This window comes from Methylophilus sp. DW102, assembly GCF_037076555.1.
GTDB classification, from domain to species: Bacteria; Pseudomonadota; Gammaproteobacteria; order Burkholderiales; family Methylophilaceae; genus Methylophilus; species Methylophilus glucosoxydans.
Genome location: NZ_AP029023.1, coordinates 230,687 through 345,749, shown reverse-complemented (window position 1 = coordinate 345,749; position 115,063 = coordinate 230,687). Strand labels below are relative to the sequence as shown.

General features: G+C 50.3%; 115 protein-coding genes and 1 pseudogene. 34 read left to right on the top strand and 82 right to left on the bottom strand.

The window, feature by feature from the left end; translation table 11 throughout:
• Window positions 1–25: 25 nt before the first annotated feature.
• Window positions 26–637 (bottom strand): glycerol-3-phosphate 1-O-acyltransferase PlsY, encoded by a 612-nt coding sequence (gene plsY / locus AACH41_RS01620; protein ID WP_338656312.1) that lies wholly within the window; start codon window positions 635–637, stop codon window positions 26–28.
• A 109-nt stretch (window positions 638–746) separates the two neighbouring features.
• Here plsY and folB point away from each other — a divergent pair, with 109 nt between their 5' ends.
• Window positions 747–1,097 carry a dihydroneopterin aldolase gene (gene folB, locus AACH41_RS01615; protein ID WP_194749139.1) on the top strand — a complete coding sequence of 117 codons (351 nt, stop codon included), beginning with the start codon at window positions 747–749 and terminating at the stop codon, window positions 1,095–1,097.
• 793 nt (window positions 1,098–1,890) lie between these two features.
• Here folB and xerD read toward each other — a convergent pair.
• The 22 genes from xerD to AACH41_RS01505 all read right to left on the bottom strand — a co-directional run bounded on the left by xerD (window position 1,891) and on the right by AACH41_RS01505 (window position 17,410).
• Complete coding sequence (xerD, locus tag AACH41_RS01610; RefSeq protein WP_338656307.1) at window positions 1,891–2,808, bottom strand: site-specific tyrosine recombinase XerD; 918 nt, start codon at window positions 2,806–2,808, stop codon at window positions 1,891–1,893.
• A gap of 6 nt (window positions 2,809–2,814) precedes the next feature.
• The gene (locus AACH41_RS01605) at window positions 2,815–3,291 is read right to left on the bottom strand and encodes a methylated-DNA--[protein]-cysteine S-methyltransferase (RefSeq protein WP_338656305.1); all 477 of its coding nucleotides are present in this window, start codon (window positions 3,289–3,291) and stop codon (window positions 2,815–2,817) included.
• Between the two features lie 104 nt (window positions 3,292–3,395).
• Entirely contained in the window at window positions 3,396–3,785 is a 390-nt protein-coding gene (rplS, locus tag AACH41_RS01600; protein ID WP_194749841.1) for a 50S ribosomal protein L19, read from the bottom strand.
• Between the two features lie 33 nt (window positions 3,786–3,818).
• Window positions 3,819–4,568 carry a tRNA (guanosine(37)-N1)-methyltransferase TrmD gene (trmD, locus tag AACH41_RS01595; protein WP_275356797.1) on the bottom strand — a complete coding sequence of 250 codons (750 nt, stop codon included), beginning with the start codon at window positions 4,566–4,568 and terminating at the stop codon, window positions 3,819–3,821.
• A gap of 18 nt (window positions 4,569–4,586) precedes the next feature.
• On the bottom strand, window positions 4,587–5,138 hold the full coding sequence (rimM, locus tag AACH41_RS01590; protein ID WP_338656302.1) for a ribosome maturation factor RimM: 552 nt from the start codon (window positions 5,136–5,138) through the stop codon (window positions 4,587–4,589).
• Window positions 5,139–5,160: 22 nt separating this feature from the next.
• The gene (rpsP, locus tag AACH41_RS01585; protein WP_194749838.1) at window positions 5,161–5,583 is read right to left on the bottom strand and encodes a 30S ribosomal protein S16; all 423 of its coding nucleotides are present in this window, start codon (window positions 5,581–5,583) and stop codon (window positions 5,161–5,163) included.
• A gap of 81 nt (window positions 5,584–5,664) precedes the next feature.
• Complete coding sequence (gene queC, locus AACH41_RS01580) at window positions 5,665–6,363, bottom strand: 7-cyano-7-deazaguanine synthase QueC (RefSeq protein WP_194749837.1); 699 nt, start codon at window positions 6,361–6,363, stop codon at window positions 5,665–5,667.
• A gap of 2 nt (window positions 6,364–6,365) precedes the next feature.
• Window positions 6,366–7,007 (bottom strand): 7-carboxy-7-deazaguanine synthase QueE, encoded by a 642-nt coding sequence (gene queE / locus AACH41_RS01575; protein ID WP_338656300.1) that lies wholly within the window; start codon window positions 7,005–7,007, stop codon window positions 6,366–6,368.
• A gap of 84 nt (window positions 7,008–7,091) precedes the next feature.
• Entirely contained in the window at window positions 7,092–7,955 is an 864-nt protein-coding gene (locus tag AACH41_RS01570; RefSeq protein ID WP_338656298.1) for a YbgF trimerization domain-containing protein, read from the bottom strand.
• The gene (pal, locus tag AACH41_RS01565) at window positions 7,942–8,493 is read right to left on the bottom strand and encodes a peptidoglycan-associated lipoprotein Pal (RefSeq protein WP_338656296.1); all 552 of its coding nucleotides are present in this window, start codon (window positions 8,491–8,493) and stop codon (window positions 7,942–7,944) included. The genes AACH41_RS01570 and pal overlap by 14 nt, the downstream gene beginning before the upstream one ends.
• A 61-nt stretch (window positions 8,494–8,554) precedes the next feature.
• Complete coding sequence (gene tolB / locus AACH41_RS01560) at window positions 8,555–9,892, bottom strand: Tol-Pal system beta propeller repeat protein TolB (protein WP_338656294.1); 1,338 nt, start codon at window positions 9,890–9,892, stop codon at window positions 8,555–8,557.
• 57 nt (window positions 9,893–9,949) lie between these two features.
• Complete coding sequence (gene tolA, locus AACH41_RS01555) at window positions 9,950–10,789, bottom strand: cell envelope integrity protein TolA (RefSeq protein WP_338656292.1); 840 nt, start codon at window positions 10,787–10,789, stop codon at window positions 9,950–9,952.
• A gap of 21 nt (window positions 10,790–10,810) precedes the next feature.
• Window positions 10,811–11,203: an ExbD/TolR family protein gene (locus AACH41_RS01550; RefSeq protein ID WP_194749831.1), complete on the bottom strand. Its 393-nt coding sequence runs from the start codon at window positions 11,201–11,203 to the stop codon at window positions 10,811–10,813.
• Between the two features lie 11 nt (window positions 11,204–11,214).
• Window positions 11,215–11,889: a protein TolQ gene (tolQ, locus tag AACH41_RS01545; protein WP_194749830.1), complete on the bottom strand. Its 675-nt coding sequence runs from the start codon at window positions 11,887–11,889 to the stop codon at window positions 11,215–11,217.
• Window positions 11,886–12,281 carry a tol-pal system-associated acyl-CoA thioesterase gene (gene ybgC, locus AACH41_RS01540; protein ID WP_338656289.1) on the bottom strand — a complete coding sequence of 132 codons (396 nt, stop codon included), beginning with the start codon at window positions 12,279–12,281 and terminating at the stop codon, window positions 11,886–11,888. Before ybgC ends, tolQ begins: the two co-directional genes overlap by 4 nt.
• A 1-nt stretch (window position 12,282) precedes the next feature.
• On the bottom strand, window positions 12,283–13,329 hold the full coding sequence (gene ruvB, locus AACH41_RS01535) for a Holliday junction branch migration DNA helicase RuvB (RefSeq protein WP_194749828.1): 1,047 nt from the start codon (window positions 13,327–13,329) through the stop codon (window positions 12,283–12,285).
• 129 nt (window positions 13,330–13,458) lie between these two features.
• Window positions 13,459–14,034, bottom strand: a complete 576-nt coding sequence (ruvA, locus tag AACH41_RS01530) for a Holliday junction branch migration protein RuvA (protein ID WP_338656286.1) — start codon at window positions 14,032–14,034, stop codon at window positions 13,459–13,461.
• A complete protein-coding gene (gene ruvC, locus AACH41_RS01525) occupies window positions 14,031–14,591 on the bottom strand; it encodes a crossover junction endodeoxyribonuclease RuvC (protein ID WP_338656284.1) in 561 nt (186 codons plus the stop codon). The genes ruvA and ruvC overlap by 4 nt, the downstream gene beginning before the upstream one ends.
• Before the next feature lie 59 nt (window positions 14,592–14,650).
• Window positions 14,651–15,379: a YebC/PmpR family DNA-binding transcriptional regulator gene (locus AACH41_RS01520; RefSeq protein ID WP_275356499.1), complete on the bottom strand. Its 729-nt coding sequence runs from the start codon at window positions 15,377–15,379 to the stop codon at window positions 14,651–14,653.
• Window positions 15,380–15,560: 181 nt separating this feature from the next.
• Window positions 15,561–16,481: an EamA family transporter gene (locus AACH41_RS01515; RefSeq protein ID WP_338656282.1), complete on the bottom strand. Its 921-nt coding sequence runs from the start codon at window positions 16,479–16,481 to the stop codon at window positions 15,561–15,563.
• A 16-nt stretch (window positions 16,482–16,497) separates the two neighbouring features.
• Window positions 16,498–16,872, bottom strand: a complete 375-nt coding sequence (locus AACH41_RS01510) for a nuclear transport factor 2 family protein (protein ID WP_338656280.1) — start codon at window positions 16,870–16,872, stop codon at window positions 16,498–16,500.
• A 28-nt stretch (window positions 16,873–16,900) separates the two neighbouring features.
• Window positions 16,901–17,410, bottom strand: a complete 510-nt coding sequence (locus AACH41_RS01505; protein WP_338656278.1) for a MarR family transcriptional regulator — start codon at window positions 17,408–17,410, stop codon at window positions 16,901–16,903.
• Between the two features lie 112 nt (window positions 17,411–17,522).
• On the opposite strand from AACH41_RS01505, the gene AACH41_RS01500 reads away from it, so the two are divergent.
• Window positions 17,523–17,954 carry a CBS domain-containing protein gene (locus tag AACH41_RS01500; protein WP_194749821.1) on the top strand — a complete coding sequence of 144 codons (432 nt, stop codon included), beginning with the start codon at window positions 17,523–17,525 and terminating at the stop codon, window positions 17,952–17,954.
• A gap of 68 nt (window positions 17,955–18,022) precedes the next feature.
• Here the strand turns inward: AACH41_RS01500 and yegQ are convergent, their stop codons facing one another.
• The 8 genes from yegQ to AACH41_RS01460 all read right to left on the bottom strand — a co-directional run bounded on the left by yegQ (window position 18,023) and on the right by AACH41_RS01460 (window position 24,648).
• Complete coding sequence (yegQ, locus tag AACH41_RS01495; RefSeq protein WP_275356495.1) at window positions 18,023–19,369, bottom strand: tRNA 5-hydroxyuridine modification protein YegQ; 1,347 nt, start codon at window positions 19,367–19,369, stop codon at window positions 18,023–18,025.
• 54 nt (window positions 19,370–19,423) lie between these two features.
• Entirely contained in the window at window positions 19,424–19,843 is a 420-nt protein-coding gene (locus tag AACH41_RS01490) for a secondary thiamine-phosphate synthase enzyme YjbQ (RefSeq protein WP_194749819.1), read from the bottom strand.
• A 116-nt stretch (window positions 19,844–19,959) separates the two neighbouring features.
• Complete coding sequence (locus tag AACH41_RS01485) at window positions 19,960–20,748, bottom strand: quinoprotein dehydrogenase-associated SoxYZ-like carrier (protein WP_338656274.1); 789 nt, start codon at window positions 20,746–20,748, stop codon at window positions 19,960–19,962.
• A 96-nt stretch (window positions 20,749–20,844) separates the two neighbouring features.
• Window positions 20,845–21,273, bottom strand: a complete 429-nt coding sequence (locus tag AACH41_RS01480) for a VOC family protein (RefSeq protein ID WP_275356493.1) — start codon at window positions 21,271–21,273, stop codon at window positions 20,845–20,847.
• Between the two features lie 61 nt (window positions 21,274–21,334).
• Window positions 21,335–21,856 carry an adenine phosphoribosyltransferase gene (locus tag AACH41_RS01475; protein ID WP_194749816.1) on the bottom strand — a complete coding sequence of 174 codons (522 nt, stop codon included), beginning with the start codon at window positions 21,854–21,856 and terminating at the stop codon, window positions 21,335–21,337.
• Between the two features lie 91 nt (window positions 21,857–21,947).
• A complete protein-coding gene (gene aspS / locus AACH41_RS01470; RefSeq protein WP_338656271.1) occupies window positions 21,948–23,738 on the bottom strand; it encodes an aspartate--tRNA ligase in 1,791 nt (596 codons plus the stop codon).
• 33 nt (window positions 23,739–23,771) lie between these two features.
• Window positions 23,772–24,371, bottom strand: a complete 600-nt coding sequence (locus tag AACH41_RS01465) for a DUF502 domain-containing protein (RefSeq protein ID WP_194749814.1) — start codon at window positions 24,369–24,371, stop codon at window positions 23,772–23,774.
• Between the two features lie 10 nt (window positions 24,372–24,381).
• Window positions 24,382–24,648: a zinc ribbon domain-containing protein gene (locus AACH41_RS01460; RefSeq protein ID WP_338656267.1), complete on the bottom strand. Its 267-nt coding sequence runs from the start codon at window positions 24,646–24,648 to the stop codon at window positions 24,382–24,384.
• Between the two features lie 127 nt (window positions 24,649–24,775).
• Here AACH41_RS01460 and AACH41_RS01455 point away from each other — a divergent pair, with 127 nt between their 5' ends.
• Window positions 24,776–24,970, top strand: coding sequence for a hypothetical protein (locus AACH41_RS01455; protein WP_338656265.1), 195 nt, complete (start codon window positions 24,776–24,778; stop codon window positions 24,968–24,970).
• A 27-nt stretch (window positions 24,971–24,997) separates the two neighbouring features.
• Here the strand turns inward: AACH41_RS01455 and gcvH are convergent, their stop codons facing one another.
• The gene (gene gcvH / locus AACH41_RS01450) at window positions 24,998–25,369 is read right to left on the bottom strand and encodes a glycine cleavage system protein GcvH (RefSeq protein WP_338656263.1); all 372 of its coding nucleotides are present in this window, start codon (window positions 25,367–25,369) and stop codon (window positions 24,998–25,000) included.
• A gap of 214 nt (window positions 25,370–25,583) precedes the next feature.
• On the opposite strand from gcvH, the gene pbpG reads away from it, so the two are divergent.
• Window positions 25,584–26,666, top strand: coding sequence for a D-alanyl-D-alanine endopeptidase (gene pbpG, locus AACH41_RS01445; protein WP_194749810.1), 1,083 nt, complete (start codon window positions 25,584–25,586; stop codon window positions 26,664–26,666).
• A gap of 57 nt (window positions 26,667–26,723) precedes the next feature.
• On the opposite strand, the gene AACH41_RS01440 is transcribed toward pbpG, so the two are convergent.
• From AACH41_RS01440 to AACH41_RS01430, 3 genes are all read right to left on the bottom strand, one after another.
• Window positions 26,724–27,119: a DUF3106 domain-containing protein gene (locus AACH41_RS01440; protein ID WP_338657567.1), complete on the bottom strand. Its 396-nt coding sequence runs from the start codon at window positions 27,117–27,119 to the stop codon at window positions 26,724–26,726.
• A gap of 178 nt (window positions 27,120–27,297) precedes the next feature.
• On the bottom strand, window positions 27,298–27,669 hold the full coding sequence (locus AACH41_RS01435; RefSeq protein ID WP_338656262.1) for a DUF3619 family protein: 372 nt from the start codon (window positions 27,667–27,669) through the stop codon (window positions 27,298–27,300).
• A gap of 3 nt (window positions 27,670–27,672) precedes the next feature.
• On the bottom strand, window positions 27,673–28,248 hold the full coding sequence (locus AACH41_RS01430; RefSeq protein WP_275356485.1) for an RNA polymerase sigma factor: 576 nt from the start codon (window positions 28,246–28,248) through the stop codon (window positions 27,673–27,675).
• A 318-nt stretch (window positions 28,249–28,566) separates the two neighbouring features.
• On the opposite strand from AACH41_RS01430, the gene AACH41_RS01425 reads away from it, so the two are divergent.
• Both AACH41_RS01425 and AACH41_RS01420 read left to right on the top strand, forming a co-directional pair.
• Window positions 28,567–30,159, top strand: coding sequence for an ATP-binding protein (locus AACH41_RS01425; RefSeq protein ID WP_275356484.1), 1,593 nt, complete (start codon window positions 28,567–28,569; stop codon window positions 30,157–30,159).
• Window positions 30,160–31,650 (top strand): sigma-54 dependent transcriptional regulator, encoded by a 1,491-nt coding sequence (locus tag AACH41_RS01420; RefSeq protein ID WP_338656259.1) that lies wholly within the window; start codon window positions 30,160–30,162, stop codon window positions 31,648–31,650.
• A gap of 45 nt (window positions 31,651–31,695) precedes the next feature.
• Here AACH41_RS01420 and AACH41_RS01415 read toward each other — a convergent pair whose 3' ends face one another.
• Window positions 31,696–32,706 (bottom strand): sodium:calcium antiporter, encoded by a 1,011-nt coding sequence (locus AACH41_RS01415; RefSeq protein ID WP_313986309.1) that lies wholly within the window; start codon window positions 32,704–32,706, stop codon window positions 31,696–31,698.
• Window positions 32,707–32,832: 126 nt separating this feature from the next.
• On the opposite strand from AACH41_RS01415, the gene ampD reads away from it, so the two are divergent.
• A complete protein-coding gene (gene ampD / locus AACH41_RS01410; protein WP_338656256.1) occupies window positions 32,833–33,390 on the top strand; it encodes a 1,6-anhydro-N-acetylmuramyl-L-alanine amidase AmpD in 558 nt (185 codons plus the stop codon).
• Here ampD and AACH41_RS01405 read toward each other — a convergent pair.
• The 20 genes from AACH41_RS01405 to purM all read right to left on the bottom strand — a co-directional run bounded on the left by AACH41_RS01405 (window position 33,387) and on the right by purM (window position 56,754).
• Window positions 33,387–34,304, bottom strand: coding sequence for a DMT family transporter (locus AACH41_RS01405; RefSeq protein ID WP_338656254.1), 918 nt, complete (start codon window positions 34,302–34,304; stop codon window positions 33,387–33,389). The two genes, ampD and AACH41_RS01405, sit on opposite strands and share 4 nt — an antisense overlap.
• Window positions 34,305–34,573: 269 nt before the next feature.
• Window positions 34,574–35,110 (bottom strand): GNAT family N-acetyltransferase, encoded by a 537-nt coding sequence (locus tag AACH41_RS01400; protein WP_338656253.1) that lies wholly within the window; start codon window positions 35,108–35,110, stop codon window positions 34,574–34,576.
• Window positions 35,111–35,114: 4 nt separating this feature from the next.
• On the bottom strand, window positions 35,115–36,341 hold the full coding sequence (locus tag AACH41_RS01395) for a dicarboxylate/amino acid:cation symporter (RefSeq protein ID WP_338656251.1): 1,227 nt from the start codon (window positions 36,339–36,341) through the stop codon (window positions 35,115–35,117).
• A gap of 214 nt (window positions 36,342–36,555) precedes the next feature.
• Window positions 36,556–37,665 (bottom strand): glycosyltransferase family 4 protein, encoded by a 1,110-nt coding sequence (locus tag AACH41_RS01390; RefSeq protein WP_338656249.1) that lies wholly within the window; start codon window positions 37,663–37,665, stop codon window positions 36,556–36,558.
• A gap of 18 nt (window positions 37,666–37,683) precedes the next feature.
• On the bottom strand, window positions 37,684–38,445 hold the full coding sequence (locus AACH41_RS01385; RefSeq protein ID WP_338656247.1) for a glycosyltransferase family 2 protein: 762 nt from the start codon (window positions 38,443–38,445) through the stop codon (window positions 37,684–37,686).
• A 4-nt stretch (window positions 38,446–38,449) separates the two neighbouring features.
• A complete protein-coding gene (locus tag AACH41_RS01380; RefSeq protein WP_313986296.1) occupies window positions 38,450–39,385 on the bottom strand; it encodes a GDP-L-fucose synthase in 936 nt (311 codons plus the stop codon).
• 4 nt (window positions 39,386–39,389) lie between these two features.
• Window positions 39,390–40,475 (bottom strand): GDP-mannose 4,6-dehydratase, encoded by a 1,086-nt coding sequence (gmd, locus tag AACH41_RS01375; protein ID WP_338656244.1) that lies wholly within the window; start codon window positions 40,473–40,475, stop codon window positions 39,390–39,392.
• Window positions 40,476–40,516: 41 nt separating this feature from the next.
• Window positions 40,517–42,169 (bottom strand): hypothetical protein, encoded by a 1,653-nt coding sequence (locus tag AACH41_RS01370; protein ID WP_338656242.1) that lies wholly within the window; start codon window positions 42,167–42,169, stop codon window positions 40,517–40,519.
• Between the two features lie 42 nt (window positions 42,170–42,211).
• Complete coding sequence (locus AACH41_RS01365) at window positions 42,212–43,540, bottom strand: NAD(P)/FAD-dependent oxidoreductase (RefSeq protein ID WP_338656240.1); 1,329 nt, start codon at window positions 43,538–43,540, stop codon at window positions 42,212–42,214.
• 272 nt (window positions 43,541–43,812) lie between these two features.
• A complete protein-coding gene (locus AACH41_RS01360; RefSeq protein ID WP_338656238.1) occupies window positions 43,813–44,193 on the bottom strand; it encodes a GtrA family protein in 381 nt (126 codons plus the stop codon).
• Window positions 44,194–44,210: 17 nt separating this feature from the next.
• A complete protein-coding gene (locus tag AACH41_RS01355) occupies window positions 44,211–45,203 on the bottom strand; it encodes a glycosyltransferase family 2 protein (protein WP_313986286.1) in 993 nt (330 codons plus the stop codon).
• Window positions 45,204–45,246: 43 nt separating this feature from the next.
• Entirely contained in the window at window positions 45,247–48,096 is a 2,850-nt protein-coding gene (locus AACH41_RS01350; RefSeq protein ID WP_338656237.1) for a carbamoyltransferase C-terminal domain-containing protein, read from the bottom strand.
• Between the two features lie 11 nt (window positions 48,097–48,107).
• Window positions 48,108–49,307 carry a hypothetical protein gene (locus AACH41_RS01345; protein ID WP_338656235.1) on the bottom strand — a complete coding sequence of 400 codons (1,200 nt, stop codon included), beginning with the start codon at window positions 49,305–49,307 and terminating at the stop codon, window positions 48,108–48,110.
• Window positions 49,304–50,143, bottom strand: a complete 840-nt coding sequence (locus tag AACH41_RS01340) for an FkbM family methyltransferase (RefSeq protein ID WP_338656233.1) — start codon at window positions 50,141–50,143, stop codon at window positions 49,304–49,306. The genes AACH41_RS01345 and AACH41_RS01340 overlap by 4 nt, the downstream gene beginning before the upstream one ends.
• Window positions 50,140–51,423 (bottom strand): ABC transporter ATP-binding protein, encoded by a 1,284-nt coding sequence (locus AACH41_RS01335; protein WP_313986278.1) that lies wholly within the window; start codon window positions 51,421–51,423, stop codon window positions 50,140–50,142. The genes AACH41_RS01340 and AACH41_RS01335 overlap by 4 nt, the downstream gene beginning before the upstream one ends.
• A gap of 3 nt (window positions 51,424–51,426) precedes the next feature.
• The gene (locus tag AACH41_RS01330; RefSeq protein ID WP_313986276.1) at window positions 51,427–52,212 is read right to left on the bottom strand and encodes an ABC transporter permease; all 786 of its coding nucleotides are present in this window, start codon (window positions 52,210–52,212) and stop codon (window positions 51,427–51,429) included.
• Window positions 52,213–52,569: 357 nt separating this feature from the next.
• Window positions 52,570–53,844 carry an RsmB/NOP family class I SAM-dependent RNA methyltransferase gene (locus AACH41_RS01325; RefSeq protein ID WP_338656230.1) on the bottom strand — a complete coding sequence of 425 codons (1,275 nt, stop codon included), beginning with the start codon at window positions 53,842–53,844 and terminating at the stop codon, window positions 52,570–52,572.
• Between the two features lie 39 nt (window positions 53,845–53,883).
• The gene (locus AACH41_RS01320) at window positions 53,884–54,978 is read right to left on the bottom strand and encodes a DUF3108 domain-containing protein (protein ID WP_338656229.1); all 1,095 of its coding nucleotides are present in this window, start codon (window positions 54,976–54,978) and stop codon (window positions 53,884–53,886) included.
• 25 nt (window positions 54,979–55,003) lie between these two features.
• Complete coding sequence (locus AACH41_RS01315; protein ID WP_338656227.1) at window positions 55,004–55,705, bottom strand: DUF3108 domain-containing protein; 702 nt, start codon at window positions 55,703–55,705, stop codon at window positions 55,004–55,006.
• Window positions 55,705–56,754, bottom strand: coding sequence for a phosphoribosylformylglycinamidine cyclo-ligase (gene purM, locus AACH41_RS01310; RefSeq protein WP_338657566.1), 1,050 nt, complete (start codon window positions 56,752–56,754; stop codon window positions 55,705–55,707). Before purM ends, AACH41_RS01315 begins: the two co-directional genes overlap by 1 nt.
• A 170-nt stretch (window positions 56,755–56,924) precedes the next feature.
• Between purM and AACH41_RS01305 the strand changes: the two genes are divergently transcribed.
• Complete coding sequence (locus AACH41_RS01305; RefSeq protein WP_194749796.1) at window positions 56,925–58,055, top strand: AI-2E family transporter; 1,131 nt, start codon at window positions 56,925–56,927, stop codon at window positions 58,053–58,055.
• Between the two features lie 20 nt (window positions 58,056–58,075).
• Window positions 58,076–58,681, top strand: a complete 606-nt coding sequence (locus AACH41_RS01300) for a DnaA/Hda family protein (RefSeq protein ID WP_338656225.1) — start codon at window positions 58,076–58,078, stop codon at window positions 58,679–58,681.
• 39 nt (window positions 58,682–58,720) lie between these two features.
• Here AACH41_RS01300 and AACH41_RS01295 read toward each other — a convergent pair whose 3' ends face one another.
• Window positions 58,721–59,815 carry a diguanylate cyclase gene (locus tag AACH41_RS01295; protein WP_338656223.1) on the bottom strand — a complete coding sequence of 365 codons (1,095 nt, stop codon included), beginning with the start codon at window positions 59,813–59,815 and terminating at the stop codon, window positions 58,721–58,723.
• Between the two features lie 184 nt (window positions 59,816–59,999).
• On the opposite strand from AACH41_RS01295, the gene AACH41_RS01290 reads away from it, so the two are divergent.
• Window positions 60,000–61,631 carry an NAD(P)/FAD-dependent oxidoreductase gene (locus tag AACH41_RS01290; RefSeq protein WP_338656222.1) on the top strand — a complete coding sequence of 544 codons (1,632 nt, stop codon included), beginning with the start codon at window positions 60,000–60,002 and terminating at the stop codon, window positions 61,629–61,631.
• Window positions 61,632–61,696: 65 nt separating this feature from the next.
• Here the strand turns inward: AACH41_RS01290 and ahpF are convergent, their stop codons facing one another.
• From ahpF to AACH41_RS01270, 4 genes are all read right to left on the bottom strand, one after another.
• Window positions 61,697–63,262, bottom strand: a complete 1,566-nt coding sequence (gene ahpF, locus AACH41_RS01285) for an alkyl hydroperoxide reductase subunit F (RefSeq protein ID WP_338656221.1) — start codon at window positions 63,260–63,262, stop codon at window positions 61,697–61,699.
• A gap of 191 nt (window positions 63,263–63,453) precedes the next feature.
• Complete coding sequence (gene ahpC, locus AACH41_RS01280; protein ID WP_018987528.1) at window positions 63,454–64,017, bottom strand: alkyl hydroperoxide reductase subunit C; 564 nt, start codon at window positions 64,015–64,017, stop codon at window positions 63,454–63,456.
• Between the two features lie 153 nt (window positions 64,018–64,170).
• Window positions 64,171–64,977 (bottom strand): thiosulfate oxidation carrier complex protein SoxZ, encoded by an 807-nt coding sequence (soxZ, locus tag AACH41_RS01275; protein WP_338656218.1) that lies wholly within the window; start codon window positions 64,975–64,977, stop codon window positions 64,171–64,173.
• 9 nt (window positions 64,978–64,986) lie between these two features.
• Window positions 64,987–66,567 (bottom strand): M48 family metalloprotease, encoded by a 1,581-nt coding sequence (locus AACH41_RS01270; RefSeq protein WP_338656216.1) that lies wholly within the window; start codon window positions 66,565–66,567, stop codon window positions 64,987–64,989.
• 106 nt (window positions 66,568–66,673) lie between these two features.
• Between AACH41_RS01270 and moaC (AACH41_RS01265) the strand changes: the two genes are divergently transcribed.
• The 6 genes from moaC (AACH41_RS01265) (at window position 66,674) to AACH41_RS01240 (ending at window position 73,032) form a co-directional block, all read left to right on the top strand.
• Window positions 66,674–67,162 (top strand): cyclic pyranopterin monophosphate synthase MoaC, encoded by a 489-nt coding sequence (gene moaC, locus AACH41_RS01265; protein WP_338656214.1) that lies wholly within the window; start codon window positions 66,674–66,676, stop codon window positions 67,160–67,162.
• A gap of 135 nt (window positions 67,163–67,297) precedes the next feature.
• On the top strand, window positions 67,298–68,281 hold the full coding sequence (locus tag AACH41_RS01260) for a site-specific integrase (protein ID WP_338656212.1): 984 nt from the start codon (window positions 67,298–67,300) through the stop codon (window positions 68,279–68,281).
• A 254-nt stretch (window positions 68,282–68,535) separates the two neighbouring features.
• Window positions 68,536–68,754, top strand: a complete 219-nt coding sequence (locus tag AACH41_RS01255; protein WP_338656211.1) for a hypothetical protein — start codon at window positions 68,536–68,538, stop codon at window positions 68,752–68,754.
• Between the two features lie 159 nt (window positions 68,755–68,913).
• Entirely contained in the window at window positions 68,914–71,277 is a 2,364-nt protein-coding gene (locus tag AACH41_RS01250; protein ID WP_338656210.1) for a DUF5906 domain-containing protein, read from the top strand.
• A gap of 602 nt (window positions 71,278–71,879) precedes the next feature.
• A complete protein-coding gene (locus AACH41_RS01245) occupies window positions 71,880–72,749 on the top strand; it encodes a hypothetical protein (protein WP_338656208.1) in 870 nt (289 codons plus the stop codon).
• Window positions 72,750–72,762: 13 nt separating this feature from the next.
• The gene (locus tag AACH41_RS01240; protein WP_338656206.1) at window positions 72,763–73,032 is read left to right on the top strand and encodes a hypothetical protein; all 270 of its coding nucleotides are present in this window, start codon (window positions 72,763–72,765) and stop codon (window positions 73,030–73,032) included.
• A gap of 344 nt (window positions 73,033–73,376) precedes the next feature.
• Here AACH41_RS01240 and AACH41_RS01235 read toward each other — a convergent pair whose 3' ends face one another.
• Window positions 73,377–73,955 carry a hypothetical protein gene (locus AACH41_RS01235; protein WP_338656205.1) on the bottom strand — a complete coding sequence of 193 codons (579 nt, stop codon included), beginning with the start codon at window positions 73,953–73,955 and terminating at the stop codon, window positions 73,377–73,379.
• 367 nt (window positions 73,956–74,322) lie between these two features.
• On the opposite strand from AACH41_RS01235, the gene AACH41_RS01230 reads away from it, so the two are divergent.
• From AACH41_RS01230 to AACH41_RS01220, 3 genes and pseudogenes are all read left to right on the top strand, one after another.
• The gene (locus AACH41_RS01230) at window positions 74,323–74,601 is read left to right on the top strand and encodes a hypothetical protein (RefSeq protein ID WP_338656203.1); all 279 of its coding nucleotides are present in this window, start codon (window positions 74,323–74,325) and stop codon (window positions 74,599–74,601) included.
• Between the two features lie 246 nt (window positions 74,602–74,847).
• Window positions 74,848–74,943: pseudogene (gene moaC / locus AACH41_RS01225) on the top strand (cyclic pyranopterin monophosphate synthase MoaC); the annotation flags it as partial.
• Between the two features lie 33 nt (window positions 74,944–74,976).
• On the top strand, window positions 74,977–75,672 hold the full coding sequence (locus AACH41_RS01220) for an endonuclease/exonuclease/phosphatase family protein (protein ID WP_338656202.1): 696 nt from the start codon (window positions 74,977–74,979) through the stop codon (window positions 75,670–75,672).
• Window positions 75,673–75,753: 81 nt separating this feature from the next.
• Here the strand turns inward: AACH41_RS01220 and AACH41_RS01215 are convergent, their stop codons facing one another.
• A complete protein-coding gene (locus AACH41_RS01215) occupies window positions 75,754–76,764 on the bottom strand; it encodes an FAD-dependent oxidoreductase (protein ID WP_338656200.1) in 1,011 nt (336 codons plus the stop codon).
• A 73-nt stretch (window positions 76,765–76,837) separates the two neighbouring features.
• Window positions 76,838–78,814, bottom strand: a complete 1,977-nt coding sequence (locus tag AACH41_RS01210) for a cation:proton antiporter (protein WP_338656198.1) — start codon at window positions 78,812–78,814, stop codon at window positions 76,838–76,840.
• A gap of 224 nt (window positions 78,815–79,038) precedes the next feature.
• Between AACH41_RS01210 and AACH41_RS01205 the strand changes: the two genes are divergently transcribed.
• The 5 genes from AACH41_RS01205 to AACH41_RS01185 are packed head-to-tail and all read left to right on the top strand — an operon-like array spanning window position 79,039 to window position 83,665.
• The gene (locus AACH41_RS01205; RefSeq protein WP_194749710.1) at window positions 79,039–80,040 is read left to right on the top strand and encodes a KpsF/GutQ family sugar-phosphate isomerase; all 1,002 of its coding nucleotides are present in this window, start codon (window positions 79,039–79,041) and stop codon (window positions 80,038–80,040) included.
• Window positions 80,041–80,065: 25 nt separating this feature from the next.
• Window positions 80,066–80,689, top strand: coding sequence for an LPS export ABC transporter periplasmic protein LptC (gene lptC, locus AACH41_RS01200; protein WP_194749711.1), 624 nt, complete (start codon window positions 80,066–80,068; stop codon window positions 80,687–80,689).
• A gap of 58 nt (window positions 80,690–80,747) precedes the next feature.
• The gene (gene lptA, locus AACH41_RS01195) at window positions 80,748–81,362 is read left to right on the top strand and encodes a lipopolysaccharide transport periplasmic protein LptA (RefSeq protein WP_275356461.1); all 615 of its coding nucleotides are present in this window, start codon (window positions 80,748–80,750) and stop codon (window positions 81,360–81,362) included.
• A gap of 8 nt (window positions 81,363–81,370) precedes the next feature.
• The gene (lptB, locus tag AACH41_RS01190; RefSeq protein WP_194749713.1) at window positions 81,371–82,114 is read left to right on the top strand and encodes an LPS export ABC transporter ATP-binding protein; all 744 of its coding nucleotides are present in this window, start codon (window positions 81,371–81,373) and stop codon (window positions 82,112–82,114) included.
• A gap of 6 nt (window positions 82,115–82,120) precedes the next feature.
• Window positions 82,121–83,665 (top strand): RNA polymerase factor sigma-54, encoded by a 1,545-nt coding sequence (locus AACH41_RS01185; protein ID WP_275356460.1) that lies wholly within the window; start codon window positions 82,121–82,123, stop codon window positions 83,663–83,665.
• Between the two features lie 45 nt (window positions 83,666–83,710).
• On the opposite strand, the gene tyrS is transcribed toward AACH41_RS01185, so the two are convergent.
• Window positions 83,711–84,949 carry a tyrosine--tRNA ligase gene (tyrS, locus tag AACH41_RS01180; RefSeq protein ID WP_194749715.1) on the bottom strand — a complete coding sequence of 413 codons (1,239 nt, stop codon included), beginning with the start codon at window positions 84,947–84,949 and terminating at the stop codon, window positions 83,711–83,713.
• A gap of 124 nt (window positions 84,950–85,073) precedes the next feature.
• Between tyrS and AACH41_RS01175 the strand changes: the two genes are divergently transcribed.
• The gene (locus tag AACH41_RS01175) at window positions 85,074–86,201 is read left to right on the top strand and encodes an anhydro-N-acetylmuramic acid kinase (protein ID WP_338657565.1); all 1,128 of its coding nucleotides are present in this window, start codon (window positions 85,074–85,076) and stop codon (window positions 86,199–86,201) included.
• Between the two features lie 183 nt (window positions 86,202–86,384).
• Window positions 86,385–87,674, top strand: coding sequence for a citrate synthase (gene gltA / locus AACH41_RS01170; RefSeq protein ID WP_194749716.1), 1,290 nt, complete (start codon window positions 86,385–86,387; stop codon window positions 87,672–87,674).
• Window positions 87,675–87,752: 78 nt separating this feature from the next.
• On the opposite strand, the gene erpA is transcribed toward gltA, so the two are convergent.
• The 6 genes from erpA to rplM all read right to left on the bottom strand — a co-directional run bounded on the left by erpA (window position 87,753) and on the right by rplM (window position 91,018).
• A complete protein-coding gene (gene erpA / locus AACH41_RS01165) occupies window positions 87,753–88,109 on the bottom strand; it encodes an iron-sulfur cluster insertion protein ErpA (protein WP_194749778.1) in 357 nt (118 codons plus the stop codon).
• A gap of 66 nt (window positions 88,110–88,175) precedes the next feature.
• On the bottom strand, window positions 88,176–88,583 hold the full coding sequence (locus AACH41_RS01160; RefSeq protein WP_194749717.1) for a polymer-forming cytoskeletal protein: 408 nt from the start codon (window positions 88,581–88,583) through the stop codon (window positions 88,176–88,178).
• Between the two features lie 64 nt (window positions 88,584–88,647).
• Window positions 88,648–89,010, bottom strand: a complete 363-nt coding sequence (locus tag AACH41_RS01155) for a hypothetical protein (RefSeq protein WP_194749718.1) — start codon at window positions 89,008–89,010, stop codon at window positions 88,648–88,650.
• A complete protein-coding gene (argC, locus tag AACH41_RS01150) occupies window positions 89,010–90,056 on the bottom strand; it encodes an N-acetyl-gamma-glutamyl-phosphate reductase (protein ID WP_338656194.1) in 1,047 nt (348 codons plus the stop codon). Before argC ends, AACH41_RS01155 begins: the two co-directional genes overlap by 1 nt.
• A 118-nt stretch (window positions 90,057–90,174) precedes the next feature.
• Window positions 90,175–90,567 carry a 30S ribosomal protein S9 gene (gene rpsI / locus AACH41_RS01145; protein WP_049639496.1) on the bottom strand — a complete coding sequence of 131 codons (393 nt, stop codon included), beginning with the start codon at window positions 90,565–90,567 and terminating at the stop codon, window positions 90,175–90,177.
• 22 nt (window positions 90,568–90,589) lie between these two features.
• Complete coding sequence (gene rplM / locus AACH41_RS01140; RefSeq protein WP_194749720.1) at window positions 90,590–91,018, bottom strand: 50S ribosomal protein L13; 429 nt, start codon at window positions 91,016–91,018, stop codon at window positions 90,590–90,592.
• Window positions 91,019–91,380: 362 nt separating this feature from the next.
• On the opposite strand from rplM, the gene AACH41_RS01135 reads away from it, so the two are divergent.
• On the top strand, window positions 91,381–92,940 hold the full coding sequence (locus AACH41_RS01135) for a hypothetical protein (protein WP_338656191.1): 1,560 nt from the start codon (window positions 91,381–91,383) through the stop codon (window positions 92,938–92,940).
• Here AACH41_RS01135 and ubiA read toward each other — a convergent pair.
• The 6 genes from ubiA to thiS all read right to left on the bottom strand — a co-directional run bounded on the left by ubiA (window position 92,932) and on the right by thiS (window position 97,128).
• Window positions 92,932–93,795 (bottom strand): 4-hydroxybenzoate octaprenyltransferase, encoded by an 864-nt coding sequence (gene ubiA, locus AACH41_RS01130; RefSeq protein ID WP_338656188.1) that lies wholly within the window; start codon window positions 93,793–93,795, stop codon window positions 92,932–92,934. The two genes, AACH41_RS01135 and ubiA, sit on opposite strands and share 9 nt — an antisense overlap.
• Window positions 93,796–93,819: 24 nt before the next feature.
• A complete protein-coding gene (locus tag AACH41_RS01125) occupies window positions 93,820–94,374 on the bottom strand; it encodes a chorismate lyase (RefSeq protein ID WP_338656186.1) in 555 nt (184 codons plus the stop codon).
• 5 nt (window positions 94,375–94,379) lie between these two features.
• Window positions 94,380–95,537 (bottom strand): MltA domain-containing protein, encoded by a 1,158-nt coding sequence (locus AACH41_RS01120; protein WP_338656184.1) that lies wholly within the window; start codon window positions 95,535–95,537, stop codon window positions 94,380–94,382.
• Window positions 95,538–95,704: 167 nt separating this feature from the next.
• Window positions 95,705–96,088 carry a Co2+/Mg2+ efflux protein ApaG gene (gene apaG / locus AACH41_RS01115; protein WP_275356445.1) on the bottom strand — a complete coding sequence of 128 codons (384 nt, stop codon included), beginning with the start codon at window positions 96,086–96,088 and terminating at the stop codon, window positions 95,705–95,707.
• Window positions 96,089–96,090: 2 nt separating this feature from the next.
• Entirely contained in the window at window positions 96,091–96,873 is a 783-nt protein-coding gene (locus tag AACH41_RS01110; protein ID WP_313986372.1) for a thiazole synthase, read from the bottom strand.
• Window positions 96,874–96,924: 51 nt separating this feature from the next.
• A complete protein-coding gene (gene thiS, locus AACH41_RS01105; protein ID WP_194749782.1) occupies window positions 96,925–97,128 on the bottom strand; it encodes a sulfur carrier protein ThiS in 204 nt (67 codons plus the stop codon).
• A gap of 336 nt (window positions 97,129–97,464) precedes the next feature.
• On the opposite strand from thiS, the gene AACH41_RS01100 reads away from it, so the two are divergent.
• Window positions 97,465–97,644: a hypothetical protein gene (locus tag AACH41_RS01100; RefSeq protein ID WP_194749724.1), complete on the top strand. Its 180-nt coding sequence runs from the start codon at window positions 97,465–97,467 to the stop codon at window positions 97,642–97,644.
• A 286-nt stretch (window positions 97,645–97,930) separates the two neighbouring features.
• Here AACH41_RS01100 and gndA read toward each other — a convergent pair whose 3' ends face one another.
• Window positions 97,931–99,445, bottom strand: a complete 1,515-nt coding sequence (gndA, locus tag AACH41_RS01095; protein WP_194749725.1) for an NADP-dependent phosphogluconate dehydrogenase — start codon at window positions 99,443–99,445, stop codon at window positions 97,931–97,933.
• Between the two features lie 166 nt (window positions 99,446–99,611).
• On the bottom strand, window positions 99,612–100,352 hold the full coding sequence (locus tag AACH41_RS01090) for a dienelactone hydrolase family protein (RefSeq protein ID WP_194749726.1): 741 nt from the start codon (window positions 100,350–100,352) through the stop codon (window positions 99,612–99,614).
• Window positions 100,353–100,535: 183 nt separating this feature from the next.
• On the opposite strand from AACH41_RS01090, the gene AACH41_RS01085 reads away from it, so the two are divergent.
• The 5 genes from AACH41_RS01085 (at window position 100,536) to hemE (ending at window position 110,720) form a co-directional block, all read left to right on the top strand.
• Complete coding sequence (locus tag AACH41_RS01085) at window positions 100,536–101,489, top strand: serine protease (RefSeq protein ID WP_338656181.1); 954 nt, start codon at window positions 100,536–100,538, stop codon at window positions 101,487–101,489.
• A 106-nt stretch (window positions 101,490–101,595) separates the two neighbouring features.
• Window positions 101,596–102,876: a glutamate-1-semialdehyde 2,1-aminomutase gene (gene hemL, locus AACH41_RS01080; RefSeq protein WP_338656179.1), complete on the top strand. Its 1,281-nt coding sequence runs from the start codon at window positions 101,596–101,598 to the stop codon at window positions 102,874–102,876.
• A 421-nt stretch (window positions 102,877–103,297) separates the two neighbouring features.
• Entirely contained in the window at window positions 103,298–107,968 is a 4,671-nt protein-coding gene (locus AACH41_RS01075) for a glutamate synthase-related protein (RefSeq protein ID WP_338657564.1), read from the top strand.
• A gap of 88 nt (window positions 107,969–108,056) precedes the next feature.
• A complete protein-coding gene (locus AACH41_RS01070; protein ID WP_338656177.1) occupies window positions 108,057–109,484 on the top strand; it encodes a glutamate synthase subunit beta in 1,428 nt (475 codons plus the stop codon).
• Window positions 109,485–109,655: 171 nt separating this feature from the next.
• Window positions 109,656–110,720, top strand: a complete 1,065-nt coding sequence (gene hemE / locus AACH41_RS01065) for a uroporphyrinogen decarboxylase (protein WP_338656176.1) — start codon at window positions 109,656–109,658, stop codon at window positions 110,718–110,720.
• Window positions 110,721–110,726: 6 nt separating this feature from the next.
• Here the strand turns inward: hemE and AACH41_RS01060 are convergent, their stop codons facing one another.
• The gene (locus tag AACH41_RS01060) at window positions 110,727–112,337 is read right to left on the bottom strand and encodes a glycosyltransferase family 39 protein (protein WP_338656174.1); all 1,611 of its coding nucleotides are present in this window, start codon (window positions 112,335–112,337) and stop codon (window positions 110,727–110,729) included.
• Window positions 112,338–112,634: 297 nt separating this feature from the next.
• Window positions 112,635–113,231 carry a cytochrome b gene (locus tag AACH41_RS01055; RefSeq protein WP_338656173.1) on the bottom strand — a complete coding sequence of 199 codons (597 nt, stop codon included), beginning with the start codon at window positions 113,229–113,231 and terminating at the stop codon, window positions 112,635–112,637.
• A 103-nt stretch (window positions 113,232–113,334) separates the two neighbouring features.
• Between AACH41_RS01055 and AACH41_RS01050 the strand changes: the two genes are divergently transcribed.
• Window positions 113,335–114,264: a quinoprotein relay system zinc metallohydrolase 2 gene (locus AACH41_RS01050; RefSeq protein WP_338656171.1), complete on the top strand. Its 930-nt coding sequence runs from the start codon at window positions 113,335–113,337 to the stop codon at window positions 114,262–114,264.
• Window positions 114,265–114,270: 6 nt separating this feature from the next.
• Here AACH41_RS01050 and AACH41_RS01045 read toward each other — a convergent pair whose 3' ends face one another.
• The gene (locus AACH41_RS01045) at window positions 114,271–115,062 is read right to left on the bottom strand and encodes an SDR family oxidoreductase (RefSeq protein WP_338656169.1); all 792 of its coding nucleotides are present in this window, start codon (window positions 115,060–115,062) and stop codon (window positions 114,271–114,273) included.
• Between the last annotated feature and the right edge of the window lies 1 nt (window position 115,063).

The window sequence follows — 115,063 nt, the reverse complement described above, 5'->3', positions numbered from 1 at the left end:
TATATCTGGGTTTATCGGCAGTTAATTATTTCTTTCCAAATCGGCTTTCAGTGCCGGCCAACAATTTTTCAATATTGGACTGATGGCGAATTATCAAAAACGCAGACATCACCACCACAACGGCTACATATACCGGGTAAGGTGACAGAAACTGCCAGGCAATCACAGGCGCCAATACAGCAGCGACCAGGGCAGACAAGGAAGAAATACGGCTGATTAAAAACACCGCTAGCCAGACGGCAACCACACTCAACGCCAGCCAACCCGAAAAGGCAATCATCACGCCCAATGCCGTCGCCACACCTTTGCCGCCTTTGAATTTATGATAAATCGGGTACAAGTGACCAATAAACACGGCCAACCCTACCAATGCCACCACATCCATCAACATACCAGCCTGCAGTGCCAACCATGTCGGCAACCACCCTTTGAACGCATCGCCCAGCAAGGTCAAAATCGCAGCGGATTTTTTACCGCTACGCGCCACATTGGTCGCGCCGATATTGCCACTGCCTACGGTGCGTGGATCTGGCAGGCGGTACAGCTTGCTGATAATAATGCCAAAAGCAATTGAGCCTATCAGGTAAGCCGCAGCGATCCACACCAATGCTTCAATATCAAAACCAATTTCGTTCATGCGCTTAATTCCACTAAAATGCAGCCGCTTAGCCAGCCACTGCACGATGTTGTATGATGCCGAATCATACTGGATTCCAGCCTGCGCGGAAATAAAAGGACACAGATTCATGGACACAATTTTTCTCGAACAAGTCAAAGTGCAAACCAAACTGGGCGTGCCAGAATGGGAGCGTACCGTGCCGCAAACTGTGATTCTGGATATTGAAATCGGCTACGACTTTAGTAAAGCCTGCCTCAGTGACGCGATTGAAGACACGATTGATTATGGTCAGGTAGTCGCCCGCATTCGCGAAACATTAGCCGAGCATAGCTTTAAACTGGTTGAAGCCTTGGGTGAACATGTTTGCCAGCTGATTTTGCAGGAATTTAAAGCGCAGAATGTGAAGTTGAAGGTGAGCAAGCCGGGTATATTGCCGGGGTTGAAGGCGCTAGGAATTGTTATTTCTCGGACCGCTTAACTCCCCCTGAAAGCTTAAAGCTTTTTCGCCTTTAGGCGAGTTACTTTCTGTTGCTTGCCCCACAGAAAGTAACCAAAGAAGACGGCACCCAGCCATCACGGCCTTCGGCTGCCTTGCGTTGCTCAACAAAGTAAGCGGTCACGAAACTCGCCCTAGCAGCTTGCACACACCGCAAGCTGCCGCGGAGCTCAGACAGTCGCTCCCTTCCTCCTTACTTTGTTTCCGCTACTCAGCGTGATGGAATGGGATTTATCTCACCAAAGTTGCATCGTTGAAATTTGGACGGTTGAAAAACAACAATTATTTAATTAATTCCATAAATGGTTGCGGTCGCATGGTGTTCGGGGTCCCCATCTGCCGCGCCGAGCAACGCAGGGTTGCCGGGAGTATTCGGCCATCGGCTGTCTGAGTTCCGCAGTGGCTTGCGTCTTGTGCAAGCCGCCAGGGCGAGTTTCGATGGCCGCCCGGCAAGCCGAGTAGCACAGGAAACAAGCGGAAGCTGGGGTGCACTTTCTTTTGGTTACTTTATCTTTGTGCAAGCAAAGAAAAGTAACTCGCCTAGAGGCGAAAGAAAAAGGTGGATCTCCGAGGAAATATCTACAAATACTCGCAGCAGGTTCAGCACTCTCTCTTCGATTGTGTCAAGTTTAGTATTAACCTGACCTGGATTCCGGCCTCCGCCGGAATGACAACTTGTTGCAAGATGCACTGGTTCTGCATAATTCAGCCATTACTTAGGCTGAGTATGCTCTGCGAAACCCTGCCTTTCTAGCCAATACAATGCGACAAAATTCTACCCCCTCGGGTGATGCACCTTATGCAGCTGCTGCAACCGCTCCCTCGCCACATGCGTATAAATCTGCGTGGTCGAAATATCTGCATGTCCCAGCAACATCTGCACTACGCGTAAATCCGCGCCATGATTGAGCAAATGCGTAGCAAACGCATGGCGTAACACATGCGGGCTGATATGCTGAGAAATCCCCGCCTGCAAGGCATACCGCTGAATAATGTGCCAAAAGGCATGCCGCGTCATGGCATCGCCACGTGTGGTGACAAACACCGCATCACTCAGACTGCCTTTTAAAATCTCCGCGCGGGCGCCTGCCAAGTAACGGTCTATCCACTCGGCCGCTTCCTGGCCCATGGGCACCAGGCGCGTTTTGCTGCCTTTACCGGTGACGCGCACCACGCCATCTTGCGTACTGACCTCGCTGATTTTGATATTTACCAGCTCTGAGACACGCAATCCGCTGGCATAGAGCAGCTCAAGCATGGCTCGGTCTCGCATACCAAGCGGCGCGTTCACATCCGGGGCATTGAGCAAATCTTCCACCTGCGACTCACTCAGCGTTTTTGGCAGTGACCTAGGCATTTTGGGCGCTTCGATATGCAAGGTAGGGTCTTGCTGAATCAGATTGGCGGCCAGCGCGTACCGGTAAAAACGGCGCAAGGTGGCTATCAGGCGGTTAATACTCCGCACCTTCACTTGCGGGAAACGATGGGCAAGATATGCTTGCACATCATGCGACTGCACCTCCCACAAAGTATGGGTGTGCTGCCTGCACCACTCGGAAAAACCTTTTAAATCGTTGCGGTAGCTGGATAAGGTATTCGGCGACAAGCCATCTTCCAGCCAGAGCTGATCGATAAAGGGATCGATTTCAGGAAATGCTGCCGCCTCGGTCAAAGAATGCGCTTTTTGCTGCATCGGCGTTTATTTGTGGCCTTGCTCATGGGCGAGCAGCCAGCGTTTAATCTCCAAACCACCGTCTATGCCTTGCATAAATCCGCCCAGCCCATGGCTGGCAACCACCCGGTGACAGGGATTAAACAAGGGCAAGGGATTGGCACCACAGGCATTGGCCACGGCACGTGGGCCAGAGTCAACCGCAGCCGCCAACTGGCTGTAAGTCCAGGTTTCACCGACAGGGATCGCACGCATGGCCTGCCAGACGCGTTGCTGAAAAGCCGTGCCGAGAGTGGAGTGAATAGGTTGCCAGACCATATGCGGATTTTCAAGATAAGTGGCGACTTGATCAGCCACGCCTTGCGCACGCGGATGGGGGCTGGCTTTGACGGGCAATGCATGTAGCAAGAATTGCAGCCGCTCACCGGCCTCATCGCTACGCACACCAACAAAGCCAAAGGGCGCAGGCACCAATGCATCGAGTTCATCATCAAGACGGTTCATGCGCCTATTTAACTGTAATCTTGGCCCGGGTGCAACCAACTATCATTAGAATATGGCAATAAAAAAGCCCTTCAACTGAAGGGCTTTTTGCTGCAACGCTTGAATTAAGAGTTGTCTGCTGCGATGTCTTTTTCGCGAGCAACCAGCTTCTCTTTAATACGTGCAGATTTACCTGAACGCTCACGCAAGTAGTACAGTTTAGCGCGACGCACGTCACCACGGCGTTTCACTTCGATAGAAGCGATCAGTGGGGAGTAAGTCTGGAATGTACGCTCAACGCCTTCACCTGAAGAGATTTTACGCACAATGAAAGAGGAGTTCAGACCTCTGTTACGCTTGGCGATGACCACGCCTTCGTAAGCCTGCACCCGTTTACGGTTACCTTCAACCACGTTTACACCTACAACTACGGTGTCACCTGGCGCGAAGTCAGGGATAGCTTTGTTTAAACGAGCAATTTCTTCTTGCTCTAACATTTTGATAATGTCTGCCATGTCAGTTCCTTTTAATTGTAAAGTGACTCGTTCCTACTCGACGCCTTTTGATGCAACGTCTTTAAGTAGCCTAGCCTCTTCTTTCGTCAACGGCCTTTCAGCCAATAAATCCGGGCGTTTAGCCCTTGTTAGCAGCAGCGATTGTTGTAATCGCCATTGTCTAATCTTTTCATGGTGTCCAGACAGCAATACGTCGGGCACCTTTAATCCTGCAAATTCTTCCGGGCGCGTGTAGTGCGGATAATCGAGCAGGCCATTCACAAATGAATCTTCCTGCGCCGAATCAGCATCGCCAAGTGCCCCAGGCAGTTGGCGGATGATGGCATCCAGCAACACCATGGCAGGCAACTCACCGCCACTTAACACATAATCGCCGATGGAGAGTTCTTCATCCACCAAGGTATCCAGCACGCGCTGGTCTACGCCTTCATAGCGGCTGGCTAACAGCACCAGCCCCGGTAATGCTTTGAGCTGCATCACTTTTTCGTGTGTCAGCGGTTTGCCCCGTGGCGATAAGTGGATCACCCTGGGCGTTATTTCTTTCGCACTTAAGCGTGCTTTGGCTTCGCCAATGGCATGCGCCAGCGGCTCCGCCAGCATCACCATGCCTGGTCCACCACCATATGGCCGGTCATCAACGGTGTGATGCACATCCTGCGTATATTGGCGGGGATTGGTCAGGGTTAACTGATACAAGCCACGCTGTCTGGCACGACTAGTAATCCCGTATTCCGTCAGTGCTGCAAACATCTCAGGAAACAAACTGATCACTTCAATCTGCATCATGAGCTGCGCTTTCTTTTAAAAATCGGCATCCCACTCCACAAGCACGGTACCCGCCTGGATATCCACCTCTGGCACAGCGTCACTGGTAAACGGGATCAAACGCTCGCGATACTCTTCGCGCAGTTTGCCATCCTTGCCTTTGACCTGTGTCGGCTGCTTTTCGCGCACGACCAGCACATCGTTCGCGCCGGTTTCCAGCACTTGCGTAATCTTGCCGAAATCCACGCCTTCAGTATTGCTGACTTGCAAACCAATCAGATCAGACCAGTAATACTCGCCCTCTTCTGTCTCGGGCAAGGCCTCACGCGGTACAGCAATTTGCTGACCTTTGAGCGCAAAGGCGGCATCTCTATCGCCCACCCCTGACAACTTGATCAGCAACACATCGTTATGGATTTTGGCTTGCTCTACCGTCGTTTCACGCCAATTCGGCGCTTTACCGATCCACCAGGCTTCGTAGTCCAGCAGGCCATCCAGATACTCAGTATCAGGCACGACTTTTACCCAGCCATAAACGCCATATGGGGCGACAATGCGCCCCATCACAACCATGTTCTCAAACGCCATCTGTATTCAGGCGTTGAAACAATTACTCAGCAGCTGGCGCTTCAGCGGCAGCTGCTTGTGCGGCGGCAGCTTCTGCAGCAGCAGCGTCGGCTTCTGCTTTAGCCTTGGCAGCGGCTTCTGCAGCGGCAGCAGCAATGGCTTTCTCTTTGGCAGCTTCAGCTTTAGCAACTTCTTTCGCTTTCGCAGCTGCCATGCCTTCAACGCCTTTAGCGTGGAATTTAACCAGACGTGCTACGGTGTCGGACAGTTGTGCACCGTTCTCAACCCAGTATTGTGTACGTGCTTCATCGATACGCAGGCCTTCAGCGCCAGCGCGTGCAGATGGATTGTAGAAACCAACGCGCTCGATAAAACGACCGTCACGACGGTTGCGGGAATCTGCCACAACAACGCTGTAAAACGGGTTCTTTTTGGAGCCACCACGTGATAAACGAATAACGACCATAATCTTGTTCTCTTAAAAATGAATTTCTTTGCAGAAAGGCGCGGATTATACTTGATTTTTTAAAACAGTGGCAAGTCTTTTTCACTCACCTGACGATGCATTCCTGTACAGCGTCGGATCAGCCACGCCCGCTTGTATAAATCCCGCTTTGCGGAAGCGGCAGGAGTCACACACACCACACGCGGCGCCTTGACCATCGGCCTGATAACAAGAAACGGTTAAGCCATAATCCACGCCCAGCGCATGGCCGGTGCGGATGATGTCAGCCTTGGTCATATCGATCAACGGTGCATGCACAGTAATGGTTTGTCCCTCCACCGCAGCTTTAGTGGCCAGATTGGCCATTTGCTGGAAGGCTTTGACATATTCACCACGGCAATCAGGGTAGCCGGAATAATCCAGCGCATTGACGCCGATAAAAATATCCCGCGCCTGTAACACTTCGGCCCAGGCCAGGGACAAGGATAGCATAATCGTATTGCGTGCCGGCACGTAAGTGACAGGAATGCCCTGCGTCTCTTGCTCAGGGACGGCGATTGCATTGTCAGTGAGTGCCGAACCACCAAATAAGGACAAATCCAGCTGTACGGTTTTATGCTCGGCTGCCCCTAAGGCTGCCGCAACGCGTTGGGCGGCCTGCAGCTCGACATTATGGCGCTGATGATAATCCAGGCTCAGGCAATAACAGTCGTAGCCTTGCGATTTGGCAATTGCCAATACCGTACTTGAGTCCAGGCCGCCCGATAATAAAATCACCGCCTTAGGGTTTGCTGCTGTCACGCTTATACTCCTTGCTTCTCGCCCCAGAGAATTTTATGTAATTGAAGCTGCATACGCACCTTGAGGTGATCTTGCAAAATCCAGCTGGCCAAAGTTTCGCCACTGACCTCATGAAAGCTGGGCGAAAATAACTGATCGCAATCGGCCGGAAATGCCCTGGTCTGTAACATCAATTTGGCCCAGTCATAATCTTCCCGGCTGCAAATCACCCATTTCACTTCATCACCGGCTTTCAGCAAAGGCAAGTTTTCCCAGCGGTTTTTTTCTACTTCACCCGACCCCGGCGTTTTGATGTCCATAATCACTTTCACGCGTGAATCGACCTCGGCGATATCCATGGCACCACTGGTCTCCAAAGACACCTGATAGCCAGCATCGCCCAGCCTGGTCAGCAATTCGATACAGCCCTTTTGCGCCAGCGGCTCGCCGCCGGTCACGCAGACGTAACGGGTATCGTAGGCTGCAATCTGCTGCATGATGTCATCCAGCGTCATATTGCTGCCGCCTTTAAACGCATACTCCGTATCACAATAACCACAACGCAATGGGCAGCCGGTCAAGCGGATAAAAATCGTAGGCAGCCCGACACGTGAGCTCTCGCCCTGCAGGGAGTAAAAAATCTCGAAAATTTTGAGTGTGGTCATGGGGAAACTAAAAGTAAACGGGCAGATATTGCTATCTGCCCGCTATTATCGCTGAAATAAGGTCATTTCAATAACGAAAATCTGCTATTTGATCGTTTCGAGCACTTTCAAGCGTTTTTGCGCGCTAGGTGTCACTTCAGCCGATGGATAAGCCGCAATGAGATCCTTCAAGGTCTTTTTGGCGGCCGGAATCTGCCCCAACTGAATCTGACTATTCGCCAGATTGAGCATGGCATTCGGTGCCAAGGGATGCGTCGCATAACTCTCCAGAAACTTCTGCTGTGTGGCAGCAGAGGATTTGTAGCTCTTCAGTGCAAACTGGGTATATCCCATGCCGTACATGGCATCTGGCACCAGCTTGCTATTAGAGTAAGTCTTCAGGAACGCATCATAGGCATTAAAGGCCTCTTTGTACTTGCCTGCCTGGTTGAGCGACTCTGCCTCGGCAAACGCGCTGGTTTCCTGCTGGGAAACATCAGCTTTTGCATCACCTGTCGTGCCACTCGCGCCTGCGACAGGTAAGCCTTGACCATTTGTCACTGATTGTGCCAAGGTTTCCAGCTTGCGCACACGCGTATCCATATCGGTGTAAGACGCATTCTGCTTGGTACGCATATCCTCAAGCTGATGGGTCACCACTTCAAGATCACCCTTCAGTTGTGCCACATCCTGACGGAGCTGCTCCAGCTGATTCTGCATGTCCAGCAAACCCTTGCCGTTGATCAGCATTTCCAGACTTTGCACGCGTCTGTCCAGCGCTTGCTGGGTGCGCGTCAGGTCTGTGATGGCTTTTTGCTGTGCATCATAATCTGTACCCTGCTTGGTTTCGAGCTCAAGAATACGCTTTCTGGCTTCAGTATCATCGAATAAAGCCGCCTGGCTGACGGTAGCCACCGTCAAGCCAAGGGCCATCAATAGCGCAGCGTATCGCAAATTACTGACCTGCATAAACGATGTCTACGCGGCGGTCTTGCTGGAAGCAACCGTCATCCGCGCAGTTTTGTTTCGCACGCTCTTCACCGTAGCTCACAGTTTCGATCTGGCTATCGCTCACGCCCAATACGTTCAGCGCATTTTTCACAGCCACGGAACGACGCTGACCCAATGCCAGGTTGTACTCGTGCGTGCCACGCTCGTCGGTGTTACCTTGCAGTACCACTTTAGTTTGTGGGTGGGCAATCAGGTATTTGGCGTGGTTAGCGATCAGGCTCTTGTACTCTTCACGAATCGCGTCGCTGTCGTAGTCAAAGAATACCTGACGCTTGGCCAATTCAGCGGCACTCAACTCGTCTTTGCTGGTATCCACATCAACGGTTTTGATATTGATTTTGTCTGTGCTTGCAGAGCCATCATTACCATTGCCGTTTTGTTTTGCCATTGGGCGAGTCACGCTGGAATCTTCAACCTTGGCTGGGTTCATCGGGGTGCTTTTACAAGCGGTCAGCACTAATGCCAGTGCTGCAATTGTCCAAATACTCTTGTTCATACTTTCTCCTTAAAAATGATTGACTGAATAAAATTAACCAAAAAGACGATTATTGTTACGACTACTTGGCTGAAGCTTGTGCAGGACCCCAGGCGGGCTCACGAATATCACCGCCGGCCTCAGACAGACGCTGTCTGACCAGACCATCCACGGTCACTGTCGCCAAGGTCCCTTTGCCGCCCACCCGGGTGGCATACATGATGGTGCGTGCGTTCGGGGCAAAGCTCGGCGACTCATCTTGCGAACCATTGCTCAGCAGTTTGACATTGCCAGACGCCAACTCCTGAACGGCTACTTTAAAAGAACCGCCGTCATTGCGAATGTAGGTTAAATACTTGCCATCGGGGGAAAAGCGCGGGCTCACGTTATAGCCACCCTCAAAAGTCACGCGTGAAGGGGAGCCACCAGAAGCAGGCACCTTGTAAATCTGAGGGCGTCCGCCACGATCCGAGCTGAAGTAAATAAACTGGCCATCAGGCGAGAACGCTGGCTCGGTATCAATCGCACTGCTTTTGGTGATTTGCTGCAAGTTGGAACCATCCGCAGCAATAGTATAAATCTGCGAGTTGGCACCATAGGTCAACACTACCGCCAATTTGCTACCGTCTGGCGACCAGGCCGGGGCACTGTTATTCCCCTTGAAGTTAGCCACCACTTTGCGCTCACCCGTATACAAGGACTGCACAAATACAATCGGTTTCTTTTTCTCAAAAGACACGTAAGCCATCTTGGTGCCATCTGGCGACCAGGCCGGTGAAATAATCGGCTCATTCGAAGACACCAGCGTTTGTGCATTGTAGCCATCGTAATCCGCAATTTGCAGCGTAAAGCGCTTACCTGTTTTGGTAACGTAAGCAATGCGCGTGGCAAAGGCGCCGGGCTGACCGGTAAACTTTTCATAAATCTGGTCGGCAATCATGTGCGCGACATGGCGATACTGACTAGCAGAGACGGTATACGTCAGTTGCAGCAACGCCGTTTGACGCAACACATCCATCACCTGCACCGAGATCTTGAGATTGCCGTTGCCTGTTGACTGCACTTCACCCAGGCTCAAGCCTTGTGCCTTGAGCGCAGTCCAGTCGGTATATTTGATTTGAGAAGCATTGGTCGGCAACGCTGGCATGCCGCTGGTATTGATAATACGGAACATGCCACTGCTACGCAGGTCGTTACTGATGATCTCATGCAAACGGCTTTGTGCTTGCGGATTGTCTGTCTCGGCCATCGGCAGAATCGCGACTGGAATCTGGATGGCACTACCGCCACTGATCTCAAGCTCTAGTGCCGCATGGGCAGGGATAACCGACAGCAGCGCAACGAATCCGGCAAAAATCGCCATGGCAAATGCGTGCATCAAACCTCGTGTGTGTGTTTTCATGGTGACAATATTATTCATCTGGTTTGCTTATATATCTGAATTATAACGAAAAGCCGCCTCATCGTCATTGCTTGCCTAGCCACGTGGCTTCAACTTCAAGCGAATCTGATCTACCATTTTTTTACGTGCCGCAGGATCATCCGGCAAATCGAAGGGCTTGGCCGCCAAAATGGCACGGATCACTGCATCATCACAAATGGCATCGCCCGACCCTCGCACCAGCTTGGGCATGCCGGAAATATCTCCCGAATTCATCATCTGGATATCTACCAGCAACTCGGGGTTAGAAACAGGGCACAAGCCGGGGTTCACATTGCTACGGATTTTGCGGCTCATCAAGCCCATGTAATAACTGAGCACAGACGGATCAACCGCTGCAGCCGCCGCCGACTGCTGTGCGTCCAACTCTTGCTGGCGCATCGCATCCTGAATTTTTTTCAGCTTTTCTTCTTCCTCTTGTTTACGCAAGGCTTCCTGAATTTTTTTCAGTTTTTCTTCCTGCTTTTTCTGCTCAAGTTCCTTCTTTTTCTCTTCGTCTAGCAGGCGCTTCTTTTCTTCCTCCTGCTTTTTGAGTGCAATTTCCGCCTCTTGTTCCGCTTGCTTGACTTGAGGCACAGGCTCGGGCTTGGGTTGCGGTTTAGGTTCTGGCTCAGGCGGCTTCGGCGGCGGTGTCGGCTCTGGTTTGGGTTCAGGCGGTGGTGGCGTCGGTTCTACCGGCTTTTCCACTGGCTTGGCAGGCTGCTTACTGGGCAAGCTATCCCACAAGGTTGCCTCCATCACACTGGGGGTCACGTGGACTGCTTTCCAGTCAACCATAAAGATCATGCCCAAGCACAGCAACACGTGCATGAGCACGGATAAGATGGCTGCCCGTTTGCGTATCGCCTGATCTTGTGGGGAATAAGTGACTTTCATGCGCTTTAAGCAACCTGCCCGTTATTTCTCATTCTGAAACAGCAAACCAACTTGATTCACCTGCGCTTGCTTGAGCAAATCCATGACGGACACCACTTCACCATAAGGCGTATTTTTATCTGCAGACACCACCACCGGCTTTTGTGTCTCAGACAGGCGCTGACGAATCAAAGCCAGCATATCGTCACGCTGCATTTCTTTGCCTTCCATCATCACAGTGCCTTCTTTTTGCACGGTGATCACAATCGGGTCACCACTCTGCTTGAGCGCCTGCCCGACTTTGGGCAACTCCACCATACCGGGATTGGTCATGGGCGCGGTCACCATAAAAATCACCAGCAACACCAGCGTGACGTCGATATAGGGGACGACGTTAATCTGGTTCATCATGCGACGTTTACGCGTTCTGCTCATCGCGGCTCCTATCAGGCTCTACGTTGCAAAATGTTGGTAAATTCTTCGATAAAGCTCTCGTAACGGACAGAGAGGCGGTCTACGCCCGCAGCAAAGCGGTTATAGGCAATCACGGCTGGGATCGCGGCAAACAACCCGATCGCAGTCGCCACCAGCGCCTCGGCAATGCCAGGGGCAACCTGGCTCAATGTCGCCTGCGCAACGTTAGACAAGCCACGGAAGGCGTTCATGATGCCCCATACTGTGCCGAACAGGCCGATGTAAGGACTGACCGAACCTACGGAAGCCAAGAATGGCAGGTGCGCATCCAGATAATCCAGTTCGCGGTTATACGCTGCACGCATGGCACGACGCGTCGCCTCCATCACATCACTGACTTCGGTATCTTTTTGCTGCTTGTAACGGATAAATTCTTTTAACCCGGCCTGAAAAATGCTGGCCATGCCTTGAGGTGTTTTGCGACCAGTCGTGATGCGCTCATACAGCTCGTTCAAATCACCGCCGGACCAGAATTGCGCTTCAAACTGATCCACATTTTCGTTGGCAGCCTTAAGTGAAAAAACTTTAATGAAGATATACCACCAGGACGCTAGTGAGGTCAGCAGCAGAATCAGCATCACCAGCTGAACTGGCAAACTGGCCCCGCTCACCAAGGTAAAAATCGACATATCGTTCGCTACATTCATGAAGACTCCAGTGCAATTTTGATACGGGCCGGAATACCCGTGGGTTTAAATGAATCCGCATCGACACAGGCGACTTTCACCTGTGCCTCAATTAAAATCGTTTCATCACGCATGACCTGCTGCTGGCAGCTAAAACTGCCACGCCCCATCTCCAGCAACTGCGAAACCACGCGCAACTGGTCATCCAGCCGGGCCGGTTTTTTAAATTGTAGCTGCATGCTGTGGACGACAAACAACACTTGTTCTTGCTGCTTGAGCGCGCTTTGGTCAAAGCCTGCCGCCCGCAACCACTCGGTGCGCGCACGCTCCATAAAATTCAGGTAGCGGCTGTGATAGACCACACCACCGGCATCGGTATCCTCGTAATACACACGTACAGGAAACTCAACCATGTTATTGCCCGGCATCTTGCCATAAATCGGCTGACACCATGCTGACAGGCGCTTTCAAGCCAAAATGCTGGTAAGTCAACTGCGTGGCCACGCGTCCGCGCGGCGTGCGCATCAGATAGCCTTGCTGAATCAGATAGGGCTCCAGCACATCTTCTATGGTGTCACGCTCTTCACCAATGGCCGCGGCAAGATTGTCCAGTCCCACTGGCCCGCCACCAAACTTTTCAACCACCGCCTGCAATAACTTGCGATCCATCACATCCAGCCCTTGCTGATCGACATCCAGCATTTTCAAGGCGGCATCGGCAATCGTATCGGTCACAATGCCATCCGATTTGACTTGCGCATAATCCCTGACCCGACGTAGCAGGCGGTTGGCAATCCGCGGTGTGCCGCGTGAACGTCTGGCAATCTCCAGTGCCCCGGCCGCTTGCATTTCAACCTCGAGCAAGTTGGCCGACCGCATGACAATCTTGGAGAGCTCGGCGTGACTGTAAAACTCCAGCCGCGCCACAATGCCAAAGCGGTCACGCAAGGGGTTGGTCAACATGCCCGCGCGCGTGGTCGCCCCCACCAGCGTAAAAGGCGGCAAATCCAGTCGCACACTGCGTGCTGCAGGTCCTTCACCGATCATGATATCGAGTCGGTAATCTTCCATGGCCGGATACAATATCTCCTCAACCACCGGGCTCAGGCGATGAATCTCGTCAATAAATAAGACGTCGTTGGGTTCAAGATTGGTCAGCAATGCAGCCAGATCGCCGGCCCGCTCCAACACCGGGCCCGAGGTCATGCGCAGGTTCACGCCCATCTCTTTAGCCACAATGTGAGCAAGGGTGGTTTTACCCAGACCAGGCGGGCCGAACAGCAGCACGTGATCAAGCGCCTCTTGCCGGCCACGGGCCGCATTAATAAAGATTTCGAGTTGACCGCGCGCCTTCTCCTGCCCCACATACTCATCCAGATGCTTGGGGCGCAAGGCACGCTCAAGCGCCTCTTCTTGAGTGCTGGCAGTAGCGGGAGCGACGAGTCTATCGGTTTCTATCATGGGTGATGGGCGATGAAGTGCAATGCAATACTCAACAATGAAGGCCTCATGCCGCGATTGAATCAGTTATTTTTGTCATCATACCATGCAGCGTATGACTATTACAGACTCGCGCTCGGCCTGGCCGGACTACTTGGCCAGATACTTGAGCGCCTGCCGGATACCATCGCTCACACTAATGCCAGGTTCCAGCAACTTCAGGGTCGCAGCCGCCTCACGCTCATAGTAACCAAGCGCCACCAGTGCATTGAGGATATCATCTGTCGCCGCTTTGACGGCCGGTTGCGCCGAGGTGGACCCCGTCACCACAAATTTGTCTTTGAGCTCGAGTAACAAACGCTCGGCCGTTTTTTTGCCGATGCCGGGAATACGCGTCAGCAAGCCGACTTCTTGCTGGCTGACAGCGAGCATCAAATCATTCACGCTGACACCACTCAAAATCGCCAGCGCAGACTTGGCACCAATGCCATTCACCTTCAACAATTGCTTGAAGGTGTTTTTCTCTTGCTCACTGCCAAAGCCATACAGCAGCTGCGCATCCTCGCGCACCACCATATGCGTCAAAATCTGCACAGGTTGCCCCAGATCGGGCAAATTATAAAAAGTGCTCATCGGCACCTCTACTTCATAGCCCACGCCATTGCAATCCACCACAATCAAGGGTGGGGACTTTTCCAGCAAGCGGCCATTCAGGCGTGCGATCATATCAATCTTCCATTTCTAACTCTGAAGCCGGTGGTGGCCAAAGCCCCCAGCCCCTGACCGCCATGTGCATGACAAATCGCGCAAGCCAAGGCGTCGGCAGAGTCCGGGCTAGGTGTAGCCGGTAATTTAAGCAGGCGCTTGACCATCTCTTGCACCTGTTCTTTTTGCGCATGGCCATTACCCACGACCGATTGCTTCACTTGCAGCGCCGTATATTCGGCCACCGGCAGTTGACGGATCACCGCCGCAGAAATGGCGGCACCGCGCGCCTGACCCAATAATAGCGTGGACTGGGGGTTGACATTAACAAACACTTTTTCAATCGCCACTTGCGTGGGCTGGTAGGTTGAAATCACCTCAAACAAGCCATCCAGAATGACCTTCAGGCGCTCGGGCAAGGCCTCTTTTTCTGACTCGCCCTCTGCGGTTTTTTTGGCTGATGCGGTTTTAATCACGCCACTGGTCACGTAGGACAATTTGCTATCCACGGCTTCTATCACACCGAAACCCGTAATTCTCAGGCCGGGGTCTATGCCCAAAATACGCTGACTACTCACGTCAAGACACCCAGTTCAAGTCGGTTGGCAAGAAAGGCGTGCACCGCCAATCGCGCCATTTAATCTTCTTCAATCACGGCAGAAGTGTAGACCTCTTGCACGTCATCGAGGTCTTCGAGCATGTCGAGAATTTTTTGCATTTTGACCGCATCCTCGCCAGTGAACACCACTTCATTCAGCGGCTTCATGGTCACTTGCGCCATCACCGCCTTCAGGCCCGCAGCCTCAAGCGCTTCTTTCACCGTGACAAAATCGCTAGGGGCCGTGATCACTTCTATGCTGCCATCCTCATCGGCAATCACATCTTCCGCACCGGCTTCCAGTGCCGCTTCCATGACGGCATCTTCTGACACACCAGGCTCAAACACCAGCTGACCACAGTGCTTGAACATAAAAGCCACGCTACCATCAGTGCCGAGGTTGCCACCATGCTTGGTTAGGGCATGGCGCACGTCCATCACCGCACGCTGACGGTTATCGGTCAGACAATCAATAATGATGGCCGCACCATTGATGCCATAGCCTTCATAACGAATTTCTTCGTAGTTAACACCCTCGAGCTCACCCGTGCCTTTTTTGATGGCACGCGTGATATTGTCTGAAGGCATATTCTCTTCTTTGGCCGCTGCCACGGCTGCCCGCAAACGCGGGTTCATGGCTGTATCACCGCCCCCCATACGCGCAGAAACCGTGATCTCTTTAATCAGCTTGGTGAAGATTTTGCCGCGCTTGGCATCCTGACGACCTTTGCGATGTTGGATATTGGCCCATTTACTATGTCCAGCCATATGACTTCCTTGTATTTTTTAACAACGGGATGAAATGTTTTAACTGGCGGATTTTACCACAGGCGCAAGCAGGCTTGGCGGCGGCTTGATTGAAGGCAGATAGGCAAGATCAATAAAAACAGGGCCTGATTTACGCAAGCCCTGCGCAATGAAAAAACCGGGAGAACAGCGAAAAATGGCGCTAAACGTTGGCACTCGCCGGCGGGATACCGTGATAGGCAGGCCGCATCATCAGAATGGAAATCAGGCTGAGGGAAAACAGAATCAGTGCCATGCCGATCATCTCCATGCCATCCGGCACTTCATGCAACTGTATCCAGGCCGCAATCACCCCAATCACGGGTGCCAGCATGGAGACCATACTGGCCACCCCGGCGGGCAACCGCTGCAAGGCAAACAGCCAGAGCAACCAGGCCAACGCGCCACATAACACCACATTAAACAATACCGCGCCGATCAGATAACCCGACCATTGCATACTCGGCGCAGGGACCAGAAAGGCAATCAGCACCATAGGCAGCGAACCCAGCAACATTGGCCAGGCGGTCAGATTGATCAGGTCTAGCGTTGGATGACGTCTGTGCAATTGCTTGGTCATAATCGCAGACACCGCCCACGACACACCAGACAACACTGCCAACAGCATGCTGAAGCTGTCTGCACGCAAATGCAAAGGATCAAAAATAAACAACATGCCCAACACAGCCGAAATCACCGCCAGCCATTGCCAGCCGTGGATACGCTCACCGAGCATGGGCCAGGCAAACAGCAAGGTCCAGAAAGGCATGGTATAAGTCAGCACCGCCGTCTTGCCCGCGCCGCCTTGCACCAGCGCCCACATAAGCACGCCGGTAAACCCCACATTCTGCAAAATGCCGAGCAGCAGCATGGTTGGAAACTCGGTCAAGCCCATTGGCCGCCGCGTCACATACAGCACCAAAAACAACACCAGCGCGCCAAAAAAGGTACGCATGGCGGCAAACTGGAACGGCCCCGCATATTGCAATGCACTTTTCATCACCACCCAGTTATAGCCCCAGATCAGCGTCAGCACCAGCAGTGCTGTCAGTGCCTGTGAACGCTGTTTAACCAATTGATCCATGCCGTTATCCGCTGATTTAGTTCCAGATATGGGTCACAGCCAGCCACCGCCCATCGGGTTGCTTTTGAAACACCACTTGCACATTGCCACCAAACTGCTGCTTGACGCCATCCTCAGCCATCATGGCTGCTGCCCAATGTCCGGTTTGAGTGACCAGCGTTTCGCTGACCACCGCCTCGTTCATCGTCAGCGCATGTTCAATGACCCCAGCCTGAATCAGGCCAGCAAAAAAATCTGCAACCGCCTGACGGCCCTTCACGACCTGGCCAGCGGGCGCAGGCATCACGATCGCCTGCTCTGCATATAAGGCCGCAATCGCCTGTGGTTTTTTGCTGTTAAAGGCAGCATCAAACTGCTGGTTTAACGCTATGAAGTGATCAACATTAGTCATACAAAACTCCTGAATTAAAGACACATTACTATTTAAAATCCCAGGCTGAGATGCCATGGTCTATCACCCCTAACAGCGCTTGCAAATCCTGGCGCTGCTGCTCGTTTAACCCTTGCATAGACTGGCGCAGCCGCGTGTAATAATCCGGCATCACGGCATCCAGCCGGGCTTGCCCGGCTTCAGTCAGACGCACTTTGACACTGCGCCTGTCTTTTGGCACCAAGATACGCTGGACCAGGCCACCTTGCTCCAGGCCATCCAACAACCCAGTCATGGTGGCGCGCGTCACCCCCAGCTTTTCTGCCAACACCGAGGGCGTAGAAGTCAGGTCAACTTCGCGCATCAACAAAATCAACACCCACCAGCGCCCCTGCAACAAATCGTGTTTACTCAGGCAGGCATCCAGCGCCACTGACAAATCGGTGGCCACACGCAGCAACATCAAGAAGCTCGCAATGGCCGTGACATCGGCTTCCGGATAGCGCTGGGCAAACCGTTGCAGGACTTCTGGGGTAGGAAGATCTCTAAGTTGTAACATAATTAGCCACATTATAGTTAGCCGGCTAATTATGTCAATAAAAATCTGAGGTTTTACTCCACGACACATCGGTGTATATTTAGACGCTCGTGCCCTATGAAAGGAGGAAGTCATGAAGACGCTTCAGCAAGTACTCACTCATAAAACACATCAAGGCATCATTAGTATTGCGCCCAACCGACCGGTGTTTGACGCACTGGTGATTCTGGCGGAATACCAGATTGGTGCACTGGCTGTGATCAAAGACGGCGAACTGGTGGGAATCTTCTCGGAACGCGATTATGCGCGCGAGATTATCCTGAAAGGCCGCTCATCCAAAACCACGCAAGTCAGTGAAGTGATGACGGAAAAAGTCATCACAGGCAAACCGGGTGACCTGGTCGAGTCGGCCATGAACACCATGCTGGAAAAACGTATCCGCCACTTGCCCGTGGTCGATCATGGCAAACTGCTAGGTATGCTTTCGATCGGGGATATTCTCAAAGAGACGATCGACTATCAGCAATCACTGATCAAGCAACTGGAAAGCTATATTCATAGCTGATGCATTTCAGCAGACAACAAAAAAGGGGAGCTCACTCCCCTTTTTTGATTGCCCAGATTGATTCGCACTTACAGATATTTGGCAACCATGGCATTATCCAGGGCAGATGCGGCAATCGGCAGTTTGACAAAATGCCCGCTGCCAGCGGCCTGCTGCACGGCTTCGCCCCGCTTATCAAAAAGCTGCTCCACCACAATGTCGCGGTTACCACTGGGGTGTATCAGTTGCAATTTGTCACCTACAGCAAATTTGTTACGCGCCTGAATGGAAGCCAGCCCCTGCTCTGCATCATAGGCCACCACATCGCCGACATACTGGCTGCGATTGGCACTCGAGTGCCCCTGGACGTAATTTTGGTGCTCGGCGGTATGGTGACGCTGGTAAAAACCATCGGTGTAGCCCCGGTTGGCCAGGTTCTCCAACTCGCCCAGCAAACGCCAGTCAAACGGACGCCCGGCTACGGCATCATCAATCGCCTGGCGGTAATTCTGGCTGGTACGCGCCACGTAGTAGCGCGACTTGGTACGTCCTTCAATCTTGAGCGAATCGACGCCAATGGCAATTAGCTTCTCCACGTGCTCAATCGCCCGCAAGTCCTTGCTATTCATGATATAGGTGCCGTGTTCGTCTTCCATGATAGGCAAAAGCTCGCCAGGACGGCCTTTTTCCTCGATCAGGTAAACCTGGTCTGCCGCCGGATGGCGCGGTAATGAGCCACAGGAAGACAGATTGGATTGTTCCAGCTCGGCCTGAAAATCAAACTCTTTTAAACGGATCACGCCTGCGGCATCGGGCTGGGCATCATGCACCTTGTAATCCCAGCGGCAACTGTTAGTACAGGTCCCCTGATTAGGATCGCGCGAATTGAAATAGCCTGACAGCAGGCAACGACCGGAATAAGCGATACACAAGGCACCGTGAATAAACACCTCAAGCTCCATATCCGGACACTCCTGGCGGATTTCGGCAATCTCGTCCAGCGATAACTCACGTGACAAAATCACCCGTGTCAGGCCCATGCGCTGCCAGAACTTAACCGAAGCGTAATTGACCGCATTGGCCTGCACCGACAGATGGACAGGCATGTCCGGCCATTGCTCGCGTACCATCATGATCAGGCCAGGGTCGGCCATAATCAATGCGTCGGGCTGCATTTCAATCACCGGCGCCATATCGCGCATATAGGTTTTCACTTTGGCGTTATGCGGTGAAATATTGCTGGCGACAAAAAACTTTTTGCCGCGTGCATGCGCCTCCTGAATGCCAATTGCCAAGTTTTGCATTGAAAAATCATTTTCACGCACGCGCAAGCTGTAGCGCGGCTGTCCGGCGTAGACCGCGTCTGCACCGTAATCAAACGCCGTACGCATGCGATCAAGATCACCGGCGGGCGCTAACAATTCAGGGGATTTCATTTCAATTTAGTCCATTAAAAAGCTTATAGCTCAATCACTTGCAGCGAATGCCATTTATTCGCCGATAATTTTCACCAGTACACGCTTGTTACGGCGGCCATCAAACTCACCGTAAAAAATCTGTTCCCATGGGCCGAAATCCAGCTTGCCTTCAGTAATCGCCACCACCACTTCGCGGCCCATGATCTGGCGCTTGATATGCGCATCTGCATTATCCTCACCAGTATCGTTATGGCGGTAGCCACTCACCGGCTCGTGCGGCGCCAACTTTTCCAGCCATATTTTGTAATCATGGTGCAGGCCGCGCTCATCGTCGTTGATAAACACGCTGGCAGAAATATGCATGGCGTTAATCAGCACCAGGCCTTCTTGCACGCCACTTTCACGCACACACGCAACCACGTCACTGGTGATATTCTTGAAATCCATGCGTGCCGGAATGTTAAACCACAGCTCTTTACGAAAACTTTTCATGCTTTCCCTTTCCCCAAATAATGTTATTTTAACATTGACGGTGAGCAGGCCAAACGCGCCCACGCAGCGCAAATAAAAAAGGCCTCCTGAGAGACCTTTTTATGCATGCATCACGATTAACTATGGACATCCAGGCTCTGGCTAAACGTCTTGCCTTCATTATCCGTGGCGACCACTTCGAGCTTGCCCGGTGCATCGGGGATAAAACTAAATTTCATGTAAGGATCTTCACTGGTGCCCACACCGACATCGACTGTCATCAACTCCTTGCCGTTGTAGGTAAAGGTGGTTTTGTTGATATAAAATGCAGGCACATAGCCTTGTGAAACCAGGTCGCGCTGCAAGCCGGTCCGCATCACATGTTTAATGTTGAACGTGGCCGTGGCGGGCTCGCCAAATTTTGGCGCATCCACACTCATTTTGATCTTGCCCGCCGCCGCCCGCACTTCGGATTCATTATTATCGACGGTACCGCCACAGCCGCCCGCCGCACGAATCTCGCGCTTACCCATATACAGCTTGCCATCTGCAGTTTCACCAATCAGGCGCACATAAGAATCGGTTTCCTGACGAATACGGGTCGCCATCTGAAAGCCGTTCAAGCTGTCGGTTAAATGATAAGTGGACGCCAATTGTATCGGGTTGGCATCGACGATCACATACAGTTTCTTTAACTGGATGCCGTTGGCCGCCGCCTTATCGTAAATGAAAGTGACGGGCACCTGTGCGCCGCTCTCGGCGCGGCGTGGCCCCTCCACTTTCAGGAAGTCAACTTCCTGAATCTCCCGCTTGTGGAAAAAAGCCTCTTTCACTACTGACCATAACTTGGGATCCGCCTCTGCATGCACCACACTTGCCGCACAGAAAGCCAACACCCCTAGGATCATCATCCATGTTTTTTTCATACGATTCCCCATCTTCCATTTTTTATCTTAGATTGCATGAAAAGGATTTTCTTATGCTTTGACAAATACAATATGTGATACGCATCACATTGACCCTCACATTTTGCTCGGGTCGCCAGATGGCCGCATCACATACGCAGGGTCACGGTACTCTTCAAAATTCAGCTCCACGCCATTACCGGCCGGATCCCGCAAGTTGATCTGGCGAACCCCATTGGCCAAGATGCGCGTGGTGTAAGTGATGCCGTGCGCCTGCAAGTGCGCCTCCATGGCAGGCATGTCTGTGCAGGTGAATGAAACATGGTCATAGGTGCCATGCACATGCAACTGCGGCGCTTCTGCCGTTTTGTACTCGGCCAGATGAATCACATCGTTATCACCGATATACAGCCAATAGCCATAGGTGGTACTCGCCACCCGCTTGCCCACCGTCAGCCCAAGCACCTCGCAATAAAAATCGCGCAGTTTGTGCATGGTTTCGCGGTCAGAGCGAAAATTGACATGATTGATTTCGGTCAGTGGCATAGTAATCCTGTGAGGTCCCGTGTGTTAAGTGGCATGCAAGTCGGCCACTATAGTACAAAACTTAATCGCCCTCAAATTGATACAAGGCAAAGCCTTGGACGCCAGCATTGGCTAAATGTTGCATCCCGCCCAAATCGGGCAGATCAATGATAAAAGCAGCCTGCGTTACCAGCCCGCCCAGCTGCCGAATCAACGCGACCGCGGCCAGTGCGGTGCCACCGGTAGCGATCAGATCATCCACCAGCAAAATGCGCTCATTTGCCTGAATCGCATCGGCATGAAGCTCCAGTGTATCGGTGCCATATTCGAGACTGTAAGACTGCTTGATGGTCTGCGCTGGCAATTTGCCCGGTTTGCGCACAGGCACAAAGCCTGCTCCCAGGCGTGCAGCCAATGCTGCGCCAATAATAAAGCCCCGCGCCTCCACGGCGACCACCTTATCTACCGGCATCTGGGAACAATGTGCTGCCAGCGCATCCAGCACCGCTGCAAACCCCTGCTTATCCTGCAACAAAGGCGTGATATCCCGAAACTGAATGCCGGGTTTTGGGTAATCGGGAATCGTGCGTATCAGTGACAACATACTCTAAACATCCAATAAAAAACGCGCCCGTCTGGGCGCGTTGATCACAAAACAGAGACCTGCAACAATCTCGTGGCAAGTCGCCCGCATGTTAGCTGCCAGCAGCGTTTTGCTGACGTACGCGAATATGCAATTCACGCAATTGCTTCTCGTCCACCTCGTTAGGCGCATTGGTCATCAGACATTGTGCGCGCTGGGTTTTCGGGAAGGCAATCACATCACGGATTGATTCGGCGCCAGCCATCAGGGTAACCAAACGATCCAGACCAAATGCCAAGCCGCCATGCGGTGGCGCACCGTATTGCAGTGCATCCAGCAAGAAGCCAAATTTCTCTTGCGCTTCTTCCTTGCTGATCTTCAATGCATCAAACACCTTGGACTGCACCTCTTGCTTGTGGATACGCACGGAACCACCACCCACTTCCCAACCGTTGAGCACCATGTCATACGCTTTAGACAAGCAAGCGCCTGGATTGCTGACCAACAGGTCTTCATGACCATCTTTCGGTGCAGTAAACGGGTGATGCAAGGCGACCCAACGGTCTGCATCTTCGTCGTGCTCAAACATCGGGAAATCCACCACCCACAATGGCGCCCACTGACGACCATCGACATGGCCTTTTTCATGGCCAACCTTGGTGCGTAGTGCGCCCAGGGCTTCATTGACGATCTTGGCTTTATCGGCGCCAAAGAATACGATGTCCCCGTTTTGCGCACCCGTGCGCTCAAGCACGGCTTGCAAGGCATTCACGTGAATGTTCTTCACAATCGGGCTTTGCAGACCTTCTTCGTTCAGTTTGGTAATGTCGTTGATCTTGATATAAGCCAGACCTTTGGCGCCATAAATTTTGACGAATTCGGTATAGGCATCAATCTCAGAGCGGCTGATGGCCGCACCGTTAGGCACGCGAATCCCAGCCACGCGGCCACCGGCCATATTGGCAGCACCGGCAAACACTTTAAAATCCACATCCTTCATCACATCGGTGAGCTCAGTGATTTCCAGTGTCACGCGCATATCAGGCTTGTCAGAACCGTATTTGTTCATCGCCTCAGAGAAGGGCATGCGCGGGAATTTGGCGGGCAGGTCGATATCCTGCACCTTTTTCATCATGCGACGAATCATCTCTTCGACGATGTCCATGATGTCGTTTTCTTCCAGGAAAGAAGTTTCAATATCCACCTGGGTAAATTCTGGCTGACGGTCTGCGCGCAGGTCTTCGTCACGGAAACATTTGGTGATCTGGAAGTAACGGTCAAAACCGGACACCATCAGCAATTGTTTGAACAATTGTGGTGACTGTGGCAGTGCAAAAAACATGCCGTGGTGTACGCGTGAAGGCACCAGGTAATCACGTGCGCCTTCTGGCGTCGAACGGGTCAGCATTGGCGTTTCTACTTCGATAAAGCCATTTTCATCGAGGTAGTCACGCAGGTTTTTCGCCACTTTGTAACGCAACATGAGGTTTTTCTGCATGGCCGGGCGGCGCAGATCGATATAGCGATGCTCCAGACGAACGGTCTCGGTCAGATTGTCGTCATCCAGCATGAACGGCGGTGTCAGTGAAGCATTCAGTACTTCGATCTCTGTCGCCAGCATCTCCACTTCGCCGGTTGGCAGGTTGGGATTCACGGTGCCTTCAGGACGGGCACGCACTTTACAGACCACACGCAACACAAATTCATTACGTACGGTTTCTGCGATGGCAAATGCGTCTTTGGTATCCGGGTCAATCACGATTTGCGCCAGACCTTCGCGGTCCCGCAAATCAATAAAAATCACCCCCCCGTGGTCGCGACGACGGTGAGCCCAGCCACACAGGGTCACGGTTTGTCCAATATGTTCGCGGTTCAAGTGACCGCAGTAATGTGTACGCATCATAATAATTTTATAAAGTTTAAAGTGGTGTTGCGGTTAATGTTGTTTAGGCAAGGGCGCCACTGTACCCATGCTGATGATGTATTTCAAGGCCTGATCTACGCTCATATCCAGCTCGATCACATCTGCCTTGGGCAGCATCAAAAAGAATCCTGAGGTCGGATTCGGCGTGGTCGGCACATACACACTGACATATTCTCCCTGCAAGTGCTTGCTCACATCGCCACCCGGCGTGCCGGTTAAAAAAGCGATGGTCCAGACGCCCTGCCGTGGGTACTGAATCAACAACGCCTGGCGGAATGCGTTACCGGAGTCAGAAAACAAAGTGTCTGATACTTGCTTGACGCTGGAATAAATAGACTTGACCACAGGCACGCGGACCAGCAAGCCTTCCCATAACACAATCAGTTGCTGGCCAAAAATGTTGGTCGCTACCAGACCGGTCGCCAAAATAATGCCCACGGTCAGAATCACGCCAAAGCCTGGAATATCTACGCCCAGCCAGGCTTCTGGCCGCCAGGCGACGGGCAACAACAGCAGACTCTGGTCCAGCGTTTGCACTAAAGTTTTTAGCACCCACACCGTAATGAACAGTGGAACCAGTACCAACAACCCTGTAATAAAGTATTTTTTCATGCTTGTCTTTTTAGTGGCAGGCGCAACCCGGTGAGCACTTGGCAGAGTCTCCGGCACTGGCAGATTCAGATGAAGAGCTGCTCTTGGCTGACTGGTTATTTTTGAAATCGGTGGCATACCAGCCACTGCCGGTCAGCTGAAAATTGGGCGCCGACACTTGCTTGCTAAAGGTTTGCTGCTGGCATTGCGGACAAGCCTCCACTGCAGGCGCAGAGACCTTACGCATCAACTCTTGCTGGTAACCACAGACGGTACATTGAAAATCGTAGATAGGCATTTTGAACGTCAACCGGAAAGATAACTTGCTTAAAAACTAAACAAAGACAAATTATACCCGATTCGCGTTACAAATCATAAAAAGCAGCGCGATGTATTTGAATTAAAAAGACTTTAAGGAACCCGCCATGCAATCACTGTCACTTAAAATACCCCTTAGCCTGATCGCACTATTTTTTCTGAGCTTAGCCAGCCGCGATTTGAACATCCATCACACAATCTTATCGCTAGATCAAAAAGCCGACACAGTGATAGTGGCCGCCCTCACGCCAGCCGAATTGGCAGCCACCAAGCGCCCGCTCAGGATCAAACAGGCGGACTAAGCAGCCCCCCAGCCAAACAATCAAACACTACAGTTGAGACTCATAAGCTGATTGATCAAGCAACGCTTCTGCACCACTGGCAGTCGCTGCCAGCTTGAACAACCACGTGTCATAAGGATGATCATTAATGCGCTCAGGTGAAGACAATGCCTGTTCATTGATGGCGTCCACGACCCCGGTCAAGGGCGCATAGAGATCAGAACCGGTCTTGACTGACTCAATCAGGCCGCACACAGCCCCTTGCTCAACAGACTGCCCCACTTTGGGCGGGTCGACAAACACCACATCCCCCAGCATATTTTGGGCGTAGTCAGTAACCCCAACCAGCCATAATCCATCTTCGCCTTGCGCTGCCCAGGTGTGGTCTTTGGAAAAGAAGTATTTCAAGCCTGCTGACATAGAATTTAAAAATCAAAAGTTTAGTAGATAATTATTGTGCCATAGTCTGCACAACGCGCCAAAACTTATTCAGACAGGCAAGCAAATTGCTTAACTTTTCACACGAAAAAATTGCGATAAGTGATTGACGCTGAATAATTACTGGGCAATAATGAGGCGGGTTTCAGGAAGGTTGATTATGAGTTTTTACAAGCACTGTTTTAAAGTTTTACTAATGTGTTCAATTGCTTTTGCACCTGCGGGTCAAGCCATTGCCAAATCATCCTCCAAGAAACAAACCGTTTCTGCGAGCAAAAGTAAAAAATACAGCGCGCGCGTTTCTTCACAGTACCGCGTTAACCCTGAAAAAACCAAAGGGATGCGCCCGGTGAAATTACACTCGCATGCCAGAAAAGCGGCGCGACCGACAGTCGATGCCGAGATGTTTGATTCGTTCCAAGGCAAATCGCTCAACAATGGCAATTTGTCCATCGCCTCCACCAAGGCGCTGGTCATGAACCAGAACACGCACGAGATCATTTACTCCAAAAACCTCGATACGCCGACGCCGATTGCCTCCGTCACCAAACTCATGACTGCCATGGTCGTGCTGGATGCAAAACTTAACCTGAATGAAGAAGTATCCATTACTGAAATGGACGTTGACTACCTGAAAGGCACTTCTTCACGCCTGCCAGTCGGCACCACCATGACACGTGCCGACCTGTTGAACCTGGCTTTGATTGCCTCCGAAAACCGTGCGGCTTCTGCGCTGGCAACCCACTATCCAGGTGGTAAGGCCCGTTTTATCCAGGAAATGAACGCCAAAGCAGCCAGCCTGGGCATGATGAATACGCATTTTGAAGACTCCACCGGCCTGACCAGCAACAATGTCTCAACCGCCATGGACTTGGCCAAAATGGTTCACGCCGCGTATCAGTACCCATTAATACGCCAGATTACGACCACGTCTGACTACGACTTATATGTGAATAGCAGACGCCAGCCGATACACTTTCACAATACCAATGCCTTGGTGCGTGACAGCTCCAACAGCAGCTGGGAAATTGGCCTCTCCAAAACAGGGTATATCAGTGAAGCAGGCCGCTGCCTGGTCATGCAGGCAACCATTGCGGGTGAACCGCTCATCATGGTGTTGCTGGACTCCGTTGGTAAATTGACCCGAATTGGCGACGCCAAACGCATCAAAAAATGGATGGAACACAACTACAGCACCCTGACCTCCCAGAGTGCTGGCTCCGGCATTGTGCTGACCGGCCTGTCGATGAGCAAGTCTTTGAATGAAGAAGCCAACTAATCCTGAACTCTCATAAAAAAGGCCCGCATCCAGCGGGCCTTTTTTATGAGAGAAAGTTTAATGCTCTGCGCCATCAAACTCAGGATCATAGCCTTCACTGATCGCCGATTTTTGCTTGTGCTGCTGCCACTGTTTGCGCAAAGCTTCTTTTTTCTCGGGACTCAAGCTTTGAAACTGCTGGTAACGTTTGCGTGCATTCTCGCGCTCGTAGGGCGTCATGCGGCTCCATTTCACCAGTTGATGCTGGATGCGCTGCTGCTTCTGCGCATCCATTTTTGGATACTCCTTGGCAATATCGAGCATTTTTTCACGCTGCCAGGGCCGCAAGCTATCCCACTCACTGGCCAAAGGCGCCAACACGGCTTTCTGCTGTTCCGTCAACTGTGCCCAAGTCACATTGGCCGCAGGATCGGCCGGGGCCAGGTCATTCTTGATCGCCCCGATATCGGCCATCGCCATCACGTTCGAGGCAGCGGCCTCGCCCGGGAACGCTTCTGCAGCCACAAAACTCGGCAACGAAGTGCCGAAACAGAATATCCACCCTATCCACAAAGAATGATTTCGTATCATTTCTCATTATTCCATGAAAGCATTTTGTATCGCCCGGCGCACAACCCTACCCAAAGCGCCATCAAATATCTTTTGAATACTGCCAGGCAGCAAACCCGTTATCGACAAATGCCTCGACAGGCATATCATCGCTGAGCAACAGCGCATCATCATTCTGGCTGTTAGAGATAAACATCAAGCCCACCGCAAAAAAGATAGAGAACGCGGCCATCCCGGCGACACGGGGATGCCCCCATGAAGCCCATGACAACACATCCGACCAACCGGAACGGGCCTGATGCGCAGCTGCATGTTGCGCCAAAGCAGCCTGACGGGCCTTCGCCAACCGGTCTTGCACTGCGGCAGACAGCGGCCGATCATCCTGCTTGAGTGCCTGCACCCCTTCGCGCAGAGGGGTGGGCAAGTCATCATCCACGTGACGTTGTATCCTCATGCCTTACTCCTTGTTTGGCAGTTTCCGGCGACCAATGCCGGCCTGCTCCATTAACGTTGATAACGCACTGACTGCTCTGGAGCAGTGCGTTTTAACACTTCCTTCTGAACATCCCATCACCGACGCTGTTTCAGCAACGTCTAATTCCTCCCAATAACGCAGGACGAAGGCTTCCCGTTGACGTGCCGGTAATTTTGCCAGGGCTTTTTCAATCAGGCGCATCACTTGTGACCGCTCGAGTTGCTCGGCAGGATCCCCTTCCTGGGTTTCCACCTCTATCGTTTCAAGTGGGTCATAGTCTTCATCCTCTTGCGAGCCGAGTGACGAAAACAGGCTGGTCCACAAGTTACGCACTTTCTGCCGCCGCCAGTAGTCGCGCATGGTATTTTGCAAAATGCGCTGAAACAGCAAAGGATATTCTTCAATCGGCTTGCTGGCGTATTTTTCAGCCAGCTTCATCATGGCATCCTGCACAATATCCAGTGCGGCATGATCGTCACGCACCGCATACGCCGTTTGCCTGAAGGCCCGTTTTTCAACCTGGCGTAAAAAATCCGATAGTTCTTGCGCACTCGCCACTACAAATTCCCATTCCCGCGATCGTCAGTTTCTCATGCTGACAAAGGTGCCATTTTTGCGACATTGTTGTGAGTGTTTATCCGTCTAAAACAAATATGCACGGTTTTATCTCCCTCTGGCAGGGAGTATATCAGTTTTAAATTTAATTACTGTTAGAATAAGCCTGCGAATTGCCACGTGATAACGGCCACAAGCTCAATAGCAAAAGCACACTATTTATGCTCACAATTAAAAAATAATGTTTATGCCTTGTCCAGTAAATTGCCAAGTAGTGCACGCCGCCGCTCGGCAACCCTCCGTTCTTTCTGAGTGCACCTTATGATGATCAGCACCATTGAAAGAACCCCTGATATCCAGCACTTGCGCCTGTATACGCTCTTCAGGCTGGGGGCCTCGGGCATGCTGTTTGGCAGCCAGCTATGGCCATTTTTTCGCAATGCCCCGGCAGAACCCTCACTCACTTTTTGGGCATTGCTGTTATTCTTTTTGTACGCGATTGCCGTCAGTGTCAGCTTTGAGTCCCTGCAATGCAAGCAAGGGCTAGCCGTCAAGATCCAGACCAGCCTCGACATTGTTTTTATCGTGCTCATGCTGCATTTTTTACCTGGCAACCAGAGTGCGATTGGGTTGCTGCTCATCATCAATATCATCTTTGCCGGGCTGATCAGCGATGGCCGCTTTGCCATGTTTTATGCCGCCATTGCCACCATAGGCATTCTGCTCGAGAACACTTTTCAGCTGTTAAACCGCAACGTGCCCATGAACGATTACAGCAATGCAGTGCTATTGTCATTGAGTTGCTTTGCCACGGCCTGGCTGGCACAAACGCTGACTGCACGCATGCAAAGCAGTGAAAAGCTGGCCAGCCAGCGTGGGCGTGATATTGAACATTTAGCCAAAACTAACGCCCTGATCACGCAAGAAATGCCTAACGGGGTGCTGGTGATAGACCAGCACCAACAGCTCAAACACTACAACCTGCAAGCCTGCAAGCTGCTGGGGTTGGAAGAATCACAAATGCTGGCAGCGCTGGAACTCTCCACCCCGGTGGAGCAACTGATTCCGGCAATCATGCAATTATTGCGTACGACGCCCTCGGCCAAACTGGCCTCGCCAGATGCCACCAAACTCAGTATCAACAATCGCGACCTCGGTATCCGCTTTCACGCCATCTCAGAAAATGCAGACAATGGTGTGGTGATTTTTATTGAGGACTGGTCACAAATACAAACCCAGGCCCACCAGGTAAAACTGGCAGCACTGGGCAGGCTGACAGCGAATATCGCGCACGAGATCCGCAATCCGCTGAGTGCGATTAGCCATGCGACACAACTCATGCAAGAAGACTCGCAGCAGCCTGGCACGCAGCGCATGCTGCAAATTATTTCTGACAACGTGCAGCGGCTGGACCAGATTATCAAGGATGTGCTGGAGTTGAATCGGCGCGACCGCACCAATCAGGAAAAATTAAATATCAACAGCTTTGTGCTGGAGTTTTATCAGCAGTTTTGTGCGGTAGAAAAGATTGCCCTGAGTGATTTCACACTCAGTTTGCCTGCAGCAGAGACCGGCATTATTTTTGATCGTCGGCACATCAACCAGATTTTATGGAATCTGTGTAAAAATGGATGGCGGCACAGTCAGCAACAGGTACAAAGCCTGCAACTGAACGTCGTGAGCGATAAAAGCGGACAGTTTATTCACCTGCTGGTCAAAGACGATGGCCAAGGCGTGGACCCGAAAATTCAACCCCACTTGTTCGAACCGTTCATGACCACGGAGAAAACCGGGACCGGGCTGGGCTTGTTTATCGCAAGAGAGCTGGCTGAGGCCAATGGCGCAAAATTAAGTTATACCACGGGAGCCGGTGGCACCCAATTTTCACTGACAGTTAAAAAGGCAATTGTTTAAATGGCAAACACTTATCGTTGTCTGGTAGTTGATGACGAAACCGATATTCGCGAACTGGTCGTCCTGACACTGGAACGTATGGGCATACAGGCCGAGAGCGCCAGTACCGTCACAGATGCAAAACATATGCTGCAGTCTTTCAGCTATGACTTGTGCCTAACCGATATGCGCCTGCCGGATGGCTTGGGCCTGGAACTGGTACAGCACATCAATGCACAATTTCCGGGGCTGCCCGTCGCGGTAATTACGGCTTATGGCAGTGCAGAAAATGCGGTTTCTGCGCTCAAGGCCGGGGCCTACGACTACATCACCAAACCGATTTCACTCAAACAGTTGCGGCCATTGGTCGAGTCTGCGCTCAAGCTTTCCTCGCAAAAAGAATCTCAAGGAGCCAACACCGTCGATTTGATTGGGGCGTCTCCGGCCATGGGCTATGTCAGGACCATGATTGCCAAGCTGGCACGTAGCCAGGCCCCTGTTTACATCAGCGGGGAGTCTGGCAGTGGTAAGGAGCTGGCCGCACGCCTCATCCACCAGAACAGCGCCCGCAAGGACCAGTCTTTTGTCGCAGTTAACTGTGGCGCCATCCCCGAGAACCTGATGGAAAGCGAATTCTTTGGCTATAAAAAAGGGGCTTTTACCGGCGCCGTTCAGGATACGCAAGGCCTGTTTCAAGCCGCCAGTGGGGGCACCTTGTTTCTGGATGAAGTAGCCGACTTGCCACTGGCCATGCAAGTCAAACTGCTGCGCGCGATTCAGGAGAAAAAAGTCCGCGTGGTGGGGAGCACCATTGAAGAGGCCGTAGATGTACGCATCATTTCTGCCACGCACAAAAACCTTAATGCCATGATGGAAAAAGGCGAATTCCGGCAGGATTTGTATTACCGGCTCAATGTGATTCAGCTCAAAATGCCGGCCTTGCGTGAGCGCCCCGAAGACATTCCGGAGCTGACAGAACGTTTGCTGACCAAGTTGTGCCAGACACAAGGCATAGACATCCCGGTGATTGCCGATGATGCCAAAGTGTTTATTCAGCAACTGCCCTTTCATGGCAATGTCCGTGAACTCGAAAACATGCTGGAACGCGCACTGGCGCTATGCGATGGCCAGACCATTACGGTAGAGGACTTGTCGCTGGAGGACATGCCTGCGCAACTGAGTGATCGCCCGGTGTTGCCCTGGAAGGCCCCTGTATTGGAGCGCGCCAACGAACCCGTGGCGAAAGCGGCTGAGGTGGTCCCGCCAGCCAGCGCCGCACCCGCGACGGCCCCCGGGACCATGTTACCGATGGATGTGAGCTTGTCTGATTATCTGGAAGACATTGAAAAGCGCACGATTCTGCAAGCCCTGGAGAAAACCAACAACAATAAAACTGCGGCGGCCAAATTACTGGGCATCAGTTTCCGCACTTTGCGCTACCGTTTATCCAAGCTAGGATTATCGAAAGAGCAAGACGCGGACCTGGAGGACGCAGACGGCGACGAAGAGTAAAACAAAAAGGCGACCAGAAGGTCGCCTTTTTTCATCCAGTCAGGGTTAGCTTAATACAATCGCCAGATAGGCCAGGTAGAACAGGCCGTTGACAAGCAGGTGCCATACCAGCAAACCACCTTTGGCAATGCGGTAACGCACCCAGATGGCCGCCAGCAAGGTGATCAGGATGCCCAGCGCGACCTCTTGTCGCGGAGACCAGTCAGTCAACATAATGCCGATTGCCGGCAACAAAGTGCCTTGAAACACCATGGCACCGGTAATATTGCCAAACGCCAGCGTGTCTTTGCCTTTGCGTATCCACAAAATGCTGTTTACTTTTTCGGGCAGCTCGGTGGCAATCGGGATAATCAGCAAAGACAGCAACAAGGCTGACACACCCAAAATGGCAGCCGCGGTTTCCACCTCGTTAATAAAGCCTTTGGCACCGACGATAAGCAAGCCCAAGCCAAGCAACAATTGCAGCAGAATGGTGACCATGTTGGTGGGCAAGCCCAGCCGGGATAACATCATGACATCCTCGGCCTCGGTCGCGTGCCCCTCCTCCACCAGGCCTTTAGACGCCTTGATGGTCATCAACACATACACAAAGTAGATCAGAATCATGAGGATACTGATACCGTAGCGCACCATGGGGACGGTGTGCGGAATAAACATGGCCACCGTGGCAAAGATAAACGCCAGAATAAAGAAATTCAGATCACGGATCAGGCCGGTACGCTCGGGACGGATATGACCGTGTGCGCCACGACGCTTTAAGACTGAAAAAGCCATCAAACTGATAGATAAGGTTGCCAGCATCAAGGGCGCGCCCAAAATGGCACCCACCCCGATGTCATTGCCGGCATGGCTATCGCCCGTGGAGGACGTATACGAAAAAATCGCCAGCAATGGCACCAGCGTCTCTGGCAACGCAGTCCCCACCGCCGCAAAAATTGAGCCTGTCACGCCTTCAGAAATCCCCAGGCGCTCCCCCAAATGTTCCAGCGCGTTGGTAAACACCTCTGCTGCCACTAAAATCAACACCAGCATCAGCAATAATTGTAAAAAAACCATACCTGTCCCTGTCTGGCGGTCATCAATCCTGCATGCGTCCACCGCCCGATCCGCATGTGCATGCCAAAGGTGTGCACGCGGGCGAAATCATAACGCAATTCGGTCAAATTCACCTACAATGTTTATATGTCGCGCTACTTGTCACCCATGATAGAAATTGATCATGCTGGCTTTGCCAGTCATGCGCGCATCATCACCTCGCCCAATCAGGACGACAGGCCGGAGCATGCGGCCATCGACATGATCGTGATCCACAATATCAGCTTGCCACCGCAACAATATGGCGGCGAGGGCATTACACAGTTATTCACCAACCGGCTGAATGCGGATGAACACCCTTACTACGCAGAAATTGCGCAGCTCAAAGTGTCTTCACATTTTCTGATCCGCCGAACCGGTGAGCTATTGCAGTATGTGAGTTGCGCGCAGCGGGCCTGGCATGCCGGCGCTTCACAATGGCAAGGCCGCGAACGATGCAACGACTTTTCAGTTGGCATTGAACTGGAAGGCTGTGATATTGAGGCGTTTGAAGATGCGCAATATGTCACCTTGCAAGCCTTGGTAACGGCGCTACAGCAACGCTATCCCATCCAGCATATTGTCGGCCACGCAGACATTGCACCGGGGCGAAAAACCGACCCCGGCCCGTTTTTTGACTGGCAGCGCCTCTCTACGAATGCTTAAGCCTTCGTAGCCTTATCTAGGCTCACTGCCATCACCCCGGCCAACACCAGCAGGGTACCCAGCCCCTGTACCCATGAAAGATGCTCGCCCAGGAACAGGTAAGCAAGCAAAATGGTAGAGACCGGACCAATCGCACTGATCAGCGAGACTTTGCGGCTCCCCAATTGCTGGATGCCGAGATTCATCAACATCGAAGGTAGAACAGTCGCCACCAGCGCCATCAACAAAGCCAACCAGTAAACGGCCTGCGGGAATGAGACCACCTTTTCGTACGAACCATTGCAGGCAAAATGTGTAGCGCTAGCGAGCGCGGCCAGCCCCATGGTCAACGCAGTAAAGCGGCTGGCACCCAACCTGGGAATCAGTTGCCCGCTCACCAGTAAATAACCGGCATAGACAATCGCACTAAGTAACACCAGCCCAGCGCCATACAAGGTGTCTGTAGAATCGAATCCCGCCAGCGCCACATCATGCCAGACCACCAGCACGACACCTGCATAGCTGGTCACCATGGCAAACCACTCACGCCGGGTAATCTGGTGTTTAAGAAAAATCGCACTCATCACAACGACCAAGGTTGGGTATAGGAATAAAATGACTCGTTCCAGCCCGGCAGAGACATAACGCAAGCCTTCAAAATTAAGCCACATCGACCCATACCCGCCAGCCATCGCTAACAATGCCAGCTTCCACCAGTCGTGGCGCGCCATACGCACAGGCGTGCCTTGGCGCATAGCCCACCAGCCAAGTGCAGCGAAGAAAGGAATAGCAAACGCCATCCGCAAGGAGATCAAGGTCGCTGCATCTACATGATAGGCATAGGCCAGCTTGACCATAATCGCTTTTGACGAAAAGGCCACGGAGGATAACAGTACCAACATGGCACCGTAATAGGGGTGTGTCGCGTCTTTCATATGTGCCCTAAATAAAAGGGCTCGCCGGGAGTGAGGAACAACAGATCAACCGCGGAGAGCCCGCGGTTGCATGAGATTTACGACAAGCAGCAACCGCGGCACGCTGTGGCGACCAGCCACAATGCCTTTCGGTGCATTGCCAACACAATAGTTGAGAAAAATTGCTTGTTCATAAGGTTGGGCAATTTACGTGGATTGGCAAAAATGGTCAAGCGTCTTGTAATACACGGATGATCGTTGCCTGATGTTGGATGATTGTCGCGATAGCCTCAACTCAACCCAAGCGGCTTTTGCAAGGTGATCAGCTGCATGTTTTCAACCTTGGCCTGCCACATCTCTGGCTGGTAGGGAAAAGGCCTGACCTCCCCGGTCGGCTGATAACCCAGCCGCTGATAAAACGCGATTAACGCCTGCCGCAGACTGACAACCGCCATTTGGCTGGCCCGCACCTGCCAATGCTCCACCGCCCATTGCTCAGCCGCCAGAATCACTGTTTTGCCATACCCGCGGTTCTGCGCAGTCGGCTCTACGGCAATCATGCCCAGATGCACGGTCTGCTGTGCAGCATGCCATTCAGCACACAGCGTCACCCTCAATTGTGACGCCACCCAACCGGTGAGTATCTGAATATCATCCCGAGCGAGCAAACTCAGCACCTCCTTTGGTGTGGTACGCTTGCCATCGAGCAAATCAGCCTCCGTGGTCCATCCTGCCCGGCTGCTCTCGCCGCGATACGCACGATTCACCAGTGCCGCGATGATATCGGCCTCCTGCGCTTGCGCAGGCTTAATCACTAACTCAGGCATGCCCCTATTTCGCTAATTGTTCAATGCGATGTTGTACCACCAAACTGCCTATCATATCGCCCTCGACATTGACGGCAGTACGGACGGTATCGAGCAAGCGGTCTATAGGCAACAAAATGGCAATGGCTTCAGCCGGCAATCCCACGCTTTGTAACACCATCACCATGGTCACCATGCCCGCACTGGGAATCCCCGGGGCCCCCATGGCCGCGATCATGGTGGTTAAACACACCACCAACTGCTGCCCCAGCGACAAATCAATCCCGGCCAGTTGTGCCACAAACAAGGCCGCTGCCGCCTCATACAGGGCCGTGCCATCCATATTCATGGTTGCCCCTAGCGGCACCACAAACCCGGCAATCTCAGGCTTCACATGCATGTTTTGCGTCGCACAACGCATCGTCACCGGCATGGTCGCATTGCTAGAACTGGTGGCAAAGGCCGTCACCAATGCCTCCCTGGCTTGCCGCAAAAACCACACGGGATGTTTGCCTGTAAACAGAAACAACAAGACCGGTAAAACAATCACGCCATGAAACAAGGTCGTCCCGGTCACCACCAGCATAAACTTGGTCAAAGAGGCAAACAGGCTCACATCCTGCGTTGCGACCAGCTTGAATAACAGTGCAGCAATCCCCCATGGTGCCAGCCGCATGATCCAACCAATCATCTGCATGCTTAGACCCATGCCCTCTTCAAACAACGCCAGCCATTGCGGATAGCGCTCGGACGCCATCACCAGCGCAATGCCCAAACACATGGCATAAGCAACAATCGCCAGAATATTACCCTCGGCCAGCGCCTTGAAGGGATTCATGAATATGCCGTGCAAAAACTGTGTGAAAAACTCGGGCAGGCTCATCTGCCTGGATTCAAACTGCTGCATGGCATGCGAAAACATTTCCAGATGCAGCCCTGCCCCCGGTTTAAAAAGATGACTTGCAGTCAACCCAATTACCACCGCGATGATGGTCGTGGTAGCAAAAAACAGCAAGGTTGTTTTCCACACCACATCAATCTGACGATGCTGGCGCAGATTGGCGATGCCAGTCACAATCGCGCAAAACACCAATGGGATCATCACCATTTTCAACAAATCAATGAACAAAGTACCCACTAAGTTCGCCGCATATAACACACCCTCTGGCGCTTTTCCCTGCGCAAATAACCCCAGCGTTACAGCCACTACAACAGCCAGTAGAATTTGTCCGTTCAGTCCAAGCTTACTCATGTGCGTACCCTAAAATTGTCGGCTGAGGTTGCAATAAACAAAGAGGCAGCCAAAGCTGCCTCATCAATGGCATTAAGCAAACTCGTTACAGTGAATACCTAAAAATGAACTTGTCTCGTATATTGCAAAGATGGATGGCCGCAGTGACAGCGAGGAGCCTAACTCAATCTACCGCCATAACGTTACACTTCAGTAAGCGCCGATGTTTTGATCTCTACTTTACCAAACTTCGATATAAATCAACGTAAGATTTAACCATTTGGTCCGCTGTAAAATGCTCCCAATATCTTTCTTCAGCCCGCCTTCCCATTTCAGCCGCCTGATCAGGATGCTCCCATAAATACTGCATCGCTTGACGTAAAGCCGCAGGATCACTTGGGGGCACAACCAAACCCGTTTCATTTGCAATATTAATAAAAGTGGTGCCGGTGCCGATCTCACTAGAGATCATCGGTTTGCCATACATGGCCCCCTCCAGCAATGAAATGCCAAACGCTTCCGACCTTAAGTGAGAAGGAAAAAGAACGCCATAACACAAAGTTAGCAGTGCAACTTTATCTTCGTCCGGCAATTGCCCCAAAAAGTGTATATTGCGCAGCCCCAGTTTGATCGCCTGCTGCTTTAGCTCGCCCTCAATGGGGCCTGCACCGACAATGACAATCGGATAATCTAGCCCTTTTGCGGCCTCTAACAAAATGTGCAGGCCTTTGTAATAACGGATAACACCTACAAACAAAAAGAATTTTTGGCCAACCCTGCCCTGCCAGTAGTTCAGCCTTTCGGCTGATGGCACTGGATAAGTTGCCTTATCTAATCCAATCGGAATAACACTGACTTTATTCTTGTACTTTGTGAGTACATCACTGGTCGCCAAATAATTAGGGGATGTTGCGACAATACTGTTGACCGCGCCAAGAAACTTCCTCTTCAAAGGCCGATAAAACTTGAGGAGATGCTTCTGGCGAATAATATCCGAATGATAGGTTAATACTGTCGGCTTTTTCACCATGGTCGCAAAGTGAACAACATCCATGAACGGCCAAGGAAAATGGTAATGAATCACGTCAGCCTTTTTGGCTAGTTGCGCAAAACGCAAAAACGCTGACACTGAAAATCCTGTCGATGCAATTTGCAAGTCTAACTTTGCACGATGCGCCCAATAACCATCCATCTCAATCACACGAGGCACTCGCTTTGGCGTCAGAGACAACACATCAGTCTGCACACCCCACCTATTTGCACCTCTTGCGATCTGATTGATCACTTGCTCAACCCCTCCCATGGTATCTGGGAAAGATGTTTTATAAAAATGCAGTACTCTCATACCCTTAACCTGTAACAGTTATCTCGCGATTGATTTAAACCATACAGCATAAGGCTGAGCCAACCACCACTTTAATGGCACACTTCCATGATATTTGCGCACAACTGATATCGCCTCCTGATAATGGCGACGTCGCAACGTTTTGGTCTTGGTAGCCTCATGCTCTCGATTCACTGCTACGTAGTGATCTACAAATGCCAGTGCCCCCACATGTTTAAAAAGGCGCCACCATAAATCATAATCCATGACCATGTGTAACTTATTATCTACCCCACCAACCGCATCCCATGCTGAACGGCGGATAAGTGTTGCAGGTTGCGAAATAATACAGCGTAAAGCCAGTCGATCTTCATCAAATGGCTCTACCCATACAGGCTTACGCTTACCTGTGTGCTCTATCACGTTCCACGCCCGTCCATACACTGCAGGAGCATCAGGATTTGCCTGCAAAGCACAGATCAAAGTCGATAACGCATTCGATAAAAACCAATCATCACTGTTTAACCAACAGACAAATGGAGCCTTACCCAAGCTGATGCCTTCATTAATAGCAGCTGCTTGACCATCATCTTTGGCGCTACGCCAACCAGCTAGACGGTCTGACCACTTATGGATAACATCGATGGAGTTGTCTGACGATCCCCCATCCATCACAAACACTTCAACAGGGACATTCTGCTCAAAAATTGAAGTCAATGCATCATTCAGAAAGCGCCCTTGATTAAAAGACGGTACAACGACTGTCACCAGAGGATTAACTTCTGAACGCGCTGAGGACATAGAACTATTCGAAAGATTTGGTCAGAAAATTGGCATATGACATTGCAATCCCTGCACGCAATGAAGTTTGTGCACGCCATCCAAGTTCAGCGAGTTTATTAACATTCAATAACTTACGTGGCGTACCATCGGGTTTACTGGCATCAAACACAATTTCCCCTTGAAACCCGACGACATCCATTACTGTCTCGGCTAACTCACGAATCGTCACATCCTGCCCTGTACCAACATTAAACAACCCCTCCTTGATATCATCGCGCTCCATTAAGAACACGCATGCATCTGCCATATCATCCACATACAAAAACTCGCGCATGGGCTTACCAGACCCCCAAACCACATAACTGGCATCATTGCGTAATTTAGCTTCATGCGCTTTACGGATCAATGCAGGTAATACATGGCTATTGTTGAGGTCGTAGTTGTCATTCGGGCCATACAAATTTGTGGGCATCACCGAGACATATTGTGTGTTGTACTGGCGATTATAACTTTCACATAACTTGATCCCTGCAATTTTTGCGATTGCATAAGGCTCGTTCGTCTGCTCCAAAGGGCCGGTCAGCAAGTACTCTTCTTTAATGGGCTGCGGACAGTCACGTGGATAGATACAACTAGATCCGAGGAAAAGCAATCTTTGCACACCAGACTGCCAAGCAGCATGCACAATATTTGCTTCCATCATTAAGTTCTGATAGATGAACTCTGCACGGTAGGTATTGTTGGCATGTATACCACCAACCTTTGCCGCGGCTAAAAATACATAGTCTGGTCGCTCCTGTTGAAAGAACTCTACAACCTTAGGCTGGTATGTTAAGTCCAGTTCCGCATGTGAGCGCGTAATCACATTTGTATAGCCTGCTGATTGAAGGCGTCGAACGATGGCAGAGCCCACCATCCCGCGGTGACCTGCTACGAAAATCTTCGCATTCTTATCCATAGCATTACTCATGGTAGTCTGGAGTACTGAAACCATGTCGTCGTACCAACTCGTCACGCTCGGCTGACTTCATGTCTTCCCTCATCATTTCACTCACCAATGCTTCAAAGCTGATTTTTGGTGTCCACCCTAACTTTTGTTTGGCTTTACTTGCATCCCCAAGCAATGTCTCCACCTCTGTTGGGCGGAAATAACGAGGGTCAATCGCGACGATGCATTTACCCGTGGAATCAAAGCCTTTCTCATCAACACCCTGACCCGACCAACGAATCGAAATGCCAATCTCCTTTGCAGCAGCATTCACAAACTCTCTTACGCTATACTGAACACCTGTTGCAATCACAAAATCCTCAGCAACCTCCTGCTGGAGCATCAACCACTGCATCTCTACATAATCCTTTGCATGCCCCCAGTCACGCTTTGCATCCAGATTGCCCAAAAACAAACAATCTTGCAGGCCCAACTTGATACGCGCAAGCGCACGTGTGATCTTGCGCGTCACAAACGTCTCACCACGTACGGGACTTTCATGGTTAAAAAGAATGCCGTTACACGCGTAAATACCATAAGCCTCACGATAGTTTACTGTGATCCAATATGCATATAATTTTGCCACTGCATAAGGCGACCGAGGATAAAACGGCGTTGTCTCCTTTTGCGGAATCTCCTGCACCAAACCGTAAAGTTCTGAGGTCGACGCCTGATAAAAGCGTGTTTTTTTCTCAAGTTTGAGAATACGGATTGCCTCTAAAATACGCAAAGCACCTAATGCATCTGAGTTGGCCGTATATTCTGGCTCTTCAAACGAAACAGCCACATGCGACTGCGCCGCGAGGTTATAAATCTCATCAGGTTGCACTTGTTGAATAATACGGATCAAACTTGACGAATCCGTCATATCGCCATAATGAAGTACAAATCGACGATCTGTATCATGCGGATCTTGATAAAGATGATCAATACGATCTGTATTGAACAACGAAGCACGGCGCTTTATGCCGTGTACCTCATACCCTTTTTCTAACAATAGCTCTGCGAGATACGAGCCATCCTGCCCTGTTACACCAGTAATTAGTGCTTTTTTTATCATTTTCAACTTTCAATTTCTTTATTTAAATATTAGATATTGCATCATTTCAATTTGTTTTTATATATAGATATAGTCTCAGCGTTTGATATCTTGATTGGTTCAGAAACTCTCTCAAAGTTACCTGTGTTAATCAACATGTCTCGAAACTGAAATTCATATGGTGTAATCGCGTGATGTTGTATTAGCTTAGTCCCATCTTCTGGCAGAATTAAATAATTAGCATTTTGATTTGCTTCATTTACTAAATAAGTTAGCTTATCCTCGGGCTTATCACCTGGTAAATCAAGCCATTCTCTGTGATTTGCAAGTCCAGATGGTTGTAGCGCCTGTAAAGATAAGTTGTTTTTGGCAACAATATTATTTATTGAAACTGTAAAACCCTGATCATAGATGAGTGAATTTAAAATAGCTACGGAATCTAATCCGCCTATAAAGGTCATTTCAAATGTTGCATGTTTTCTTGAAGATCTTTGCATGTCACTTTGAATAGCAGTAGTAATTTTGCTTATACCATCCCCGGATGCAATCCACTCTGAATTAATATCTAAGTGTTTTTTATATCCATTCAGTATGTTTACAGCTATAGCTAGAATACTAAAAAATATTATTACTTTATCTAGCGGCTTTTTAGATCGACTATTTTCAAATGGCCCCAAAAAAAACATTAGCAGCCCTGGTACGGATGCCATAGAAACATAAGGGTTAATTGCAGTTCCAAATAATATGAGAAATGCAACAGGAACCACGCCGCCATATAGCATTACCCAGTTAACGGTAGAGTGCTTAAAATTGAAATTCAAAAATAGTTGAAATAAGAAAACTCCCATTCCCAGAATTACAAAGGGTATTCCAATATTATTTTTAAATAAGAAGCGCAAATGTTTAACACTTTCTGAAATGGGTAATGATGCATTTGCATCATCATTCCAAATAAAATAATAATAATGAAGGTAATCAAAATTTAAGATAAAAAACCATATAGTTAACCCAATCACAATTGCTAATGCTAACAGGTACGGTTTTAGTAATTTCAAATAGCTTTTTTGCCCCCCAAATAAATCTAGCAAAAATATCGGTCCAAATATAAGTAATGCGTAAACAGGAGTAGTAGCTCTTACAAGAAATGAAACGCTTAGCATCACGCTGAACAAAATCCAGAATCTCAACTTTTGAGTATGTCTGGCAATAACAAAAAAAGCTAACGCTGAGCCAATCGATAAGGCTTGTGACAAATCCATTCTGAAGTCGGAAAGGCCTCCATTATAGAAAAAAATGGCTGTATAACTTACCAGAACAAATGAAAAAATCAGTGATAGCTTGGCTGAATAATTTGTAATTAGTCTGAAATAAAGAAATGCAGAAAAAGACTGGGCAAAAACAAGTGGCAATTGAATAAATATTGCATCCGCACGTGCCGGAGAGCAAAAAACACCAAGTAGCGCAGCCTCAAACCATGGAAAGAAAACAGTACCCCCTATCGCTGCCTGTCCAATACCGGCTAAAAACCCTTGGCTATTGGATGTATGCATTACGATTGCAAGTTGATTCAAATACGACATTGAATCGTAAAAAGGGCTGTATTTAGAGTAGTAAAGGTGGTTTAGATAAACTGCATAAAATCCCAAAAGAGATACATATATAGCAATAGCTGCAATTGATAAAAACAGTGGTGAAGCAGGGTTGAACCGTTTCAAAATCAAACCTTACGTTAACATTATTATTTAATAAAGCCTTGCTTATATAAGCTCTTGTAATAAGTTTGCAATGCGCATGCCAACTTTTCGTCCTTCTCTAATGGCATAGTTAGTACCTCTATCTTCGGGATAGATTTGTGCCATAGAGCAAATATGCATGCCCTCCTCATAGGCATCTTCTGATGGAATTAACTGACTGTAGTTTTTTTCAACTACAGGCTGAGACCATCTAGCTCGCCATAAATAATGCTTAAGTATCCAATCAGTGTTAAAAGCCGGAAACATTCGTTTCAGGTAAGGAAGTGCATACTCCATAAATTGATCGGCATTCATGGAGTATAAAGGATCAGTATGCGGCAAATATTTGGATAGATATACAATATGGCGTCCGTCGTAAGTTTCAGGCTTTTCAAAGTTGGTATGCTCAATAACGCCAACAAAAGGAAAGTCCGGATCATTTACATTTAACCAATATGTTTTAGACAATGGCTGTGTTAACTCTAAAACCAAACAGACATTGCCGATGTATTCAATTCGATTTAAAGATGCCACGTAAGCAGGGGTTGCCCATGAAGAAATCATATCAGCAATCAAAGGCAATGCAGGGGTTGCAATTACTCTGTCACAGTGAAAAGAAGTTGAATTGGTGACAACCTCCCATCTCCCATCATGAGGCTGAAAGCGATTAACTGGCGAGTTAAGCTCGATTCTTCCTCCGTATTCAACAATTCGCTTTGCTAGTGTTTCGGCCAATAAAGCAAAGCTACCTTTCAAGTACGCTAAACGCTCCTCACCCCCTTTGCCCCTGCTACCCCCCCTCAGCTTAAGCTTATTCCAGAACCAAACAGCAGATACCTTTTCAGCGTATGGTCCAAACTTTCCCTTTAAGAGAGGCTGCCAAATCACCTTATAAACTTGCTCCCCACCCAACTCTCTCAACCACTCTTCAGCAGTTTTACTTTCTAAAACTTTCCAATTCTTGATACGTCTTGCCTTCAAGGCAAGTAAGCCTAAACGAATTCTGTCAAGAAATGCTAACGGAGTAAAATTAAGCAGATCCCTTGGAGTTGATAACTTAAAAAAATTGTTTGCGTAATAGACACCTGTATTAGTTGGGTTAATTTTGACGTTATCAGCAAGGCCAAGCTCACTGATTAAGCTCATAACTTCCAAATCGTTTGTAAACCAATGATGATAGAACTTGTCAAGACGTTCGCCGCCCACTTCAAATGCAGAAGCCAAACCACCAATGTCATTTGAAGCCTCTAACACAGTTACGGCAATGCCCCTTTTTGTTAATTCATACGCCGCTGCAAGTCCAGAAAAACCTGCCCCAATGATGATTACTTCTTTACTGTTAGTATTAGGCATGCATTTCCATATTCTTTTATTTAATCTTTAGTTTTGATAAATGCTCTATTTCTTGGAGCATTTATTCCCCATTTGCTTTTAGCTTACAATTGCTTTTTACTATAAAAAAATTTTAAACAACGATTTTCTGACAGGCGTACTGATTCGCGAAACTATCATTTAAGCAATGAAATATACTATTAACCATTCTTATTCTATTACAAAATCTAACACATAGAGTACTATGACAAACTTACAGACCAAAACCTCCAAAAGCTAGATTAAACAAGTTTCTACTTGCTTGCTTTAAAGGTAATTTTTCTATTGATTGAATACTGAATAATTACTATTACAGGCAATAAAATCAGCTTTGCAATTTCTGCTTTTAGCAATGCCATATCAACTAGTAGCCATAACATAATTACCGAACTGAAATATCCTGCAGCACCTACCATTAAAAACTTTATTAGACGCAAATAAACTTTATCTTTAATAGCAAAAGTAAATTTTCTATTAAGAAAAAAACTGACAAATGTACCGGACAAATACCCCAAAAAATTTGCTGATTGATACCACAAGTCCAACTTTAATAAATATAAAAATACAATATAATCAGTAGTAACACCAACAACACCACAAAAGCAATAAAGAATAAACTCCCTCAATTTAGCCATATTCCTAAAGATATCCCTCATTTCAATCCTGTAGGGCTTCTTGTTAAAGCTGGAGGATTTTTTTCAAATCCTATGTATTCCTGAACAACGTACAACGGTCTGCTTTTTATTTGGTTATATATTCGCCCTACATACTCACCCAAAATGCCAGTACAAATCAATTGAACACCGCCAATAAATAAAACAGAAATCATGATCGCTGCCCATCCCTCAACCCAGATATTTGTAAATAGCCGGAGAAACAAAACGTATAGAATTGCAAATAGAGAGATTAGGGAACACATAACACCCAGCGCTACAGACATTTTCAACGGTTTCGTTGAAAATGACATAATGCCGTCGGTTGCAAATTTAATCATTTTTCTTAAAGGATACTTGCTAACCCCAGCAAATCTCTCTGCGCGTTTATAAGGCAAGCTTATTTGGTTAAAACCAACCCAGCTTACCATCCCTCTGATAAATCGCTCTTGCTCAGGCATTGCTCTTAATGTATTGACAACGTTTCGACTCATCAATCTAAAGTCGCCAGTGTCTAACGGAATAGGCACATCAGATAAACGATTGAGTAATCTATAGAATGCTCTAGCAGTCACTAATTTAAATGCTGACTCGCCAGCCCTTTCACTACGCGTGCCATAAACAACATCATATCCTTCAGCCCACTTATCAAGCATTTGATGTATAAGTTCTGGGGGATCCTGTAAATCCGCATCAATAAGAACTACAGCGTCGCCATTTGCAGCATCTATCCCAGCAGTAACAGCAATCTGGTGTCCAAAATTACGAGCAAAAGCAATTAATTTGATGTGTTTATTATTAATGGCATACTCTTTCAGAATGTTACGAGTTTTATCTTTACTACCATCATCCACAAAAATTAGTTCTACACTGATACTAGAGCTTGCGAGTTCACCAATCAATCTTTCCAAACGACCAACTGTTTCTTTTATAACCTCTTCTTCGTTGTAGCACGGTATGACAATAGATAATAGTTTTTTACCGTCAATCATTTGAAACTCCCTCAACATTCGCTCTCAATGAAAAATAACTTTTTTACGCCTTGATACCAAACCTAGTTTTAAGCCTGTAAATCATGTCGACGAAAATATGCTTAAGTAAGTAAGGCAACACTGCCTTACGAATTTGTTTGCACTCAGGTAAATACCCCAAAGTTCGCTCTCGAATTCGCCCCATCTCTTGATATCCAATTTGATTTATCGCAGCTGATGTTTTTTGATGCTCATGAATTCGAAATGCTCCAAGAAACTGCGGAATATGTCCAAACTTGGCACCTGCATCCCTAAAGCGTACGAGCAAATCCCAATCCATAGCAAAGCGGAATGACTCATCAATTTTCCCACCAGCTTTTTCCCAGATGCGACGACGCCAGAATAGAGTTTCTTGCGGCACGTAATCGACCCATGAAAGAATGGCACTATCATGTCCGGGAAGAATCCAGCGTCCAATTTCCATATCATTTACATCAATCAGCAACCGATTACCATAAACTACATCAACCTCGGGATGCCGATTAAAATAATCAGAAACAATATGCAAAGCACCTGGTAAAAGTAAATCGTCTGAGTTCAGCCATGCCATAATCTCACCATTGAGTTGATTAAATCCGCGATTAATCGCTTGAGACTGCCCAGAGTCTTTTTCAGACACCCAACCAGACAAGCTATTTTCATATCGCCGCAACACCAAAGTTGTGGTGTCACTAGATCCTCCATCTTGAACAAAATATTGAAGATTAGGATACGCCTGATCAATAACACTTTTTATCGTGCGCTCAATATATTCGCCTTGCTGATAAGAAGGGGTGACAATTGATATGCATGGATAAGCAGATAGCTTAGATATGCATGGGCTTGCTAGGCGACTCATTGGTCGCGGAGAGTATTGAGAAAGTTGCCCCAATCGAGGTCGGATCACATTATAAAATGCTCGAACCAATCTTGCGATAGGGGCAAATGGACTTAACCCACCATATGCCAAATGATATGCCCGCAACGCACCTGCATGTTGGCCTAATTCTTGACGATAGTTGATCAGTTGAGCATTCTGCTCTTGAATAACACGCTCTTTCTCAACCAATTGAGCCTCGAACTCAGCCAGCTTTTTATCCTGTAAGGTAATAGTAGCAGCTTGATGTAACGACTTTTGACTGGGGCTCTTAATTTTTTCCTGAAGATATTTAAGGGCCACATGAGTATTATTTTTAAAAGCGACCAGATATCCACCCTCAAGATACAGGTAGTCTAGTCCAGATTCAAAGAAGCCATGTAACGCATCTTTTGGTGAGCAAACGATAGGCTCTTCATGTATGTTAAAAGAAGTATTCACCAAACTTGGACGGTTAGTCTTTTTCAGATAACTCGTGAGTATGGCGTGTATAAGTGGATTGGATTCAGGGCGGACCAATTGTGGGCGGGCAGTGCCATCAACATGCACAACTGCAGGACATGCGTTGATCATTGTTGAAGTACAGTTAACAGTAACTGTCATAAACTCTGCAGTATGTAAAACTTTATCGATATCAAGATAACAGTCTTGTGCATCCTCAATACGGGTTATCGGTGCAAAAGGCATGAACTCAGTCCTATTCAGACGATCATTCAGACTCTGATTAATATCGCTTTTGGTCGCTTGTGCAATAATCGATCGATTACCTAATGAGCGAGGCCCAAATTCCATTCCCCCCTGAAATATCGCGACCACTTGACCCTCTGAAAGAAGGTCTGAAAGCGTCTCTGCAGCATTTGGCAATCGCTCAAACTCTATACACTCATTTGTCAACAAAGTCTCTATTTCGCGAGGATCATAAGACGGCCCGAGGTACATAGATTTTATTTTTTGTGGTTCAAACTGAGACTGCCCCACAAGCGCATGCCAGGCAGCTCCCAAAGCCGTTCCATCATCCGTCATAGGAGGAGCAACGAAAAGTTTACTGAATCCCGACTCAACGACTCTCTGATTAATTTTTACGTTAGCAAATAATCCGCCTGCCAAACATATATTTTCACTCGTCCATCCAATTTTTTTGGCACGATCTAATATTTCCAATATATGTTGTTCAGCCATCTCTTGAACAGTGGCAGCAAGCTCTTCTTTGCTAAAAGCTTCCGCGGCCTGCCTGTAAACGTCCATTTTTCCGTCTCGAACGTTAAGTGCGGGGACTTGATCAACAGAATAAACAGAACTCCACTCAACAGTCGATTCTATTGATAAGAAATCTGCATCAAATAAATTCTTCAGAAAATAACGACAAGCATCTGAAGCTTTACCATATGCCGCCAAGCCCGTGATTTTCCCCTCATGTTTATTAGGGGTAAACCCCAACAATCCAGTAACAAAGGTATAAAGGGAAGTTATTTTGGCGTAATGTAGCGCGCTGAACTGATCTAAAGCCTGTATTCCCTTTTCACGATCACAAAGGTATAACCCTCCAAACCAAGGGCTATTACACATACCCCCGTCGTAAGTTAAGCAAAGCGCTGACTCAAATCCACTTGCCCAAAATGCTGATGCAGCGTGCGCCATTTGATGACATACAAATACCTTTTCAGCAGGAAGTGATTTAATAAAATCATAAAAAGGTTCTTCATGAACCAACCCAGCCTCACGCACTTGCGGCAGAGGCGTGGCAAGCAACTTACTTTCATAATTAGCGGGGAACGAAAAATACTGATCCGTTGAGATAGCAATTTTGGCTATGCGATCCCAGGGCATTTTTTCTAGCAGTGCAAATGGAGGGCGACCATCTTGCTTGACACGGCTCAAGCGCTCTAAAGAACATGCAAAAATGGGCGATCCATCTGGGGCAGTAACCGCAATTGCCGTATCGTGCATACCACTATAATTAATTCCTAATATGCTATTAGTAGGAATACTTTCAGGCATTACACTTTTCATCAGTTCAATTCTCTATTTATTAATTTGCAACTCTTAGCTATCGCATATAAGTTTCTTTTACCTTGAGGCTCTATTATTCCACCATGAAATGCAGCCTGAACAGTGGTTACTTTACCGGAGCTGAGAGGTATTAAAAGCTTATTTATGCCAGGTACAAGTGCCATATACTCATCGCATTGATCAACAATCAACCTTAAGTAGGATGACTCTAAAGAAGGAAAAACATCTAGATTTATTTCCAATAAACATGTTTTATCAGAAAAAATCGAAAAGTACCATTCACGCTTCACCCAACCATCAGAGTAACAGCCCCCCCAAGCACTTGATCCATTTTTCAAAACATCTTCTAACCCAAGATTCTGCATAAGAGCTTTAGTCTCAGGCTGAAGCAAAATCCGTCCAAACTCTCGAACTTGCGCATCGAGCAGGAACTCACGCATCTTGTCTTCTGCTAACTCCCAATGCGACCAGAAGACACATACCTTCGATAATGAGGAGTCAGTCAGACGACAATCGGGACTCAGAACCATATATGATGGCGGTTGCTGATTTACCTTATATATCAATGAGTTTACGTTTTCTATTGAAGAATTTTTCCACGCATAATAGTCATGAAAAAATTTATATGCGAAAGCCCCATAAACGATAAATTCGCTGGGAGATTCACGGGAAGTAAGGATTTTTGTTAAAGAGACCTTCGAGCGAAACATACTAAGAATTTTTTTATTCAGTATGTATAACGGCTCATCCATAAAAAGATAAGGAATATCAAACTTAATAAAGCCTTCTGATGGCAATCGCCAGTTCTTTTCTGGAATCTCAACCCATGGCCTGTAAAACCACTTTGGCTTATCAGATTCAAAAAAATCACGGTACGTTATGATTGATGTAATGAGAAAATCTGCATCAACAACCCAAAACCAAGGAGTATCTACAAAACTGTCACCAATAAGCTTAATGTACATTTGGTTACGAAAATCATCTTCGACCAATTCAGGAATATCATCCTTGTAATGGATTACCAAATTTTCTGGGCACAGCACTTCAGATAGAGCTTGCGCGTCTTTTCTCCAAATGACGACATGAATATTGCCTCTGATTTTAAAAAAAAGTTTATAGCTTAATAAAAAATGTCTTAATAATTTAATATCTTGACCATTTGAGACAATTAAAACATCCAGCCTATCCTCTTGATTCATAATATTTTTATTAGTAACTCACTTGAGAATTTAGGATCTTCATTGAAAAGTGGGTTGTAAAAAACCTCCTCTTTATCTCCAGCAGAATGCGGAGCTTTATAAAAACCTTTAAAGCCCCGTTGCTCAAACCATCTATAGATTGCTAGATCATCTCCAGCCTTACCTAAATTTGAAAGCTCAACAACAAATACTACATGACTCATAAACTCAATAGAGGACTCCATACCTTTTAAAATATCGAGTTCAGCCCCCTCACAATCAATTTTTACTACCTTTAAATTTGATAAGAACTCTCTACATTTAAACAAATCATCAAATCTCGTAGCTAGTACCTCTTGCTTTAACGGCTCCACTGTATTACCGACAAAAATACTATTTTTTCCAGGATTCAAAGAGTTACTCAAATAAAAACTCTCAAAACGAATAGAAGCAGAGCCTAATGCTATATTTAGCAACGCAATATTCTGCTCTTTGTTAGCATTGACGTTCTTTAGAAGCTTTGCAGACTCCCTTATGGAGGGCTCGACACTAAGGCAAAATTTTGCACCATTTTTAATGGCTAATAGAGATAACACACCGTGATTTGCTCCAATATCCATCACCACGCCATTTCTTGCGTACTGGGCAACAGCACTCAAAAAAAACGGATTAATATTTCGACCAAGCAAAACAAATCGATCTAGCAATGAGAGTGGCGATATATAAAGCAAAACAGGGCCATATTTTACTTTTAAATTAAGAATTGAGAAGAAACTCAAAAATAATCTTCCCCAAAACCCCAATGATGCTTCCGGCGGGAAGAAACGGGCAACAATTCTTCTGATCACAAAAATCATAACTCTACCGACCCGACTTCAACAGGCAGCCCAAACATTCCGACAAAAGGAGCTTCATCTTCTTGATAATTCCAAAATACTGATATCGGACCTAAATTTGGCGTTTGATCGAACGTACCACCACTATTTGGTCCAGTTTTATATCCAAGAGTGACTACAATTGAATATTTCCCGGACTCTAAAAGCATGGGCAAAGTGAAATTAAATTGTTTCAAACCAATCGTTGTCACTCCAGCCGAAATAAGCTTATTAGAGTTAAAACAAGTCACTAACTGACCATACTTGTTAACTATACCGACCGAGATAGTTTCCGTGTCACTACCAAAGCTTTTAAAAATCACTTTCAATGTAACGCTGCAACCTATTCTGATAGAGCTAACATTCAAGTCGTTTTCATCATGAAGCGCAACTTGAAACAATGATGGCGACGAAACCGAATCTAAATCTTTATCAGTTTGCCAAAGAGGCATTATCAAGCCCGCAACCGGTGGATTAAGCTTGCCTGGTAAGGAAGACTCAACACGCTCAACAGAATTAGGCGTATCCTGCTGATCATTTCGCACAAAGTAGTAGCTGACGACCCTTGCTGAATCGCCGTCTTTCTCAACCGAGCCATTGCGTAAATAAATTGCACGACTACATACATCTCTTACTGTACCCATATCATGAGATACAAATAAAAGAGTCACTCCCTTTGCACACAAAGTACGAATGTAGCTCAAGCATTTCTGCTGAAAGAAAAAATCTCCGACACTTAAAGCTTCATCTATAATTAGAATCTCCGGCTCACACAAAACCTGTACAGCAAAAGCCAACCGCATCATCATTCCGCTGGAGTATGTTTTCACAGGACGATCTATTGCTGTTCCAATTTCAGCAAACGCCTCAATCTCATTGAATCTACTTAATATTTCCGCTTTACTCAGTCCTAACAGCAACCCGTTTAAAATGACATTGTCGCGCCCAGAGTACTCTGGATTAAATCCGCTCCCAAGCTCCAAAAGGGCGGACACACGGCCATTCACTTTGAGGTTGCCAGTTGTGGGAGTCAATGTACCAGTTAATATCTCAAGCAGCGTACTTTTACCGCCACCATTTCGGCCAATGATTGCAACAGCTTCTCCACGCTTTATGTCAAAGTTAACATCCTTCAGCGCCCACAGCTCTTGCATTCCTCTCTTGTAGCTTGGCCAAAACATGTGAAGGAAGCGATCACGCTGACTATCAAATACCTTGTAACACTTACTTAGGTTACTTACTGAAATTGCGATATCACTCATAAGTTATAAAATATCCGCAAAACTTGGACGTACCCATCTGAACAATAAAAAGGTAAGAACAGCAAACAAAGAGGCAATCACAAAATATAAAATCAACCCAGTGAAATTAGGGATACCTCCATAAAACAGCACCAATCGAAGCTGCTCAACAATAAAACTTAACGGATTAAGCATCAAAGCCTTTTGAATCATCGAAGGCGCAGATTCGATACTATAAAAAATAGGAGTTAAAAATAATAATGTATGATTCAACAAACCTGTAAGCTGACTGATATCTTTTACCAAGACCCCAATACTGGAAAGTAGCCAGCCTAACCCCAAAACTACAGGCACAAAACTTACCAAGACTAATGGAAAAAAAATCAGCGTCCAATGCGGAAATCCTATAAGTAGCGCATAGCCTACAGCCCAAACACCTAAGGCGATAAATGCATGCAATAGTGCTGTCGCCACAACAACAACTGGTAATAACTCTAATGGGAAAACCACTTTTTTAACGAAATTGGGATTTGTCGTAACAAGAGTTGCAGCTTTAGAAAGCACTTCAGAGAAAATATTGAACACAATCAAACCAGCAAAAAGCAATAGTGCATACTCTGAAGTGCTTCCAACTCCGCCCCATCGTGCTTGAAGAATTACTCCAAAAGCAACAGTGTATACGGCCAACATGAATAGTGGCTGCGCGAAAGACCAAAAAATGCCACCGAAAGAGCCGCGATATTTGCCTGAAAACTCACGCTTGGTAAGCTCAATAAATAAGCTGCGTTGACGCCAAAAAGAAAATAACAAGCTAGATTACCCCTACCAGGCATTTAGCTGCTACCAAATGCTCACTATAATGACTAATTAACTCAACAAAAACTTGTAACCCCTGCCGAGTTTTGGAAGCCCTAAAAACATTGAAAGCTGCACCAGCAGAGCAGCTTTCAATAGCAATGTTAGAGAGTTGCTCAATCAACCCGCTGCCACCCCTAAACATAATCACATACTACATCCAGATATACCGCTTTATGAATAAAAGCCGGAGGGATGCTATTGCTTTCATTGCTAAAAATTAATTTACAATTATAGCTTGTGTCAGCAATTGTTGACAATGCGACGCATGAGTAATGTGGTGAAGTAATAAGTAGTTAAAATGAAAAAAGGCTAAACTTTTTCAAACACCGCCGCAAAAAAACCATCAGTACCATGCAGATGAGGCAATAATTTCAGATAATCACCTGTATCCATCGCAATATTTTGCTGGGCTAAAACTTCATTGGCAGGTATGAGTTTGAAGTCAGGGTGTGCAGCAAGAAAGGCTTCGGCGATGGCCTCATTTTCTTCACGTAACAAGCTACAGGTCGCATACACCACGCGGCCACCGGCTTTGCATAGCTTGGCGGCGCGGGCGAGGATATTGGTTTGCTTCACATTGAGTTCAGCCACATCTTCTTCAGCTTGGCGCCATTTTAAATCCGGATTGCGGCGCAGGGTGCCGAGACCGCTACAAGGGGCGTCGACCAGCACGCGGTCAAACTTGCCGTTGAGGCGTTTGAGCTTGAGGTCGTTTTCATTGTTAATCAGTTGCGCTTGCAGGTTGGATAAGCCGCTGCGCTTGAGGCGCTGGCCCAGATTATTCAAGCGTTTTTCCGAGACATCAAAGGCATAGAGGCGACCGGTGTTTTTCATGAGTGCGCCAAGAGCTAGGGTTTTTCCGCCTGCCCCTGCGCACAAATCTGCCACCATCTGGCCGCGTTTGGGGGCAACCAGATAGCTGAGCAACTGGCTACCTTCATCTTGCACCTCGATTTTGCCTTCGGTAAACAGGATGTGTTTGCCGATATTGAGGCGCGAACCCATGCGGATGCCGACGGGGGAGTATGGCGTGGGCGTGATCACATTATCTTTAACTGTGTTTTCCGCCAGCATGCGGGCCAGTACTTCTTCGCGGCTGGCCTTGATGGTGTTGACGCGCAAATCCAGACTGGCTTGCTCAAACATGCTGCGGCAGATGGTCATGGCTTCTGTCTCGCCATATTGTTCAACCAGCTTTTGCCAGAACCAGTCGCGCACATCGGCCAGCACTGCTGGCGCAAAGCCTTCACTGTTTTTGGCTTTGATGGTGACGGCCCATTCTTTTTGACGCTCGTCGAGCATCTCATCCAAATCACGGATACTTTTGCCTTCGACTTTAAGTAGCCAGGCGATAATGAGCTTGCGTGTGTCTTCTTGCTCATCTGGCTCGCTGACACTCACTTCACGCAAATAACGATAGCGACGCAAGACGCCGTAGGCGGTTTCAGCCACCCAAGCGCGGTCTTTGGTGCCCAGCTCGCGATGCTGACGGAAAAATTCGCCGAGCTTGGCATCGGCCGGACTTTCAAATTTCAGCAGGTCGTTTAACAGCATCGCCGTCTGGCGCATCAGGGATTGGTTCATCAGGTTCTTTCAATACTTACGATAGTTGCAATATTTGCGTTATTCGGCGCTCAAGCGCGTGGCCACTTGCTCAATCACCATGCCGTTTTTCTCGAGCTTTTTGATTTTAACCGGCACATAGCGATAGCCGCTGGCCAGCCATAATTCCACTTTTTCATCTGTGTCACCACGGGTGTGCGCAATATGCAGGGTAGACACAGACCGCTCGGCAATCTCTAACGTCTCCTCACCTTCAAACACATACTCATATTCGCCAAGCCGGCGGCCATTGGTTAATGTCACGCGCATTTCTTGCAGCGGCGGTACAAACATAAACTGATACATAAAACTCAGAATGTCTTGCGTATTGGCGGGCAACTCGCGCTTTTGCTCACCCTTGCTGGTTTTGAGGGTCACTTCACCGATCGCCCAGTTAAAGGTCGCCTCATAGGTTTTACTTTCACGGCTACCAAACGCATAACGGTAATAGCTAGGCCTGAGCCCAGCGGGCCCTACCTCACCGCGACTTTGCTGTTCAAGGGAGGGATACAACAATTTTAACAGGCCCTTGCCCTCAACCAGCCAGCGCAAGGAATAACTTCCTGCAGTCTCGCGCACATATTCAATGCTGGCACTGCCGGCCGGGCGCGACTCGCCATTCACATACACCGCATACTCGGTCAGCACATGCCGATATGGCGGGGCAGGCCGCTCATCGTCCGTTGCCTCTGGATGATCACTGGCATGCCACTCGGCAATTTGTTCTGCCACCGCCTCAGCCTCAGGCACAGCAGGCGCATCCTGAGCTGGCTGACTCACATCTGCTGACGATGACTCGCTTGAAGCATCCGGCGCGACACGATCAACCTGATCAGTCGCCGGTTCTGAAAGTGGCTGCGCGGAAGAACGCTTTTTCGCCGCAGGCGCAGGGCGAGAGGCCGGCGCCTCAACCTTGGAAGCGACTGGCGCGGACTTGGTTGGCAACACAAGGCGTGCTTGCAATCGTGCTGGCTGTTCCGCTTCTGCCGGTAACCAGCTCCGCCAATTGACCTCACTCAACACCAGCACATGCAACAACAAAGAAACACAGAAAGCGAGAAACAACGGCCACGAAAAATGCTGCGTGATCTTTTCTCGTAACCCTGACGCTGGCATGTTTAAGTTCCCAGCATTGACGGCATCACTGGCCGGTGATGCTGGTGATCACCTGCTCCATCTGTTTGCCATCATCTTGCACAATCAGCTTGACTGGCAGATAGCCTTTTTCTTTGGCCAGGTATAACGTTTTCTCACCCTCGGTATCCGCCAGTTTGATCACATTAAACGTCCCTGCCTCGGTGACAAGCGGTGTTTTTTCTTCGGTGATCACAAAGGCGTGGGGCGAGAGTTTTTTACCAGTTGCCACGTCCAGGCTGATTTGTTTACCTTTAGGGGGCTGCCACATCCAGCAATACATCACACTTAGCAAATCCTGTACGTTTTTGGTCAACGGCACGGTTTCCTGCTCGTCTTTGATTTGCATATTGAGGATTTTTTTCGCCCAGTCAAACTCACTGATCAAGACTTTATTCGGATGTTTGGACTGGCGTGACTCAAAATGTGCCGGACGTAAAGCATTCGAGATAACCTGGCCTTGACTGGAGAGTGTGCGCTCACCCATCAGCTTGTAAATGCCTTTACCTTCCGCCAGGGAGTTGATCTCGTAACGCCCTGCGGAGACATTGAGCTGATCTTTGATGGTGCCAATACTGACGCCTTGCTGCAACAAATCATAGGTGACGGTCAGTTGCTTGGGCGCAGCAGACAGGCACGGTGCGGCCAACAAGCCTGCAATCGCCAGACAGAACGCTAGATGGCGGCAAAAACGCTGCATGCCAGCCATTACACCACCACGGTTGGGGCTTCGCCCGCTTGCTGTGCGCGAATCTGACCAATCCGGTAAACCGTCTCCCCTGCGGAGGCCAGCACGGCTTGCGCCTGGTCTGCGTGCTCTGCCGCCACAATCACGGCCATGCCAATACCGCAGTTAAACGTGCGATACATTTCAATCGGTTCGATATTGCCTTGTGCCTGCAACCATTGGAACAAGGGTGGCAACGTCCAGCTGGCTTTCTGGATTTCTGCAGTCAGGCCTTCAGGCAACACGCGCGGGATATTTTCGGTGATACCGCCACCCGTAATATGCGCCATGCCTTTGACTGGCAAAGTTTCCAGCAATTTGAGAATAGACTTCACATACAGCTTGGTCGGTGCCATCACTACATCTTTGAACTTGCGGCCATGGAAATCTGACTCCATATCAATCCCGGATGTTTCGATCAGTTTGCGGATCAAGGAGTAGCCATTGGAGTGCGCGCCACTGGAAGCCAGGCCCAGCACCACATCTCCGGCTCTAATGGTAGATCCATCAATAATATTGGCTTTATCGACACAGCCAACAGCAAAGCCAGCCAAATCATATTCACCGGCAGGATACATGCCAGGCATTTCAGCGGTTTCACCGCCCACCAGCGCACAACCGGACTCTTCACAGCCTTGCGCAATGCCTTTGATCACCGCAGCCGCAGTGCCGACTTCGAGTTTGCCACAGGCAAAGTAATCGAGGAAAAACAGTGGCTCGGCGCCTTGCACCAGAATATCGTTCACGCTCATGGCCACCAGGTCTATACCCACAGTGTCATGCTTGTTCAACTGAAATGCCAATTTAAGCTTGGTCCCCACGCCGTCGGTGCCCGAAACCAGCACAGGCTCCTTGAATTTTTTTGGCATGGCAAACAATGACCCAAAGCCACCAATCCCGCCCATGACTTCAGGACGTAGCGTGCGCTTAGCAAAGGGCTTGATTTGTTCGACCAGGGCATCGCCCGCCTCAATGTCTACACCGGCATCGCGGTAGGTAATGGAAGTTTTATCAGAAGAAGTCGTCAAGATACTCTCGTTTCTTTCAATGCGATTAATTGTGTGACGCACTACCGGCAATGTGCAGATGTTTGCAACAAAGCGTAAGACCGCGTCGAAATTCAGTATAATTTTAAAATAATCATTATTTTAACGCATCTTGCCAGTTCGACCTACGCCGGATTCGCGCATGCGCCCTACCCATGTCAGACCAAGACCATCACAAGTCCATTGCTACCCAGTTTGTCAGTGATCATCGCTGGTGGATTGTGATCGGCATTTTCATTTACCTTTTTTACCTGCTCGAGCCCATCCTCACGCCTTTTCTGGCCGCTGCCGTGATTGCCTATATGCTGGACCCCATGGTGGACAAACTGAGCGAAGCGGGCCTGGGTCGCTGGCAGTTTGGCCGTACCGTCGCCACTTTGCTGGTGATGACTGGCGTCATTTTGGCGTTGATTGGTCTGTTGCTGATCTTGATTCCGCTCTTGCAACAGCAGTCGCAGTTAATCGCGCAACGCTTACCGGTCGTGGTCGATCACTTCCATCAGCAGGTAGAGCCCTGGTTACGCGACAAATTTGGCATCCACCTTGATATTGACAGCAACGTTGTCCAAAAACTGATCAGCGAGCACTGGCAAACCGCAGGCAGTATGCTGGGGAGTTTCTTGCTCAGCGCCGGGCAAAAAGGCCTTAACCTGATTGGCATGTTTGCCAACATTTGCCTGTTGCCCGTGGTGTTGTTTTATTTTCTGCGCGACTGGGATCACATGGTGGCTGAAACCGGCAACCTGATCCCGCGCAACTGGATCGCGCGGGTAAAGCATATCTGTAAAGACGTAGACAGCGTGGTCGCAGAGTTCTTGCGTGGCCAGCTTTCCGTCATGCTGTCGCTATGCGTGTTTTACAGCGTCGGCCTGTGGCTGGTGGGGCTGGATATGGCGCTCTCCATCGGCATGATTGCCGGCTTGTTAAGCTTTGTCCCCTACCTGGGTTTTGCATTGGCCTTTGTGATGGCAGTCTTGCTCGCCTTGTTACAGTTTGCCTCGCTACCAGAAGTTGTCCCGGTCCTGCTAGTATTTGGCGTCGGCCAGTTTGTAGAAAGCTTTCTGCTTACGCCTATTTTGGTGGGCGACCGCATCGGATTGCACCCGGTCATCGTGATTCTCGCATTAATGGCTGGTGGGCAATTATTTGGGTTTGCCGGCGTATTGCTGGCGTTGCCGGTGAGTGCCGCAATTGCCGTAGGCTTGCGCCATACCAAACAAAGTTATTTGCGTAGCGAAACCTATTTGAATAGCGAGCCGAATCTGATCCAAACCCTGGATGAGTGATCCCTCGCGATAAGACTGCCGTGAAACAACTGCTACTGAATATCCAGCCGCCGGCCGCGCCCGGTTTTGACAACTTTATTGTGGGCCAAAACCAAGAGGCGCTGGCCAGCTTACATGCCGTGCTGGCCGCACAAGCCCCCAGCCGATTTCTTTACCTCTGGGGAGAGTCTGGCAGTGGTAAAAGCCATTTATTGCTGGCCGCACAAGCCCTGGGAGCGCATATTGCCGATGATGTGCACCTGCTGGATGAAGAGTCACAAATCATTTTGTTTGATACCTTTAACCAGATCAAGGCGGAAGGCGGCATGCTGGTGACCGCTGGCAGCCATGCGCCCACCCAGATGGGCTTGCGTGATGACCTCGCGACCAGGCTGGCCTGGGGCTTGGTTTATCAACTACATTCGCTGAGTGACAGTGAAAAAGCGGAGGCCTTGCGTGCTCATGCGCATGAGCGTGGCATGAAATTACCCGAAGAGGTGATTGCTTACTGCTTGCGCTATTTGCGCCGGGATTTGCCGACACTGATGGCCGTGCTGGACGCGCTGGATAAATGGTCGTTGACCACCAAAAAGCCCGTCACCGTTGCCATGCTCAAAAAAATGCGTCAGTTGCAGACGGGGCTGTAATCAAACGCACGACGAGCGCTCCCTCATTCAGCCATCGGCCTACTCGCCAAAACTGAAACGATTCTTGCCATTTTTCTTGGAGTCGTACATGGCTTTATCTGCCACATGCAACAACTGTTTCACGTTTTTGCCATGATGTGGGTATTCGGCAATGCCGATACTCACCCCGATTTCCAATGGAATCCCGCGCACAATGACAGGTTGTGCAAACAAGTGGATCAGGCGCTGCGCCAGCTGCGTCAACTCCAGCCGATGTAAGTAGTTGCTCACCACCAATACAAACTCGTCTCCGCCCTGACGGGCCAGAAAGTCAGACTGTCTCAGCACTCTTTTAAACATATTTGCCACTTCAATCAGCAAGGCATCGCCCACATCATGCCCATAGGCATCGTTCACCCGTTTAAACCCGTCCAGATCCATAAAAAAGACAGCAAACTGCTTGGAGCCTATCCTGGCCATTTCGTAAGTGCTTTCCAGATACACATTCACACTGCGGCGGTTTGGCAGGCTGGTGAGCAAATCGTGATCCGCCTGATGGCTAAGCTGTTTAGCTACGGCCTGATTTTCCATGACCTGTTCCAGCAAAAGGGTGGTACTGCGGTAAGAAAAGACCAAGACGCTGATAATGACAATACTCAATAGAATCGCCACCGTGACTGAAGCCAGGATACGATTGCGGATCGCTTGCTCAAAGCCTTGACGCTGTAATACCAGTTGCTCGTCAATCTGCGCCATATGCCCATCAATCAACTTCATCAATTCACGCCCGCGATCTCTGCTTAATGAAAGATGTGGCGCATATTCACCCGCATGCATCTGTACCTGCACGCTTTTATCCATGACATTAAATTTTTGTTGCACCAACTGTTTGATTTTGTTTAACAAGGGACGCGCAGCACAGTCTATTGCCAAACTATTTTCTAGCTGTGCGATGACTTTAGAGGCTTCATCACGTCCTTGTTCCAGCGCATCCAAAAACAAGGTGTGCCCAGTGAGCAAATAACCGCGCTGCCCACTTTCGGCATTGGTGATCGCCTTACCCAAGGTCACCACCTGGTAGCGCTGCCTGTCTACCAGATCTTTTTGCTCTGAGTAATCAACGAGCTGATACATGGCAACAAACAACCCCGCCATTGAGATGCACAATAATGCAGCCGCAATGATTAGTGGGATAAGTATTCGTCGCTTGTAATTAAACATACAGACTTTATATCGTCACAATCTCACATATTTTTTAGGGAAAATTTCCAACTAATTGATGATAAAGCCTTACCGAATAGAATAAAATAGCCTTTTGATAGATAACCACTATCCCATTATGCTCAGAATCACAGAAATCAAACTACCGATTGAGCTTGCAGATACGCTCAAACACCAGGATGACCAAATCAAGGCCGCGCTGCTCAGACGCCTTGAAATCCCCGAAAGCGAACTGATCCGCTTTGAGATCTTTAAGCGCGGCGTGGATGCACGCAAGTCACATGCCATATTGTATGTGTACAACCTAGATGTCGAGGTCAAAAACGAAGCCAAAATACTGGCACGGTTTAAAAAAGACCCGCACATCAAACCGGCACCGGATACCAGCTACCACTTTGTCGCACAATCTAATCAGACCAAGACACACCGGCCTGTTGTGGTGGGATTTGGTCCAGCCGGGATTTTTGCCGCGCTGATTCTCGCGCAAGCCGGCTTCAATCCGATTGTGCTCGAACGCGGCAAAGAAGTGCGCAAACGGACCCAAGACACCTGGGGACTCTGGCGCAAACGCACATTAAACCCTGAATCCAACGTACAGTTTGGTGAAGGCGGAGCCGGCACCTTTTCAGATGGCAAGCTCTACAGCCAGATCAAGGATCCCAAACATTACGGCCGCAAGGTCTTGCAGGAATTCGTCAAGGCCGGGGCGCCAGAAGAAATTCTTTATGTCAGCCATCCGCACATCGGAACGTTCAGGCTGGTCGGCATGGTTGAAGAAATGCGCAATACCATTATTAGCCTGGGCGGCGAGATCCGCTTTGAAAGTCGGGTGACCGATATTGCGATTGAAAATGAACAGGTACAAGGCGTAACCTTGCATAGTGGTGAGTTCATTCAAACTAACCACCTGGTGCTCGCCGTCGGCCACAGCGCACGGGACACGTTTGAGATGGTCTATGAGAGAGGCATTTATGTTGAAGCCAAGCCGTTCTCGATTGGCTTCCGCATTGAACATCCACAAAGCCTGATAGATCGCGCACGCTATGGCAAAAGCTATAGCGACGATATCCTTAAAAAACTGGGTGCAGCTGATTACCGGCTGGTGCATCACGCGCAAAATGGCCGTAGCGTGTATAGCTTTTGTATGTGCCCGGGCGGCACGGTAGTTGCCGCCACCTCAGAACCCAACCGCGTGGTGACCAATGGCATGAGCCAATATAGCCGCAACGAGCGTAACGCCAATGCCGGCATTGTGGTTGGCATCACGCCGGAAGTGGATTATCCCGGCCATCCGCTGGCCGGGGTCGAATTCCAGCGCCAGCTTGAAAGCCAGGCCTACGTGCTCGGCGGCAGTAATTACTCAGCCCCCGGCCAACTGATAGGCGACTTTTTAGCTAACCGCCCTTCGACCCAATTTGGTGAAGTGACGCCGTCTTACACGCCCGGTGTGCACTTGACCAACCTGGATACGGCATTGCCTGAATTCGCGATTAGCGCCATGCGTGAAGCGATCCCGGCTTTTGCCAAACAAGTTACCGGGTTTGACCTGGCCGATGGCGTCCTCACTGGCGTGGAAACCCGCACCTCCAGCCCGATCCGCATCAAACGCAACGACGATACCTTGCAAAGCATCAACACCAAAGGCTTGTTTCCCTGTGGTGAAGGCGCAGGCTACGCAGGCGGCATTCTGTCAGCCGCGGTAGATGGGATTAAGGTGGCAGAAGCCGTTTCGCTGTCGCTGACTTCCTGATCAGTTTTTCAAAATAGACCACATAAAAAAACCTGCCGAGGCAGGTTTTTTTATTGCCAACACAATTACTGACGAATCAGGTAATCAAACGCCCCCAGTGCCGCATTCGAGCCCTCACCCATGGCAATGATGATTTGCTTGTAGGGAATCGTTGTGACATCCCCTGCCGCAAACACGCCTGGCAACGAAGTGGCATTGTGGTGGTTAATTTCAATTTCACCATATTTGCTCAGATCCAGGGTGCCTTTCAGCCAGTCACTGTTAGGGACCAGGCCAATCTGGATAAACACGCCTTCCAGTGCGATATGCTTGCTCTCGCCAGAGACGCGGTCGGTGTATGTCAAGCCATTGACGCGTGTCCCATCCCCCGTGATTTCGGTGGTCTGCGCGCTGGTTAAAATCGTCACGTTTTCAAGTGAGCGCAGTTTGCGTTGCAATACCGCATCTGCCTTCAGCTCAGTATCAAACTGCAGCAAGGTGACATGACCAACCACACCAGCAAGGTCAATTGCGGCTTCCACACCAGAGTTACCACCACCAATCACTGCGACATGCTTGCCTTTAAACAACGGGCCATCGCAGTGTGGGCAGTAGGCCACGCCTTTGTTTTTATAGGCTTCTTCGCCAGGCACATTCAGATTTCTCCAGCGTGCACCGGTGGCCAGAATCACAGACTTGCTGCGCAAAATCGCCCCGCTTTCTAGCTTCACTTCAATCAAGCCAGCATGTTTGCTGTCGGTTTTGCTAGGCTCGGCCAATCCTACGGCACGTTGCAATGGCATGATATCCACGTCGTAGGTTTTCACGTGTTCTTCAAGCGCCGCGACCAGTTTAGGGCCCTCGGTCTCTTTGACTGAAATAAAGTTTTCAATCGCCAGGGTATCGTTAACCTGGCCACCGAAACGCTCAGCGACGATGCCGGTGCGTATGCCTTTACGGGCTGCATAAATTGCTGCTGAAGCACCCGCCGGGCCACCGCCAACCACCAGCACATCAAACGCTTCTTTAGCGTTGAGCTTTTCGGCCTCTCTGGCAACAACGCCCGTATCCACCTTGGCCAGAATTTCTTCGACCAGCATACGGCCTGAGGCAAACATCTCGCCATTGAGAAAAGTGGCGGGTACCGCCATGATGTTGCGCTCGTTGACTTCGTCCTGAAACAGCGCGCCGTCAATCACGGTGGTCTGGATGCGTGGGTTGAACACAGTCATCAGTGTGGTCGCCTGCACGACATCCGGGCAGTTATGGCAAGACAAGCTCATATAGACTTCAAAATTCAAGTCGCTGTCGAGCGCCTTGATCTGGTCTAGCACTTCCTGCTCCACCTTTGGTGGATGGCCACCGGTCCACAACAAGGCCAGTACCAGTGAAGTGAATTCATGCCCCAGGGGAATCGCCGCAAAGCGCACACCATGGGTTTCTCCTTCTTTGGCAATCACAAATGAAGGTTTGCGTGCATCATCGCCAGTCTCGTCCAGGCTGACCTTGTCTGACAAAGCGGCAATTTCTTGCAACAGTTCACGCATTTCTGCGGCACGCTCGCTGCTATCCAGCGAAGCAATCAAACGGATAGGTTGGCGCAACATGCCAAGGTAAGTCTGCAGTTGGGTTTTTAAGGTGTCATCTAACATATTCATTCTCCAAAATCACGGCTGGTGCATTTCTTCAGGCAACAACACGCCGTGGCCATCACGCATGGCACTCAAAAATGGTTGGGGGGGAAACTCGCTCAGGAAAAACCACAGTGACAACACATCCACTCAGTGACTTTTCCTGAGCGCCCTGCTGGCGCAGGGCTTTGCTCATACCAATCTCAACGAGATTAGATCTTGCCTACCAAGTCCAAAGATGGCGTCAAGGTTTTTGCACCTTCGTTCCACTTGGCTGGGCACACCTGGCCTGGGTTAGCAGCGGTGTATTGCGCAGCCTTCAATTTGCGCAAGGTTTCTTTTACATCACGGGCAATTTCGTTGCTGTGTACTTCAACAGTCTTGATCACGCCGTCTGGGTTGATCACGAAGGTACCGCGCAATGCCAAACCTTCTTCATCAATATGCACGTCAAATGCACGGGTTAATTGGTGCGTTGGGTCGCCAACCAATGGGAATTTCGCCTTGCCTACTGCAGGTGAAGTCTCGTGCCAAACCTTGTGGGAGAAGTGGGTATCGGTGGTCACGATGTACACTTCAGCACCAGCCTTCTGGAATTCCGCATAATTGTCAGCCGCATCTTCAACTTCGGTTGGGCAGTTGAAAGTGAACGCTGCTGGCATGAAAATCAACACAGACCATTTGCCTTTCAAAGACTCGTCAGTCACTTCGATAAATTTACCGTTGTGAAAAGCTTGCGCCTTGAATGGTTGTACTTGTGTGTTAATCAATGACATGTAGTTCTCCTTTATGATTTAGAACGTGGGTTAATTAAACAGACTTCATTAAAAATTGCTGCATTTCAACAGCGAATGAGTGCATTGTAGACACACACATTCAATATGTAAAATTGATTATTTTAATTTTATCAATAAATTATTTTTATCAAACTATATAGTCACCGTGACTTGTCCATGCCCTTCAAAGCCACGGTTATCCTGCCAGTTTACCGTAATCACATCGCCGACCTTGGCATCCTGTATATAAAAGGTGAAATAGGGATTGCGTGAAATCGCGGTGCCCGTCTGGGCATCTACAATCACCTGCCCATTCATCACCACTTGCATCAGTTGCATAAAGTGCGCGGGCATTAACTGGCCATCTTCATTTTTGCTACGACCCGTACGCATGGGATGCACAATAATGATTTTAAGTTCAGTGACATGGTTCCCCAACGGGCTGCTCTCCAGCATGCGCGCCCGCATTTTCATGCTGCTGGCAAACGGCTCTTCACGTTCGCTGCTGGCGCAACCATCTTCGAGCACGATGACCTGACGCCGCTGCTGCGTAAACTGGCCATTCCCCTGTTCTGCCAACGCGATCACCTCCCCCGATTGCGCGAGCTTGACGCGTGTCACCAGCCTCGGCAATACCTGCTTGCCTAACTCAAAACTTGCAATCAAAGGGGTAGGATTGGCATCTGCCAGCAAACGCAAGCTACGCAGTTTGCCCGCCGCCTGCGTGCTACTCAGCTCAATTTGCACCACGGCACCGTTTTCAGCTTTTTGCGGTGCGTCAATACTGAGATCACTGGCGACAGGCACCGCGGCGGCTTTGAGCGCCGCCAACACTTGTGCCGTTTGCTTGGCCTCAAAGGCAGAAGCAAACCAGGTGGCCGCTTGCACTTTGCGGGCGATGACCCATAATGGTAGCGCTGCCAGCAGCACACTGTTTTTTAACCAGCGACGTCTGTCCATCCTGCCCTCCTATCCATTTTTGTCATCCCCTTGTTCCAGCTTGAGCTGCACCCTGAGCGCTTTCAATCTGGCCTCGACTTTGGATTGCAGGTAAAAATCGCCATCCTTGGCCTTGCTGGCAATTTCAAACTGCTCAATCGCCCGCGGCAAGTCATATTTGCGCACATAAGACTCCCCTAGCGCCTGATGCCGCAACATCTGTTTGTCCTGGCCCTGATATGCGGCAGCCAGCCAGTCATACAGTTTTGGGTCCTCAGGGAAGGCCTCCAGCTGTTTCTGGATAAAGCTGACTGCCGGCGCCCAATGATTGCTGCGGATCAATAACTCAGCCTCGCCTTGCGCCAGCGCACGATGTTGCGGATATTGCTGCAAGCCCTGAACAAAACGGTTTTGCGCCTGTGCCACCTGCCCCGACTTGGCCAGGGTCAAGCCTTGCAAAGTCACCAGATAAGGGCTGGAAAGGCCATGCTTAACCAGCCAGTCGACCTCGGCCTGTGCTTTTTGCGGCTGATTGACACGCAGCCAAGCGTAAGCCAGGCCATAGTGTTCAGCCAGCTCATTCTGGTAGCGGCCCTCGTTAATATTGTTCTGAAACTCTTCTACCATTTGCTGGGGCGCGCCTTGAAAAGCCCGGATTTTTGCCCGCATCATAAAAAAGGGCAGACTTTCATTCACCTGCTTATAAGGCAGGTTTTGTACACGGTTGCCTATATCGGCAATCCGCTCGCTGGTCAGCGGGTGGGTACGCAAATAGCTGGGCATATTGCCATCCGAAAAGCGCGTCGCCCGCTGCATGGTGGTAAAAAAGGCCGGCATGGCGCGCACATCAAAGCCTGCATCCTGCAAAATGGTCAAGCCGACCCGATCTGCTTCGCGCTCGTGCTCACGCGTGTAATCCAGCTGCTTTTGTATCCCGGCAGCAGAGGCCGCAGTCATCGCGCCCATGCCCACTTGCGGGTTAGAGCGTGCCACCAGCAAGGCCAGGGCCGTTGCAGCGATATTCTTGAACATATCGTACTTTTGAGAGGCCAGCATACGCGCCAGGTGATGCTGCGTGACATGGCCGATTTCGTGCCCCAGCACACTGGCCAACTCAGACTCACTGTTGGCCGCAATGAATAAACCGGTATGGACGCCAATGACGCCGCCCGGCATGGCAAAAGCGTTAATCGACTTGTCCTGTACCACAAAAAAATAAAACTTTTGAGCGCGGTCCGGGCTACTCGCCCCCAGCCGCGTCCCCAATGCCTGCAGGTAATCCGTCACCTCGGCATCATCGAACACATCTTCATCGGTAGCGACTTGCTTTAAAATCTGGTGCGCAATTTTTTCTTCATCACGTAATGACAATACGGTTTGCGAAGCGTCACCCAACTCAGGCAGCTGGTTAGATGAATCGGCAGGCAGGGTGACATCCAGATCGCCAGGCTCATAAGGCTTGCCAGAAAAAATACCAGTCGCGTTATTCGCCAACAAGGACGCCTCGGGCACGATGAACAGTGCGCACAAACACAACCCGCGCAACAGCCGCGCACAATGTATACGCAGATTGCCAGATTGAAATACCATGTGGAGTGGTTTAAAACGCATGTGCCCTGTGCTAAAGACCCAAACTTGTTATGATAACGACTTCACTGCCCGAGTTCATCCTTTTTCACTCGCACTGATTTCACTCAAACTGAGCTCAAGACCACTTATGTCAACTGCCAACAACGGACTCACCCACTTTAACGCCCAAGGCCATGCCCATATGGTCGATATCGGTGACAAAGCACACACCAAACGCATCGCCATCGCTGAAGGCCAGATTCAAATGCAGGCAGCCACGCTGCAAACCATCCTGCAAGGCACCGCCAAAAAAGGCGACGTCCTCGGCATTGCCCGCATTGCCGCCATCCAGGCCAGCAAAAAAACCAGCGACCTGATCCCCCTCTGCCACCCGCTTAGCCTAAGCCGCGTAGATGTCAGTTTTATGGCGAATGAAACGCAACACAGTATTACTTGCCGAGTGCAATGTGAGACCACCGGGCAAACCGGGGTGGAAATGGAAGCCTTGACTGCTGTACAGGTTGGCCTGCTGACAATTTATGATATGTGCAAGGCGATTGATCGCGGCATGACAATACAAAGTGTTCGCGTACTGGAAAAACATGGTGGGAAGAGTGGGGATTGGGTGGCAGAGTAAGCCTTTATAAGGGTTTAGCGCCCTTTTGGTTATTCAAGAATCCGCCCTGTTTTGATTAGTCCCGCGATTAGTTGAGCAGTATAGAACAAGCCTAAAAACACGTTTTGTCCAATTTTTGTCCAAGTGAGGCGAAAAATGGCATCTATTAGAAAGCGTGGCGAGCGTTGGCAAGCTCGAATTACTCGTAAGGGATTTCCTCCCGAAGTTAAATCATTTGAAACACGAACAGGCGCGGAACAGTGGGCGCGTAGTATCGAATCCGAAATGGATAGAGGTGTTTACGTAAGTCGCTCACCCGCCGAACAAATCAGTTTCTCAGAAATTCTTGACCTCTATATGAAAGAGGTTAGCCCGACCCACAAGGGCTACTTAACCGAAATTGCAAAACTAAAAGCCGTGCAGCGTTTACGCATGGGGCAGATGATGCTTGCGAATGTCACCCCAAAAGTTATGGCCGAATATCGTGACGAACGACTAAAGACCTGCAAGGCAAACACGGTTATACGGGACTTAGCGGCGCTCTCGTCTGTTTTTAACTACTGTATAAAAGAGTGGCGGTATGCCATTGTTAACCCAGTGATGGCTATCAGGAAGCCAACTATGCCCCCTGGGCGAAACCGTGTTTTAGAAATGGAAGAAGAAGCAAGACTATTAGAGGCTATGCGCCCTGTAAGAAACAGAAATATATACATGCGCCCATTGGTTATTGTCGCGCTTGAGACTGCTATGCGTCGGGGAGAACTATTAGGTCTTGAATGGCGTAATGTGGATTTAATCAAGCGGACAGCATTTTTGCCCGACACGAAGAATGGTACGTCACGAACAGTACCTTTATCAGAACGAGCAGTAAACGAATTAGCCGTATTACCGCGCAGTATTGGGGGCTTAGTGTTTCCGATTAAGTGGCCTGCAATGGAGTACTGCTTTCAACGGGCGATTAAACGGGCTGGGCTAGTAAACCTACACTTTCATGATCTTAGGCACACCGCAACGACTAGACTGTCAGAAAAACTACCAAATCTCATTGAGTTGGCCGCAGTAACCGGGCATAAAAACGTGCAGATGTTGGCTAGATATTACCATCCAAAAGCCGAGGATTTAGCTAGAAAGATTGGATAACACACCTAGGGATTTTACAAGTATACACTTTAAAATCAATTAGTTACGCAATATTTACCTTGACTTCTGGCAGTTTCCGTGGTTATAATCACATATAGCTTGCTAAAGTGAATCAGGTAAGCGCCCACGGAATTATGACTGGTGGGTTAAATCCTGACCCTAGCCGACCCAGCGAATGGTGATGCAGAAATGCATTTTCTGTTGGCCCGGTCGGTTTTTTCATTTCTATCGACCGGATTCGTGAGGATTTTACGATGATGGCTGATTTATCAAATCAATTCTGGGATGCCCACCCACAAGCGTTCGTGACACGCCAACAAGTCGCAGCAGCACTAAACCATACAGTTCGATGGCTTCACAATGAAGAAGCCGCAGGAAAGACGCCCCAATCTTTTCGAGTGGGCATCCGAGTGCTTTACCGTAAGTCGGACATTATCGCTCAATATTTTCCAGATTCAAAAAACACAGGTTAGTCATGCATGAAGCTGACTTTCAAGCTTTGCTTGATCTATTACGGGAAGTAATAGCAGAGGTTGAAGCCGAATCGTTGCGTTTCGACCAAGAAGAATTAGAAGCAGAGCAGTTCTAAAAATAAAAAGGTCGGCTGGGCCGACCTAAAGGAATATTTCAGAATGGATTATACCACAATTCATGCTACTGCGCCCGCAGTAGCACCTCCACAACATTTTGAACACCTGCCAGTAAACACGGGTGAAGCCCTCAAATTTTTATCCACTTTGGCGCCGCACGCTAAAGAGTTTCATACAAGAACAATTGACGACAAAAAACCTCGTCGAGGACATCTAGCAGGCAACCACAAAATATCAAACTCACTCGACTCGTTTAAACGGTTAATCGAACTAAACCATGCCGGTGCAGGTGTTTTTGTTGTAATCAACGAAGGAGGTCAGCAAGGCCATGACATTACTCGCATTCGCGCCGTGTTTGCAGATACTGATGGCGCACCATTGGAGCCGCTTCTTGTTCTTAAACCGCATATTATTGTTGAGAGTAGCCCAGGTAACTACCATGTTTATTGGCTTGTAGATGGCGCATTTCCGCTTGGCAGATTTACTGAAATTCAAACCGCGATTGCCACACAATATGAGACTGACCCCCGTGTAAAGGATTTACCGCGGGTGTTGAGACTACCCGGTTTTTATCATCAAAAAGGTGCGCCATTTCTTGTGCGAGTGGTTGAATCTAATCCTGAGTTACCAAGATACTCAATCGACCAAATCATTAGCGGCTTGGGTGTGCAGCCAGATGCGGCTAATTCTACGAGTAGCGACGAAACTCAATTGGGGGAAATTCCGCGACATATCGCGGCAATGTTCCCATCTGGTGAAGTGTTGGGAAAACAAACAACTCACAATCTCCCATACACAAAAGAGAACCGCGAAATGGTGTTATCTGCGGCACGAGCTGCATGGCCTGATGGTATACCAGACCGTGAAAGTTTCTACCAGTTAGGTAATTCTCTAGCCTCATTGGTTATCGTCAATGATTGGCCCGAAACCGTGGCAAGGGAGATTTTAGACGATGTTGCAAGCAGACCTGCCGGAGCTAATAGAGAGAATAACGACAGCGAGTGGGCTAGTTACCTTTTGGGCACCAGCGCAAAGTATAAAAACGGTGAGTCGTTTTTAGGGATTGGATCACTATTTAAACGTGCAAAAGATAATGGCTGGGCGCGTCCTGACACTGCGACTGAGAAACTAAAAGGCCTCTCATGCTTTGGGCTAATTAGACTTGGGTCAAAGGTTGGAATTGTTGACCTTGAGCAGGCCAAAGAGGTGAGCACTCTTAAACCCTTAAACATTTATTCCCGTGATGATGGCGGCTTTTTAATTCAGCGTGCTATTGCCGCATCAAATCCGCAAGCAGATTCAGCTAAAGAGTTTCGGTCATGGTGGAAAGCACCCCAAACCAAGATGTTTTACGGCGTGGAGTTGAACCCCTCTGGCACTACGCCTGGCTATTTAAATATTTTTCGAGGTTTGTCGGTTACACCAAAACAGGGTAATTACCCATTGATTTCGTCCTTCCTAAAAGACATCGTTTGCGCTGGTTCGACGGAGTACTTTAATTACCTTTGGGGATGGATGGCGCACCTAATCCAGAAGCCAGCTGAGAAGCCCGGCGTATCGATTTTGCTCTTAGGTGGGCAAGGGACCGGTAAAGGAACATTTGCCGCAAAGATCGTTGGCGGGTTGTATGCACATCACTTCTTACACTTGCAGTCCGATGCGGCTTTAACTGGAACCTTTAACGAGGCTTTGGAAAGTTCACTTGTGGTTTTTGCCGATGAGGCGTTTTTCTCGGGGGACCGTAAAGCTGCAAACATTCTCAAAGCAGTGGAAACCGAATCGCGCCTTCAAATTAATGCGAAATTTCAACCTGGGCGACAAATCACTAGTTACCACCGAATTATTGCAGCCTCAAATAACACCCATGCTGCACACGTTGAAGAAGATGACCGCCGTAAATTTGTTCTTAGACTTTCAGAGGCCCGGAAAGGCGATTTCGCATACTGGAAGGCACTGGATACGGAAATAAAAGGAGGCGGGCTTGAAGCTTTAGCTTTCGATTTGCAACACCATGACCTATCCTCCTTTGAAGTTAGGCAGCGGCCAAAATCCTCTGAACTGATGCGTCAAAAGCTCGCGTCTCTCGATGCTGTGCCTAAATGGTGGTTAGACCGTTTGACCGATGGGCGCCAACTATGTACTTCTAATGATTGGCAAGAATGGATAGCAACAGACATTCTTTATCCTGATTTCCTAGAGAGCGCGAAAAAAAGTGGTGCCAAACTTTTTGCAATAACCCAACGCGATTTTATTTCGGCATTAAAGCAATTAACCCCCTCTATGTCTCCTGAGAGACGAGGGAATGCCTACTCTAAGCAAAGGGGACACCGTTTCTCTGGTCTCTCAGAATGCAAAGCCGAGTTTGAACGGTTTTGTGGTGGTGAAATAGACTGGGGGTACGATTAGTGACCAAAAGGGACCAGGGAGTGGCCCCGTGTGGTGGTCATCGAAGACCCGCAGAATATAAGACTCGGTCGATTGTTTTTTCAGTGGCCATATACCTCTAGAGACCAGAGAGAAAAAACCCACAACGTCGGTATTAAAAATAGTACCAGCCCCGCAGAGGTAACTGCTGGTTTAGTCGATAGGTGGTGGCCACTAACCAAAAAATCGCTGCAACCCGCGCCAGGATTAGAGTTTCGATGACCACCGAGGTGGTCACTGGGGGGGCTAAATGGCCACCAACCCACGTACTACTAGGACGTAAAACCATGACACTAATACACCGTTTCAAAAAACACTTAGAAAAGTCCGAATCAGACGCACGTAAAACCATAACACCATCAAACGATGCCCCGGCGGTGTCCGAAAAAGTCATTCTACTGGCTGACAGGTTTGTTATGTGGCATCGGTTACAACCCTTGCCCGAAAGATGGGAACCCCAACAACTTGGACGGATTGCAGCTGTGTTTGGTGTCTCTAGGGAGTTAATGGCAGCAGCTTTGCATTATGCAGGCTGGGTCGAACATAGAACAGGTACCACTAGTTACTGGCAAAGGGGCAGATGAATGCAACAACATCAAACAATCGAAACGTCGGTAGATTGGAATCAGCTAATGCGCTCGCAATTGTCTTGCAGCCTGGCACACCATCGGGCAATCGGGATAACGCAAACGGAAGCAGCCTATCAAGTTATGACGGCGATTCATGAAGCAATACATGTTTTTTTCGAGGTGCTGCAAGGGCGAAAACTAGTAGGCGGTCGCGTATCAACCCGACCATATCAAGCAGGAGTTAGTGATTGCTATGGCGCAATCGAGGCGGAAAACGGTGCGCACGGAAAGTGGCTGTCAATGCTAGGGAATGTTGGAACTGATTATTTTGAGTTTTGCGTTAATGGGTTTGAGGTTAGCCCTGATTGCGATAACGACATGAAAACAGCTTATACGATTGCAAAATATTTACCCTGTTCCGAGCAACCTACGCCAAACGGCTTTCTGCATCCAGTCGCAGAGAGATTTAAGGGAAAAGTCCTTGACGATGCCGGTGTTCTACTTCTTTTAGAGGAAGCAGCACAAATAGTATCTGACGCATTCAAGGACATAAGATGGTGGTCGACGATAAGAACCGTGGCGCTTTATATGCTGAAGCATAGACGCATGGAAGACGGGTTTATCAGTTATGAACACATGCAGCAGATTCAGGCATTCGTAAAAGAGCAAGAGAAAACACTAAACCACGGTAACACGGCAGAACTATCAGACGTTCCGGCATTCCGCGATGACGTTGCGTGGCTAATGCTTAGTTTTAACGTGTGGCCTGAGCGGCCACTATCAATTGAAAAGGTCGTTACCGCATATAAACAAGCGAGGCTGTCACCTGACGGCATAGCAGAACTTAGTAAATCAGATATCAAATTCGTCGACGTAACACTATAGGAGAATTATTCTTATGAAACCTACCGCAACAGCTAAAAGAGTTTTTTATACCCCACCATGCGAACCTGACAGCGGAGCAGTAGTACATCCGAATGATGAAGCACTTACTTATGACTGTTGGCACGTCGAAATGGAATCAATCGACGGTGGATATGCTTGGGTCTCGTCCGCCGGGTCTTTCAAAACAGAAGCGGAAGCCAAGGGCTTTATGGCGGGCTGGAACGCCCATAGGACCCAAGTCGCAGAAACTCTATTTAAAGAGAAATTCAGAGGTCGTAAGTGACAGCCCTTATTGGTTGCACTTAACGAACATACTTCTGCGAACTAATGGCCCGTAGGGGGTTGGGGTACTTGATTCTGACTTATCTGAAATCTCATACGGGCCTTTACATACCTTATGCGCAGCATCGTAGCACTCAGTCCAATCATGACCAGATAGATCACAAGTTACAAAATATCCACTTGAACCAGATGGCAGAGTAACAGGTTTTACTTTGGGGCCGTCTGCGCAAGATGTTAAGACCAGTGCGATTAATGGAAAGATTAGATTGATTCGTTTCATTATTTGCTCCAAGTTGTTTTTGAGTTTTTAATAAATGAGCTTAATTTTCTTCGTAACCCAATCGCCTAAGAGCCGCAAAGCATTAAAGACAACATGCTAGGTTCTGGAACTACACTAGTTGAAACTAAAACGATGTTATCTATTTGAAGATTACCGTTTATGCTGAAAGATCGTAGACCCGCTTTATTAATTATGAATTTCTCAAGGAAGCTTTGTTTGGAGGAGTTACTAATATCGTAGTTAAGGTAAGTAGTTTCTGAGGGGGCATTGAAAAAGTTAAATACAACTTTTGCCTCTAATACATTTCCTCTTACATCAGGAGCAAGGTCTAACGATACCAAATCAAATGCTCCACCATCTGTTCGAAAAAGCTCTATAGTTTTCGAGTAATTCAGCAATAGTGCCGCATTACCAAAGTCAGCTTGGTTTGGGTCTGATTTAGACCATGTAGCAATATTATCTGCCCCGCATGATCCAAAACAAGAAGTTATTTGATAATCACCTATTTCTAACGAAGGTCCTACACTTAAGAGCCTAGACCCATCATGTGCATAGGAGTTGAAATCCAGCGAAAAAGATTGAGCCGTTGATATAGAACTAATCAACGTGAAAAAAACAAATAGCACAACCCTCGAAAAATGCATTTAACCCTCTCCAGAAGTTAAAAAATTGTATTTTAGTTTACAAGTATAAAAGGCTTCAAAAAATAGGGGCGCGATAAACGGCCTACATTAGGCCCCGGCACCCATGTCACCCTCGTGGTCCCATCCCCTCCCCAGGGGTATACCCAGCTAATTAAAAGCCCGCTTACCTATTGGAAAGCGTCAACCTACCACCGGGAAAACTTGTCGACATGAACACAAGTTATTGATTTAAAACATATTTTTTAAATAACACCATCAAAATGTTATATAATTTCAGTGTTGATACAACCTCAACAAAAGCGGCGGCAAGGGTGCAGCAACACCCAAACCGCCTGACCAAAATCGAAACTACAAAGGAGTTTTAATCATGGCTGAATTGGATATTACACGAGTAGATGACTTGATTGTTATGGCGCAATCAGTTGATGCGTCCGGCATGGGCGAAGTGTTTAAAAAGTGCGAAACAGAAACCGAGGAATCGATATTGGGGTGGGTAAACCGTTTGTGGTCTGCTGACCCTCTAGCCGCTTCAATTGACGATTTAGTAGTAAACGCCAGCGAATTTATCCAAGGTCTATCTTGGGGGCTTTCTGCACGTGAGAGCGAGCTACTTAGCTGGCTAGATACTATTACAGAAACAGTTTAACCCTCATCGAACTACACCACTAGCCCCGTAATTGCGGGGCTTTTTTATTGTCCATACCCCTCAACCCTGCGCAGCATTCCCCTTCCCCGTTTCAGGTTGACGCCTTCCCATCTATGACATTATCGATTTTGTGATAGTGTCCAATTTCTGTCCAATTTGTTTAACCCTTTTTGGACAAGATGTGTTTTTATGATCTTACCGTTTTATATAAATCAACTACTTAACGCGCCCAAAAGTGACCTCAATGATATGTGTAAGGCGATTGATCGCGGCATGACAATACAAAGTGTTCGCGTACTGGAAAAACATGGTGGGAAGAGTGGGGATTGGGTGGCAAACTAAGCAAATAAACCCTGAGATTAGAAAATACACCCAATGAGAGTCTTAACTTGGAATTGTAACGGTGCATTTCGTAAGAAGTTCCAGCTAGTTTCAGAATACGATGCAGACATTCTGGTTATTCAAGAGTGTGAAGATCCCCATCAATCCAAGGGTAAACATTACCAAGCTTTTGCCGCCAACTTTCTATGGCATGGTAAGACCAAAAATAAAGGTTTGGGAGTATTCGCAAAACATGGCATCTCACTTGAACAGATCAAACTTAACCTTAAACCATTAGAGCTTTTTCTACCTTGCATGGTGGATGGTCACATACCTCTACTTGCTACTTGGACTAAGCAGGCAAACTCTCCAAATTTTGCATATATAGGCCAGCTCTGGAAGTTCTTACAGCAACATAAGTTTTTTTTAAATAACCCTTTCGCGATGCTTGTGGGCGACCTCAATAGCAACAAGCGCTGGGATGAATGGGATAGGTGGTGGAACCATACAGACGTTGTAAGAGAGTTGTCTGAACTCGGTCTGGAAAGCGCCTATCACTCATATTTTGCAGAAGCTCAAGGAGATGAGACAAGACCTACGCTTTACCTGCATCGCAACCACTCAAAGTCGTACCATATTGACTATGGCTTCTTTGGTAACGCGTGGAAGATAGTCACTGTAGAGGTAGGAAGTGCAGACAAATGGCTAGCACAAAGCGATCACATGCCGATGTTGTTTGAGATAACATGAAATATCCCAGACTAAATTACAAAACCGAGTCCACCACTTGCTGTAGGAAAATTTGCTAATTGGTTTTTTAATTTTCTCGCATCAAGATAATAACGCCGCAATCCGTCGCGCACATGCTGGTGCCATCGTTACACCATAGCGAAAATGCCCTGTATTCAAATACAGATTCTCAATGTTTGGATGACGGCCTATAGTCGGGATATTGTGCGGCGTGCCGGGACGCAACCCGCTCCAGTGTTTGATCACTGGCTGCCCACGTAAAGCTGGCAGAATCGCCTCGGCTTTTTGCAGCATTTCCTGACGCATGCTTTCAGTCACCCCGGTATCAAAACCGACATCTTCCAGACTACTGCCGGCTAGCAAGTGCCCATCGCGGCGTTGCAGCATGTAAAACCCTTCACGGTAAAGAATATGCGGTAGCAGGCCAGGGGACATCTGATACAACAGCATTTGCCCGCGCATGGGTTTGATCTCCAGACTCAGCGCGGTTTGTTTGAGTAGCTCAAAACTCCAGGCGCCGGAGGTGACGACAAAATGGTCGGCCGACAAGGTGTCGCCCGTTGTGGTTTGCCAGGTGTGGATGCTGGAAGCACCTTCTTGCAAGGGCATGAGTTGTGTTTGTTCGCGCAGAGTGACGCCATGCTTGATCAACCACGCTTTGAGCGATTGTAGCAGGCGCGGGTTACGGATTTGCACCACTTCTGGAATTAGCAGGTTATCTCCTTGCAACTCTGCTTGCAGTCCATAGCGCTGGCACCAGTCCAGGGCTGCCTGCTGGTCAAACGGCGGCTGGATCAGCATGCCGCTACGCGTGCATTCGGGGTCTATACCGGTTTCGGCAAGGAGCTCTGCACTGACGGCTGGATAGGCGCGCGCACCAGCCAGCGCCAGCTCGTTGACAATCTCCTGATAAAACCATGGCAACAGCGGAAAAGCGATGCCCGCCCCAGCCCACGAAGACTCCCCTGACGTTTGCGCAGCGACGATATTGCGCTCAACCAGCGTGACGGTGTGCCCTTGTTTCTTTAACTGCATGGCAGTGAGGCAGCCTACGATGCCACCGCCGACCACGACCACTGAAGTGTTTGCCATAAGACCCGGTATTTAAAATGAAAAAGCCTGAGGCCCCGAGCTGCAACAGTCAGGGCCTCAGGCCTCTATTGTCTTACGGTTTACGGCCAGAAATCAAATAGACTTCCATGGCGATCAGGGCGGCATTGCTACCGAGCAGGACCAGAATATCGCCTTCGTTGAGAATAATATCCGGTCTGGGTGCAATCGGTTCTGGCATATTGGTACGCCTGAGCTGTTTGACCTCGACCGCAAAATCCTCAAACGGGATATGGTCCAGGCGCAAACCATGCGCATAAAAGTTTTTATACATCTCTACCGAATGCAGTTGTGGCAGAGCGGCGGTGGTCGTATCCGCATCACTCACGCCGCGGAAGTAACCTTTGAACATTTTGTAACGCTCTTCGCGGAACAGACGGATACGTTTGACCACGCGGTTAAGCGGAATCCCCAGCGTGACCAGTGCATGCGAGGCCAGCATGAGGCTACCCTCCAAGATTTCCGGCACCACTTCTGCCGCCCCGGCATCTCGCAGCAAATCCATTTCACTGTCATCATGGGTGCGCACAATCACGGGCAGGGTTGGATATTTCTCCTGGATCACATGCAGAACCTTCATGGTGCCACGCGTTTCTGCATAGCTGACAATCACCGCTTTGGCCCTGGCCAGCCCGGCCGCCTCAAGCACTGAGCGACGGCCTGCATCGCCGTAAATCACATTTTCACCGGCGGCGGCGGCTTCCTGAACGCGGCTGGCATCCATATCCAGGGCCACATAGGGGATATTTTCTTCGCGCAAAAAGCGGCCCAGATACTGACCACTGCGGCCATAGCCGCAGATGATGACATGGTCGCGCAAATCGAGGCTGTGCTCCTGAATAGTCTCCACCACCTTGTAGCTATTTCGCGTATAACTCTTGACCAGTTTGCGCGCAATCCTGCCGTTATATTGAATAATGAATGGCGCCACCAGCATGGAAAGCACGGCCACGGACAGCACCAGCTGTAGGGAGTCGCCGTCGATCAAATGCGTTTGCAAGCCCAGGGCCAGCACCACAAAACTGAACTCCCCCGCCTGGCCAAGAATAATGCCGGTACGGACACCCACGCCCATCTCAAAGCCATACAACTTGGTTAAAAAGGCAATCAGGCCAATCTTGAACACCAGGAACAGGGCTAACAGGAAAACAATCAATACAATATGATTGATCAATACGGAAACGTCGAGCAGCATGCCGACGCTGATAAAAAACAGACCCAGCAAGATATCGCGGAAAGGCGCAATATCTGATTCGACCTGATAACGGTATTTGGTCTCAGAAATCAGCATCCCGGCCACAAAGGCCCCCAGCGCAAAGGACAAGCCGACATAGTTGGTGGCTGCCGCCATCAGCAGGGTCACCATCAGCACATTGAGCACAAACAACTCGCGTGAGCGCTGTTTGGCCACCAGCTCAAACCAGAAGTTAAGGATGTTTTTCCCGAACTTGAACAGTAAAAACAGCAGTACAGACGACTTGAACAGCGTCAGCCCCAACACATCCAGCCAATTGTCGCTATGCGAGCCTAGCGTCTGGATCAACACCAGAATCGGAATCACGGCCAGATCCTGGAAAAGCAGCACGCCGATACTGAGACGACCATGTCTGGAGTTAAGGTCTACACGCTCCATCAGAATTTTGGACACAATCGCGGTCGAGGACATGGTGATGGCCGCACCAATGATAAAAGCAGAAGTCAGGCTGAGCCCGGCCACTTTGCCCAGCACCAGACTGGCCAGCAAGGTCAGCACGACCTGTCCGCCCCCTAGCCCGAACAGCGTTTTTCGCATGGCATACAGCTTAGGCAGACTAAACTCGAGACCGATGCTAAACATCAAAAACACGATACCAAACTCGGCCACCTGGCGACCGGACTCTTCATCCTCCAGCAAGCCCAGGGCGTGCGGGCCCAGCACGATGCCGATGACAAAATAGGCCAGCATGGCAGGCAAGCCGAGGATGCGGAACAAGCCCACGGCGAAGACCGAGCTGGTCAGCAGTAATAAAAGATGTATCAGGGAATCAAACATGCAAAGCTCTAACGCATTTATACCAAGCCGGTCAAACAGGGGTTTGATCGCCATCAGCCAGCGCTGAAGGGTCAAGGTCTATTATGAAACGCAATTGTTTCAGGATGATGCATCGTGCCACAAAACTTTGTTTTATGCAAAAAATGTGCCTGAGAATAAAAAAACCGTAAAAAAAGGGTGTTTTACTTTATTGTCAGGCAACTCGCTTGTTATACTTACCCGCCATGATGACAGCAAATTCCGGCATCCATCTTGTTAAAACACCCGATATCGTGTCGCGCGCACGAGGGGTGTTGTTGCACGAAGCCGATGAGATCAGGCATCTGGCAGACCGCATTGGCTCGGCTTTTGAGGCCGCCGTGCATATGCTTCTGGCCTGCAAGGGCCGGGTGGTGGTCACGGGCATGGGCAAATCTGGCCATATCGGCGGCAAAATTGCGGCCACCTTGGCCAGTACCGGCACACCGGCGTTTTTCATGCACCCGGCCGAGGCCAGCCACGGCGACTTGGGCATGATTACGGCAGAAGATGTGGTGATCGCGCTGTCCAATTCTGGCGAGAGTGATGAAATTATTAATATTTTACCGGCGATCCGCCGCATCGGTGCTCGGGTGTTGAGCATCACGGGCAGCGAAGACTCCACCTTGTCACGTGAGTCGGAAGTGCATTTGAGTGCTGCCGTGAGCCATGAGGCTTGCCCACTCGGCTTGGCTCCCACAGCCAGCACGACAGCGGCCTTGGCCCTTGGCGATGCTTTAGCACTCTGCGTGCTGGATTTGCGTGAGTTCACTGCGGAAGACTTCGCCCGTTCGCATCCCGGTGGCAGCTTGGGCAGACGGCTACTGGTGCGCATCAGGGATGTCATGCGCACCGGCGAGGCCGTGCCCCAAATTGATCAACACGCCTCCATTCAGGAAGCCATCACGCAAATTTCACTCAAGGGCATGGGCTTCACGGCTATTGTGGACCACGCGCAACGCCCAATAGGCATTTTTACCGATGGCGATTTGCGCCGCTTGTTTATGCAGGGCAAGAACAATCCACAGGCATCCATTGATACCGTGATGAACAAACAGCCGTATTTGCTGGAGACGAATCAGATGGCGGTTGAAGCAGTTAACATGATGGAGCAGCACAAAATAAATGGCTTTTTGGCAGTCGATGCCCAAGGGCAGTTGGTAGGGGCATTCAATATGCATGACTTATTGAAAGCCAAAGTCGTTTAGCTTATACAGGCATTAGAATTCAGGCATGCTTAAACACCCCATTTTGTTGCCGATTGCGTTAATGCTGTTGCTGGCGCTGCTGACCTTCTGGATTAACCAGAATGTGCAAGAGCAAGCACTCAAAATGAACATACTTAATCGCCAAGCGCCGGACTACATGTTGTACAACTTTGTGAGTACCCGCACGGATGCGTCCGGTAATACCAAATATGTGCTGGCGGCCGCAAAAATGCGCCACTTTCCTGCCAATGACTATACAGAATTGCAGCGGCCACGCTTTACCCAGTTTGGCCTGAACAAGCCTTACACGCAAATTTATGGTCAGCAAGGACGTGTTTCCGCCAATGGTAAACTGGTCGAGTTTAGCAAACAGGTCAAGGTGATCCGCCAAGCCTCCGCCACCAAGCCAGAAACACAAATGCAAACCGAGCGGCTTTGGCTGGAGCCGGATACCGAGGTGGCACACACAGACCAGCCGGTGGTCATCCGCCAAAAACCGGCGACAGTGATTACAGGCACGGGCATGCGTTTTGATAACCGGGCTGATACCATGCAATTGTTTAACCGGGTACATGTGCATTATGAGCGTCCACCCGTCGCCAGCAATTTGGCAAGCCCGGCCCAGGCGTCAAACACAGAACGCCAATGACCGTTGATTATGGAGAAATGAGTTGAACACGCACAAGCCCTTATTTTTAGCGATCTGCATGAGCGTATGGGCGCTATTGTCCATGCCGCTGAGTGTGCTGGCCGAAGAATCCGACCGAGATCAACCGATAGAGCTTGAGGCGGATACCGTGACCGTGAACGATGCTAAAAAAATCAGTATCTACACGGGCAACGTGATTCTTAATCAGGGCACTTTGCAAATCAAGGCGGACAAAATGATCGTACGCGAGGATCAGGACGGCTTTCAACATAGCACCTGTACCGGCAACCCCACCACATTCAAGCAAAAACGTACCGGTAAAGACGAGTGGATGCAAGGCAGTGGTCAACGTATCGAATACAACGCCCGCATGGATAAAGTGCAACTGTATACCAATGCCTGGGTTAAACGTGGTGAAGACATCGTGACCGGGGACTACATCAGCTACGACGCCAACGCCGAGTATGCCGAGGTGATTGGCGGCACCAAAGCCAACCCGAACGGGACGGCTGGCAGCCGCGTCAAGGCCACCATACAGCCTAAAAATAAAACCACACCACCTGTCATTGACAACAAGCCAACCTCTCAACAGGGGTTACGGATGAATCGCTCCTTGCAACTCAAGGTCGAACCTGCCCCTGCCGAAAACACTGGTGAGCAAGGCAAAGAGTAAGCATAAAGATGGAAACCATGGCAGCAGATCAGAACCATTTGCAGGTTAACCGCCTGAAAAAAACCTATCAGGGCCGTACCGTGGTCAAAAACACGACGCTTGAGTTACGCAGTGGCGAAGTGATCGGCTTGCTGGGTCCCAACGGGGCAGGCAAAACCACCAGCTTTTACATGATTGTCGGGTTGGTTGCGCTGGATGAAGGCAACATTACGCTGAATGGCGCCGACGTGAGCCGCGCGCCCATGCATGAGCGCGCGCGCATGGGCCTGGCTTATCTGCCCCAAGAAGCATCCATTTTCCGCAAGCTCAGCGTAACCGACAACATACTCGCCATTCTTGAAACCCGTCCCTATACGGAAGAGCAGCGTGAGGCGAGGCTTGAGTCCTTGCTGGATCAATTGCATATCCAGCACATCCGCAACAGTCAGGCCGTCAGCTTGTCTGGCGGCGAACGTCGACGCGTTGAAATTGCGCGCTGCCTGGCCACTGACCCTAAATTTATTTTGCTGGATGAACCGTTCGCCGGGATTGATCCGATTGCGGTGATCGAAATCCAGAAAATCATCCGCTACCTGAGCAGTCAGAATATTGGTATTTTAATCACCGACCACAATGTGCGCGAAACGCTGGATATCTGTGACCGCGCTTATATTGTCAATGAAGGCGCTGTGTTTGCAGCAGGCACGCCCGATGAAATCATTCAGAATGAAGGTGTGCGTGAAGTGTATCTGGGCAAGAATTTTAGGCTGTAATCCGTCATGAAACAGAACCTGCAATTACGTATTTCGCAAAATCTGGCGCTGACGCCGCAGCTGCAGCAATCGATCCGTTTGCTGCAACTTTCCACGCTGGAACTGAACCAGGAACTGGAAACCATCCTGCAGGAAAACCCGTTACTGGAAATGTCAGACGGTGAAGAAGGCGAGTTTGAAGATAACACACCGCCTCCCCCCACTGTAGAAGCTGAGCCGACAGATGCCAGCTCGTTTGACATGGCAACGCAGCAAGAGATCACCGCACCGGCAGAAAGTCTGCGTGAAGACTTGCACGATGAGCTGGGCGGGAGCGAGAGCGACCTGCCCAATTTAAACGAGGAATTCACGCCGCCAGAGTTTGAAGATGATTATGAAGAGTTTGGCAGCACCAGCAACTGGGACGAAGCCGGACGCAATCATCAGGAAGACGAAGACAGTGACTTTTCCAGACAGGAAACCACCAGCATCAGTTTGCGCGAGCATCTGATTGATCAGATACAACTGGCACATTTATCGCAACGTGACATGAGCCTGGTCAAACTGCTACTGGATAGCATCACTGATGATGGCTATCTGGAGCAAGATCTGCAGGAGATTGTGGAGCACTTGCCACTCGAACTTGAGGTCGAGCTGCTGGAACTGGAAACCGCCCTCAAGCTGATCCAGAATCTGGACCCTGTAGGCGTAGGTGCGCGCGATTTACGCGAGTGCCTGCTCTTGCAACTGACGCGTTTGCCGCAAGAAACGCCACACTTGCAAACCGCCATTGCCATTGCCAAAGACCACCTGGCGCTGCTGGCCAACAAAGACTTTGTCAAACTGCGCAAGGTGCTTGGTTGCGATGAAGCGGTACTCAAGGCGGCGCAGCACCTGATCCGCCAGCAAAACCCCAGACCCGGCAGCGAGTTTTCCAGCTTTAGTCACGATCACTTTATCCAGCACGATGTGGTGGTTAAAAAAATCAAGGGCATTTGGGTCGCCTCTTTAAATGATGGCGTGATCCCCAAACTGCGCATCAACCAGATGTATGCGGACATCCTCAAGCGCAACCGCGAGAGTTCAGGCCAATACCTGCAAAGCCAGATGCAGGAAGCCAAGTGGATGATTAAAAATATCCAGCAGCGCTTCTCGACCATTTTGCGCGTGTCACAAGCCATTGTAGATCGCCAGCGCAACTTCTTTGAACATGGTGAAATTGCCATGCGGCCACTGGTGCTGCGTGAAATCGCCGAAGAACTCGACTTGCATGAAAGCACAGTTTCCCGCGTCACCACGCATAAGTATATGCTCACACCGCGTGGCGTCTATGAACTCAAATACTTCTTTGGCAGCTCGGTGGCCACAGATGCAGGCGGCTCCTGCTCTGCCACCGCTATCCGCGCCTTGATCAAGCAAATGGTGGCCGAAGAAAACCCGAAAAAGCCTTTGTCGGACAACCAGATCACCGACACACTGGCACAACAAGGTATCGTCGTTGCCCGCCGTACCATAGCCAAATATCGCGAGTCCCTGAATATTCCGCCCGCGAACTTGCGCAAAACGCTCTAAACAAAAAAGGCCGCAGATGCGGCCTTTTTTGTTTCTCAGCTCAAATCACCTGATTGTGATCTTGGCAAATTTACGTTTACCCACCTGTGCGATCACTGTCACACCTTTAGTCAAAGGCAGATTCTTATCATCCACCTTGACGCTGTCGAGCTTGACGCCTCCTTGCTGCACTGCGCGCATGGCTTCACTGGTGCTTTCAACCAAGCCCGCCTGTTTTAACAATTGGCTAATGCCGATGCTCTCGCCTTCAATGGTCACTTCAACTTCGGGCACGTCATCCGGGATGCCGCCTTTGGCACGGGTCTGGAAGTCCTGCAAGGCTTTTTCAGCCGCGGCTTGACCATGGAAACGCGCCACAATTTCTTGGGCAAAGCCGACCTTGATATTGCGGGGGTTTGCGCCACTGGCGACTTGCGCCTTCCATTCGGCAATGGTTTCCAGCGTCGCAAAAGAGAGCAAATCAATATAGCGCCACATCAGTTCATCTGAAATCGACATGATCTTGGCAAAAATAGTCTCTGGCGCCTCGCTAATGCCAATGTAGTTACCGAGTGATTTAGACATTTTATTGACGCCATCCAACCCTTCCAGCAACGGCATCATCAGCACACATTGCTGCGACTGGCCGGCCTGCTTTTGCAACTCACGCCCCATGAGCAGGTTAAACTTCTGGTCGGTACCACCGAGCTCAAGATCCGCTTGCAGGGCGACCGAATCATATCCTTGCAGTAACGGGTACAGAAACTCGTGAATCGCAATCGGTTGATTACCCTTGAAGCGTTTGGAGAAGTCATCGCGCTCCAGCATGCGGGCCACGGTATGGCTGGCAGCCAGCTTGATCATCCCCGCCGCACCGAGTTCACTTAACCAGTTGGAGTTAAAAACAATCTCGGTTTTGGTGGGATCCAGTATTTTGAAGACTTGTGCGGCATAGGTATCGGCGTTGGCCTTGACCTGCTCCACGGTTAAGGGTGGACGAGTGGCGCTTTTGCCCGTTGGGTCACCAATCATGCCGGTAAAGTCACCGATCAGGAATAAAATCTGATGGCCCAGATCCTGCAACTGGCGCAATTTATTAATGAGGACGGTATGACCCAGGTGCAAGTCGGGCGCGGTAGGGTCAAAGCCTGCTTTCACACGTAACGGCTTGCCTGTTTTCAGTTTCTCGACCAGCTCCTGCTCGATCAGTAACTCATCTGCGCCACGCTTGATAATGGCCAACGCCTTGGCAATTTCTGGGCTCAATGCTGGCACTTCAGATGAGGGTTGTTTGGTATCGGTCATGCGGGTATCCGTCAAATACAACGATGCGCACTGATGGCACCGTCTCAAATAAGTAAAACAGCTATTTTAACGTAATCCCATGCATTTCTGTAAGCGCGGCTGGAGCAGTGTTAAAATGACACCCATGCAAGTTTCTGCCGATCGCTCCCAGCCACGTTTGTTTATTGGACTGATGTCCGGTACCAGCCTGGACGGGGTGGATGCCGTGCTCACCTCGCAACGGGGCGAGCAACTGACACAAACGGCCACCTATTTTCTGCCCTACCCTGACGCGCTTAAACAGCGCCTACTGGCCTTGCACACGCCCGCCAATAACGAGTTACACGAGGCCGCAGTGGTTGCTAACCAGCTCGCAGAACTCTACGCGCAAGCCGTCAAGCAACTGCTTAAGCTCGCCGACATCCGTGCCGAGGCCGTGACAGCCATCGGTTGCCATGGCCAGACCATCCGGCACTGTCCGACACTGGCAGAGGGCATGGCATACACCATACAATTGGGCAACCATGCCCGCTTGGCAGAATTAACAGGGATCACGGTCATTGGCGACTTCAGAAGTCGCGATATTGCCGCCGGCGGCCAAGGTGCACCGTTAGTGCCGGCCTTCCACCAGGCGGTGTTTACGAGTGCAGATAGGCATCGCGTCGTCATTAATATCGGCGGCATTGCCAACTTGAGTGATCTGCCAGCACACGGACAAGTCACAGGCTTTGACTCGGGACCCGGCAACCTGCTCATGGATGCCTGGACGCAGCAACACACAGGCCAACCCTATGATGCGGGCGGGCACTGGGCAGCGGGCGGGAAAATTAATCCAGACTTGCTCAATGCCATGTTGGCAGATCCTTATTTTGCACTGGCCGCACCTAAAAGTACGGGACGCGACCTGTTTAACGACACCTGGTTAATGCAACTGCTGCATCAGTATCCCGACAGTGCACAAAATGTGGCGCGTACTTTGCTTGAGTTAACAGCAGTGAGCATCACCGATGCACTGACGCGATTCTGCCCAGGGGCTCAGGAAGTCTACGTCTGTGGGGGTGGTGCCCATAATCTGGCCTTGCTGAATAGACTGCAGGCGCTGTCTGGCCAGTCCATACAGCTGACGGATCAATTGGGCGTTGGCGTGGACTGGGTGGAAGCGGTCGCCTTTGCCTGGCTGGCGCAACGCTGTGTAGATCATTTGCCAGGCAATTTGGCCGCTGTCACCGGCGCGGCGGGGCCACGCATTCTGGGTGCCGTTTACCCCAACTAAGCACCGGCAACGACGCGTAGCAATGATTCCCAAAAGCAGTGCAAACGCACCAGTGACTTGATTACATCTGGTGCAGGCTTTTGATTGTTTTTTTAACTTTTCCGCGACAGTCACCGCACAAGCGGTGATAAAACAAAACGATTGCGTATAATTTAACCAACTTGATTAAAGACTGAGTACGTTATGGCTACCAAGGCGACCATTACATTTGACAACGATAGTAGCGCAATTGAGCTACCAGTATTAAAAGGCTCACTGGGCACGGATGTGATTGATATCCGCAGCTTGGGCAAACATGGTTATTTCACGTTTGATCCTGGCTTCATGTCTACCGCATCGTGTACATCTGGCATTACCTTTATTGATGGTGAAAAAGGGTTGCTTTACTACCGTGGCTATCCGATTGAGCAACTGGCCGAGAACTGTGACTTCCTTGAGGTCTCGCACCTGTTGCTGCACGGCGAACTGCCGGATAACAATCAACGTGAGGAATTCGTGAGCACCATCAGCGAACACACCATGCTGCACGACCAGATGAGCAATGTATTCCGTGGGTTCCGCCGCGATGCGCACCCGATGGCGGTCATGATCGCGGTCGTAGGCGCCATGGCGGCCTTCTATCCAGACAACAACAATGTGGCCGACCCGGAATCACGGAAAGTGGCCGCCATGCGCCTGCTGGCCAAAGTCCCCACCATTGCCGCCTGGAGCTACAAGTACAACATTGGCCAGCCATTCATGTATCCCAAAAACAAATTGGGCTACGCCGAAAACTTTATGCACATGATGTTCGCCACGCCCTGTGAAGACTATGTGCCCAACCCGATTCTGGCCCGTGCGTTTGAGCGGATTCTGATTCTGCACGCAGATCACGAGCAAAATGCTTCTACCTCTACCGTGCGTCTGGTCGGCTCCAGCGGCGCCAACCCGTTTGCCTGCATCGCAGCCGGCATCGCCTCGCTATGGGGCCCCTCACACGGTGGCGCCAACGAAGCCACACTTAACATGCTGGAAGAAATCGGCGACGTCAGCCGCATCGGCGAATTTATCAAACGCGCCAAAGACAAAACCGACAGCTTCCGCCTGATGGGCTTTGGCCACCGCGTTTACCGCAACATGGACCCCCGCGCTTCTATCATGCGCAAAACCTGCCATGAAGTGCTCAACGAACTGGGCCTGCACGATGACCCGATGTTCAAACTGGCGATGGAACTGGAAAAAATTGCGCTTGAGGACGAATACTTCGTTTCCCGCAAACTCTATCCAAACGTGGACTTCTACAGCGGCATCGTCATGCGCGCCATGGGCATCCCCAATTCGATGTTTACGGCGATTTTTGCCCTGGCCCGCACTGCAGGCTGGATTTCACAATGGTGTGAAATGAACGCCGACCCCGAACAGAAAATTGGCCGCCCTCGCCAGTTGTATGTGGGGTCTGAACGTCGGGAATTCGTTCCTTTGCATCAGCGTTAGTTTCGCGATGCAAATAGTGAAGAAATAAAAAAACGCCAGATATCATCTGGCGTTTTTTTATTTTGAGTTACGCTAGTTTTAAACCGAGAACGAGCTACCGCACCCACAAGTGGTGGTCGCATTCGGATTACGAATGACAAATTGCGAGCCTTGCAGGCTATCGGTATAGTCGATTTCTGCGCCCATGAGATATTGCAGGCTCATCGGGTCAATCAACAAGGTCACGCCGTCCTTGTCCACCTGGGTATCGTCGTCGTTAACTTCTTCTTCAAAGGTGAAGCCATACTGAAAGCCGGAACAACCACCACCGCTCACAAACACACGCAGTTTCAGCTCTGGCGTACCTTCCTCATCAATCAGCTCTTTGACCTTTTTGGCAGCATTATCGGTAAATACCAAAGGACTAGGCATTTCAAGGGTGGCTTCTGTGGTCATCATAGACTCCTGTAAAATTCGTATTCAGTATATGGCGGTAATCCGCCGGATTTCAAGTGGCTGCGTTTAACTGTCTTCTGTCGTTGATGTTTCTGTTGGGCTCGCTTCGGCCTGCTCACCCAGATAAATCAGTTTTCCTTCAATCACGGCACCGGTGTGCATTTCGAGCGATTTGTAATACAGGTCGCCGATAATACGCGCCTTGCTTTGCAACTCGATAAAGACGGAAGACCGCACCGGCCCGCGTATCATGCCGTTCAGTACAATTTTGGAGGCCTCGACACTGCCAGTCACGGCTCCGTTTTCACTGATAATCAGTGTACTGGGATGGGTTTGCTTTTCAATGACATTACCGACAATCAAGCCATCTACTCTTAAACCACCTGCAAACTGCATATTGCCATTTAACTGCGTTTCATGCCCGATCAGGGTATCAATGTGACTGTCAATTTGAACACTTTTCTTGAAAAACATGCGACTTCCTGTTCCGATATACTTAAATGGCAATCCTGATTGCGTCAGTGCTGCTCACACAGACTCAATGCTTGGTCATGTTTTTGTAAAACACCAGCTCCTCTTTGAGCTTGATATTTTCGTCCTGTTGCGCAGTCAGTGTTTTGGCCAGGTTGTTGCTCGTTGCCAATTCCACCTGTAACTCACGCTGGGAAGCGATCAGTTTCTTCTGCAACTCTATATTTTCCGTCGTGACCTGGCGCAGGCGATGCCGAATATTTTCACTATCATCATCATGCAACACCCAGTAGGCCAATGCAAACCCAATCACCACATAGGAAACCGCCAATATCCCTTGAAAGTACCAGGGGCGATGTGAACGCACAGCCACCTGTTTGGCAGTCAGGCCAAAGTGATTCCTGAGTCTTCTGCGGATAGGCCTGATCATTATGGCAACAATGGCAACACTTGCAAACCAGCCTCAGGGGCCAGATTGAACATCAGGTTCATGTTCTGCACCGCTTGACCAGAGGCGCCTTTAACCAGGTTGTCCTGCACGACAATGATTGTGACATAATCATCCGCCTGTGGGTACACCGCCATCCTTAAAACATTCGATCCACGGACCGAGCGTGTCTCGGGAAGCGCACCGGCCGGCATCACATCGACAAAAGTCGACCCCTGGTAGCGTTGCTCATACACCTGCTGGATGGATGCCCGCGGCGCTTGCCTATTGAGTTTGACATGGAGCGTACTGAGCATGCCACGTATCATCGGGATCAAATGCGGCACAAAGATGAGCTGGACAGCTTCATTGCCAGACAGTTTTTTGAGTTGTGCCAGAATCTCGGGATGATGCCTGTGCCCTGCCACACCATAGGCTCTGAGGTTATCACTCGCTTCAGAGAACAGCGTAGACACTTCGGCTTTTCTGCCGGCGCCGGAGACACCCGACTTCGCATCCGCGATAATTGGCACCGAGAAATCAATCCAGCCTTGCTCAAGTAAGGGCGCCAACCCCAGCAACACGGTGGTGGGGTAACACCCTGGATTGCCAATCACTTGCGCCTGCTGCACCTCTTCGCCATATAGCTCTGGCAAGCCGTAGACGGCATCTTGCAAAATATCGGTACAGCTATGGGGGAGTTTGTACCATTTTTCAAAGACAGCGGCATCCTGCAACCGGAAATCTGCTGCCAGATCAATCACCTTCACGCCAGCAGCTACCAGCGCAGGCGCTTGCGCCATGGCCACACCATGGGGCGTGGCGAAGAACACCACATCACATTGGGTCAGATCAACGGTCGCTGGGTCACTAAAGGCAAGCTCAACGACGCCACGCAAACTGGGAAACATCTCTGCCACAGGCAGGCCTGCTTCACCCCGTGAAGTAATGACCTGCAATTGCACATTGGGATGACGCGCCAGCAAGCGCAATAACTCTACACCGGTATATCCTGTGCCGCCAACGATGCCTACCTTAATCTTTTCCATCTGCCTTACCCAGTTGAGGAGTTAAAACGCACACTGCGTAAAAAGTTAATTAATATAAATGAAAAAGGCCGCCAATGCGACCTTTTTGCACAACAGGTTTGTAACAAACGTTGAAAAATTAACGTTTGGAGAACTGTTTCCGACGACGTGCTTTACGCAGACCGACTTTCTTACGTTCAACTTCACGTGCATCACGTGTTACGAAACCAGCGTGGGACAATGCGCTCTTCAGGGCAGCATCATAGTCAATCAATGCACGGGTAATGCCGTGACGAACTGCACCAGCTTGACCGGATTCACCACCACCATGCACATTGACCAGAATGTCAAAGCTCGCAGTGTTGTTGGTCAATTCCAGAGGTTGACGCAAAATCATGCGAGAAGTCTCGCGTGAGAAGTACACGTCAGCTGGCTTGTCGTTTACAACGATATTGCCGCTACCGGACTTGATGAACACACGTGCCACTGAACTTTTGCGGCGGCCTGTGCCGTAGTTGTATTTACCGATCATGTTTTATCCTAATCGTCTTGAATTAGATGGTTAATGGTTGCGGTTGTTGCGCAGTATGCTCGTGCTTGTCACCCGCATACACTTTCATTTTTTTGATCATGGCATAGCCCAAAGGACCTTTTGGCAACATGCCTTTCACTGCTTTTTCCAATGCACGGCCTGGGAAACGGTCTTGCATTTTGGAGAATGAAGTGGTTGTAATACCGCCTGGATAACCAGAGTGACGGTGGTACAGCTTGTCACCAGCCTTATTGCCGGTTACTTTAATTTTGTCCGCATTGACTACGATGATGTAGTCGCCTGTATCCACGTGCGGTGTGTAAATAGCTTTATGCTTACCACGCAGACGATGAGCGATTGCGCTGGCCAGACGACCCAATACCAAGTCAGTGGCGTCAATCACGAACCAGTCACGTTGTACTTCATGCGATTTTGCTGAAAAAGTTTTCATTTTATAACTACCGAGTTATAGCGTATAAATTAAGAGGGCGGATTATATGCTAGCTTGAGAAAGCTTGTCAACGGATTATTCTAAAATAATCCCTGACCAATGCCGCGAGCCTTGATGATTTTATCAGGCTGCAGATTTGGGGCTGTTTACCATCAATTTTGCAAATAAGTTGAAGTAAAGTATGCTTTTTAAGCAAAAGATCTTTGTTTTATCAGGAATAATTGCAAACAGATGCTATATTAGCTCAAGTTTCGACTTGATGCACTGAATCATTTCAACCGCAGAGATTAAAAAATAATATTTTCATGCGCTCAGGCCATTCACAGACGCGAGAGTCCACGATCACAACAGCATTGCGCTGCATGGCGTTGCCATTGTTGCTTTTGTTAGCGCCAACCTCACTCGTGCAGGCCGCGGATTTATCCGCATTCCGCTTTGAGTCTGAACCTGGCCAACCCCTGCTGGCACAAGTGCCGATCACGCATGCCACATCCAGTACGGACATCAGCTGTTTTCAACTGCAGCAATCTGTGGCTGATTTTGTGCATCTGGAATACACCACACTGAGCGCGGATCAAGGCATGCTCATGCTATGGTCCGACCGCGCAATGAGCAGCCCGGTCAAAGTCACCCTAACAGATACATGCCAGCGCACCGCGCAGACCTTTACCCTGCACCCGGACATGAAGGTGTCGTTTGAAGTAGAGGCGCCTCAGCAAACAGCGACCCAGCCAATTACTGCAGAGGCGCCCACCTCGACCCCACAGGCACCCTCTCAACCGGTACAGGAGGGCATCCCGCTGGAGGCCTACGACAAGTTACAGGAACAAATCAATGAATTGCAGCAGGCATTTAACACCTTGCAAAGCAAATCCGATGCCCTTTATGCCAGTTCACTGGCGCAAACGAATTTACTCGCCTCTCTGAAATCGCAATTGGTCCATGTGCAGAATGAAAACCACCTGCTGCGCACACTGGTGATGACGCTAGGCCTGGCCTTGATCGCCAGCGGCTTTTTCTTTGCCGACTGGCTCAGGCGGCATGCGGCAGTACCCAAGCGCGCCAAAGGCCGCCAACCAGCCTCAGCCACGGAAGAATCCACCGGTCCGGCGACCCAGCCGCAAACCAGCCAGCGATTCACAACCACTTTGTCGCCACTCACCAGCTCACCAAGTCCTGCACAACCAGTCTCTGGTGCGACGCAACCGCCCTATACCCAACGAACCGGAAGTCGCTTGAAGTCGGTTCCTATCCACGCCAATGATGATGTGCTCGGGCTCGAAGCGGTTCCACAAAAACTCAGCTCACAAAAAAGCACGCAGTCCGTGATGCAAGATGCTTCCAGACTCTTCACACATGGTCGAGTGAATCAGGCCATTGAGCACTTGCAACAACACCTGGCCAAACACCCGAAATGCTCCCCCTGGATGTGGCTGTATTTACTGGATTTATTATCCAAAGAAGGCAAGCACCAGGAGTTTGACATGATGGCCAGCGAGTGCCGCAAGCACTTCAACTTGAATGTAGAGCACGCGCCAGACCTCAAACAACAAGGCATCGAATCTTTCCCGCGCGTGATGAAAGCCTTGCAGCAGGCCTGGGGCACGCCGCAGGTGATTGCGCTGATTGACGACCTGGTTTACAACACCCGCCTTGTGCCGCGTATGGGTTTTGAGCGTAGCGTCTTTGAAGACCTCATGCTATTGAAAGAAATTGCCTGCCAGACACAAAACCTGCCTGCAATGCCCCCTGCGCCAAAAGCCCCGGACGAAGAGACGTCCATCAATGGTAACTTGCGCGAGTTGCAGCAACTCTCTGAAGACATCTATATCCTCGCTCCGGCAGAACAAGCACCCTTCCAGTATTGGACCGACTTCACCTTTGAGCTGGCTGAGCCCGCTGGTGGACGCAAATCAGCCTAACCAATAGGCACCAGCGATGCCTGCGGTTAATGCCGCGCCTATCCAGATATTCTCCAAAAATGCCTTGAAACACTGCGCACGCTGACGCGTACGGATCAGTCCATATTGCCTGAATAACTGTAAGGCAGCGGCCACCCAACCCAGCCAGAATGGCCAGCCCAGCCTGAGCTGAATGGCGACCCAGGCCATCATGGCCAGCGTGGCAATCAGGCACAGCATAATCGCGAATACCTCACGGTGACCAAAGGTAATCGCAGATGAACGGATGCCGATCTTAAGGTCATCCTCACGGTCCACCATGGCATAAGCCGTATCATAGGCCACTGACCACGAGACATTCGCCAGCAACAACCACCAGGCAGTTGCCGGCACAGCCCCTTGTAAGGCAACAAATGCCATCAGGATACCAAAGCCAAACGCAATGCCCAAATAGGCCTGTGGAATGGCAAAAAAGCGTTTGGTGTACGGGTAGCTAACCGCCAGAAACAAAGCTGGGACGGACCACAGCACCACTTGCATGCCCAGCGTACACACCAGCACAAACGCTATCAAAGATAGCGCTACCGCCACGGCATAAGCCTCTTTCACAGAAATCTCCCCGGTCGCCAACGGCCGGCGTTGGGTGCGCGCCACCGCGCCATCCCAGTACCGGTCGGCAATGTCATTCAATGCGCAGCCGGCTGAGCGCATCAGTATCGTACCCAACACAAACACGGTTACCACCCATAGATCAGGGTGCCCTGCGCCTGCAATCAACAGCCCCCACAATGTGGGCCAGAGTAGCAACCAAATCCCGACCGGCTTATCCAGGCGGGTTAAGCGATAATACGCATGCCAGTTGATGGTTGACTGCATTACAAAAGCTTTCCGATTAAAAAATTAATCATGGGGATGGTCCACACAAGCAGGCAAAAACACTTCTGTCACCAGCAAAAGGTGATGATGCAGACGGAACAAGGAGCGTCTTGCCCAAAGGGGATGTTGCTGCAACTGCGGATGATAGCGGCATACCGCCTGATGCAAGGGATGCTGTGCGTACAATTTGCGGAACTGCAACGGCCCACGTGTGACTTTAGGATTGGCAAACAGCGCTGCCCCGAGCGGCACCCGCCCGATTGCACGCAAGCGGCACCATGGTCCGCGCAAATCCTGACGCGCGATGACACTATGCGCAAACACGCGCGGCTGGCCGTTTCCGCGCAACATGACTTCTCGCACCCATGCATGGGACATCGCATGCAGGCGCAACATGGCCTGTTCGTCTACATGCGGCTTGCGCCAGGCTTGTGCCAACAGCTCCACCGAAAACGCCGGATAATGTTTTTTCAGGCGGGCAGTTAATGAACCCCTTTCCTGCAACCAGGACCTGAAGGGGGTTTGACCAACAACAGCGCGTTGCCAGGCCCGCTCAGAAGATTGCTTCAGCTGCCGCATCTCGGTCAATGTGGCAACGGGAACGTTTTGGGCAACCACACCCATAATTTCCCTTGTTGGCGCATGGCCCCCGCCAGCTTGCCAGCAGCATCGCCTTCTCCCCAGTACACATCGGCACGCACGCCGCCCTTGATCGCCCCCCCCGTATCCTGAGCGTGCATCAATTGCTGCAAAGGTGCCACATCATTGGGGTAAGTGGTCGCCAGATAGACAGGGGCGCCCAGGGGAATGTAAAACGGATCGACCGCAACACTACGTTCAGCTGTGAGCGGCACCCCTAATGCGCCTAATGGGCCGGACAACCCCGGTGGCAGCAACTTGAAAAACACATAGCTGGGATTCGCATCCAGCAAACCGCGTAACTGCTCGGGATGCTGCTGTGCCCAAGCCTTGATTCCCTGCATGGAAGCCTCGCTGGCGGTCATTTCTCCGCGCTCCACCAGGATCTTGCCAATAGACTGGTAAGGGTGCCCATTCTGGTCGGCGTAACCTACGGGAACACGCTCGCCGTTTTCAAGCGCAATGATGCCCGACCCCTGTACCTGCAGAAAAAATGCTTCTACCGGATCGCTGACCCAGATTAACTCACTGCCATTCAACGGCGATTGCGGCTGCTCAATTTCTGCCCGTGTGTAATAGGGAATCAGCGTTTGGCCCTGCAAGCGGCCACGCACGCGTTTATACTTGAGCTCGGGAAACAATGCCGACAAATTCACGGTAATCAAATCCGACGGCACTTGATAAAGCGGGACGCGGTAACGCGGACTTGCTTGCCTAGCCCCTTGCAACACAGGCTGATAATAGCCGGTGATCAAGCCCTGCGAGGCGCCATCCGCCTGCCGCGTGGCATACACATTAAAATATTGTTGCCAGTAGGCCTGAATGGCAGACACATCCTCAGCCTGCACCAAGAGCGCGGCAGCACAAACCGCTTTCCAGTCCGCTTTGTTTTTGAGCCCCTGACATCCTTGTAGCCATGCCTTCCAGCTGGCGATCCAGTCTTCTTTTTCCAACCCTGGCAGGTCTGCCCACTGCGCAGGCTGGAGCAAGGCAAAGGCTTGTGATGGCGTAACAGGCGGGACACTGCTACTCGTACCGGGCCTTTCAACCGCAGGCTTGCTCGGAGCTGGCGATGTTCTGCCCGAGGTGTCCGGCGTTGGCACCGTTTGACATCCTGCCAGCCATAGCAGACTGGAAAGGACAAGACATAGACGGATGACAGAACTGTTTTTGATGGTTAACACGTTTGTGACTTCAACTTAAAGACCATTGATAGGTCTGCGGCCTCATGCAGCAGACAGCAGACGAGGCAAATGTTTGCGCGTGCGGTTTAATGCAGCCCGGCTGCCTGATGCAACCAGAACGTCGGGATATCGACTTCAAACCAGTGACCATCGACGGCCACCATCTGATAAGTGCCATACATTTCCCCACTGGGTGTACTGAACATGACGCTACTGGTATAGCGGTATTCTGCATCGGGCGCCAGCAAGGGCTGCTCGCCGACCACCCCCAGCCCTTTGACTTCCCGTACCTGTTGCATGGCATCGGTAATCACCCAATGTCGACTAATCAGCTGCGCAGGCGTTTGCCCGGTATTGCGGATCGTAATCGTATAGGCATAGATGTACTGCCCCGTTTCTGGCGAAGACTGATCAGGCAAGTACTCTGTCTCGACAGACACCTGACAGGCATAGAGGGCGCGTTCGGTCACATTTATCCTATCATGCCAGTGGTTGGTGAACTAGGGCTGGCAGAATACAGTTTTTTCGCCATACGTCCGGCTAAAAAGGATTCCCGGCCAGCCTCAATGGCTTTTTTCATGGCGCCTGCCATCAACACCGGGTCACGCGCAGCCGCAATGGCAGTATTCATCAACACGCCGGCACAGCCTAACTCCATCGCAATCGCCGCATCAGACGCACAGCCTACGCCAGCATCCACCAAGACCGGGATCTTGGCATTTTCGATGATAATTTGCAGATTCCATGGATTTAAAATCCCCATGCCGGAACCAATCAGCGAGGCCAACGGCATCACTGCCACACAGCCAATATCCTCCAGTTGCTTGGCGATGATCGGGTCATCCGAGGTATACACCATGACCTCAAAGCCTTCTTTGACCAGCGTTTTGGCTGCAGCAATGGTTTCGGTCACATTCGGATACAAGGTATTCGGATCACCCAATACCTCCAGCTTGACCAGGCGGTGATCATCCAGCAACTCACGCGCCAGACGCAAGGTGCGCACGGCTTCTTCAGCACTGTAACAACCCGCGGTATTCGGCAGATAAGTAAATTCGTTCGGCGGCAAATACTCCAGCAGAGAAGGTTCGCTTGCATGTTGACCGATATTGGTCCGGCGGATGGCCACGGTAATAATTTCAGCGCCACTGGCGTCTATCGCAGCGCGTGTCTGCGTAAAGTCCTGGTATTTGCCGGTGCCAACCAACAGTCTGGATTGATAAGATTGACCGGCAATCACTAAAGCATCATTCATCATTAAACTTTCTATTCCATTCTTAGCTGCATAACGCTGATGAGATCGCGCTTAACCGCCACCGACCGCACCGACGATTTCCAGCTTGTCATCCGCGTGCAACTGCACGTGGGCAAACTGGCTACGCGGCACAATATCGCCATTACGCTCAATCGCAATGCGCTTACCTGTCAGTTGCATCTGCTCGACCAACGCTTGCACACTCATGGCCTCTGCGGCAAGTTGCATGGCTTTACCATTGACGAAAATTTGCATGCTGCTTTTAAAGGTTTTATTAAACAAGCCGATATTCTACGAAAAATCAGCGGATTTGGCTTTCAGTTTTTACGTCACATGGTTTCAAGCCATCTTCAACACGTGTCATCCAACCTTGAGGAGTATGCGTTATTTTAAGCGTGAACATGGCACCATGTTTGCTTTAATGTTGTAGCGATACAAATATGCCTGAAGAATTTGACAAGTTTGGTCACTACGGCAAATTCCGCATTGCTGCAGAATGAACTTTTTGTTAATTTTGGCGCCACAAGCACGGCGAACACAATTCGTTGTTTTGTGTAATGAATATTGAGAATCCCAAAAGGAAGAGTAAAAATGCAAATCGTAGAATCCTACCAAGCCGTTTCATCACAACATTTTTTGATTGATGAAATTTACGCCCCCAGCCTCAACAATGCTGCTCCCAACGCTAAAGCGTTTGCCGAAGAACAGCAACACCTGAAAGCAATCAACGAGCTTCATCGCTTTTTGGAATCGAGTTGCGACTGCGTTTAATACGCAGGGCGTTTCAAACCGACCCCGCAATGGGTCACTGATTTTCAGGTTGGATGCTTGAATCCAATCTAGGGTTAGCCGGAAATATGTGAAAATTCACTTCGGGCGCCCTTTACCCAAAAATTGCGCAACGACTGCGATATCGAAGTCCCTGCGTTAAAGTAGAGGTAATGATGAGACAAATAAAAAAGATGGCTTTTATCGCCATCTTTTTTATTTTCAGCGGTTGATTCAGAAGCAGCGACGACCCGTAAGAGCGGTCACTGCTATCCTAAGAAACTGCAGACTATTCAACCGACAGCTGTGGACGACCAGCTTCTGGCCAATCTAAGTGGAAGAACTGACCACGTGGCTGATCTTTGCGCTCATAGGTATGTGCGCCAAAGTAGTCACGCTGGCCTTGCAGCAGGTTGGCTGGCAAGTCAGCACTTCTGTAGCCATCATAGTAAGCCAATGCCGCCGCGAAGCCTTGTGCAGGAATCCCATTGGTCACGGCCAACGCAATCACTTTACGCCAGCCTGCCTGACCTTCGTTCATCGCATTGGTGAAGTATGGATCCAGCATCAGGTTTTTCAGGCGTGAGTTCAATGCATAAGCATCGGTGATTTTTTGCAGGAAGCGCGCACGGATGATACAACCGCCACGCCAGATCTGGGCAATTTCACCGAAGTTGAGTTTCCAGTTATAAGCCACTTGTGCCTTATCAATCAACTGGAAGCCTTGTGCGTAGGCGCAGATTTTGGAGCAATACAAGGCATTTTTGATCGCCTCAATGGTTGCAACTTTGTCTTTCTCTTGCACAATCACTGGACCTTTGAGGATCTTGCTGGCTTCAACACGCTCCTCTTTAAGGCTGGATAATGCACGCGCATAGACGGCAGCTGCAATCGCATTGGCGGGCGCACCCAGTTCGAGCGCATTGGCCGCCGTCCACTGGCCGGTGCCTTTTTGGCCTGCCGTATCGAGAATCTGGTCAACCAGGAAGCCTTTGCCAGCGGGATCTTTTTGCTGCAGGATATCGGCCGTAATTTCAATCAGGAAGCTGGACAGCTCACCTTTGTTCCACTCGGCAAACACTTTGCCGATTTCATCGGCCGGCATGCCCAGCAGATTTTTCATTAGCCAGTAGGCTTCGCAAATCAACTGCATATCGATGTACTCGATACCGTTGTGCACCATTTTTACATAGTGACCTGCACCATCCGGGCCGATATATTCCGCGCAAGAGAACCCACCCTGAACTGGTTTGCCAGGTGCGCCACCTTCTAACGGGGCACCTGTCACAGGATCCACTTTGGCTGCAATATCGCGCCAGATGGGCTCCAGACTAGCCCAGGCCTTGCGTGTACCTGAAGGCATCAACGATGGACCAAAGCGGGCACCGGTTTCACCACCAGACACGCCGGAACCAATAAACTCAATGCCTTTGGCAGCAAGCTCTTTTTCGCGACGGATGGTGTCCGTCCACAGCGCATTACCGCCATCAATAATAATGTCCCCTTGCTCCAAGAAAGGCAACAGAGCGTTAATGGTCACATCGGTCGCGCTCCCGGCTTTCACCAACAACACAATCTTGCGTGGACGCTTGATGCTCAGTACAAAAGAGGCCAAATCAGCATGCCCCACCACACGTTCGTGTGAGGGCTCATTCTTTTTACACTCCTCGATGAAGTTCAGCATTTTCTTCGGGTCACGGTTATAGACCGCAATGGTATAGCCGTGATCAGCAATGTTAAGCGCCAGGTTTTGGCCCATCACTGCCAATCCTACCAATCCAATATCCGCATTTTTTATAGTCATAGTTCTCTCTAAACAATGGTTAATTTAGTTGAAAAAAAGCACAGGCTTTTGGCCTGTGCTTGGACTAGGGTATGTATTGAATATCCCATGCAAGTTGTTTTGAGAATCGCAACTGGCATAACATTTTCAGCACCTTAGTTTTCTTTCGCTCAAGTGTTCCAGTCGGTTACTTGAGTACGTTACCGAACATCTGCAAGGTCAATTGATATCCAATGTTGACCAGCTGCGCATCGTAACGTTCCCCTTCATCGCGCATGAAGGCATGTTGTCCATTAAATTCATGCCAGGTGTAATGCAGTCCGGGCACCGCGGCAAAGCGGTTATACAGCTCTGCACGCTTATCTCCCGGGATATGAGGGTCTTGCTTGCCCCAGATCATAAGCAACTCGCCCTTGATTTCGCCGACACGGTCCATGCTGTGCTGACCAGGCTGGTTCGGGATAATGTTGGTGTGCAAATCGGTAGCGTAGAAACAGGCCGTCGCTTTCACTTCTGGCTGCAAAGCTGCACGGAAAGCCAGGTGACCACCGATACAAAAACCGGCCGCACCCAAATTGCCGTCATACCAGGCTTGCTTGTTCAGATAGTCAATCATGGCGCGGTTATCCGTGTCGTAGGCCTGCACATCTTTGGCCATTTTGTCCGCATTGCCTTTGTCGCGGCCAGCATCGTCATAGCCCAATACCGTGCCAATCGGATTCAACTCATGGAACACTTCCGGCACCAGCACGGCATAACCATGCCCTGCTAAAAAGCGCGCTGCGCGCTCAATCGGACCGGTCTGCTGAAAAATTTCAGAGTAAAACAAAACCGCAGGCACTTTGCCATCGTGTTTTGGACGATGAACATAAGTACGCATCACCCCGGTCGGGGTGTCCAAATCAACGATTTCGCTCGTAATCAGCATGATAAATCCTTAAACAATCAAAAAATACCGGCTATTCTAGCGCTGTTTGCATGGCTTTTCACAGATATTGTGTCAGGGCAAGCAGAATTTTTTGCAATTCCGGCTGACAAAGTCTGAGGTAGCTTGCCTTCATCACCAACCATGGGAGTTTGTATGCGCCCCTCATCCAATCTTGTTTGCTTCATGCTCTTCAGCACGGGCGCTTTGGTGGCCCATGCCGAGCTCGACCATGAGCTGGTTTACCGACTGAAAGCCTCGGTGGTAAAAGTGCACAGCATGACGCAAACGGGCGGTCACGGCGTCGGCAGCGGCGTGGTTGTGGCGCCAGATACAGTGGCTACCAATTGCCATGTGCTGGCGAACAGCAGCGGCGTCAGCGTTTCCAAATTCGGTGATAGCGTCAGCCCGGTTGGCATGGTCGCGGACTGGAAGCACGATATCTGCCTGTTGAAATTTCAATATCTGGAACTGCCGCCAGTCAAGCTGGGCACAACCGCCGCCTTACATTATGGTGATGCCGTCTTTTCCATCGGCTTTCCAGGTGGACCGCCCAAGCCACAAACCATCGCAGGCCATGTGAAAGCCTTGTACCACTATGATGACAGCCTGATTGTGCGCACCGATGCCGCGTTTATCATGGGCGCCAGTGGCAGCCCGACCTTTAACCAGACAGGCGAACTGGTTGCTTTAAGCACTTTTAAAAGTCCCGGCAAACAGGCCTACTTTTATAGTGTGCCGGTCGAGTGGATACAAACGCTGCTTGGCAAACAAGCCAGCAACAGCATTCAGGCCGACGCCACTCCCTTTTGGGACTTACCGCTGAATGAGCGCCCATTCTGGATGCAAGTGGTGATTCCTTACCAAAACAGCGACTGGCCGGCCGTAGAGCAGATCGCGCGCACTTGGTTAAGCCAGCAAGCAGAGGCCGCAGAAGCACACTTTTATTTAGCCAGTGCGCTACATGGGCAAGGGCACCTCGCCGCAGCCCAACAAGCCTATTTACAGGCCACCACGCTGGAGCCGAATTATCTGGAAGCTTGGTCAGGACTGGCCTTGCTCGCTCAACAATCCGCGCAGCCAAGCTTGCAGGCGGAGGCTGAGCGCCACCTTCAACAGCTCGCCAGCCAGACTCAATAGCTTGGGCATCCTCGCTAACCACAAGCCATCCGGCCAAGCGTACGCATGATCAACCCCAGAGGCTCTGCTAGAATAGCGTTTTTAATGTTTATCCGATTGCTCCGTCATGACCTCTCGCAACCAGCAACTGTTTGAAAAATCCCAGCAACTGATTCCAGGCGGCGTCAACTCGCCGGTACGCGCGTTTCGTAGCGTCGGTGGCACGCCCATCTTTTTCAAAAAGGGCCTCGGCTCCAAGCTCTGGGATGCGGATGGTAAAGAATACATTGACTACATCAACTCCTGGGGCCCCATGATTTTGGGACATGCCCACCCGGAAGTTGTTGCAGCCGTGCAGCAAGCGGCCGCCAACAGCCTGAGTTTCGGCGCGCCAACCGGCCTCGAGCTCGAAATGGCTGAATTAATTAATCAACTTGTGCCCAGTATGGAACAAGTACGCCTGGTCAGCAGCGGGACCGAAGCGACCATGAGCGCCATTCGCGTGGCCCGTGGCTTTACCAAGCGCAATAAAATCATCAAATTTGAAGGCTGTTACCACGGCCATGCCGATGCCTTGCTCGTGAAGGCTGGCTCCGGCTTGCTCACCTTTGGCGAACCCAGCTCCGCCGGTGTCCCGCCAGAAGTCGCTGCGCACACCCTGACGCTCGATTACAACAACTCGCAAATGCTCAAAGACACCTTTGCCAGCATGGGGGACGAGATTGCCTGCGTGATTCTGGAGCCGGTAGTCGGCAATATGAACCTGATTGTGCCTCACCGCGAGTTCTTAACCACTTTGCGTGAACTGTGCACTCAGCATGGCACGGTGCTGATTTTTGATGAAGTCATGACCGGCTTCCGCGTGGCACTGGGCGGTGCACAGGCACTATATGGCATTAGACCGGACATGACGACCCTGGGCAAAGTCATTGGAGGCGGCCTGCCCGTAGGCGCCTTTGGTGGCCGCAAAGACATCATGAGCGTACTGGCACCACTAGGGCCGGTTTACCAGGCCGGCACCCTATCAGGCAATCCCGTGGCAGTGACCGCCGGGCTGACCACCCTCAAACTGATCCAGGCACCCGGCTTTTATGAGGCACTGACGGCAAAAACAGCGCAGTTAATGGACGGCATGAAGCAGGCAGCACGCAAAGCGGGCGTCACCTTTAGCGCACAAAGCGTAGGCGGCATGTTTGGCCTCTATTTTAGCGCCAGCAACCCCACCAGCTACGCCGACATGATGCAGGCAGATAAAAATGCCTTTAATCACTTCTTCCACAGCATGCTGAACAGCGGCATTTATCTGGGGCCATCTGCATTTGAGGCGGGCTTTGTCTCGGCGGCACATACCGATGCCGATATCGCCCAAACCGTACAGGCGGCCGAACAAGCCTTTGCCAGCCTGTAAGCCAGACGTTTGCGTGGCGATTGCCACTCAGACTCGCCACGCAAACGAATCCCCACATCCTTGACCATCCCGGATAACGCCCCCTGAGCGGCCTGACACCTTCTGGCAGGCCGTCTATATAAAGACAATCCAATCGCAATCTCTGATCAACGGACTCGCCAGGAGTGCTCTATTCAGGGATAAACCGCCTCACAAGCGTGACAGATTCAACTGAGCCCACCATTTTAAAACCCTGCTAGCTCTCTGGTATTTGTGTAAATTAAAGCGCAATTAATTGGTAAATAAAAACCATTCTCAACTAAAAAATAAAATGCCTTTATCCGTTATTTAACGCAGGCTAAACAATTGAAATTGCTAAACTTTAACGGTATCATTGAAGGTTCCTCCAAATGTTTTGTAAGTGAAGAATCTGGCAATGGACATGCAGTCTGACAACAACCTGATGAGTGCTTCTCAAGATACCGCAACCGCCCGGGACGACCAATTCGGTTTAGCTCCGCAATCCCAGGGTTTATATGACAGACGCCACGAGAAAGATAGCTGTGGCGTGGGCTTTGTCGCCCATATTAAAGGCCAGAAAAGCCACGACATTGTCGCTAAAGGCCTGCAACTGCTGGACAACCTGACCCATCGCGGCGCGACCGGTTACGACCCTAAACTGGGTGACGGCGCGGGCTTGCTGATGCAGATGCCAGATACCTTTATGCGCGAAGAGGCTGCCAAGCTGGGCATGACCTTGCCAGCAGCCGGACAATACGCCGTCGGTCAGGCATTTCTGCCACAAAACGCAGACAACCGCGCGCAATGCGAAGCCATCTTTGCCAAAATCATTGCAGAAGAAAATCAAACCCTGCTGGGCTGGCGTGATGTGCCGGTCGACAACAGCAATATTGCCGACGCCGCCCGCGCGGTTGAGCCTGTGATGCGCCAGGTGTTTATTGCCAGCACCGTGACCGACAGCAACACCTTTGAACGCAAATGCTTTGTGATCCGCAAACGCATTGAACACGCGATTCGCGCACTAAACCTACAAGACAAGGCACAGTTTTACATGCCGTCCTTCTCTTCCCGCACCATCGTCTACAAAGGCATGCTGCTGGCTAATGAAGTGGGCGTGTACTACAAAGATTTGAGAGATGAGCGCGTGATTTCAGCGCTTGCACTGGTACACCAGCGTTTCTCTACCAACACCTTCCCAGCCTGGGATCTGGCCCACCCCTTCCGCATGATTGCACACAACGGTGAAATCAATACCGTTCAAGGCAACGTGAACTGGATGGCCGCCCGTCATGAGACCATGAAATCTGCGGTGCTGGGTGAAGACTTGGAAAAACTGTGGCCACTGATTGCAGAAGGCCAGTCCGACTCCGCCTGCTTTGATAACTGTCTTGAGCTGCTGGTGGCTGGTGGCTATAGCCTGCCACACGCCATGATGATGCTGATCCCGGAAGCCTGGGCAGGCAACCCATTAATGGACGAAGACCGCCGTGCGTTCTATGAATACCACGCGGCACTGATGGAGCCATGGGACGGCCCGGCTGCAGTCGCGTTTACCGATGGCAAAATGATTGGTGCCACGCTTGACCGTAATGGCTTGCGTCCAGCCCGCTACCTGGTGACCGAAGACGACATCGTCATGATGGCGTCTGAAATGGGCGTGATCACTTTCCCACAAGAAAAAATCGTTAAAAAATGGCGTTTGCAGCCAGGCAAAATGTTGCTGATCGACATGGAGCAAGGCCGCATTATCGACGACGAAGAAGTCAAAACTGAACTGGCACAAGCCAAACCTTATCGCCAGTGGATTGAACAGACCCGCTTCCATTTGACCGACTTGCCTGGCGTAGGCAATGGCGAAGTCAGCCTGAAAGCGGATTTGCTGGATACCCAACAAGCCTTTGGTTACTCTCAGGAAGACTTGAAGTTTGTCTTGCAACCCATGATAGACAACGGCGAAGAGGGCTCAGGCTCCATGGGGAACGACGCGGCCTTGCCCGTGCTGTCCAACAAAGCCAAGACGCTGTACAACTACTTTAAACAGTTGTTTGCACAAGTGACCAACCCGCCGATTGACCCGATCCGTGAAGAGCTGGTGATGTCACTGGTGACATTTATCGGCCCTAAACCCAATCTGTTGGCGATTGATGAGACCAACCCGCCATTGCGTTTGGAAAGCGGCCAGCCAGTGTTGAGCCTGGAAGGCCTGGAAAAACTCAAACAGATTGAGTCTTTGACCAAAGGCCAGTTCAAGTCCATCGTCCTTGACCTGACTTATGATGCCGCCTTAGGTAAAACCGGCATGAAACAGGCCCTGGACGTCTTGCACGACCAAGCCGAAAAAGCCGTGCATGACGGCTATAACGTACTGATCCTCTCGGACCGTGCCGTCGCAGCGAACCGCATTGCCATTCCAGCCCTGCTGGCCTGCTCGGCCACGCATGAGTTTCTGGTCAAAGCCGGCTTGCGTACCAGCACCGGTCTGGTGATTGATACAGGCTCAGCCCGTGAAGTACACCATTTTGCCCTGCTGGCAGGCTATGGTGCGGAAGCTGTTTGCCCATGGCTGGTGTACGAAACCATCAAGACCCTGACCGGCGATGTTGAAAAAGCCGGCAAAAACTTCGTCAAGGCGATCGGCAAAGGCTTGTACAAAGTCATGTCCAAAATGGGCATCTCGACCTACCAGTCTTACTGCGGCGCACAGATTTTTGAAGCGATCGGCCTCAATAGCCAGTTTGTGAATGACTATTTCACTGGCACGGTCAGCCAGATTGAAGGCATCGGTCTGGAGCAAGTTGCCGAAGAAACTGTACGCATGCACATGCAAGCATTTGGGAATGACCCCGTGCTCTCCAATGCGCTGGAAGCGGGCGGTGAGTACGCCTTCCGTGTACGCGGTGAAGAGCACTTGTGGACGCCGATGTCGATCAGCAAATTGCAGAACGCGACTCGGACTGGCAAATACGAAACTTACAAAGAGTACGCCGCACTGATCAACGATCAGACACGTCGCCACATGACCTTGCGCGGACTGTTTGAAATCAAACCGGCGGGTAAAGCGATCCCATTGGATCAGGTGGAATCGGCCAAAGAGATTGTTAAACGCTTTGCCACTGGCGCCATGTCTTTGGGCTCCATTTCAACCGAAGCGCACGCCACCTTGGCGATTGCCATGAACCGGATTGGCGGCAAGTCCAATACTGGCGAAGGCGGTGAAGACGTCAAACGCTTTATTCCAGTCCAAACAGAATCCAGCCTGGCCACCGTATTGGGCAGTGATTTGATTGAAGCAGATGTGCCAATGCAAGCGGGTGACTCTTTGCGCTCACGCATCAAGCAGGTTGCCTCTGGCCGCTTTGGCGTGACTGCCGAATACCTGAGCAGCGCTGACCAGATCCAGATCAAAATGGCACAAGGTGCCAAGCCTGGGGAAGGCGGTCAGTTGCCTGGCCATAAAGTGTCCCCCTACATTGCGAAACTGCGTTTCTCGGTGCCTGGCGTCGGCTTGATCTCTCCACCACCACATCACGACATTTACTCGATTGAAGATTTGGCACAGCTGATTCATGATCTGAAAAACGCCAATCCAAAAGCCTCGATTTCGGTCAAACTGGTGTCAGAAACCGGCATCGGTACCGTGGCAGCGGGTGTGGCCAAGGCCAAGTCTGATCACATCGTGGTCGCTGGTCATGATGGCGGGACAGGTGCCTCACCAATTTCTTCGATCAAACACGCAGGCACGCCATGGGAGCTTGGTCTGGCTGAAACGCAGCAGACGCTGGTACTCAACCAGTTGCGTGGTCGCGTGGTGCTGCAAGTCGATGGCCAGATGAAAACCGGCCGTGACGTACTGATTGGCGCCCTGCTGGGTGCGGACGAATTTGGCTTTGCCACTGCACCGCTGGTGGTTGAAGGCTGTATCATGATGCGTAAGTGTCACTTGAACACTTGCCCGGTCGGTGTTGCCACCCAAGATCCAGAACTGCGTAAGAAGTTTACCGGCCAGCCTGAGCATGTCGTGAATTACTTCTTCTTTGTCGCTGAAGAAGTGCGTGAACTGATGGCCAGCATGGGCATTGCCAAGTTTGATGACTTGATCGGCCGTGCCGATTTGCTGGACATGAAAGCCGGTATCGAGCACTGGAAGATCAATGGCCTGGACTTCAGCAAAGTGTTCCATCTGCCAGACATGCCAGCCAGTGTGGCACGCAAAAACAATGACGTGCAAGATCACGGCATCGCCAAAGCATTGGATAACCAATTGATCGCATTGGCTAAACCGGCGTTGGAAAAAGGCGAAAAAGTCACGCTTGAGTTGCCAATTGTGAACACTAACCGTACAGCAGGTACCATGCTGTCACACGAAGTGGCGAGCCGTTATGGCAACGCCGGTCTGCCTGACGGTACCATCCACGTCAAATTCACTGGCACCTCCGGTCAGAGTTTTGCGGCATTCCTGGCCAAGGGTATTACCTTTGAGCTGACAGGTGAAGGCAACGACTACGTGGGTAAAGGCCTGTGTGGTGGTCAGATCATTATCAAACCACCCGCAACCTTCCGTGGCTTATCCTATGAAAATATCATCGTTGGTAACACCGTGATGTACGGTGCGACCACAGGCAGCAGCTTCTTGAGCGGTGTGGCGGGTGAGCGCTTCTGCGTGCGTAACTCAGGCGCAACTGCCGTGGTTGAAGGCGTAGGCAACCATGGTTGCGAATACATGACCGGTGGGACCGTGGTGGTACTGGGTCAGACCGGCCAGAACTTTGCTGCCGGGATGAGTGGCGGCATTGCCTATGTCTACGACATTGACGGCCAGTTTGCCAAACGCTGCAATATGAGCATGGTGTCACTGGAAAAAGTCGAAGCGGCGGAAGCAGATGTTGGCAAAGTACAACACCTAGGCCAGCCAGACGAAGTGATTCTTAAAGGCTTGATCGAGCAGCACCTGGCGTTGACAGGCAGCCCTCGAGCAAAAGAACTGTTGGCCGACTGGTCAGCCGCGCGTGCAAAATTTGTTAAAGTATTCCCGAACGAATACAAACGCGCACTGACCGAAATGGCTGCAGCCTCCGCCAAGCAAGCCGCATAATCGTTTTTGTTAATTGAATGCCCCGCGTGATTGGCGGGGCTGTTTAAAGTTGTGTCTGTCACGAGCAACTGGGAAGAGATGATTTCACATGGGTAAAGTCACAGGTTTTATGGAATTTGACCGACTGGCAGAAGAAAATCTGCCCGTTCAGGATCGCGTCAAGAACTACAAAGAGTTCGTCCTGCATTTGACAGACGACCAGGCCAAACAGCAAGGAGCACGCTGCATGGATTGCGGCATTCCATTTTGCACCACCGGCTGTCCAATCAATAACATCATTCCTGACTGGAATGACCTGGTCTATCATCAGGACTGGCGCAGCGCGATTGACGTGTTGCATTCCACCAACAACTTCCCGGACTTTACTGGCCGTATCTGCCCCGCCCCTTGCGAGGCAGCCTGCACCTTGAACATTAATAACGACGCCGTCGGGATTAAGTCCATCGAGCACGCCATCATCGACAAAGCTTGGGAAAACGGTTGGGTCACACCACAAATCAACCCGAACAAAACTGGCAAAACAGTGGCGATTGTGGGGTCTGGCCCCGCAGGCCTCGCCGCAGCACAACAATTGGCCCGCGCGGGCCATGCCGTGACCGTGTTTGAAAAAAATGACCGTATCGGCGGCTTGCTGCGCTATGGCATTCCTGACTTTAAACTGGATAAAGCAAACATTGACCGCCGGATGGCGCAAATGGAAGCCGAAGGCGTGACCTTCAAGGTGAATCAGCATGTCGGTGAAAACGTCAGCGCGGCCGATCTGGAGCGTGACTTTGATGCCGTCATCCTGGCAGGTGGCGCAGAACAGCCACGTGACCTGCCCGTGACAGGTCGTGAACTCGATGGTGTTCATTTCGCCATGGACTTCCTGACCCCTAACAACAAAATGGTGGCCGGCGACAACGTCCCTAACCAGATTAAAGCCACCGGCAAACATGTGGTGGTTATCGGCGGTGGCGATACCGGTTCTGACTGCGTAGGCACCTCCAACCGCCATGGGGCAGCCAGCATCACCCAGTTCGAGTTGATGCCTCAGCCGCCTGAAAAAGAAGACAAATTTATGGTGTGGCCAAACTGGCCACTCAAAATGCGCACCTCCAGCTCGCATGAAGAAGGAGCGAATCGTGACTGGTCGGTCACAACCAAAGAGCTGATCGGCGAGAACGGCAAGGTGAAAGCCCTTAAAGGTGCACGTGTGGAATGGAAAGATGGCAAAATGTCTGAAATTCCAGGTTCAGAGTTCACCATTCCTGCTGATCTGGTGTTTTTGGCCATGGGCTTTGTCTCACCGGTACAAAAAGTGCTGGATGCATTTGGCGTGGAAAAAGACAACCGCGGCAATGCCAAAGCCACGACCGATGGCGAAGGCTGTTACAAAACCAGCAAGGACAAAGTCTTTGCTGCCGGTGACATCCGTCGCGGCCAGTCTCTGGTAGTCTGGGCGATTCGTGAAGGCCGTCAGTGCGCACGCGAAGTCGATGCGTTCCTGATGGGCAGCTCTACTCTGCCACGCTAGTCCAGGTTGCCGTGAGACGCAAAATGCCGATGGTTTTCATCGGCGTTTTTATTTGTCATATCGCAAAAAAACCGCATTCTTTCAGGTGAAACAACGGCTTGGCCTTTATAATCATGCTTTCAGCTGATGTGCATACAACCACAGCAGCACAGGCAACCGAAACCAGAGCAAATGACCACTCTTCAAAATGACACCTTTCTGCGCGCCATGTTGCGCCAGCCTACTGAATATACCCCGGTGTGGATGATGCGCCAGGCAGGCCGCTACCTGCCTGAATACCGCGAAAGCCGCAAAACCGCGGGCAGCTTTATGCAACTGTGCCAGAGCCCGGCCTTTGCCACCGAAGTGACCCTGCAACCACTGGACCGCTATCCCCAACTGGATGCGGCCATTCTGTTCAGCGACATATTGACCGTCCCTGACGCCATGGGACTGGGCTTGTATTTTGAAGAAGGGGAAGGCCCCAAGTTTGAGCGGACTTTACAAGAAGAGGCAGACATCCTCAAACTAGAAGTGCCTGACATGGCCAAACTGCAATATGTGTTTGATGCTGTCAGCAGTATCCGTCAAGCCCTGAATGGCCGCGTCCCTTTGATCGGTTTTTCAGGCAGTCCATGGACACTGGCCACCTACATGGTGGAAGGCAAAGGCGGCACCGACTTTTTGAATACCAAAAAAATGGGCTATGCCAGACCCGAATTACTGCACCGCATTCTGGAGATTACGGCGCAAACGGTGACGCAATACCTCAATGCACAGATTGCGGCCGGTGCACAGGCTGTGATGATTTTTGACTCTTGGGGGGGTGCCTTATCGCATCAAGGCTATCAGGAGTTTTCACTGCAATACATGCAGAAAATTGTCGCTGGCCTCACTAAAACCGCAGAAGGCAAACCAGTGCCCAGCATCGTGTTTACCAAAGGCGGCGGGTTGTGGCTGGAGTCACAGGCAGCCATCGGTGCCGATGCCCTCGGATTAGACTGGAGCGTGGATCTCGGCCAGGCACGGGCACGCGTGGGGGACAAAGTGGCGTTGCAAGGCAATATGGACCCGGCGATCCTGTTGAGCTCTCCTGCCGCCATCGAAAAAGAAGTCGCACAGATTCTGGCCAGCTACGGCCATGGTCACGGCCATGTGTTTAACCTGGGCCATGGCATCACGCAATGGACACCCCCGGAGCATGCGGCCTTCATGCTGGAAACCCTGCGCAAGCTGAGTCCACAGTATCACCTGTAAACGCCGTCACCGCACGAGCTTATTGCGGTCAGACTGGGCGGTGATGCTCTCACGAGGCCTTGTTTGGGCGAGGCAAAAACGTGAGACTTGCGCGGGACTGAATCGCCACAAATAGTGATCTCGCACAGTGGCGATCGGCGCGATGCCGGCGAGTATGGGTAAATGGTTGGCGTTACCAGGGTCGCCCGCCACCCAAACGGCCTGCTGCGGCCCTAGCTGGCAAACGTGTTGTGTCAACATACTTTCGGTTAACAACTGGTTTGCCGCTGTTTGCGGGTCAAAATGCTTGGCCTCTATCAGCTCCTTTTCCCAACTGTCGTCCAACACCTCATACTCAGCAGTGCGCCAATCAGCCACCATCCAGGCGGGATGCGATAACCGCAGATAAAACATCAAGTCAAACTGGTATTTATTGAGCAGAATCAATTGATCCTGTTTGCTAACCAAGGGCTTGACCTTGGTTGCCAGCAGGAAAGAAGCTGTTTTTTGCGCGTGCTGAATCACCATCCCCATGGCTATCACACAGGTCACGGCCGCCGCCAAAAATGTGACCCACAACCGCTTAGGGAAGCGGTACTGCCAGGCTTGCCGCATACCCATGGCTGTCAAAACCGCCATCGCCGGCAAAACTGGCATGATGTAGCCCAGTGGTTTGGAAACCGGGATCGAAAAAAATAGCAGGATCAATGCCAGCCAACATACCATCAGCCACGCCACATCCTGCTGCCGTGAACTCCAGAGCTGGACTTCGTGCTTGCGCAAGCGGGTCAACCACAGAGAAGCGGGCAAGGTCAGCGCCAATAGCACGGGCAGATAAAACCAGAACGGCTGCTGATTGTTAAAGTGCGTGCCGGTGAAGCGCTGCACATGGTGATGAATAAAAAAGTACTCCAGAAAGCCCTTAAACTGCGATTCCATGCATAAAAACCAGGGACTGGCCATCAGAAAAAACAATACCAGCGCTGGCCACCATAAGAAATACTTGAGAGACGCAAGACGGCGACTCACCAGCAGCCAGCCACCAGCGACCAGCACTGGCAAGACCATGCCAATCAGGCCCTTGGCCAGAACGCCTCCGGCAGCAAACACCATCGCCATATACAGATATTTCCGCTCCGGCTGGCCTTGTTCAATACTCCAGGTAAATTCTGCCGCCAGCATGATCGTCATGGCAATCATGCTGGCAACCAACATATCCAGATTGGCAAACTGGGCACTGGCAAAAAAGAATGGCTGCGTCACGAGCGCGACAAAAGCCAGTACCGCAGTTTTTTTGTCCAGATGCCTGGCTGTAAACCAATATAGCGCGATCGCCATCAATAAGGCAGCCAGCAAGGAGGCCAGCCTGCTCGCAAGCAGCGAGGGGCCAAAAAGTTTGAAACTGGCCGCCGTGATCCAGTAAAACAAAGGCGGTTTATGAAAATATGGCAAGCCATCCAAATGAGGGATCGCCCAATTTCCAGAGGTCAACATCTCCCAGGCAATGCCGACATAGCGGCCTTCATCCGGCAGGGTGAGTGGCCGACAAACGGCGGCCATGCCTAACCAAAGCAGGGTGACCGCTAACCACAGGAAGTGACTCAAATGACTGTTTTGTTTTATTTGTACTGGCGACATGCCTGTCCGCTTGTGATTGATGAACGACTGAGTGGCGAGTCAGGATTCATCACACGCTGATAGGCGCCATGTTAATTCCCGACATCCATCACTCACCAGCAAGGCGCATGCCAAATAAAATCACATTTAAAATCAATCACCTGCAATCAAAACCAATTTACTCTGTGCATTTTTTGCAGAGCGATACATGCCTTTAACCGGCCAAGTGCACTTTTTGCAGTGCGCTTGGGCACCATCAGCTGAAAAAGGAAAATAAAAAAGCCTGCAATCGCAGGCTTTTTTTAGGCAAACCGCTCTCTACTTCAGAGACATGCGCGACATAGTCTCGTCTTTATCTTTCCATTGATGTTTGAGTGCCCCAAGCACATGCACGATAAATGCAGCCAGCATCAGGTTGGCGAACAACTCGTGAGACTCTTTAAACACATCGCGCAAATCGGCATTATCCAGCCCGCCGAACACCTCCAGCCCAAACCACTTCAAGCCGAACTTGCTGTAAAGCGTCATGAGTACGCCGCTCAGTGGGATCAAGACCATCAGCAAATACAGCATGTGATGCACGGCTGTCGCCAGCTTACGCTCCAGCACTGAATAGCTGGCCAGCATGGCAGGCGGGGTATGTGTCACACGCCAGTAGACGCGAAAAATCACCAGCCAGAGCAAGGTAAAGCCGATGGACTTGTGCAGATTAAAATACAGGGTCCGGGCTGTGGCCGGCTCGTCCATCTGCCAGGTGACGATCCCCAGATCGAACAGATCAAAGGCCGTTTGTTTTGGCCCGTCTTTTGGCAACTCGCCCATGTACCAGCCTAGGGCAAACATGCCAATAATGACCAGTGCGATGAGCCAGTGCAGAATAATCGCCACCTTGGTATAACGCAGGGTTGAACTCATTGAATCTCCTTTGTAGATGGATGTGACCAGCCTGTGACAGCGGTCACTATGACTGCATGCATGAATTGTTTATGATGCATGAATCATTCATGGGTAAGCCGTCATGTTATCAAAAATCAACCGCTTTGGTGTGCGTCTTGTATACGTATTTGTAACGCTGTGTAGCCAGGCCTGGGCCGACGACTTTGAATTTAAACAGGTGGCGGACGGCATCTATGTGCACCATGGCAAGCATCTGGATATTGATGATGGCTATCAGGGCGACATCTGCAATCTGGGCGTCATTATTGGCCAAGAGGCCATTGCCGTGATTGACAGTGGCGGCAGCAAACATACCGGTGACCAATTACTCGCCGCCATTCGCCGCATCAGCCCCTTGCCTATCCGATATGTCATCAATACCCATGTCCATCCAGACCACACCTATGGCAACGCCGCTTTTCAAAATGGCACTACCCACTTTGTCGGTCACGAAAAGCTGGCCACCAACATGCTGCTGCGCAAGGAGCAATATGAAAAACTGAATGCGCTCCTACTGGGGGCTGACGGTGCGGCAAGCCCGACCATCCCCCCGGATACCCTTGTGCATGCCGAGCAGACGCTGGACCTGGGGCACCGCATCCTGCAACTACAAGCGCGCAAGGTAGCCCACACCCACACTGACCTCACCATTCTAGACACGCAAACCAATACCCTGTTTGCGGGCGACTTGCTGTTTGCGCAACGGACGCCAGTGGTAGAAGGCGACCTCAAAGGCTTGATCGCCGTGCTGGAGCAAATCAACCAGCAACCATACTCGCTCATTGTCCCCGGCCATGGGTTAGAGAGCAGCGACCAGAAAACCATCATTGGCAACGAGTTACGCTATCTCAACTTGTTATTAAGCGATATCAGAACCAGCATCAAAAAAGGCATCAGCATGGAACAAACCATGGACACCGCTGCCGCCTCTGAGCATGACAACTGGGTATTGTTCGACATCGCCAACCGGCGCAATGTCAATGTGGTTTACCCACAACTGGAATGGGAATAAGCCAGGCTACAAAAACCGCTTTGCCAGCCGAGCTTGTTGCTTCAAGCCCAGATTCACCAGCCTGGGCGCAACACCATTCAGCCAGGCAAAGAAGCTTTGCGGTTGCCCGATATACAGCTCTTGCTGGTCTTTGAGCAGCGCCTGGATGATTTTATCCGCAACAAATGGCGGCTCATCAATGGCTTGGCCGGACGCTTGCCACATGGCATTGGTGCGGTCGTCATTCATGGGGGTGGCAATAGCGCGTGGCGCGATATAGGTGACCCCGATGTTGCTATCGATGAGCTCGCGTCGCAAGGCCTGGCTAAAGCCATGAATGGCAAACTTGCTGGCGCAGTAGGTGGCAAAATGCGGGAACCCCAGCGAACCAAAAATAGAGCCGACAAATGCCAGATGCCCGCGGCCGCGCTGGCTAAAATAGGTGACAAATTCACGGCTTAATACCAAGGTCGCCGTGACATTGGTATGAATCATGTTGTCAATGTTCACTTCGGCCTGCTTGGCAAACTCGGTGAACTCAATGATGCCAGCATTGTTCATCAGCAAATCGACATGCCCCATCTCGCGCAAAGACTGCGTGAGCACTTGACTGGCCATATTCAGCTGCGCCAGATCGGCAACGATAATGTGCGCCTTGCCACCCTGACTGGTAATTCTTTTTTGCAAGACATGCAGTTTAACCGGATCTCGGCCAACGAGCCCGACGACGGCCCCTCTTGCACTCAACGCAAGCGCAAGCACCGAACCGAGGCCACCGGTCGCACCGGTCAATACCACATGTAAATTACGCAACTCCATG

Excerpts from the sequence above, each read along its gene's own strand:
- plsY (WP_338656312.1), bottom strand. The coding sequence starts at position 637 with ATGAACGAAATTGGTTTTGATATTGAAGCATTGGTGTGGATCGCTGCG.
- folB (WP_194749139.1), top strand. The coding sequence starts at position 747 with ATGGACACAATTTTTCTCGAACAAGTCAAAGTGCAAACCAAACTGGGC.
- xerD (WP_338656307.1), bottom strand. The coding sequence starts at position 2,808 with ATGCAGCAAAAAGCGCATTCTTTGACCGAGGCGGCAGCATTTCCTGAA.
- AACH41_RS01605 (WP_338656305.1), bottom strand. The coding sequence starts at position 3,291 with ATGAACCGTCTTGATGATGAACTCGATGCATTGGTGCCTGCGCCCTTT.
- rplS (WP_194749841.1), bottom strand. The coding sequence starts at position 3,785 with ATGGCAGACATTATCAAAATGTTAGAGCAAGAAGAAATTGCTCGTTTA.
- trmD (WP_275356797.1), bottom strand. The coding sequence starts at position 4,568 with ATGCAGATTGAAGTGATCAGTTTGTTTCCTGAGATGTTTGCAGCACTG.
- rimM (WP_338656302.1), bottom strand. The coding sequence starts at position 5,138 with ATGGCGTTTGAGAACATGGTTGTGATGGGGCGCATTGTCGCCCCATAT.
- rpsP (WP_194749838.1), bottom strand. The coding sequence starts at position 5,583 with ATGGTCGTTATTCGTTTATCACGTGGTGGCTCCAAAAAGAACCCGTTT.
- queE (WP_338656300.1), bottom strand. The coding sequence starts at position 7,007 with ATGACCACACTCAAAATTTTCGAGATTTTTTACTCCCTGCAGGGCGAG.
- AACH41_RS01570 (WP_338656298.1), bottom strand. The coding sequence starts at position 7,955 with ATGCAGGTCAGTAATTTGCGATACGCTGCGCTATTGATGGCCCTTGGC.
- pal (WP_338656296.1), bottom strand. The coding sequence starts at position 8,493 with ATGAACAAGAGTATTTGGACAATTGCAGCACTGGCATTAGTGCTGACC.
- tolB (WP_338656294.1), bottom strand. The coding sequence starts at position 9,892 with ATGAATAATATTGTCACCATGAAAACACACACACGAGGTTTGATGCAC.
- tolA (WP_338656292.1), bottom strand. The coding sequence starts at position 10,789 with ATGAAAGTCACTTATTCCCCACAAGATCAGGCGATACGCAAACGGGCA.
- AACH41_RS01550 (WP_194749831.1), bottom strand. The coding sequence starts at position 11,203 with ATGAGCAGAACGCGTAAACGTCGCATGATGAACCAGATTAACGTCGTC.
- tolQ (WP_194749830.1), bottom strand. The coding sequence starts at position 11,889 with ATGAATGTAGCGAACGATATGTCGATTTTTACCTTGGTGAGCGGGGCC.
- ybgC (WP_338656289.1), bottom strand. The coding sequence starts at position 12,281 with ATGGTTGAGTTTCCTGTACGTGTGTATTACGAGGATACCGATGCCGGT.
- ruvB (WP_194749828.1), bottom strand. The coding sequence starts at position 13,329 with ATGATAGAAACCGATAGACTCGTCGCTCCCGCTACTGCCAGCACTCAA.
- ruvA (WP_338656286.1), bottom strand. The coding sequence starts at position 14,034 with ATGATCGCACGCCTGAATGGCCGCTTGCTGGAAAAGTCCCCACCCTTG.
- AACH41_RS01520 (WP_275356499.1), bottom strand. The coding sequence starts at position 15,379 with ATGGCTGGACATAGTAAATGGGCCAATATCCAACATCGCAAAGGTCGT.
- AACH41_RS01515 (WP_338656282.1), bottom strand. The coding sequence starts at position 16,481 with ATGGATCAATTGGTTAAACAGCGTTCACAGGCACTGACAGCACTGCTG.
- AACH41_RS01510 (WP_338656280.1), bottom strand. The coding sequence starts at position 16,872 with ATGACTAATGTTGATCACTTCATAGCGTTAAACCAGCAGTTTGATGCT.
- AACH41_RS01505 (WP_338656278.1), bottom strand. The coding sequence starts at position 17,410 with ATGTTACAACTTAGAGATCTTCCTACCCCAGAAGTCCTGCAACGGTTT.
- AACH41_RS01500 (WP_194749821.1), top strand. The coding sequence starts at position 17,523 with ATGAAGACGCTTCAGCAAGTACTCACTCATAAAACACATCAAGGCATC.
- yegQ (WP_275356495.1), bottom strand. The coding sequence starts at position 19,369 with ATGAAATCCCCTGAATTGTTAGCGCCCGCCGGTGATCTTGATCGCATG.
- AACH41_RS01490 (WP_194749819.1), bottom strand. The coding sequence starts at position 19,843 with ATGAAAAGTTTTCGTAAAGAGCTGTGGTTTAACATTCCGGCACGCATG.
- AACH41_RS01485 (WP_338656274.1), bottom strand. The coding sequence starts at position 20,748 with ATGAAAAAAACATGGATGATGATCCTAGGGGTGTTGGCTTTCTGTGCG.
- AACH41_RS01480 (WP_275356493.1), bottom strand. The coding sequence starts at position 21,273 with ATGCCACTGACCGAAATCAATCATGTCAATTTTCGCTCTGACCGCGAA.
- AACH41_RS01475 (WP_194749816.1), bottom strand. The coding sequence starts at position 21,856 with ATGTTGTCACTGATACGCACGATTCCCGATTACCCAAAACCCGGCATT.
- aspS (WP_338656271.1), bottom strand. The coding sequence starts at position 23,738 with ATGATGCGTACACATTACTGCGGTCACTTGAACCGCGAACATATTGGA.
- AACH41_RS01465 (WP_194749814.1), bottom strand. The coding sequence starts at position 24,371 with ATGAAAAAATACTTTATTACAGGGTTGTTGGTACTGGTTCCACTGTTC.
- AACH41_RS01460 (WP_338656267.1), bottom strand. The coding sequence starts at position 24,648 with ATGCCTATCTACGATTTTCAATGTACCGTCTGTGGTTACCAGCAAGAG.
- AACH41_RS01455 (WP_338656265.1), top strand. The coding sequence starts at position 24,776 with ATGCAATCACTGTCACTTAAAATACCCCTTAGCCTGATCGCACTATTT.
- gcvH (WP_338656263.1), bottom strand. The coding sequence starts at position 25,369 with ATGTCAGCAGGCTTGAAATACTTCTTTTCCAAAGACCACACCTGGGCA.
- pbpG (WP_194749810.1), top strand. The coding sequence starts at position 25,584 with ATGTGTTCAATTGCTTTTGCACCTGCGGGTCAAGCCATTGCCAAATCA.
- AACH41_RS01440 (WP_338657567.1), bottom strand. The coding sequence starts at position 27,119 with ATGGCCGATATCGGGGCGATCAAGAATGACCTGGCCCCGGCCGATCCT.
- AACH41_RS01435 (WP_338656262.1), bottom strand. The coding sequence starts at position 27,669 with ATGAGGATACAACGTCACGTGGATGATGACTTGCCCACCCCTCTGCGC.
- AACH41_RS01425 (WP_275356484.1), top strand. The coding sequence starts at position 28,567 with ATGATGATCAGCACCATTGAAAGAACCCCTGATATCCAGCACTTGCGC.
- AACH41_RS01420 (WP_338656259.1), top strand. The coding sequence starts at position 30,160 with ATGGCAAACACTTATCGTTGTCTGGTAGTTGATGACGAAACCGATATT.
- AACH41_RS01415 (WP_313986309.1), bottom strand. The coding sequence starts at position 32,706 with ATGGTTTTTTTACAATTATTGCTGATGCTGGTGTTGATTTTAGTGGCA.
- ampD (WP_338656256.1), top strand. The coding sequence starts at position 32,833 with ATGTCGCGCTACTTGTCACCCATGATAGAAATTGATCATGCTGGCTTT.
- AACH41_RS01405 (WP_338656254.1), bottom strand. The coding sequence starts at position 34,304 with ATGAAAGACGCGACACACCCCTATTACGGTGCCATGTTGGTACTGTTA.
- AACH41_RS01400 (WP_338656253.1), bottom strand. The coding sequence starts at position 35,110 with ATGCCTGAGTTAGTGATTAAGCCTGCGCAAGCGCAGGAGGCCGATATC.
- AACH41_RS01395 (WP_338656251.1), bottom strand. The coding sequence starts at position 36,341 with ATGAGTAAGCTTGGACTGAACGGACAAATTCTACTGGCTGTTGTAGTG.
- AACH41_RS01390 (WP_338656249.1), bottom strand. The coding sequence starts at position 37,665 with ATGAGAGTACTGCATTTTTATAAAACATCTTTCCCAGATACCATGGGA.
- AACH41_RS01385 (WP_338656247.1), bottom strand. The coding sequence starts at position 38,445 with ATGTCCTCAGCGCGTTCAGAAGTTAATCCTCTGGTGACAGTCGTTGTA.
- AACH41_RS01380 (WP_313986296.1), bottom strand. The coding sequence starts at position 39,385 with ATGGATAAGAATGCGAAGATTTTCGTAGCAGGTCACCGCGGGATGGTG.
- gmd (WP_338656244.1), bottom strand. The coding sequence starts at position 40,475 with ATGATAAAAAAAGCACTAATTACTGGTGTAACAGGGCAGGATGGCTCG.
- AACH41_RS01365 (WP_338656240.1), bottom strand. The coding sequence starts at position 43,540 with ATGCCTAATACTAACAGTAAAGAAGTAATCATCATTGGGGCAGGTTTT.
- AACH41_RS01360 (WP_338656238.1), bottom strand. The coding sequence starts at position 44,193 with ATGGCTAAATTGAGGGAGTTTATTCTTTATTGCTTTTGTGGTGTTGTT.
- AACH41_RS01355 (WP_313986286.1), bottom strand. The coding sequence starts at position 45,203 with ATGATTGACGGTAAAAAACTATTATCTATTGTCATACCGTGCTACAAC.
- AACH41_RS01350 (WP_338656237.1), bottom strand. The coding sequence starts at position 48,096 with ATGCCTGAAAGTATTCCTACTAATAGCATATTAGGAATTAATTATAGT.
- AACH41_RS01345 (WP_338656235.1), bottom strand. The coding sequence starts at position 49,307 with ATGAATCAAGAGGATAGGCTGGATGTTTTAATTGTCTCAAATGGTCAA.
- AACH41_RS01340 (WP_338656233.1), bottom strand. The coding sequence starts at position 50,143 with ATGATTTTTGTGATCAGAAGAATTGTTGCCCGTTTCTTCCCGCCGGAA.
- AACH41_RS01335 (WP_313986278.1), bottom strand. The coding sequence starts at position 51,423 with ATGAGTGATATCGCAATTTCAGTAAGTAACCTAAGTAAGTGTTACAAG.
- AACH41_RS01325 (WP_338656230.1), bottom strand. The coding sequence starts at position 53,844 with ATGAACCAATCCCTGATGCGCCAGACGGCGATGCTGTTAAACGACCTG.
- AACH41_RS01320 (WP_338656229.1), bottom strand. The coding sequence starts at position 54,978 with ATGCCAGCGTCAGGGTTACGAGAAAAGATCACGCAGCATTTTTCGTGG.
- AACH41_RS01315 (WP_338656227.1), bottom strand. The coding sequence starts at position 55,705 with ATGGCTGGCATGCAGCGTTTTTGCCGCCATCTAGCGTTCTGTCTGGCG.
- AACH41_RS01305 (WP_194749796.1), top strand. The coding sequence starts at position 56,925 with ATGTCAGACCAAGACCATCACAAGTCCATTGCTACCCAGTTTGTCAGT.
- AACH41_RS01295 (WP_338656223.1), bottom strand. The coding sequence starts at position 59,815 with ATGGCGGGGTTGTTTGTTGCCATGTATCAGCTCGTTGATTACTCAGAG.
- AACH41_RS01290 (WP_338656222.1), top strand. The coding sequence starts at position 60,000 with ATGCTCAGAATCACAGAAATCAAACTACCGATTGAGCTTGCAGATACG.
- ahpF (WP_338656221.1), bottom strand. The coding sequence starts at position 63,262 with ATGTTAGATGACACCTTAAAAACCCAACTGCAGACTTACCTTGGCATG.
- ahpC (WP_018987528.1), bottom strand. The coding sequence starts at position 64,017 with ATGTCATTGATTAACACACAAGTACAACCATTCAAGGCGCAAGCTTTT.
- soxZ (WP_338656218.1), bottom strand. The coding sequence starts at position 64,977 with ATGGACAGACGTCGCTGGTTAAAAAACAGTGTGCTGCTGGCAGCGCTA.
- AACH41_RS01270 (WP_338656216.1), bottom strand. The coding sequence starts at position 66,567 with ATGCGTTTTAAACCACTCCACATGGTATTTCAATCTGGCAATCTGCGT.
- moaC (WP_338656214.1), top strand. The coding sequence starts at position 66,674 with ATGTCAACTGCCAACAACGGACTCACCCACTTTAACGCCCAAGGCCAT.
- AACH41_RS01260 (WP_338656212.1), top strand. The coding sequence starts at position 67,298 with ATGGCATCTATTAGAAAGCGTGGCGAGCGTTGGCAAGCTCGAATTACT.
- AACH41_RS01255 (WP_338656211.1), top strand. The coding sequence starts at position 68,536 with ATGATGGCTGATTTATCAAATCAATTCTGGGATGCCCACCCACAAGCG.
- AACH41_RS01250 (WP_338656210.1), top strand. The coding sequence starts at position 68,914 with ATGGATTATACCACAATTCATGCTACTGCGCCCGCAGTAGCACCTCCA.
- AACH41_RS01245 (WP_338656208.1), top strand. The coding sequence starts at position 71,880 with ATGCAACAACATCAAACAATCGAAACGTCGGTAGATTGGAATCAGCTA.
- AACH41_RS01240 (WP_338656206.1), top strand. The coding sequence starts at position 72,763 with ATGAAACCTACCGCAACAGCTAAAAGAGTTTTTTATACCCCACCATGC.
- AACH41_RS01235 (WP_338656205.1), bottom strand. The coding sequence starts at position 73,955 with ATGCATTTTTCGAGGGTTGTGCTATTTGTTTTTTTCACGTTGATTAGT.
- AACH41_RS01230 (WP_338656203.1), top strand. The coding sequence starts at position 74,323 with ATGGCTGAATTGGATATTACACGAGTAGATGACTTGATTGTTATGGCG.
- AACH41_RS01220 (WP_338656202.1), top strand. The coding sequence starts at position 74,977 with ATGAGAGTCTTAACTTGGAATTGTAACGGTGCATTTCGTAAGAAGTTC.
- AACH41_RS01215 (WP_338656200.1), bottom strand. The coding sequence starts at position 76,764 with ATGGCAAACACTTCAGTGGTCGTGGTCGGCGGTGGCATCGTAGGCTGC.
- AACH41_RS01210 (WP_338656198.1), bottom strand. The coding sequence starts at position 78,814 with ATGTTTGATTCCCTGATACATCTTTTATTACTGCTGACCAGCTCGGTC.
- AACH41_RS01205 (WP_194749710.1), top strand. The coding sequence starts at position 79,039 with ATGATGACAGCAAATTCCGGCATCCATCTTGTTAAAACACCCGATATC.
- lptC (WP_194749711.1), top strand. The coding sequence starts at position 80,066 with ATGCTTAAACACCCCATTTTGTTGCCGATTGCGTTAATGCTGTTGCTG.
- lptA (WP_275356461.1), top strand. The coding sequence starts at position 80,748 with ATGAGCGTATGGGCGCTATTGTCCATGCCGCTGAGTGTGCTGGCCGAA.
- lptB (WP_194749713.1), top strand. The coding sequence starts at position 81,371 with ATGGAAACCATGGCAGCAGATCAGAACCATTTGCAGGTTAACCGCCTG.
- AACH41_RS01185 (WP_275356460.1), top strand. The coding sequence starts at position 82,121 with ATGAAACAGAACCTGCAATTACGTATTTCGCAAAATCTGGCGCTGACG.
- tyrS (WP_194749715.1), bottom strand. The coding sequence starts at position 84,949 with ATGACCGATACCAAACAACCCTCATCTGAAGTGCCAGCATTGAGCCCA.
- AACH41_RS01175 (WP_338657565.1), top strand. The coding sequence starts at position 85,074 with ATGCAAGTTTCTGCCGATCGCTCCCAGCCACGTTTGTTTATTGGACTG.
- gltA (WP_194749716.1), top strand. The coding sequence starts at position 86,385 with ATGGCTACCAAGGCGACCATTACATTTGACAACGATAGTAGCGCAATT.
- erpA (WP_194749778.1), bottom strand. The coding sequence starts at position 88,109 with ATGACCACAGAAGCCACCCTTGAAATGCCTAGTCCTTTGGTATTTACC.
- AACH41_RS01160 (WP_194749717.1), bottom strand. The coding sequence starts at position 88,583 with ATGTTTTTCAAGAAAAGTGTTCAAATTGACAGTCACATTGATACCCTG.
- AACH41_RS01155 (WP_194749718.1), bottom strand. The coding sequence starts at position 89,010 with ATGATCAGGCCTATCCGCAGAAGACTCAGGAATCACTTTGGCCTGACT.
- argC (WP_338656194.1), bottom strand. The coding sequence starts at position 90,056 with ATGGAAAAGATTAAGGTAGGCATCGTTGGCGGCACAGGATATACCGGT.
- rpsI (WP_049639496.1), bottom strand. The coding sequence starts at position 90,567 with ATGATCGGTAAATACAACTACGGCACAGGCCGCCGCAAAAGTTCAGTG.
- rplM (WP_194749720.1), bottom strand. The coding sequence starts at position 91,018 with ATGAAAACTTTTTCAGCAAAATCGCATGAAGTACAACGTGACTGGTTC.
- AACH41_RS01135 (WP_338656191.1), top strand. The coding sequence starts at position 91,381 with ATGGCGTTGCCATTGTTGCTTTTGTTAGCGCCAACCTCACTCGTGCAG.
- ubiA (WP_338656188.1), bottom strand. The coding sequence starts at position 93,795 with ATGCAGTCAACCATCAACTGGCATGCGTATTATCGCTTAACCCGCCTG.
- AACH41_RS01125 (WP_338656186.1), bottom strand. The coding sequence starts at position 94,374 with ATGCGGCAGCTGAAGCAATCTTCTGAGCGGGCCTGGCAACGCGCTGTT.
- AACH41_RS01110 (WP_313986372.1), bottom strand. The coding sequence starts at position 96,873 with ATGAATGATGCTTTAGTGATTGCCGGTCAATCTTATCAATCCAGACTG.
- thiS (WP_194749782.1), bottom strand. The coding sequence starts at position 97,128 with ATGCAAATTTTCGTCAATGGTAAAGCCATGCAACTTGCCGCAGAGGCC.
- AACH41_RS01100 (WP_194749724.1), top strand. The coding sequence starts at position 97,465 with ATGCAAATCGTAGAATCCTACCAAGCCGTTTCATCACAACATTTTTTG.
- gndA (WP_194749725.1), bottom strand. The coding sequence starts at position 99,445 with ATGACTATAAAAAATGCGGATATTGGATTGGTAGGATTGGCAGTGATG.
- AACH41_RS01090 (WP_194749726.1), bottom strand. The coding sequence starts at position 100,352 with ATGCTGATTACGAGCGAAATCGTTGATTTGGACACCCCGACCGGGGTG.
- AACH41_RS01085 (WP_338656181.1), top strand. The coding sequence starts at position 100,536 with ATGCTCTTCAGCACGGGCGCTTTGGTGGCCCATGCCGAGCTCGACCAT.
- hemL (WP_338656179.1), top strand. The coding sequence starts at position 101,596 with ATGACCTCTCGCAACCAGCAACTGTTTGAAAAATCCCAGCAACTGATT.
- AACH41_RS01075 (WP_338657564.1), top strand. The coding sequence starts at position 103,298 with ATGCAGTCTGACAACAACCTGATGAGTGCTTCTCAAGATACCGCAACC.
- AACH41_RS01070 (WP_338656177.1), top strand. The coding sequence starts at position 108,057 with ATGGGTAAAGTCACAGGTTTTATGGAATTTGACCGACTGGCAGAAGAA.
- hemE (WP_338656176.1), top strand. The coding sequence starts at position 109,656 with ATGACCACTCTTCAAAATGACACCTTTCTGCGCGCCATGTTGCGCCAG.
- AACH41_RS01060 (WP_338656174.1), bottom strand. The coding sequence starts at position 112,337 with ATGTCGCCAGTACAAATAAAACAAAACAGTCATTTGAGTCACTTCCTG.
- AACH41_RS01055 (WP_338656173.1), bottom strand. The coding sequence starts at position 113,231 with ATGAGTTCAACCCTGCGTTATACCAAGGTGGCGATTATTCTGCACTGG.
- AACH41_RS01050 (WP_338656171.1), top strand. The coding sequence starts at position 113,335 with ATGTTATCAAAAATCAACCGCTTTGGTGTGCGTCTTGTATACGTATTT.
- AACH41_RS01045 (WP_338656169.1), bottom strand. The coding sequence starts at position 115,062 with ATGGAGTTGCGTAATTTACATGTGGTATTGACCGGTGCGACCGGTGGC.